Raw genomic sequence first — 115,343 nt, 5'->3', positions numbered from 1 at the left:
GGCATCCGATGAAAACACTGGCCAAACTTCCCGTCACCATCGTTACCGGTTTCCTCGGCTCGGGCAAAACCACCTTGCTGCGGCACATGCTCGACAATGCTCAGGGGCGTCGTATCGCGGTGATCGTCAACGAGTTTGGCGAGCTGGGCATCGACGGCGAAATCCTCAAGCAATGTTCGATCGGCTGCACTGAAGAGGAAGCCAACGGCCGCGTCTATGAACTGGCCAACGGCTGCCTGTGCTGCACCGTTCAGGAAGAATTTTTCCCGGTGATGCGTGAGCTGGTTGCCCGTCGCGGCGACCTTGATCACATCCTCATCGAAACCTCGGGCCTGGCCCTGCCGAAACCCTTGGTGCAAGCCTTCCAGTGGCCGGAAATCCGCAGCGCCTGCACGGTTGACGCGGTGATCACCGTGGTCGACAGCCCGGCCGTTGCCGCCGGCACTTTCGCGGCGTTCCCGGATCAGGTGGATGCCCAGCGCAAACTCGACCCGAATCTGGACCACGAATCGCCGCTGCATGAGTTGTTCGCCGATCAACTGGCGAGTGCCGACCTGGTGATCCTCAACAAGTCCGATCTGATCAGCCCCGAAGACCTTGCCCGCGTGCGCCTGGAAGTCGCCGAAGAACTGCCGCCCGCCGTCAAGGTCATCGAAGCCAGCAGCGGCCGCGTGCCACTGGACGTACTGATCGGCCTCGGCGCCGGTTCCGAAGAACACATCGACAGCCGCCACAGCCATCACGATCATCACCATGAAGGTGAAGACGATCACGACCACGATGCCTTCGACTCCATCTCCATCGAACTGCCGCAAGCCGACGAAAGCCTGCTGCTGGATGCGCTGACGCAACTGGTGGTCAAGCACGGCATTCTGCGCGTGAAAGGGTTCGCGGCGATCCCGAACAAACCGATGCGCCTGCTGATTCAGGGCGTGGGTACGCGGTTCGACAAGCATTTCGACCGTCAGTGGGGAGCCGATGAAGCGCGCACCACGCGCCTGGTGCTGATCGGTCAGGAGCTCGACGCCGCGTTGCTTGAAGCGCAACTGCGCGCCGCGCTCAGCGCTTAAGCCATGCACCTGCTCAGGACCCAGCCCGGCGGCTTTGTTTCGGATGACAATATTGCCGACCTCGGCCAGACGCCCGCCGAGCTGGTGATCTTGTGCAGCGGCGATTCCAGCCTCGCGTTGCTCGCGGAAGCGGCGCAGCAATTGCCCGATGATTACCCGAGCGTTCGCTTGGCCAATCCGATGCAGGTGCAAAATCATGCGTCGGTGGATTTGTACGTCGACGATGTATTGCGCCACGCCAAGGTCATTCTGATTTCCCTGCACGGCGGCATCGGCTATTGGCGTTACGGCGTCGAGCGCCTGGTCGAGCTGGCCGCGCGCGGCGTGCAGCTGATTCTGGTGCCGGGTGATGATCGCCCGGACCCGGAGCTTAGCGACCTCAGCACCGTGAATGCGGAAGATCGCGATCGCCTCTGGCAGTTTCTGCGTCAGGGCGGAATGAACAATGCGCTGAACTTCTTTCATTGCCTGGCGAGCGGTTGGCTCGGTCGCGATTACGCCTGGGCCGAGCCACAAACCCTGCCACGCACCGCGATCTACCATCCGCGCAAAAGCCCTGCGAACCTGAGTGACTGGCAAGGCGAATGGCAGCCCGGTCAAGCCGTGGCGGCGGTGCTGTTTTATCGCTCGCACTTGCAGGCCGCGAACACTGCGTTCATCGATGTCTTTTGCCAGCGCCTGCAAGCGGCCGGCTTCAATCCGTTGCCGATTGCCGTGGCCAGTCTGAAAGAACCCGGCTGCCTGACGGTGGTCGAGGACTGGCTTGATGAGGTTGGCGCCAGTGTCATTCTCAACACCACCGGTTTCGCCCAGTCCAGCCCTGAAGCGCCGCATTTGCGACCCTTTCGCCGCAATATTCCGGTTATTCAGGCGATTTGTGCGCAGGACAACGAGCCCGGCTGGCGCGCCAGCGAGCAGGGCCTTGGCCCCCGTGACCTGGCGATGCACATTGCGCTGCCGGAACTGGACGGGCGAATCATCAGCCGCCCGATCAGTTTCAAGGATCTGGCGTGGCGCAGCGAGCGCAGTCAGTCGGACGTCGTGTGCTATCGAGCCCAGCCCGAACGCATGGATTTTGTCGCTGAACTGGCGCGGCGCTGGGTTGATCTGGCGCGTGTACCCAACACGGAAAAACGCATCGCCCTGATCCTCGCCAACTACCCGACCCGCGACGGACGCATCGGCAATGGCGTCGGTCTCGACACCCCGGCCGCAGCACTGAATATCCTGCGGGCGTTGCATCAGCAAGGTTACCCGCTGCCGGCCGAACTGCCGGACAGTGGCACCGCGTTGATCCAGCAATTGCTCGGCGGCGTCAGCAATGACCTCGACACCCTCGACCAGCGTCCTTGTCATCAAAGCCTTCCGCTTGATGACTACCTGCAGATGTTCGACGCGTTGCCGCAGGCCAATCGCCAAGCCGTGCTGGAACGCTGGGGGCCGCCGGACAGCGATCCGATGTACCGTGGCGGACGGATGATGATCGCCGGGCTGCGCTTTGGCCTGACCTTCGTCGGGATCCAGCCAGCGCGCGGTTATCAGGTCGACCCGAGTGCGGTGTATCACGACCCTGATCTGGTGCCACCACATGGTTATCTGGCGTTCTATTTCTGGCTGCGAAACACCTACGGTGCCCACGCGGTAATCCATGTCGGCAAGCATGGCAACCTCGAATGGCTGCCGGGCAAGGGTGTCGGGCTCTCGGAGCACTGCTGGCCGGATGCGTTGCTCGGGCCGATGCCGAACATTTATCCCTTTATCGTCAACGATCCGGGCGAGGGCGCGCAGGCCAAGCGGCGCACGCAAGCAGTCATCATCGACCACCTGATGCCGCCGCTGACTCGCGCAGAAACCTATGGGCCACTGCGCAACCTCGAACTGTTGGCAGACGAATATTACGAGGCGCAACTGCTCGATCCGCGCCGTGCCCGCGAGTTGCAGCGCGACATTCTGCAACTGGTGCGCGACACGCACATCGATCGCGAATTGCAACTGGACGAGAAGCTGGACAGTGATGCCGATGCGGCGATCTGGCTGCCGCGTCTGGATACCTATCTGTGCGATTTGAAAGAGTCGCAAATCCGCGATGGCTTGCACATTTTCGGCGAGTCACCGAGCGGGCGTCTGCGCATTGATACGTTGCTGGCGTTGCTGCGCATACCCCGTGGTGATGGGCGCGGCGCGCAGTCGAGTTTATTGCGTGCGCTGGCCAAGGCGTTTGAGTTGGGATTCGATCCGCTGGAGTGTGCGTTGGCCGAGCCGTGGCCTGGGCCGCGCCCGGTGGAATTGCTAACCGTCACCGAAGAGCCCTGGCGCACCGCCGGCGATACCCGCGAAAGGCTGGAGTTGTTCGCCGCTCAACTCATCGCGCAAACGCTGATTCAGCCTGAAGCCAACCCCGACCTCTGTAGGAGTGAACCTGCTCGCGATAGCGGTGTGACAGCCAATAGGGTTATGACTGACCCACCGCTATCGCGAGCAGGCTCACTCCTACAGGGACCGAGGTGGGTGGAGGTAGGAGCCATCCTCGACCACCTCCGCGAAGTCGTCGCACCTCGCCTTGATGCCTGTGGCCCCGCCGAAATGAGCGGCCTGCTCGACGCCCTCAGCGGCCGTTTCGTCCCGGCCGGGCCGAGCGGGGCACCGAGTCGCGGGCGCCTGGACGTACTGCCGACCGGGCGCAATTTTTACACGGTGGACGTGCGCAACCTGCCGACCACCACGGCGTGGCGGATCGGTTTCCAGTCGGCGAACCTGATTCTGGAGCGGCACCTGCAGGATCACGGTGATCACCTGCGTCAGCTCGGTTTGTCGGTGTGGGGCACAGCGACCATGCGCACCGGCGGTGACGACATCGCCCAAGCCATGGCGCTGATGGGCGTGCGGCCGGTGTGGGCGACGGGCAGTCAGCGGGTCGACGATTTTGAAATTCTGCCGTTGAGCCTGCTTGACCGGCCACGGGTTGACGTGACGTTGCGCGTCTCGGGATTCTTCCGCGATGCTTTTGCCAATCTGATTCGGCTGTTCGATGCGGCCGTCCAAGCCGTGGCCGGGCTGGATGAACCTGACGACCTCAATCCGTTGGCCGCCAAAGTCCGCGCCGAGCGCGAAGCGTTGCTGCAGTCGGGGCTGGATGAGGAGGCTGCGAGACGACAGGCGGGTTGGCGAATTTTCGGGGCCAAACCCGGCGCTTACGGTGCCGGTGTGCAGGGCGCTATCGACGGTCGTTTGTGGCAGAGCCGCGAGGACCTCGCCGAGGTGTACCTGAACTGGGGTGGCTACGCCTATGGCGGTGCGGACGAAGGCACCGCCGCCCGCGAACAGTTCGCCCAGCGCCTGAGCCAGGTACAAGCGGTGCTGCACAATCAGGACAACCGCGAGCATGACTTGCTCGATTCGAACGACTATTACCAGTTTCAGGGCGGCATGCTCGCTGCGGTGGAAAGCCTCAGCGGTGAAGCGGCCGCCAGTTACCACGGTGATCACAGCCAGCCGGATCTGCCGAAAATCCGCACCCTGAAAGAAGAGCTGAACCGGGTGATTCGCTCACGCGCGGCCAATCCGAAGTGGATCGACGGGGTGAAACGTCACGGCTATAAAGGCGCGTTTGAACTGGCGGCCACCGTCGACAATCTGTTCGCCTTCGACGCCACCACGCAGTTGATTGACGATCACCAGTACGCGTTGCTCGCGGATGCCTACCTGCTGGATTCGGCAACCCGCGAATTCGTGCGTGAACATAATCCCCACGCCTTGCGGGATATGACCGAACGGATGCTGGAAGCGCAGCAACGCGGGATGTGGAAAGAGCCGGGCGAATACCAGCAAGCGCTGGAGAATTTGCTTTTGGATATTGAAGAAGACAGCTGACACGACACAGATCCCTGTAGGAGCTAGCCTGCTCGCGATAGCGCTGGATCAGTCAATATAAAGGGTGGCTGATCCACCGCTATCGCGAGCAGGCTCGCTCCTACAGGGTCCAAAGTGCCTTTGAGATCACCGACCATGACTGAGAATCAAAGATGACTGACAACCCGCATTTCCCGCTCTCTGCCGTGGTCGGCGCTGACGACCTGAAGCTCGCCCTTTGCCTCACCGCCATCGATCCAAAAATCGGCGGTGTACTGATCGAAGGCCCACGTGGCATGGCCAAATCGACCTTGGCCCGAGGCCTCGCGGACTTGCTCGCCAGCGGCCAATTCGTCACCTTGCCCCTAGGCGCGACCGAAGAGCGGCTGGTCGGCACCCTTGACCTCGACGCGGCCCTTAGCGAAGGCCGCGCGCAATTTTCTCCCGGTGTTCTGGCCAAGGCCGATGGCGGCGTGCTCTACGTGGATGAAGTCAATCTGCTGCCGGATCACCTCGTCGATCTGCTGCTCGACGTCGCTGCCAGCGGCACCAACGTCATCGAGCGCGACGGCATCTCCCATCGCCATTCGGCGAAGTTCGTACTGATTGGCACCATGAACCCGGAAGAGGGCGAATTGCGTCCGCAGTTGCTCGACCGCTTCGGCCTCAACGTCGCACTCGGCGGCCACACGGCACCGGCCGAGCGCAGCCGGATTATCCGCCGTCGACTGGATTTCGACAGCGACCCGCAGCATTTCTGCGCGGAGTGGGAAGGCGAACAGCAAGCGCTGCGCGAGCGCTGCCAACGTGCACGCACGGCGCTGGCAAGCATCCCGCTGGACGACGCCGCACTGGCGCGGATTACCGAGCGCTGTTTCGCGGCAGGTGTCGATGGCCTGCGCGCCGATCTGGTCTGGCTGCGCGCCGCCCGTGCTCACGCTGCCTGGCGGGGAGCGCAGGCGATTGCTGAAGAAGACATCGACGCCGTCGCTGAATTCGCCTTGCGCCATCGTCGGCGCGAACAGTCGCCGCCCGCGCCGCAACAAGGTCAGACACCTTCTGCGCCACCCTCGAATCCGCAAGAAGGCCAGGGCCAGTGGGGTGAGCTGCCCGCTCAGGCATTGCCCACCGGCGCCCGCCGTGAAGTCCCGAGCTGGCCAAAAAAGCCCTAGGCATTCGCCCTCGTTCAGAAGCGGGGGCGAATGCCAGACCCCGCGCCGGACACCTCGACCAAGGCAAACAGGGCCAGCGTCACATGGCACGCAGTGGCTCGATCAATTGGCCCGCAACCTTGCTCAACGGCCGCCCGCGTCAGCGCGCTGATGTGCAGTTCGAAATGCGCACGCGTTCGCCGCATGAACTGTGGCTGGTTATTGTCGATGCCTCGGCGTCGACCCGCCGGCATCACGCGTTAAGCGACGCCAAGGGTGTGCTCGCGCAATTGTTCGACGATGCCTATCGCCAGCCCGCTCGGCTGGCGCTGCTGACAGCCAGCGGCCACACGCCCACATGGCAGGTGCAAGGGCTGAAAGCCTCGGCGGGATTACGCCAGTGGCTGGATGATTTGGGAGCCGGCGGAGGCACCCCGTTGCTCGCGGCGCTGGATCAGGCGCAGCAATGGCTGAGCGTGCGCCGCAAGCGTTTACCGGCGGAGCAGCAGCGTTTGTTGTTGGTTACAGATGGCCGGGTAAAAGAATGGACGGGGTTGCCGACGCTGGACTGTCCGGGGCTGCTGGTTGATATCGAACGCGGGCCGATCAGGTTGGGGCGGGCGCGGCAGTTGGCGGTGGGGCTGGGCGCAGATTATTGCCATATCGATCAGCTCACGTCGGGCTGAACGCCGCGCCGGTCTTGAGCAAGCCCACTTCAGCACAGAGCGCAAAGCTCACCACGGGTTACTCTCGGCCCGCTCACTGATCGTTCCCACGCTCCGCGTGGTAATGCATCCGGCGACGCTCTGCGTCACGATTGTGCATGGCTGCAGTCCAGCGCTCACTCCGGAACGCGGAGCGAGGGAACAATCATCAATTTGGAATGCGGACAAACCCACGAGCCAGGCCGGCTATCAGGCCGCCTCGGCGGCTGTGGCGTTTAGCGCACCGTCGGAAGGCTGAGCGCAGGTTCTGCGCAGTGGGCAACCCGGCATGGATGCCGGGTTAGGCGCGCACGGCCAAGGATGGCCGATCGCGCCGGGCCCACGGAGCAGGACCGGAGCGAAGGCATGGCGAGCCTAGGCGAGCCACCGGACGTCAGGGGCAAGAGCCCTTGGTTACTTGGGGCTTTTCCAAGTGACTCGCCGTAAGGGCGAAACCAATAAAAGCCATCACCGCAGCAATGGATATGTACACCCGCAAAACCTGATAGCCCAAGACATCGCCATCGCCGGCAGGCCAGCTCCTACAGCCGATCGAGTACCCCCTCAAAAGTCCTGCAAAATCCGAGACCGCCATCGCGAGCAAGCTTTGCTCCCACAACATGTCGGTCCCTGGAATCGAGCAAGCTTTGCTCCCACGGCAGCCCCCTGAAGGTGGGAGCCAGCCTGCTGGCGATGGCGCCAGAGCAATCCGGGTGCGTCAGCGGAACAAATTGGTCCGCGCCAGCTCGATCACCTCATCACCACGCCCGCTCATCACCGCTTTGAGCATGTACAAACTGAACCCCTTGGCCTGCTCCAGCTTGATCGTCGGCGGCATGGCCAGTTCCTGCGTAGCCGTCACGACATCAACCAGCACCGGCCCGTCATGCGCAAGTGCACGGCGCAATGCCGCTTCCAGGTCCTCCGATTCTTCAACACGAATCCCCAGAACACCCATCGCATTAGCCATCGCCGCGAAATCCGGATTATGCAGATCGGTGCCCGTGTCGAGCATGCCGCTGGCTTTCATTTCCATGGCGACGAAGCCGAGCGAGGCGTTGTCGTAGATGATGATTTTCACCGGCAGCTTCAACTGCGCCAGCGAAATGAAATCCCCCATTAACATGCTGAAGCCGCCGTCGCCGGACATTGAAATCACCTGCCGGTCCGGGAACGCTGCTTGCGCACCGATCGCTTGCGGCATCGCGTTGGCCATCGAGCCGTGGTTGAACGAGCCCAGCAAGCGGCGTTTGCCATTCATCTTCAGATAGCGTGCGGCCCACACCGTCGGGGTACCGACGTCGGCAGTGAAAATCGCGTCGTCATCGGCCAGTTCGCTGAGCAGACGCGTGACGTACTGCGGATGAATCGGCCGACCGGGCGCGGAGGGCTGCGCCAGATCGTCCAGGCCTTTGCGCGCTTTTTCATAGTGCTTGAGCGACGACTCGAGGAAGCTCCAGTCAGCGCGATAGGGCAGGCGCGGCAGCAAGGCGGCGAGGGTTTCGCTGACGTCGGCGGCGATGCCCAGGTCCAGCGCGGTACGGCGACCAAGCGCCTGCGGGTCGTGGTCGATCTGAATGATGGTCGCGTCGGTGGGGTAGAACTGGCGATAGGGGAAATCGGTGCCGAGCATCACCAGCGTGTCGCAGTTGAGCATCGCGTGATAACCGGAGCTGAAACCGATCAACCCGGTCATGCCGACGTCGAACGGGTTGTCCCATTCCACATGTTCCTTGCCGCGCAATGCGTGCACAACCGGCGCGCCAAGGGCATCGGCCAACGCCACGACCTGGTCATGGGCGCCAGCGCAACCGGCCCCGCACATCAGCGTCACGGCATTGCTCTGGCTCAGCAGTTCGACCAGTCGATCGAGGTCTGTCGGCGCGGGCAGGGTGCGCGGTTTCGACAGCATCGGCCAAGGCTTGAGGTTGTCTTCGACTTCCTGCAGCGCTACGTCACCGGGGATCACCAGCACCGCCACGCCACGATTAAGGATCGCGCTGCGCATGGCGCGATGTAGCACCTGTGGCATCTGCGCCGGGCTGCTGACCAGCTCCACGAAGTGGCTGCATTCCTTGAACAATTCCTGCGGGTGGGTTTCCTGAAAATAATTCAGGCCGACTTCCGACGACGGAATCTGCGCAGCGATGGCCAGCACCGGTACATGGTTGCGGTGGCAGTCGAACAGCCCGTTGATCAAATGCAGATTGCCGGGCCCGCAGCTGCCGGCACACACCGCCAGCTCACCGGTCACGGCAGCGTCGGCACCGGCCGCGAACGCCGCGACTTCCTCGTGGCGCACGTGCATCCATTCGATGCTGTCCATGCTGCGCAGCGCTTCGGTGAGGCCGTTGAGGCTGTCACCGGTGAGCCCCCAGATGCGTTTGACGCCGGCCTGTTCCAGGGTGGTTGCCAATTGCTGGGCCAGGGTGATTTTCGCCATGCGGTGCTCCCGCTTAATGAGTGTCCTTGGTTACAAGGGACAGCGGCATGGCGTCCATGACTCCCGGCGATTTGATCGGGATCGGTTTGCGCATCAGCGTGCCGACCACCAGCGCGCCCACTAGAGACAGCAGACCCGCGACCCACAGCAACACGCTGAAACCACCGACGAAGGCCTGGCGGGCCAACGGTTCAATCAGCGTACGTGCCGCTTCAGGCAACAGGTTCATCGCCGCCGTCATGTCACCTGCGACCACCCGAGATGCAATCTCCTGCGCGTGATCAAGCCACTGCCCACCCTGCGCCAAGAGGCTGTCACGCAACAGTTGTTCGGTATGATGGGCCACCAATGCGCCGTAGACACCGATGCCCAAGACGATCGCACTGAAACGCATGGTGGTGCTCATGCCCGACGCCATGCCGGTGCGCTCGCGCGGCACGCAGGCCATGATGTTTTTTTGCGTGTCGCCATTGAGCAGGCCGGCACCGGCGCCCGTCACCGCAATCGCCAGTGCGAAAACCAGGTAACCGCCGCTGCTCACCGCCCAGGCGCTGAGCAGGTTGCCGCTGCCGACCAGCGTCAGGCCGGCCGCCATGATGGTCGCGGGCGCGAATCGACGCGCCAGACGCACGCCGATGCGCGGAAAAATCAGCATGGTAACGGCGAACGGCAGCATGCCCAGACCCGAGGCGATGGCAGAAAAGCCCAAGCCGTTCTGCAGATAAAAGGGCAGTAGCGTCATCATCACCTGAGCGCAGCCGGCATATAAAAACATGCCCAGCAGCGCGCCGATAAAGCGCGGATGCCTGAACAGTTGCAAGTCAACCATAGGCCGTCGCTGGACGCGTTCGATCACTACAAACAACCCCAGCAAAACAGCGCCGCCGATCAATCGGACATAGGTGACCGGATGGCTCCAGCCGATGCGGTTCGCCTCGATCAGGCCCCAGATCAGGCACAGCAAACTGGCGCTGAATGCCACGCTTCCCCATGGATCAAGCCGTGCCGATTGCGGATCACGGGATTCCGGCACAGCGCGCCAGACCATCGCCATCAAGAACAGGCCGACGGGCAGATTGAGATAGAAAATCCACCGCCAGCCGATGTATTCAGTGATCGCACCGCCAAGTGTTGGCGCCGCTGTCATCGCCACGCCCATGCAGGCGCCCCAGAACGCCCAGGCCTTGGCACGCTCGACTTCGTCATGAAAGGTGTGACCGATGGAGGCCAGCGCCGACGTCAGTAGCAGCGCCGCGCCCACGCCTTTGATCGCGCGGGCGATGTCGAGGAACAACGCGCTCGGTGCGGCGCCGCAGCCAATGGAAGCGAGGATGAAAATGCCGAGACCGCAGATCAGGGTTTTCTGCCGTCCGAAGCGATCGGCGATGCTCCCGGCGGGCAGCAGCAATGCCGCGAACGCCAGCATGTAGGCGCTGACCACCCATTCGATGTCCGCGAAACTGGCCCCCAGATCCCGGGCGATCGTCGGCAACGTCACGGCGACAATGTTGGTGTCGAGGACAATCAGCGAACACACTCCGGACGCGGTGAGCAGGGTCAGGCGCGGACTGACCCCGTTCATGAGGCGGTTGCCTTTTGGGCAATATCGGCAGGAACAAGGGGTTTGACGTGCATGGCCGCGGCTCTCTACTGTAGTGACAGATGAGCTTAGCCCGACCGCTGAGTCTTTTTATTAGCCAGGGACCGGCATTTCATTACCTTTGAGCTAATGCGCCAATGGACATTCGCCATTTCCGCTATTTCCTGGCCGTTGCCCGCCAAGGCAACTTCACCCGTGCTGCCGAGCAACTCGGCATCGCGCCACCGACGCTGACGCGGCAGATCCAGGACATGGAGAGCGAACTTGGCACGCGGCTGTTCGTGCGCCAGACCCGCGAAGTCAGCTTGACCGAGGCGGGCGCCGCACTGCTCGTCGAGGCCGAAGCCACTGTTCGCCAATTCGAAGCCGCGCAACGCAATGCCCAGCGTGCAGGCCGCGGCGACATTGGCCACATCGAATTGGGTTACGTGGCCTCGGCGGTTTACTCCGGGCTTCTGCAAAAGCAGGTGCAGGCCTTCAGCCGCGAGTGCCCGGATATCAGTCTGAACGTGCGCGAAAATCCCATGGTCAGTTTGCCGGCGCTGGTGCTGGAGGGACGCTTTGATATTGGTTACGTGCGCTCGCCCATGAACCTGCCAGACGGGCTCGACGCGATTCGCCTGGACGCGGAGGGGTTTGTCCTCGCGTTATCCGCAGAGTCGTGGTTGTGCCGCTTGCCGGACATCGGCCCCGAGCATTTGCAGGCTGAGATGTTCGTCCTCCCGGAGCAGATCAGCGGCACCTTGCAGGTGGCTGCCGAGGGTGGATTCGCGCCCAGGCTCGGTCCTCAACCGGGAGGGTTGGTAGCGGTGCTGGCGCTGGTTTCGCTGGGGCAGGGCGTGGCGGTGGTTCCCGAATCGGTGGTTGGGCATGTGGGGCTGCCGGGTGTGGTGTACCGGTCGATCAAGGGGTGTGAAGCGAGTTCATGGTTGTCGCTGGTGTATCGACGGTTTGAAAAGTCGGCGGCGGTGGTACGGTATGTCGAGCGGGTGCGGCAGGGTTCTTGAGGTTTTCGTCGGGTCAACGCGCGGAGCAACCTACTCGTGAACGGGCGTTGGACCCTGGTGCGGCAATCGCGATCAAGCTTCGCTTCTATAGTTTTGTATCAAGCGTGAATGGGTTTCTACAGATTTTGTAATGAATTCCCCCTGTAGGAAAAGTCGCTGCAGACTGTACTCTTCAAGGCCTTTTTCCTTTCTGGACTTGCATGAACACCCTCCTGGAGCCTCCCGGTTTCTCTTTATGCCTGCGCAAACGCGCTGCCTCGATGCACACGAAGCACCCGGTCTTTCGCCTTCTGAATCCTTCTGCCATTGCAATTCCACGGCCTCTGAGCCGCGCCTTGCCGTGCCCGGCATTCTGAATTTACTGAAGAGATCGAGACATTTTTATGGAATGGATTGCTGACCCCACCGCGTGGCTGGGCCTGTTGACGTTGATCGTGCTGGAGCTGGTGCTCGGCATTGATAACCTGGTGTTCATCGCAATTCTTGCTGACAAGCTGCCACCGGAGCAGCGTGACCGCGCGCGGCTGATTGGCCTGTCGCTGGCGCTGCTGATGCGCCTGGGCCTGCTGGCCAGTATTTCCTGGCTGGTGACGCTCACCCAGCCGTTGTTCGAGGTGTTCGACAAGAGCTTCTCCGGACGCGACCTGATCATGCTGTTCGGCGGTGTGTTCCTGCTGTTCAAGGCCACGATGGAGTTGCACGAGCGGCTCGAAGGCCACATCGGCGAGCGCTCGTCGAATACGGCCTACGCCATGTTCTGGCCAATCGTGGCGCAAATTGTCGTGCTCGACGCGGTGTTCTCGCTCGATGCAGTGATTACCGCTGTAGGCATGGTCGATGAACTGGCAATCATGATGATCGCGGTGATCATTTCCATTGGCTTGATGATCGTTGCCAGTAAGCCGCTGACCCGGTTCGTCAACGCCCACCCGACCGTAATCATGCTGTGTCTGGGCTTCCTGATGATGATCGGCTTCGCACTGACTGCCGAAGGCTTGGGCTTCCACATCCCGAAAGGCTATTTATACGCCGCCATCGGTTTCTCGATCCTGATCGAAATCTTCAACCAGATCGCCCGGGCGCGGCGCAAAAAGTCGGCGCAAGGCGTGCTTCCACTGCGCGAACGCACGGCCCATGCTGTTTTGCGTTTGCTCGGCGGGCGCAAAGTGGCCTCGGACGAAGTTGGCGAAGAAATTGCCGACCTGTTGGATAACGGCGAAACGCCCAGTGAAGAGCTGTTCGACCGTCGCGAGCGGGTGATGATCAGCGGTGTGCTGCAATTGGCCGAGCGACCGATCCGCACATTGATGACCGTGCGCGCCGACGTCGATCTTATCGACGTGGCCGACGATGCCGAAACCATTCGCACGCGACTGATGCACTCGTCCTACTCGCGGCTGCCGCTGATCCGCAATGGTGCCGTGGATGAACCGTTGGGCTTCGTGCACAAAAAGGAACTGTTGAAGGAATACCTGGCCGGCAACGAGCCAAGCCTGGAACACCTGGCGCGTCAGGCCATTAATCTGCTGGACAATTATTCGATCCTCAATGCCCTGGAGCAAATGCGCAAAGCCTCGACGCACATTGCCTTTGTGGTCAACGAGTTCGGCGATTTCGTGGGTGTGCTGACCATGACCGACATCCTTGAATCGATCGCCGGCGAATTGCCCGATGCCAGCGAGATCGAAGGCCCTGACGTTGTCGAAGACCAGGGCGGATTCATCGTCAGCGGCGCCTTGAACCTGATGCGCGTGCGCCAGCGAACCGGATTCGCGGCGGAACCTACCGAGGATTACCAAACCCTTGCGGGGTTGGTGGTGAGCCTGCTGGACCGGTTGCCGATGATCGGTGACAGCCCGGAGTGGGAAGGCTGGCGGCTGACCGTGGTGGCGGTGGAGGAGCGGCGGGTGACGCGGGTGTTGCTGGCGCGGATCGGCGAGTAATCGCGTCGCTGCATAAGACTTGCCCGCGATGCAGGCGCCGCGGTGTATCAGCGAGACCGTGTTGATGCTATCGCGGGCAAGCCGCGCTCCCACAGGAAATGCGCACCAAATGTGAACCTGCTACCCGCGCTCCGTGGCCATCGGTAGCGCCTCCAGATTTCCATTGCCGTAAGACTAAAACGGCAATTTCCCCCATCCCTCTGATTCAAAACACATTTCAAAATCTCCTGCAGGACGTCCACATCCTGTGGCACACTTTCTGCTGTCTATTCCGCTGTTACACACCAACGTCCGGTATATCGGAATATACATCACCCTGGAGTGCTTGCCATGCATCGCCGTCCTTCTTTGTTAAAAGCGTGTGTACTTGTGTTCGCGGCCACTGCGGCTGCTGTGGGTGTCGCGCAAGCGGCAGACAGCAAGCTCGACAGCGTTCTGGCCCGCGGAAAATTGATCGTGGGCACGGGCAGCACCAATGCGCCGTGGCACTTCCAGGGAGCGGATGGCAAGTTGCAGGGCTTCGATATCGATATCGGGCGCATCGTTGCGAAGGGGTTGTTCAACGACCCGGAAAAAGTCGAATTCGTGGTGCAGTCGTCCGATGCGCGGATTCCCAACCTGCTGACCGACAAGGTCGATATGAGCTGCCAGTTCATCACCGTCACCGCCAGCCGCGCGCAGCAGGTGGCGTTCACGCTGCCGTACTACCGCGAAGGCGTCGGCCTGCTGCTGCCGGCCAACAGCAAATACAAGGAAATCGAAGACCTCAAGGCCGGCGATGACAGCGTAACCGTGGCGGTGCTGCAAAACGTGTACGCCGAAGAACTGGTGCACCAGGCGCTGCCCAAGGCAAAGGTCGATCAGTACGACAGCGTCGACCTGATGTATCAGGCGGTGAACTCAGGGCGCGCGGATGCGGCGGCGACGGATCAGTCGTCAGTGAAATACCTGATGGTGCAGAACCCGGGTCGTTATCGCAGCCCGGCTTTTGCCTGGAGCCCGCAAACCTATGCGTGCGCGGTCAAACGTGGCGATCAGGACTGGCTGAACTTCGTCAACACTGCACTGCATGAAGCCATGACCGGCGTTGAATTCCCGACTTACTCGGCGTCCTTCAAACAATGGTTTGGCGTCGATCTGCCGACCCCCGCCATTGGTTTCCCTGCCGAATTCAAATGATCCCGTGAGGGCAGGGCGCGGCTGACGCGCCCTGTTCAAGGTACTGCTGACCATGAACTATCAGTTGAATTTTGCCGCCGTGTGGCGCGATTTCGACACGTTGCTGGTGGGGCTCGGTCTGGGCTTGCAACTGGCACTGGTGTCGATCGCCATCGGCTGCGTGATCGGCCTGCTGATGGCGTTTGCCTTGTTGTCGAAGCATCGCGCGTTACGGGTGCTGGCGTCGGTGTATGTCACGGTGGTGCGCAACACGCCGATTCTGGTGTTGATTCTGTTGATCTACTTCGCGCTGCCGAGCCTTGGCATTCGTCTGGACAAGATTCCCTCTTTCATCATCACCCTGTCGCTGTACGCCGGTGCTTACCTGACCGAAGTGTTCCGCGGCGGTTTGCTGAGCATTCCAAAGGGTCAGCGTGAAGCCGGCCTGGCAATCGGGCTCGGCGAGTGGCAGGTCAAGGCGTACGTCACCGTGCCGGTGATGCTGCGCAACGTGCTGCCGGCGCTGTCGAACAACTTTATTTCGCTGTTCAAGGACACCTCGCTGGCCGCGGCGATTGCCGTGCCGGAGCTGACTTATTACGCGCGCAAGATCAACGTCGAAAGCTACCGGGTGATTGAAACCTGGATGGTCACGACCGCGCTCTATGTAGCGGCCTGTTACCTCATTGCCATGATGCTGCGTTACCTCGAGCGGCGTCTGGCGATCCGCCGATAGGAGGCCCCATGTACGAATCCCCCAGTTGGTTGCATGAATTATGGGTGGCGCGGGAAGTCCTGTTGCAAGGCTTTCTGACCAGCGTGCAAGTCTCGGCGCTGGCAATTTTGTTCGGCACGATGCTCGGCATCGTCACCGGGCTGGTGCTGACCTACGGCAGGTTCTGGATGCGTGCGCCGTTCCGCTTTTACGTTGACGTCATTCGCGGCACGCCAGTGTTCGTGCTGGTGCTGGCCTGCTTTTACATGGCGCCGGCACTGGGTTGGCAGATCAGCGCGTTCCAGGCCGGAGCACTGGGCCTGACGCTGTTTTGCGGCTCGCACGTTGCCGAAATTGTGCGCGGTGCGCTGCAAGCCTTACCCAGTGGCCAGATGGAGGCGGGCAAGGCGATTGGCCTGACGTTTTATCAATCCCTTGGCTACGTGTTGTTACCCCAGGCACTGCGGCAGATTCTGCCGACCTGGGTCAATTCCTCGACCGAGATCGTCAAGGCCTCGACGCTGTTGTCGGTGATCGGCGTGGCGGAATTGCTGCTGAGTACGCAGCAGATCATCGCGCGCACCTTCATGACGCTGGAGTTTTACCTGTTCGCCGGATTTCTGTTTTTCGTCATCAACTACGCCATCGAATTACTCGGCCGGCACATTGAAAAGCGGGTGGCCTTGCCATGACTCAACCTACCACTATCGCCAGCGCTCAGCCCCTGCTGGACATTCGCGGGCTGCACAAAAAATACGGTCAGCTCGAAGTGCTCAAGGGCGTCGACCTGACCATGCAGCGCGGCAATGTCGTCACACTGATCGGCTCCAGCGGCTCGGGCAAGACCACGTTGCTGCGCTGCGTCAACATGCTCGAAGAATTCCAGGGCGGACAAATCCTGCTGGACGGCGAGTCGATCGGCTATGACGAGGTCGGCGGCAAACGTGTGCGGCATGCGGAAAAAGTCATCGCCCGGCATCGCGCGATGACCGGTATGGCGTTCCAGCAATTCAACCTGTTCCCGCACCTCAGCGCGCTGCAGAACGTCACCCTCGGCTTGCTCAAGGTGAAAAAGATGCACAAGGACGAGGCGGTTGCGCTGGCCGAAAAATGGCTGGAGCGCGTCGGTTTGCTTGAGCGCCGCGATCACTTTCCCGGGCAGTTGTCCGGTGGCCAGCAGCAACGCGTGGCGATTGCCCGGGCGATTGCGATGAACCCCAGTTTGATGCTGTTCGACGAAGTCACCTCGGCGCTGGATCCGGAGTTGGTGGCAGAAGTGTTGAACGTGATCAAAGGCCTGGCAGATGAAGGCATGACCATGCTGCTGGTGACCCACGAAATGCGCTTCGCTTTCGAAGTCTCGGACAAGATCGTGTTCATGAATCAGGGCCGGATCGAGGAACAGGGACCGCCCAAGGAATTGTTCGAACGCCCGCAGTCACCGCGTCTGGCCGAGTTTCTGAAGAACACGCGGTTCTGATTTTTCACAGAATTCATTTTTACATCAGGAGAAACACTCATGAGCATTACTCGTTACGGCACTGGCAGCACCGCCGCTGGCGGTCAGCCTCGCCCTTTCGCCCGAGCCGTTGAAGCCGATGGCTGGCTGCACGTTTCGGGACAGGTGCCGGCGGTCGACGGAGAGATCATTACGGGTGGCATCGTCGAGCAGACCCACCAGACCATGCAGAACCTGATCGCGATTCTCGAAGAGGCCGGTTATGGCTTGGAGGACGTGGTGCGTGCGGGCGTGTGGCTGGAGGACCCGCGGGATTTCACCAGTTTCAACAAGGTATTTTCCGAGTACTTCAAAAGTGAGCACGCACCGGCGCGTGCGTGTGTGCAGGCGAGCATGATGGTGGATTGCAAGGTCGAGATCGATTGCATTGCGTACAAGAAAAAGGCCTGAACCCTGCGGTGGATTCTTCGCGAGCAGGCTCGCTCCCACAAGGCAACGCATTCCTGTGTGGGAGTGAGCCTGCTCGCGATGGCGGCCTAACTGTCGACGACGCACTCTGGTTAAACTCCCGGCACTTTGTATGGGAATCACTGACATGACCGAAGACACCATCAAACGCCGGGCCCGGGGCCTGGATCGGGCGTTCGATATTCTCGATTTTCTCAAGGAAATCGGCCAGCCGCTGCGCCCGAATGAAATCGCCAGCGGCATCGGCAGCCCCAAATCCACGGTCTACGAATTGGTCGCCTCGCTGCTGGAACGCCGTATTCTGGAACCCGTCGGCAAGGACGGTCACGTCTACCTCGGCCGGCAGCTGTACTTCCTCGGCCAGGCGCACTTGCGCCATTTCGACCTGACCCGCGAAGCCGATCACGCGTTGCAGGAGATCGTCAGCCAAACCCGTGAAACGGCGCAGATGTGCCTGCTTAACGGACGCAAATACACCGTGGCGTTGATGAAGGAGGGCGAGCGGCACTTTCGCATTTCTTCGGACATCGGTGAAAACGCGCCAATCCCGTGGACGGCTTCCGGACGATTGCTGCTCGCGCACTTGAGCGACCAGGCCATCGCTGACCTGATCGACCCCGACGACTTCATTTTGCCCGATGGCGAGCGTCTGCCGCTGGAGCAGTTTCTGGCGGAGATCCGTCAGGCGCACATTGACGGTTTTTTCTCCTTCGACAGCGTCGCCGACACCTTCACGCATTGCTTCGCCGCCCCGGTCAAAGACCCGAGCGGCGTGGCCATCGCGACCCTGTGCATTGTCGCCCCGCGCGCCGATGCGAAGAAAAACCACAACGACTATCGCCGGGTGCTGATCGACAGCGCCAACAGCCTGGCGCGTCGCATCAACGAATAACAGCGGCTGCTCACGGCCGCGTACATGAGGAATTTGAACATGTCTTCTGTCCACTCTTCAGCCGCCGTGGAGAAAGGCGCTGCACACACCGGCGCCAACCTGGTGCGCGACGTCAGCCTGCCCGCGCTGGTGCTGCACCGCGAGGCGCTGGAGCACAACATTCGCTGGATGCAGGCCTTCGTCAGCAACAGCGGCGCGCAACTGGCGCCCCATGGCAAAACCAGCATGACCCCGGCGCTGTTTCGCCGGCAACTGGACGCGGGCGCCTGGGGCATCACCCTCGCCAGCGCCACGCAAACCCGTGCGGCCTATGCCCACGGCGTTCGCCGGGTGTTGATGGCCAACCAATTGGTCGGCACGCCGAACATGGCGCTGATTGCCGACCTGCTGGCGGACCCGGCATTCGAATTTCACTGCATGGTCGATCACCCGGACAACGTTGCGGACTTGGGCGCGTATTTCGGCTCGCGCGGTGTGCGCCTCAACGTGATGATCGAATACGGCGTGGTCGGTGGTCGTTGCGGCTGCCGCACCGAAGATCAAGTGGTCGCTCTGGCTAAAGCCATCAATGCGCAACCGGCCCTGGCGCTGACTGGCATCGAAGGTTATGAAGGGGTGATCCACGGCGATCAAGCGGAAACCGGCATCCGCGCATTTGCAGCGTCCCTGGTGCGTCTCGCCGTGCAGTTGCAGGACAGCGGCGCCTTCGCCATTCCCAAGCCGATCGTCACTGCCTCGGGATCAGCCTGGTATGACCTGATCGCGGAATCTTTCGAAGCGCAGAATGCCGGCGGGCGTTTCCTCAGCGTGCTGCGCCCGGGCAGTTACGTGGCGCACGATCATGGCATTTACAAGGAAGCGCAATGCTGCGTGCTCGACCGGCGCAGCGATCTGCACGAAGGCCTGCGTCCGGCGCTGGAAGTATGGGCGCACGTGCAGTCGCTGCCGGAACCGGGGTTAGCGGTGATCGCACTGGGCAAGCGCGATGTCGCGTATGACGCCGGTTTGCCGGTACCATTGCTGCGTTACAAAGCGGACGCGATTCCGGCAACGGGCGACGATGTCAGCGCCTGCAAAGTGACGGCGGTCATGGACCAGCATGCGTTCATGAGCGTGGCGCCGGGCGTTGACTTGCGCGTCGGGGATATCATTTCTTTCGGCACTTCCCATCCGTGCCTGACCTTTGACAAGTGGCGGGTCGGCTGTCTGGTGGATGAGCAGTTGAACGTCATCGAGACCATGGAAACCTGTTTTTAAGGTTTTGGACCGAGGTGCGGCCTTCGCGAGCAAGCTCGCTCCCACACTGGAATGCGTTTCCTGTGGGAGCGAGCCTGCTCGCGATGAGGGCCATCCAGACAACATCGCTACGGCAGAGACCTTATTCCAATGAATACCCGAACCTCCCCGCGCATCGCCCTGATCGGCGAATGCATGATCGAGCTCCAGCAACGCGCCGACGGCACGCTGCAACAAAGCTTCGGCGGTGACACTTTGAACACGGCGGTCTATCTCTCCCGCGAACTGGGCAGCGAGGGTTCGGTGGATTACGTCACTGCGCTGGGCGATGACAGCTTCAGCGATGCCATGTGTCGCAGTTGGGCGCAGGAGAACGTCGGCCTTTCGATGGTCCAGCGCTTGCCGGGTCGCCTGCCGGGTTTGTATTGCATCCAGACCGACGCAGCTGGCGAGCGACGGTTTCTCTACTGGCGCAACGAAGCCGCCGTGCGCGAATGTTTCACCACCGCGGCCGCCGCACCGATTCTGGCGGCATTGCCAACGTACGACGTGCTTTATTTCAGCGGCATAACCTTGGCAGTGCTGGGCGCGCAGGGGCGCGAAAAGTTGCTGGAAACCCTGATCGAAGCGCGCATGCGGGGTGCACGAGTCGTCTTCGACAACAACTATCGACCACGCCTGTGGGCGACAGTCGAAGATGCGCGGGCCGCCTACCGCAGCGTTCTGCCCCACTTAGATCTGGCGCTGCTGACCGTCGAAGACGAACAGGCACTGTTTCACTTTTCCGATTGCGACGCGGTGTTCGCGGCGTATGAGCAAATTGGTACGTCGGAGGTAGTGCTTAAGCGCGGCGCGGAGGCGTGTTTGATTCGGTGTGAAGGCGAGGTGTTTGAAGTGCCCGCGCAGAAGGTCGAGCGGGTAGTGGATACGACAGCGGCGGGGGATTCGTTCAGTGCAGCATACCTGGCCTGTCGGCTGAAAGGTGGCGATCCGGAGGAAGCAGCTGAAGCGGGGCATCGTTTGGCGAGTCGGGTTATTCAGGTGCCGGGGGCGTTGATTCCGCGGTGATGGAATGGCCGCCTGCTGCGCAGTCGATTCGCGAGCAGGCTCGCTCCTACAGTGGACTGTGTGCAGCATTCTTCAATCCCGATAAAACACCTGCACCAAGTGATAGCCAAACTTGCTCTTCACCGGCCCATGCACCACCCGCAGCGGCTTCTTGAAAATCACCGCATCAATCACCCCGACCATCTGCCCCGGCCGCACTTCACCAAGGTCGCCGCCACGTTTGCCCGACGGGCAGGTGGAATATTTCTTGGCCAACACATCGAAGGCTTCACCCTTGGCGATGCGTTGTTTCAGTTGCTCGGCTTCTTCCGAGGTCTTCACCAAGATGTGGCGGGCTTGAGCTTTCATCAGGACGATACCTTGCAACGGTGGTGACAGCGGGGCGCGCGATTATGCCTCAAGTCACTCGGAATGGTTGATCATCGTGCGAATCTTGTTGGCCAGCACATCGATTGAAAACGGCTTGGCGACCATGTCCATGCCGTCCTCGAGAAACCCTTGGCGCTCCGCAGCTTTTTCTGCATAACCGGTCATGAACAGCACCTTGAGTTGCGGCCGGTGCTGACGGGCAATTTCCGCCAGCTGGCGACCGTTCATGCCAGGCAGGCCGACATCGGTGACCAGCAGATCCACACGCAGGTCTGAATCGAGCAAGGGCAGGGCAGACTGGGCATCCTTGGCTTCATGAGCGTGATAGCCCAGTTCGTTAAGGAGATTGAGCACCAGCATCCGCACCGCCGGATCATCTTCGACCAGCATCACCGTCTCCCCGGCAAAGGCCGCCGGCGCCTCGGTTGTGGGCGGTGACAGCGGCTGTTCGATCTCCGACGACAGCAACCTCGGCAAGTACAAACGTACGCACGTGCCTTGGCCCGGCACGCTGTCAATGTCGACGTGACCACCGGATTGCTGGGCGAAGCCATAGATCATCGACAGCCCCATCCCCGTGCCCTGACCGATAGGTTTGGTAGTGAAAAAAGGGTCGAAGACCTTGGCCAGCACCGAAGGCGTCATGCCCGTGCCATTGTCGCTCACGGCAATCATCAGATAATCGCCAGGTTTGGCCGTCTCCACCGTCGGCACGGCACTGCCGTTCAGGTGCACATTGGCAGTAGCGATCAGCAGTCGGCCACCATCGGGCATCGCATCACGAGCATTGATCACCAGGTTGAGCAAGGCATTTTCCAACTGGCTGACGTCAGTGTTGACGGCCCAGATGTCGGCGCCGAGTTGCAGTTGCAGCTCGATGTGATCGCCCTTGGTGCGGCTGAGCAAATCTTCCAGCGAGTGGATCAGCTCGTTGACGTCAAGAGGTTTGCGATCCAGCGACTGGCGCCGCGAGAACGCCAGCAGACGATGGGTGAGGGCGGCGGCACGGTTGGCCGATGACACTGCTGCCTCGGTGAACCGGCCGATTTCCGCTGCGCGGCCGTCGGCAATGTAGCGCTGCACCAGGTCGAGACTGCCGATGATGCCGGTGAGCATATTGTTGAAATCGTGAGCGATGCCGCCGGTCAACTGACCAACCGCTTCCATTTTTTGCGCATGGCGGAGCGCGTCTTCCGCGCGCTCACGCTCGAACATCTCACTGAGCAGGTTTTCGTTGGCTTCGGCCAGCTGACGGGTGCGGGCTGCGACGCGTTCTTCCAGCGTTTCATTGAGATTGCGCATGGCTTCTTCGGTCTTTGTACGCTCGGTTTCATCGATCACAAAAATGTAGAAACCGTTCACCGCACCATCCGCGCCGTGGCGAGGCAAATAATTCATCAAGGCCTGCCGCACGCTGCCATCACGATGAGGGGTGCTGATGCTGAAGCGACAGGTATTGCCGGCAAGCGCCTGGGCGATGTATCCGGCGCGCAACGCGTATGCTTCTGGCCCCAGGACTTCGAGAACCGTCTTGCCATAGAGTTCTTGCGGCGTCAGCCCGTACCAGTCCAGGTACGCGGCGTTGTTCAGGCGGAAGCGTTCATCGCGGTCGACATAACTGATCAGGATCGGCATCGCGTTGATGATCAACTGCAACTCGGTCTGACTCTGCCGCAAGGCCTGCTCGGTGTGCTTGCGCTCGGTCAGGTCCAGCGCGGCGCCGAGGAAACGGATCGGCCGGCCATGGTGGTCCTTGTAGCAACGCCCTCGGGCAAACACCCAGCGGACCTGGCCATCGGCTTGTAACAGGCGATATTCCTCGGCGTATTCGGTGCCGTGGGTGATGCAATGCTTGATGCTGCGCGTGACCATCGAACGGTCTTCCGGGTGCACCGCCTCGAGGTAATCGCTGATCGGCAACTGGCCGGCGCGCTGCGGGTCGACGCCGTGCAACTGGGCGAAGTGCGCGTCGGCGATGAAGCGGTCCTCGCTGATGTCCCAATCCCAGGTGCCGACCGCGTCGGTGGCGGCCAGCGCCAGTTGCAGGCGCTCCTCGGTTTCGCGTTGCGCTTTGAGGCTGGCGGCGGAGCGCTGCTCGAGCTCCAGGGCAATGCGCCGGCGCTCGTTGGTTTCAATGGCCGTGACCAGGATCCCGGCGACTTGCGTACTCTCATCACAGATCGGGCTGTAGGTGAGGTCCAGCCAGAAATCGGAATTACCTTCGTTGCGCTGCAGATTAAAGCGCTGTTCGCTGTAGGTGCGCACCTGGCCCTGGAGAACAGCGCGGTAAATCGGCGCGGTGAAATCTTCGAGTTCAGGCCAAACCTGGTGTGTCGGCTGTCCGAAAGCGGCAGGATGCTTGTTGCCCGCCAGCAGCGCGAAGCCGTCGTTGTAGATTTGCGTGAGCTGTGGCCCCCAGAGGAGCAGCATCGGCATCGGTGAGTGGATTACGATGTCCACCGCGGTTCGCAGGCTTTGCGGCCAGGTGCTGGCGGCACCGAGTGGCGTGGCTGCCCAGTCGAGTCTGGCAATCAAGGCCTGGGCATCGCTGCCGATAGGTGATGCGTTCATCAAGATTTCCTGCACGTCTGTCGTGTGGCGGCGTCTACTATCCTATGTTGGTAGACGCGGGACGAATTTTTTCGGTCATTTTTTATTCATTGAATGTTGCGGATGCCTTTTGCCATGGAAATCGATGCCCTGTTACGTCTCTTGGCCACGCGAAATGGCTCCGATCTGTTCCTGTCTACCGGCGCGCCACCCAGCGCACGCTTCGACGGGGTATTGAAAATCCTCTCTGACCAGCCCTTCAAGCCGGGCGAGATAGCTGCAATTGCAGCGTCCATCATGGACGCCGAACAGCGTCTGGAGTTCGATCGGGAACTGGAGATGAACCTGGCAATGTCGCTACCGGGCGTCGGACGTTTCCGCGTGAACATCTTCAAACAGCGCAACGACGTGTCGATCGTGGCACGCAACATCAAGCTGGATATTCCGCGCTACGAGGACTTGCATCTGCCACCGGTGTTGCTGGAAACGGTGATGCTCAAGCAAGGACTGATGCTGTTCGTCGGCGCCACCGGCTCGGGCAAATCCACCTCACTCGCGGCCCTCATCGATTACCGCAACCGGCATGGCAGCGGCCACATTATTACCATCGAAGACCCTATCGAGTTTATTCATCGGCACAAGAAATCGATCATCAATCAGCGGGAAGTCGGCGTGGACACCCGCAGCTTCCACGCCGCTTTGAAAAACACCCTGCGCCAAGCGCCGGACGTGGTACTGATCGGTGAAATCCGTGATCGCGAAACCATGGAACACGCCCTGGCATTTGCGGATACCGGTCACCTGGTGATTTCCACGTTGCATGCGCATAACGCCCATCAGGCACTGGATCGCATCATCAATTTTTTCCCGGAAGAGCGTCATACGCAGCTGTTGCATGACCTCGGCAATAACCTCAAGGCGTTTGTTTCGCAGCGATTGGTGCGCACCCGCGACGGTCAGCGCCGGGCGGCGGTAGAGGTCATGCTGGGTACGCCGACCGTGGGCGACCTGATCCGGCGTAACGCGCTCGATGAGCTCAAAGGGATCATGGAGAAATCCGCCGAATCCGGTATGCAGACTTACGACGGTGCGCTGTTTGGCCTCGTCATAGAAGGCGCGATTACAGAGGATGAAGCACTCAAGCACGCCGATTCAGTTAATAACCTGCGGCTGCGGCTTAAGTTGCATACCGAGACAACACTCTCATCGCACTCGCCGTCGGGGGAGTGGGGATTAGTGGATTAACAAACATATATCAGCTCTACCGTTCGCGCCGAACCGAGCACTAGTGTTGATGCTTGCGTTGTAGTTACTTAAATTAATAATTTGTGCGTTGATCTTGATAATGATGTGGTTGAGTTTGGGAGGTGATAATCCATAACCAAATGAAGGCTACACAATGAAACTAGATCAACGTTTAAATCGAATGATCCTCGCCTCCGAAGATAATAACGCGTGCATGCAAGCGGATCTCGCGGAGCGCAAAAATGCAATCCACCGTATCGGTTCCAGTTTATTTGATGCATATGACGATGCAGATTTTACATGGGCTGAAAGTTATATGGTTTTGGAGGCGGAATCCTCTTTGTATAAAGTTCAGGCTCCGGCAATAGCCTTGTTTCAGGCTTTTCTGGAGTTGCCCCTGATATTATCGATATTTGCGGAGGAAAACCTGCATTCGAGAAACAGTTTTGTGAGCGCAGACGGTGGCCTGTATGTTTACAACCCTAAAGGATCAGTGGAGCTCACGGAACGCGTCAAGAGAGACCCAGAAGCCACAAGAGCTTTGCAGAACCTAGTGTCTGCCGCAAAATTTACCGGTGGCGAACTGTATTGCGCTCAGTATGCCAGTATTCCTCAATGGCTCCGTTTCCACGGGCTTGATGTGCCAGCGGATGCGGAGGGTGCCAGAAATCTTCTAAAATATCTTGAGGCGGATCTTCCCGCTGTCGATTACCTCGGTAATTACTGGGATCAAATTACCGGCCTCGACAGTACTTCCATAGTGCTGACCTCTGATGAAATGAAAAAGATTCGCCGACTTACACGGCAATTCGTACCGGCAAAAAAAAGTCTGCTGGATACATTGTATGAGGCTGCGCGGGACAATCTTCCAGATAATCCCAGTCATCATAACGCCGATGTACTTATTGCTGATCTGGTACTTGAGAGCTCATCCCAGGCTTTCGCAAAAAAATACATCGAACCTCTGCAGTGGTATGGGGTGAAAGAACATGAAGAAGTCAGCAAAGAAGAGCTGGGACAATTGCTGGTTACCGCGATATTGCTCGATCTCACTCCTTGGCAGGACGCGGGACGACATCGGGTCGGGACCTATGATATTTACGGCACCCATCTGGTAGATGCGCACCCGTTCTCATCTCGACTGGAATTGGAAGGGTACCTTGTCCAAAACGAACGGGTCTCACGGGACCTCGTACCACTTGCTTCCCACTTGTTACTTGCCCGTGTGGCGCCCGAGCTAATTGTGAAATCCATCCCGGCCGAACTAACGGTGGGCTCGGTACGTTGGGTGTTGTTTTCGCAAGCAGTGAGTTACATCGAGCTCACCTTGAAGGGCGCTGCACGTTACATGAGCTACAGCGAAATCATGGACTTCGCAGATGTAAAACCCGTCAATGAAGCGATGAAAAGTGTGCGGGCCATTGCCGCGATCGAATCGATTGTCGATTGGGCCGTGATCAACGAAGTGATTACGGCTGAGGCGGCTCTCTCGACACGCCAGCAGGCGCAGCAGAAAGCCGTTGCGGCTTACCAGGCATTCGCGAGCGAACTGGTCCAGACCGGCCAGGCGCTTTTGGCACCACTGCCCAATCGCCGTAAAATTGCATTACGAACTTTAAAGGGAGCGTTGCCCGGTTGTAATGTGCTTGAGGAGAAATTGCTCAGTCACAATACCCACAGACTCTCCAGGCCCTTCAAGATGTCAATGCTTGATTTGCACATAGAAGGGGACATGGAAGATTGGGATCGATGGGAGACGCCGGTTTTCCGCGATCTCTACCCGGCCCTGTATCACTTGCCATCAAATCAGGTCGCTTTCGAAGCCGCAGTGTCCGAGCACCACAGCAATCTGAAAGCCGCGCTAGCGACGACGATGAAGCTTGCCTTGTCAGGGCTGCCGATGCCTGATCGGGAAATTCTGAAATCCAGCAAAATAACCTTCTTTACAGTGCGTCCAGCCGGAGGCGAACTGGTAGGCACCCCGACTGGCCAAGCCGGATATTCGGGCACCAATCTCAAAACACCTCAACTTAAGGAAAGCCAACTAAGCCGAGATCAGGCAACCGGCCGCTACGGCGTCATCATGTGCGCTTCAGATAACAATGGTCGGGTGACGTGCTACGAAATGTTTACGCTGCGAGGCGAATGCCGCAAAAATATCAAACTCGGGCAGTTGATCAACGGTTCCGGGAAAATGCACTCGGCATCCAGAGTCGACTTCCACGGAGATCTGAACGAGCTGCAGCCTGCAGCTACACCGTATCACCTTCCTCTGGACATCAATGCCTACACCAAAGGTGCCAAATCCCGGAACGGTACCCTCAGTACGGTCGTGATTGAGAAGTTGGGATGCGTTGAAGCACCCTCCACAAGCTTTTCTCACGAGCGCAGTCTTTACACCAATTTCGTCAACCCGCAGTTCGGCCTCATTGCAAAGTTTATCGCGGACAACAAGTTCTTCGCCTCGATTGAAGAACTGAAATACGCAGCGACGGTGCCCACCGATCGCGAAAGAGCAAGCAACACTTTTGACGAGTGGGTCACCTTCATTGTTGATCTGATCGTGCCATTTAAAAAGTGCTCTGAAGATTTAATGTCAGGTGAAAGGAACAAAATTGTCGACGGCATCTACGGCTGCATCATGGATACGATCGGGCTGGTGTTCACTGCTCTAGGTGCGGTCTCCATGACGCTCACTACGCTGGCAAAGGTTGGTTCGGCCGCCTCAAAGGCAACGACTCTGGCACTCTACGCCGTCGAAACAGCGATTTCTGTTTTCAATCCGCTCGATGGGGTACCGACGCTCGTTTACAAAAAAATCAAATCCCTCTATCAGACTGGTTTACGTTTAAGCACGCACAGCCTTCATTTGATTGAAAAGGCTTCGTTCCATATGCGCTCACTGACCGGAGGTGCCAAATCCGTCGATTTGCTCCAGGCAGCGAACACTCGGCGCTTGAGCCAGGGTAAATGGCGACCGCATGGTAGTGATGCAGTAGCCTTTGACGTGCATGTCATTCTCAAGAACGATCAGTGGTACGCCATCAATCGGCATAACAGGCCTTGGGGCAAGCCGTTGACCAATTTCATCCCCACTCAGGAAGCATCACTGTCACGCGTACGCCGGTCGCTGCCCAATGACGTCAGTAAGCATCTGATTGAGCAGAGCCTGCCAATTGCCCGGCACAAAATCGACAACGCGCTATCGGTGCTTACAACGCCAGCCTTCACGTTCGAGACGGACCTTGCCATCGGGCTCTTTCTGGGGAGTTCTTCCAATGCTCGGGATCAATTGCTCAACAGCCTCAGAATAATCAGGGCCGACGTGCAAGGTGTTTCCGTGAGCAACGTTTTTCTGGACGGCTTCAAAGACCACGCAGGAACCATTTCGATACAGGCCGACAAGTACCAGGAATGGAAAAACGCGACTGATTCGGCGAAGAAGGATCATCAATATCTGACGATCAATCCGTACGGTCTGACAGATCGTTTTGCGCAGTCAGGGTACAACTATGGGCAAGTCGCCGATGACCTTATTCAGAGCCTGTTACGTGGTGGGCCGGGCGCGCTGGATCTGGTAAGCGCTGAAGATACACAAGGACAAGGCGCGACCGATCAGGCACTGAACGTGGCTGCCTTGCTGAACCTGGCGGCAGGAAATCACCCAGTGCCTGGCGGAGAAACGACGGCTGGTCATTACGATCATTCGCAAGCGCTGGTGAATGCTGACTCCTATGCGTTGTTGGTGGCGTTGCTCAGCCAGCGCATCACTAACGAGCAAGCGTTCAACGCCAATATGGACGTCATAAAATCAGCGATCGGCGCCAACGCGAGCGAGGCCGTTGCCGGGGCCGTAGTGGTCGACTTGAACGCGCGCTGAACCGACGGCGGTCAGTTGGAAAAACACCATCAAACGGCATAAAAAAACCCCGCGACCGAATGAAGGCGCGGGGCTAAAAATTTGGTTGGTTGCGGCCAACCAAAGGAGCTCGTTGAAACCTTACTGGGCGGCGACCGTCTCCGGTTGCCAGCCACCGCCGAGTGCTTTGTAGATCGCGACAATGCCGCGGTACAAATCAACTTCGGCCTGGGCCTGCGAATCTTCTGCGGCGAGGCGCTCGCGTTGCGCGTCGAGCAGCACGAGGAAATCGTCAGTGCCTTCGCGGTAACGAATCTGCGCCAGATTGGCGGCGGCGCGGCTTGACTCACTCTGGCGAATCAGCGAGATCAGGCGTTGCTGACGCTTGCCGTAATCGCTGAAAGCGTTTTCCGATTCTTCCAATGCCAGCAGCACTTGCTGTTCGTAGGTCGCCAGGGCGCCTTCAGCTTCGGCATCGGCGCCGCGCAACCGCGCACGCACGCTGCCCAGATCGAATGCTGCCCAGGTGATGCTCGGGCCAAGTGCCCAGGCGTTGGCCGCCGAAGAACCGATCTGCGAACCGCGCCCGGCGGTGAAGCCGAGGAAACCGCTCAAGCTCACTCGCGGGAACAAATCAGCCTTGGCCACACCGATGCGCGCGGTGGCTGCGGCCAACTGGCGTTCGGCACTGCGCACATCCGGACGTCGTTGCAGCAGTTCGCCCGGGTCACCAATCGGCAGTGCTTTAGCGATTGCCGGTAAATCTTTCGGACTGAGGTCAACGCTCAGCTTGTCCGGACGCTCACCCAACAGGGTGGCGATACGATTTTTTTGGCGAACCTGTTCGGCCTGCAGTTGCGGCACGCTGGCTTCAACGGAGGCCAGGCGGGCATCGGCACGCACCACGTCGAGCTGATCGCCGACACCGGCATCGCGCAGGCTTTCAGTGATCTTGCGCGATTCCTGCTGGTTGTTCAGGTTGGCCAGGGCGATCTTCTCGCGCAGCTGTGCACCGCGCAGTTGACCGTAGGCGTCCACCAGCTCGGCAATCATGCTGACTTGCAGCTGATACAGGTCCGCTTCAGCGGCTTGCTGTTCGGCGTCGCTGGATTCCAGGTTGCGCTGGATGCGTCCGAACAAGTCCAGTTCCCAGGCCATGTCCAGTCCCAGGTCATAGCGTTCGCTGTTAACCCGTTGCGTGGTCTGGCCCGGAATCTGACCTTTGCCCACTTCACTGCTGGCGCGACTGGTGATGGTCGGCATGGCGTCGTTGCTGGCGTCATCACGAATCGCCCGGGCGGCTTTCCAGCGCGCGAAAGCAACGCGTAAATCGCGGTTGCCTTGCAGCGATTGGGTGACCAGACGGTTGAGGGTCGGGTCTTCGAATTGCTGCCACCAGATGCCTTCGAAACGTGCGCGGTCGTAATTCTTTTGACCGGCCGCGCCGTCGGTGGCGCTGGTGATATTGGCCCGTTCGGTGGCCGGTGTCTGATAGTCCGGGCCGACGGCGCAGGCGCTCAGGGCCAGTACCAAGAGACTCGGCAGGAAGACTTTCAGGCTCATTGTTGCGCCTCCAGTTGCTTATCCAATTTGAGCGCTTTGGCAGCTTTGCGTTTTTCACCGCGCTCCACGAAGTTACGGATCAGCACGTAGAACACCGGCGTCAGCAGCAGACCGAAGAAGGTCACCCCGAGCATCCCGGAGAACACCGCCACACCCATCGCGTGACGCATTTCGGCACCGGCACCGCTGGAGAACACCAGTGGCACCACACCCATGATGAACGCAAGGGAGGTCATCAGGATGGGCCGCAGACGCAAGCGGCACGCTTCGAGCACCGCTTCCAGCGGACTCATGCCTTCATCCTGCTGTTTATCCTTGGCGAACTCGACGATCAGAATCGCGTTCTTACAGGCAAGTCCCACCAGTACGATCAATCCGATCTGGGTAAAGATGTTGTTGTCGCCTCCCCATGCAATCACACCGATGATGGCCGACAGCAACGTCATCGGCACGATCAGGATCACCGCCAATGGCAGGCTCCAGCTTTCGTACTGCGCGGCGAGTACCAGGAACGCCAGCAATACGCAGAGCGGGAACACGAACAGCGCGGTGTTACCGGACAGAATCTGCTGATAGGTCATGTCGGTCCATTCGTAGGTCATGCCGTTCGGAAGTTCTTCCGCGAGCAATTTCTCGATGGCTTTTTCGGCTTGGCCAGAGCTGTAGCCAGGGGCCGCTGCACCGTTGATTTCAGCGGTGATGAAGCCGTTGTAGTGCATCACGCGGTCCGGCCCCGAGGTGTCGCTGACCTTGATGAAGGTCGCCAACGGGATCATCTCGCCTTTGTTGTTGCGCACTTTCAGCTGACCGATCTGGTCCGGTTCAAGGCGGAACTGCTGCTCGGCCTGCACGTTGACCTGATAGGTACGACCGAAGCGGTTGAAGTCATTGGCATACAGCGAACCCAAGTAGATCTGCAGGGTGTCGAAGATGTCGCTGACGGCCACGCCGTGGGTCTTGGCTTTTTCCCGGTCGATGGCAGCATCGACCTGCGGCACGTTCACCGTGTAGCTGGTGAACAACGCGGCCAGTTCCGGCACGTTGTGGCTCTTGTTGATGATGTTCATGGTTTCTTTGTACAGCTCGTCGTAACCGAGGTTGCCCCGGTCTTCGATCTGCAGACGGAAACCGCCAATGGTGCCCAGGCCTTGTACCGGCGGCGGCGGGAAGATCGCCATGTAAGCTTCCTGAATCTCGGCGAACTGGCCGTTCAAGGCACCGGCAATCGCACCGGCGGACATGCTGGCGTCTTTACGCTCGTTGAACGGTTTGAGGGTCACAAACACGATGCCGGCGTTCGGGCTGTTGGTGAAGCCGTTGATCGACAGGCCAGGGAAGGCCACGGCACTGTCCACACCCGGCTGTTTCAGGGCCAGGTCGGACATGCGCTTGATCACGTCTTCGGTGCGGTCCAGGCTCGCGGCATCCGGCAGTTGCGCGAAGGCCACCAGGTATTGCTTGTCCTGGCCGGGTACGAAGCCGGTCGGCGTGCTGGAGAATCCGAAGAACGTCAGCACCATCAAACCGGCGTAGACGATCATGGCGATGCCGCTGCTGCGGATGACCCGGCCCACCGTCCCGACATAGCCACGGCTGGCACGTTCGAAGAAGCGGTTGAACGGACGGAACAGCCAGCCGCCCAACAGTTTGTCGAGCACTTTGGTAAAGCGGTCTTTCGGTGCGTCGTGGCTTCTGAGCAGCACGGCGGCCAGGGCAGGCGACAGTGTCAGCGAGTTGAACGCGGAGATCACGGTGGAGATGGCAATGGTCAGGGCGAACTGTTTGTAGAACTGGCCGGTGAGTCCGGAAATGAACGCCGCCGGGATAAATACCGCACACAACACCAGTGCCGTCGCGATGATCGGCCCGGTCACCTCACGCATGGCTTTCTTGGTGGCTTCGAATGGCGTCTCCCCCAGCTCGATGTGCCGTTCGACGTTCTCCACCACCACAATCGCATCGTCGACCACGATACCGATGGCCAACACCAATCCAAACAATGACAAGGCATTCAGCGAGAAGCCGAACAGGTGCATCACCGCAAACGTACCAATCAGCGAAACCGGCACCGCCACCAGCGGAATGATCGAGGCACGCCAGGTTTGCAGGAACAGAATCACCACCAGCACCACGAGGATCAGTGCTTCGAACAGCGTGTGAACCACCGCCTCGATGGAGCCGCGCACGAAGATCGTCGGGTCATAGACGATGCTGAAGTCCATGCCTTCCGGGAAGTTCTTTTTCAGCTCGGCCATCTTGCCGCGCACGTCGTTGGAGATGTCGATTGCGTTGGAGCCGGGACGCTGGAAGATCGGGATCGCCACCGCCGGTTGGTTGTTCAGCAGCGAACGCAACGCGTACTGGCTGGAACCGAGTTCAATGCGCGCGATGTCTTTGAGGCGAGTGATCTCACCGTTTTCGCCGGAGCGAATGATGATGTTCTCGAACTCTTCCTCCGAGACCAGACGACCCTGAGTGTTGACCGACAGCTGGAACGCGGTGGCATTCGGCGCAGGCGGAGCGCCCAGTGCACCGGCCGCCACTTGACGGTTCTGCTCGCGAATCGCCGTCACCACATCGGTTGCCGTCAGGTTGCGCGAAGCAGTTTTGTTCGGATCAAGCCACACCCGCAGCGAGTAGTCGCCCATCCCGAACAATTGCACATCACCGACACCGCCCAGCCGCGCCAGCTCATCCTTGATGTTGAGCAGGGCGTAGTTGGACAGGTAGAGCATGTCGTAGCGTTTGTCCGGCGAGGTCAAGTGCACAACCATGGTCAGGTCGGGCGAAGCCTTGTCGACGGTGATACCGATGCGCGTCACTTCCTCGGGAAGTTTCGGCTCGGTCCGGGTTACGCGGTTCTGCACCTGCACCTGCGCGTTATCCAGGTCGGTACCCAGCGCGAAGGTGATGGTCAGGGTGATCTTGCCGTCGGCGGTCGACTGCGAGGACATGTAGAGCATGTTCTCGACGCCGGTGATGGCCTGCTCCAGCGGAGCCGCCACGGTTTCACCGATGACTTTCGGGTTGGCGCCCGGGAAGTTCGCGCGGACCACTACGGTTGGCGGCACGACTTCCGGGTATTCGCTGATCGGCAACTGGAACAGCGAAATGGAGCCAGCGATCAGGATCAGCAGCGACAGCACCGCTGCGAAGATCGGCCGGGAAATAAAGAATTGGGAAAAATTCATCTGGTTTGTCGTCCCTTAACCGCGTGGGGTCGCGGCAGCCACTTTCACAACCGTACCCGGCGCGGCTTTGGCAGGCGCGACTTGGGGCAGGTTGCTGGCTTCCAGCGCTTGTCGTTGTTGAGCCAGCGCGGCGAGGGTTTGCTCGCTGGCCATCGGGATAACTTCAGGGGTGACCGGTGAACCAGGCCGTACGCGTTGCAGGCCCTTGACGATGACCGTGTCATCCTTGCTCAGGCCACTGCGCACGATGCGCAAGCCTTCGATTTTCGGACCCAGCTCAACGGCGCGGTACGCGGTATTGTTTTCGCCATCGAGCACCAGCACGAACTTCTTGCCCAGGTCGGTACCGACCGCTTCGTCATTGATCAGCACCGCGGAGTAAGTGCCGCTGCCGACCAGCTTCAGACGTGCATAAAGGCCCGGGGTGTAAGTGCCATCGGTGTTGTCGAAGACGGCGCGACCGCGGATGGTGCCGGTCTGCGGGTTGACCTGGTTGTCGACGAAGTTCATCACGCCCTGGTGCGGGTTGCCTTCTTCGTTCGACAGGCCCAGGTAAACCGGGGTGGTGGCGCCGCGTTTGCCTTGGCGGGCGAGGGCGGTGTATTTGAGGAAGACACGCTCATCGGCGTCGAAGTAGGCGTAGACCTTGTCGGTGGAGACGACGCTGGTCAGCGCGGTGGTGTCGGCGGTCACCAGGTTGCCGGCGGTGATCTCGGCGCGGCTGACGCGGCCACTGATCGGCGCGGTCACGCGGGTGAAGCTCAGGTTCAGTTTGGCCAGATCCAGTTGCGCTTGCAGCGCTCCGACCGCGGCGCGGGCTTCTTGGGAAGCGCTGGTGCGCGAGTCAGCCAGTTCGGCGGAAATTGCGTTGCTGGTGCGCAGGCGTTCACCGCGCTGGGCTTCGTTTTCACTGCGGGTGGCGGTGGCGCGAGCCTGAGAGACCAGGGCTTCGAGGCGGCGCACCTCTGCCTGGAACGGACGCGGGTCGATCTGGAACAGCAAGTCGCCTTTCTTGACCAATGCGCCTTCGGTGAAGGCTACGTCGTCAATCTGCCCCGAGACTCGCGGGCGGATCTGCACGGTTTCCGGTGCTTCAAGCCGTCCGGTAAATTCGTCCCACTCGTTGACGGGTTGCTCCAGTACTTTGGCCACGCTGACCTTGGCTGCAGGCGGAGCGGCAGCCGTGTCCGGTGTCTTGCCACACGCGCTCATCACCAGTACGGCCAGCAAGGCCAACGGGAAGCGCAAATGTTTAAGTGATTGTTCCATGGATGCATCCGCCAATGTATTGAGAATGGGCGGATGATGCTCGGCGAGGGGTGTATCACACGAATCGAATGGGGCGAAGGTAACTATCATTCGGAATGATACGAGGCCGAATGAAGCCCTCTAGCTTGCGCCTTTCGTTAGGCGGCTATCAATTGGTTTGAGGGTAATGCTGTGTTGCGTGCGTCGCAAGAATCAACGCACCACGGTAAGTGGCAGCAAGTCCAGATATACAAACCTGAAACCGCCGTGCAACCGGCTATATTAAATCCATTATCCGGGGTCTTAAGATCAAAAATGGGCAGGAAGACACAAAATGTTGGATTTAGACTTCGTCAAACCGGACGAGCTCGTCAAGCGCCTTTGTGCTCGCCTGCGCACAGAGCGATTGACGCTGCAATTAACCCAGGCCGACGTGGCCGGACGCGCCGGCATCGGGACCAACACCGTGTCCAACCTGGAAGCCGGGCGAAATGTCGGGTTTGAAAACGTGGTCCGCATAGCGATGGTCCTTGGACGCAGCAAAGAACTCGAACAATTGTTCATGCCGAAGCTCAATAGCCTGGACGACATTCGCCGCTATGAAACCAGCGTCAATCGTCAGCGTATAAAAAGGAAGATCACCGATGCTTGAACAGGTTGAGGTTTTCTACGTTGGCTGGGGTGAACGCTGGTTGTGGGGCACGCTGGTGAGGGCGGGGAGTTTCTGCAAACACTGTTGCTGGTGGGTGGCTCGCCTCAAGGTGCAAGGCCAAAGGCGTTAGTCTTCCGCAACCCTGAAGATGGAGCATTTACGACCGCCGCAACAGCTGCTTTTGAAGCCTGGCTGATCAAGTTTCCGGCCAAAGACGAACACCCTGAAGTCTGTGCTATCGAAATGGTCTACGCCGAGTGCTTGCGCAGGTGCGGTATCCAGACCCCGGACACGCAGCACTTCAGTCTGCCCAACGGGCTGGCTGCTTTCGCGAGTAAACGCTTTGATCGCATGGACGGTCAGCGCGTGCACATGCAAAGCCTCGCATCCTTTAGCGGAGCCGACTACAAGTCACCGGGTTCCCTGGATTACGTGAACTTCCTGCGCGCGACCCAGATGTGTACCAACGATGTGCGAGAAAAAGCGCTCGCCTTCGAGCGTGCAGTCTTCAACGTCGTTTTCAACAATCGGGACGAGCATCCAAAAAACTTTGCTTACGTCATGTCGCGTTCCGGCACATGGCATTTGGCGCCGGCCGATGATGTGACGTTCTGCGAAGGGCCCGGTGGCTATCACCAGATGGATGTGCTGGGAGAGGCTTTGGAAGTCGGTCGAGGCGCGATGCTGAGGCTCGCCGAGGAAGCTGAGGTTTCGATGGATACGGCAGCAGACATCATCAGCAGAACGTGCGAATCGGCCCGCCAGTTTTCAGCCTTGGCGCAAAGCCTGTTCCCGCAGATGATCACCGCAGACACCCTGCAGCGCATTCAACAGCGCATCAACGAGAACATTCGTTTGCTTCGGTAGAACGCCCGACTGACCACAGGCAACGCCTGATCTGGTCACTCTTGGTGAAACGAGTGATCCAGAACCAGGCGCTGACCCTGCAATTCGCGTCCCCGAGTGTTCATTCCAAATGAACGCGCACCGATAGACGCTCAGACATTTGCAACCCACGTCCCGTCATTCATTCGACGCTTGTACGCACTGTCCCGACTCGCCAACCAGAAATACAACGGCGAAGTCACCACCAGCCCCACCACCCAGGACAAATCTGCGCCGTTGATGTGTTGCGAAATCGGGCCCACATACAGCGGTGTGTTCATGAACGGAATCTGCACCGCAATCCCTACCGCATACGCCAGCAGAGCGTGCGGGTTGTAGCGGCCATAAATCCCGCCATCCACGCGGAAGATCGAGGCAATGTCGTACTTGCCCTTATGGATCGCGTAGAAGTCGATCAGGTTAATCGCCGTCCACGGCACCAGTACCACCAACAACACCAACACCATGTCGACGAAGTGGCCGATGAAGTCATTCGACGCAAATACCGCCGCAATCGCACAGGCTGCCAACACGAAAATGGAGATCACCGCACGGCTTTTGGCGGTTGGAATCCAGCGGTACGCGAAGGTCTGCACGAGCGTGATGATCGACAGCACCGCGCCATACAGGTTGAGGGCGTTGTGGCTGATTACGCTGAGCAGGAAAAGCACCAGCATCAGAGGGCCGATGGAGCCGGTGGCGAGTTTCACGGCTTCCATGGTGTCCATGCCGACCGGCGTGGCGAGGACGGCGACGGCGCCGAAGATGAACGACAGGCTGGAACCCAGCGCCGAGCCCAGGTAAGTGGTCCAGAAGGTGGACGCTACGGGCACGTCAGCCGGCAGGTAGCGGGAGTAGTCCGAAACGTAAGGGGCAAACGCGATCTGCCACAGTGCAGCCAGGGAAACAGTGGCGAGCCAGCCAGAAATGTTGAAGCCACCGCGGGTCAGGAAATCCGTGGTCTGAATGTGGGTGAAGATGTAGCCGAAACCCAGAACGATCCCGGCGCCCAATACCCAGGTGCCAATGCGGTTGAGCACATGGATGAAACGGTAGCCAATGATGCCGATGATCCCGGAGCCGATGGCGCCGATGACGATACCGACGGGCACGGGCACGCTGTCGACCACGCCGTGCAGGGATTTGCCCGCCAGCACGATATTGGAGGCAAAGAAGCCGATGTACATGACGCCGGCGATGACCACGACGAGCAAGGCGCCGAGCGAGCCGAACTGAGCGCGGCTCTGGATCATCTGCGGGATGCCCATCTGCGGGCCTTGGGCCGAGTGCAGCGCCATCAGCACACCGCCGATCAGGTGGCCGACGAGGATGGCAACGATGCCCCAGACCAGATTCAGCTGGAACAATTGCACACCCAGCGCGCCGGTGACGATCGGCAGCGGCGCGATATTGCCGCCGAACCACAGGGTGAACAGATCCCTTACCTTTCCATGGCGATCTTCCGGGGGCACGTATCCAATCGTGTGTTTTTCAATGAGCGGGGCGGAGGATGTTGCAGTGGTAACCATGACGAGCTCCAAGGCAAGGTGAGTACGTGGACGTACTTCGCTGTGCGCCGCCTGTGCGACGCTTTGTTGTTGGAACGATCATCTGCAATGGCGGCAGGGACGTAAATTAGTAAGTTTGTTGCTATAGACCTTAAAAAAAGTATCTCGCCCACGTTTTTGCTCCGGTATGTTGCATGCACTGTGAGTGCTGAAGAAAACAGCGTTTTTCTGCGCTTGTTTGGGGCGAAATCCCACGTTTACCGAGGTCCCGATGGCTGCCTACAACCTGCGCCAACTCAGATATTTTGTTACCACGGCCGAGTGCGGCAGCGTCGCCGAGGCGTCGCGCAAGCTGTATATCGCTCAGCCGTCGGTCTCAACCGCCATCAAGCAGTTAGAGGACAGCTTTGGCGTGCAGCTGTTTATCCGCCATCACGCCCAAGGTGTCTCGCTGACGCCCAGCGGCGCACGGTTCTACCGCAAAGCGCTGGAGCTGTTGCGGGTGGCCCATGAGTTCGAGCAGAACGCCCTGGCAGACAATGACGTGGTGGCGGGGCAGATCGATATCGGTTGCTTTGAAACGGTTGCGCCGCTGTACTTGCCGCGCTTGATCGCCGGCTTCAAGGCGCGTTGGCCGGGCGTGGAAATTCGCCTGCGCGACGGTGAGCAGCAGGAACTGGTGCAGGCACTGACGGCTGGCAGTATCGATGTCGCAATGCTGTTCGAACATGACTTGGGCGGCACTATCGAGACCACGCCGTTGATGCCGCCGCAGCAACCGTACGCGTTGTTGCCAGCGGATCACCGTTTTGCGCAGCAGGCCAAGGTGTCCCTGGCGGACCTTGTGCTGGAACCGATGATTCTGCTGGACGTGCTGCCCAGTCGCACGTACTTCGTGAGCATCTTTGAAGAGCGTGGGCTGACGCCAAATATCGTGTTCAGCTCGCCTTCAATCGAGATGGTGCGGGGGATGGTGGGTCGCGGGTTTGGCTTCTCGATTTTGGTGACTAAACCGTTCACGGAATATACCTACGACGGGCAGAAAGTCGTGTGCATTCCGTTGGCTGAAACGGTGACCGGCTCCGGCCTGTCTGCCGTGTGGCTGCGACGAGCGCCGCTGACTAAACCGGTGCAATTGTTTGTGGATTATTGCCGCGAAGAACTGGCGCGAATCCTTGGCTGAACCTGGAATGCAATCTGACAGACACCAGAAATCACCTGTAGGAGCCGGGCTTGCTCGCGAATGCGGCGGGCCAGTCAGCCAGCGGTGACTGACACACCGCGTTCGCGAGCAAGCCCGCTCCCACAGTGGATTTGTGTAATCAGATAACTTGGCGTATGACTCAGCCGCGTATCGACTCCAGCATCCGCAGCAGCATCGCGTCACACCCGGCCAGCTGCGCCACACTGACAAACTCATCCGGCTTATGACCCTGGTCCATGCTCCCCGGTCCGCACACTACCGTGGGGATGCCGACCGCATCGAACAAGCCACCTTCGGTGCCAAACGCCACCGTGCCAAACGCCCGCGAGCCGGCAAACGCCGCGATTAGCTCTGCCGCCTGACTGCGTTCATCCGTGACCAGGCCGGGATAGGCCGACAACTCCGTGAAGCGAATCGCACTGTGCTTGCTGACAGCTTGCATACGCGGCAATACCCGTTGCATCGCGTATGCCTGCAGCTCCTCAGCCACTTCACCCGGGTCCATTGACGGCAGCGCACGGACTTCAAAATCAAACCGGCAATCAGCCGGCACGATATTCAGCACCTTGCCGCCGTTGATCACGCCCGTCTGCACCGTGCTGAACGGCGGATCAAATCGCGCATCCTGTGTATCCCGCAGCCGTTGGCCAATCCGCCCGAGCTCGCCAATCAGCTCGGCGGCATGCTCGATGGCGTTCACGCCGTAAGGCGCGTACGCCGAATGGCACGCCTCGCCATGTACGTCGCAGCGCATCGCCAGCTTGCCCTTGTGGCCCAATACCGGCTTGAGTTCAGTGGGTTCGCCGATGATGCACAGCATGGGTTTCACCGGGCGTTGCTGCAGTGCCGCGAGTAACGAACGCACCCCCAGGCAACCGACTTCCTCGTCGTAAGACAGGGCGATGTGCACCGGCAGGCGCAAGGGTGCCTTGAGCAACTCCGGCACCAGCGCGAGCACGCAGGCGATATAACCTTTCATGTCCGCCGTGCCACGGCCAAACAGTTTGCCGTCACGCTCGGTCAGTTCGAACGGGGGCAGCGTCCAGGTTTGTCCATCCACCGGCACCACGTCGGTATGCCCCGACAGGACAATGCCCGGCAATTGCACCGGGCCGATGCTGGCAAACAGGTTGGCCTTGCTGCGTTCTTCGTTGTAAATCAACTCGCTGACCACGCCGAAACCCGCCAGGTAATCGCGCACAAATTCGATCAACTTCAGGTTGGACTCGCGGCTGGTGGTATCGAACCCCACCAGCGTCTCCAACAACTCGCGGCTGCTGCTCATCGGTCGTCTCCGGCCACGCCATAACCTGGGGAGCGGTCGGGTGCGAGGGCGCGGTCGATGTAGTCCTGCACTTGCGGGCGGTAGGCGTCCCAGAGTTTTTGCAGTTCACCGAGGGGTTGTTCTTCGGCCCAGTCCACCCGCAGGTTGATGATTGGCCAGGTCAATTCGCCCACCACCACCAGTGCGGCGGAGTGCACCGGTCCGGCTTCACCACCGGCGGCGATGGCGGCGTGCATGGCGGCCAACAGTCGATCGGCCAGTTGGCCTTCGCCTGACTCGAACGCCTTGACCATGGCCTCGATCACTGCGCGGTCTGCGAGCATGTTGCCGGCTGCCACACACTGTTCACCTGACACCGCATGGTGGGTGCCAAGGGTTTCACTGCCGCTGAAATGCACGGTGCGGCCCAGGTGATCAATCGCCGTCAGTTGCCGGTATTGGCTGTAGCCGTTACTCGTCAGCGCTTTGTCGAGGGCGTCGGCAGGGCCCAGGCCTTGCTCCAGCAGGTCGAGCACCTCCGGCCCCAAGGCTGGCAGCGTGATGTTCTGGGTCGACACCGCGCCGACACCTGGGCGCAGCCAGGGGCAGCGTGCCCCCACGGCGATGCTCGATGAGCTGATGGCGATGCCCATTTGGCCGGTGTCTGCGCAACGGGCGACGATTGAAAAGGTCATGGGTAACCTCCTTATTCCGGGATAACCGCGATCACATCGATTTCCATCAACCATTGCGGTTGACCCAGGGCCGACACCACCAGCCCGGTGGAGATCGGGAATACTCCCTTGAGCCACTTGCCGACTTCCTGGTACACCGGCTCGCGGTAGCGTGGATCGATCAGGTAGGTGGTGGTCTTGACGATGTGGCTTAGATCGCTGCCGGCTTCTTCCAGCAGTTGCTTGACGTTGCGCATGGCTTGCTCTGTCTGGGCGCGCGGGTCACCCAGGCCGATGAGGTTGCCGTCGAAATCAGTGCCCACTTGGCCGCGCACGTATACGGTGTTGCCGGTGCGCACGGCTTGGCACAGGTCATTGTCCAGGCTTTGGTTCGGGTAAGTTTCCTTAGTGTTGAACATGCGGATGCGAGTGTGAGTAGGCATCGAAAAACTCCGGCAGAAAGTGATCAGGCGTTGACAAGGGAATGGCGAGCGACCGGGGCGGCTTCGCGGTATTCAAGGTATTGGCGCTGGATGGCGATATGGTCGGCGACATACTTCGCATCGTGCCAAACGCCCCAGATAAACGATGAGCCACGGCGTGACTGCCACGGCAAACCCAGGAAGTAGATCCCGGCTTCGCTGGATACGCCGCGCTGGTGCTGCGGTTTGCCGGCGGCGTCAAATGCATCGACTTTCAACCAGCTGTAATCCACGGCAAAGCCGGTGGCCCAGATGATCGAGGTGATGCCCGCCTCGGCCAGGTCCAGCTCCAGGATCGGGTGCTTGATGCACTCCGCGTCCGGGAACACATGATGGGCTTCGGGTTCCAGGGGCAGGTCCAGGCCATTGCGTTCGACATAGGCGTCCGCTGCATCGAGCAAGGCCAGGTAGTTTTCATCGCCGCGCGCGAGGTTTTCCACGAGGTTGGGCTGGAACGTCGCGACGTTGCCATTAAAGGATTGCGTCAAACCGACCAGTGTCATGCCCTGCTGGGCCAGTTCACGGAAGTCGATGGTCTTGCCGCCCTGAGCGCCACTGACGGCGATCGTCACGTGTTCGCGACCCGGTTTCATCGCCGCCTGGTCCCATTCGCCCAGCACGCCCAGCCACCAGCAGAAATCGCGGTTGCGATAAGCGCGAGGCGGTCGGTCGTGGGCACCCACGGACAGGTACACCTGGCGACCGGAGCGCTGCAATTCGTCGGCAATCTGCACCCCGGAGGAGCCTGCACCCACCACCAGCACGCCGCCGGCCGGCAGTTGCGCGGGGTTGCGGTAGTCGGCGGAGTGGATCTGATGCAAAGAGGTGTCCTTTGGTGCAATCGCCGGGATCACCGGTTTCTGGAACGGCCCTGTTGCGGCCACCACCCGGTTGGCTTCGATCACGCCTTCGCTGGTCTGCACGGTGAAGCCTGGGCGGCCGACGTTGCGCACCACTGAGATCACGTCCACGCCGGTACGAATCGGCGCATTGAATTTGCGGGCGTACGCCTCGAAATAGTCCGCCACTCGCTCTTTTGGCGCAAAGCCATCGGCGGCGACGTCATCAAATTCCAGGCCGGGAAAACGGTCGTGCCAGGCCGGGCCGTTGGCGACCAGCGAATCCCAGCGGCCGGTGCGCCAGCGCTCGGCGATGCGGCTGCGCTCCAGCACCAGGTGCGGTACGCCTTGCTTGCTCAAATGCTCACTCATGGCCACGCCAGCCTGACCGGCTCCCACCACCAGGGTGTCTGTTTTTGTTATCGCTTCAGTCATGTGTCTGTCCTTGCGTCATGCAGTTGGATTCAGGTCTTGCATGACTTCAAGGCTAGGGGGGAGGGGGGCATTAATAAAATATTATTAAGCTGGCAAGTGAGCATAAATATCGGATGCAAGCTCACCCTATCGGGTGATTTCGAGAAATTGCCGGGTGTGGGACCATCCTTTCCATTCATTCAGTGAGTGTTTGAAGTGGAAAACGACCGGCTTTCTTCTGCGCAATGGTTCGAGCACATGGCTCATGTCACCGAAAGCATCGGGCAGGCAGGGTTCGCCGCCAGTTTGTTCGAAGCCCTTGGTTGCATCTGGCCGATTCAGGCCACGACGCTGTATTTGTATCCGCACGGCGGCATGCCCAGCGCGTTGTTCGAGCTGGACGGACCGTGGTTGCCGCAAGGTAACGTGCGCCAGTACCTGTCCGGTTTTTACCTGCTGGACCCTTTTTACGGAGCATGCGTGGAGAGAGTCAGCTCGGGGTGTTACGACCTGGCGGATGTCGCCCCCGATCACTTCGAACTCAGCGAATATTTCCAGTCGTTTTACCGGCATTCGCACCTTGAGGATGAGCTGAACTACATCCTGCAGTTGAGCAATGGCTCGAGCCTGGCGGTGTCACTCGCCTTTACGCAGAAGCTGGACGCAGCCACGACACAACAATTCAAGCGCATAGCACCCTGGGTGCTGGCCGTGCTCGGCAAACATTTTGTGGGCCTGGATGCGCAGGGTTCGCGCTTCGAAAGCCAGCTGGAGCAGCGCATCCACTCGGCGCTCAACAATTTTGGCTCCTCCATCCTCACCGAGCGCGAATGCCGGATTGCCCAACTGATCCTGCGCGGTCACTCCACCCGTTCGCTGGCCGAGCGCCTTGGCCTGTCGGAAGACACCATCAAGTCTCACCGCAAACACATCTACAGCAAGCTCGATATCGGCGCGCAATCAGAACTGTTTGCCCTGTTTATCGACTCCTTGGCCGAGGCCCAGGGCGTGCTGAGCAAAGACCCGCTTGAAAGCTACATGAACAAGTTCCGCTGAGCGCAAGACTACTAACAAGAGAGAAAAAACATGAACCTGCCATTCGAACCGAAACGCCAGACCGAGGATTATCAGAAGTCCGACGCGGCCCACCACATCCACGCGTTTATCGATCAGAAGGCGCTGAATGCCGAAGGTCCCCGGGTCATCGTCCGAGGCGAAGGCCTCTATCTGTGGGACAGTGAAGGCAAACGCTACCTGGACGGTATGTCCGGTCTGTGGTGCACCCAGCTCGGTTATGGTCGCAAGGATTTGACGGCCGCGGCTGCGGCGCAGATGGATCAGCTGGCCTACTACAACATGTTTTTTCATACCACCCATCCGGCGGTGATCGAGCTGTCCGAGCTGCTTTTCAGCCTGTTGCCAAGCCACTACAGCCACGTGATTTACACCAACTCCGGCTCCGAAGCCAACGAGGTGTTGATCCGTACCGTTCGCCGTTATTGGCAAGTGGTCGGCCAGCCGCAGAAAAAGATCATGATCGGTCGCTGGAACGGCTATCACGGCTCCACGCTGGCGGCGTCAGCGCTGGGCGGCATGAAATTCATGCACGAGATGGGTGGTTTGATTCCGGATGTCGCGCACATCGATGAGCCTTACTGGTACGCCCAGGGCGGCGAGCTGACCCCGGCTGAGTTCGGTCGTCGCTGTGCGCTGCAGCTGGAAGAAAAAATTCTGGAGCTGGGCGCTGAAAACGTTGCGGGCTTCGTCGCTGAGCCTTTCCAGGGTGCGGGCGGCATGATCTTCCCGCCGGAAAGCTACTGGCCCGAAATCCAGCGGATCTGCCGCCAGTACGATGTGCTGTTGTGCGCCGATGAAGTGATCGGTGGCTTTGGTCGCACAGGCGAGTGGTTTGCCCACGAGTACTTCGGTTTCGAGCCGGACACCCTATCGATCGCCAAAGGCCTGACCTCCGGCTACGTTCCCATGGGCGGGCTGGTGCTGGGCAAGCGCATCGCGGAGGCGCTGGTGGAGCGGGGCGGTGTGTTTGCCCACGGCTTAACCTACTCCGGGCACCCGGTCGCAGCGGCGGTGGCGGTGGCAAACCTCAAGGCGCTGCGTGATGAAGGCATCGTGCGCAGGGTGAAGGAGGACACCGGGCCGTACTTGCAACAGATCCTGCGTGATGTGTTCGGCAACCACCCGATGATCGGCGAGATCCAGGGCACGGGCCTGCTCGCCGCCTTGCAATTTGCCGAGGACAAGAGCACACGCAAACGCTTCGACGATGAGAACAGCCTGGCCTGGCAATGCCGCACTTTTGGTTTTGAAGAGGGGGTGATCATCCGTTCGACACTGGGCCGCATGATCATGGCGCCGGCACTCGTGGCCACGCGCGCGGAGCTGGATGAGCTGGTCGAAAAAACCCTTAACGCGGTAAACCGCACCGCGCGAATCGCGGGAAAGCTCTGAAGTGAGCCGTTCGCCACTCCTGCATGGGGTGGTGATCGACATCGTTACATCGCCCTGCGGGCAGACATTTTTTCTGCGAATGAATCACTAACGGCATCGAGCTCATCGGATGCCGCGGCGCCCTGCATTCACATTTCCAGGAGTCAGCAATGAATACAATAACAAACACAGCCGACACTCCCTCTCATCACGCTCCCTCCAAAGCGACGTCGTCGCGCCGGTTTCGACAGCCATTAGGGCTGGTCGGGCTGGTGCTCTTCGGCCTGGCGTACATGGTCCCGCTGGCGGTGTTCACCACCTATGGCCTGGTGACCGAGATGACCAAGGGTCACTTGCCCACCGCCTACCTGTTGACCCTCGCCGCCATGCTGCTGACCGCTTACAGCTATGGGCGCATGGTTCAGGCGCATCCTTACTCAGGATCGGTTTACACCTACACGCGCAAGGCCTTTGGTGCCTACTTCGGCTTCATCGCCGGGTGGACCTTGCTGCTCGACTACATTTTCTTGCCGCTGCTCAGCTATCTGCTGATCGGCATCTACATGTCCGAATACTTCCCGGCAGTGCCGACTGCCGTATGGGTGCTCGGCTCAATAGCCCTCGTCACAATTCTCAACCTCGTTGGAATCGAGTCGATCACCCGGGTCAACTGGATACTTGTTGTTGCCCAGTTGGTCTTCATTGTGGTGTTCGTCGCGTTATCGGTGCACAACCTGAGTGGGCAGTCCGCACCGGTGTCGCTGCTCGCACCTTTCCATCATGAAGGCTTCAGCGTGCCGTTGATCATGACCGGTGCAGCGGTGCTCTGCCTGTCCTTCCTGGGCTTCGATGCCGTGTCGACCATGGCCGAAGAGACGCCCAACCCGCGACAGACCATTCCGCTCGCGATCATGGTGGTGTCGTTGTTCGGCGGCCTGCTGTTTCTCGTCGTGTCCTATTTCGCTCAAATGGTTTTCCCCGAATGGAACAGCTTTGCCGACCCCGATTCCGCGTCGGTGGACGTGATGCGTCGCGTCGGTGGCGAACTGCTGGTGACGGCGTTCACCGCGACCTATGTGGCAGGCTGTTTCGCCTCGGCAATGGTCTCCCAGGCCAGTGTGTCGCGCGTGCTGTTTGCGATGGGTCGAGACGGCGCACTGCCTCGAGTGTTCGGCAAACTGGTCTCAAAAAAACGCGTGCCGGCCACGGCGATCATGCTGGTCAGCCTGTTTTCGCTGATCGCCCTGTTCATCACCCTGGACACCGTGGCCAACATGATCAGTTTCGGCGCGCTCTTCGCCTTTTCGGCGGTGAACCTGGCGGTGATCAAGCATTACCTGATCGACCAGCAGTTGCGGGGTGCCCGTAACTATTGGCTGTACGCGGCGCTGCCTGGGCTGGGCTTTCTCAGCACCGTCTGGCTGTGGACGAGCCTGTCCAGTATGTCGTTCACGATTGGTCTGTGCTGGATGGCCGCCGGGCTCGTTTGCCTGCTGGGTATCACGCGCGGGTTTCAGGTGAAGATGCCTGATTTGCAAATGGCGGAATAACAAAATGTCATCCATTGGGGAGTACACCATGTTCCATCTTGACTACTGGCAGCAGCGTGTTGCCCGCCAGACTTTCATCGACAGCGCGTTGATCGACGGCCAGCAAATAGGCGCGTTGTCCGGTGCGACCTTCGACGCCATCAACCCTGCGACCAATCAGCTGCTGGCGCGTGTCGCGGCGTGTGGCCCTGAGGAAGTGAACCTGGCGGTGCGTTCTGCCCGCCGTGCTTTCGATTCAGGCCCTTGGCGGCGCATGTCCCCGGGTGAGCGCAAGAAAATCCTGATCAGGCTTTCCGAGCTACTGATGTCCCACCGCGAAGAGCTGGCGCTGCTCGATTCGCTGAACATGGGCAAGCCGGTGATGGACGCCTACAACATAGATGTTCCCGGCGCCGCGCATGTTTTCGCCTGGTACGGCGAAGCCCTCGATAAGGTCTACGATCAGGTCGCGCCCACCGCCCGCAACGCGCTGGCCACCATTACCCGCGAAGCCTTAGGCGTAATTGCTGCCGTGGTGCCGTGGAATTTCCCGCTGGACATGGCCGCGTGGAAACTGGCACCTGCATTGGCCGCTGGCAACAGTGTGGTACTCAAACCTGCCGAGCAATCGCCGTTTTCCGCCCTGCGCCTGGGCCAACTTGCCCTGGAGGCAGGCATTCCGGAAGGCGTGCTGAACGTGGTTCCGGGCCTTGGCGAGAGCGCCGGCAAGGCTTTGGGTTTGCATCCCGACGTCGATTGTCTGGTGTTCACCGGCTCCACTCAGGTTGGTAAATACTTCATGCAGTATTCCGCCCAGTCCAACCTCAAGCAGGTCTGGCTGGAATGCGGCGGCAAGAGCCCCAGCCTGGTGTTCGATGACTGCCAGGACCTGGACCTGGCAGCGGAGAAGGCTGCTTTCGGCATCTTCTTCAATCAGGGCGAAGTGTGCTCAGCCAACTCCCGCCTGTACGTGCAACGCTCCATCCACGACGAATTCATCGAGCGCCTGATCAGCAAGTCGCGCGCATGGATGCCCGGAGACCCGTTGAACCCGGGGAGCGCTGCAGGAGCAATCGTCGACAGCGAGCAAACCTCCCGCATCATGAAAGCAATCAGTCAGGCCCGGGCCGACGGCGCCACGCTGTTGTCCGGTGGTGAGCAGGTGATCATCAATGGTTCATCAAACTTCATCCAGCCGACCCTTTTCGGCAATGTGAAAAGCAACATGAGCCTTTCGCGGGATGAAGTGTTTGGTCCTGTGCTGGCGGTGAGCGCCTTTGACTCTGAGGAGGAGGCCATCCAGCAAGCCAACGACAGCATTTACGGCCTGGCGGCGTCGGTCTGGAGCGACGATTTCAATCGCGCCCATCGTGTGGCGCGCGCCTTGAATGTGGGTACGGTTTCGGTCAATACCGTTGATGCCCTGGACGTGTCGGTGCCCTTTGGTGGCGGCAAGCAGTCGGGTTTCGGTCGCGATCTGTCGCTGCATTCCTTCGACAAATACACGCAACTGAAAACTACATGGTTTCAAATGCGCTGAAGTGACGTTTCGGGTCAGTTTAGCTCTATCATGAGCTAGTGTTCATGTACGCTCTTTCCAATAACTTGTTGGATACTGCCCTCATGAGAGACCTGCCGCCCACCGCGACCTTGCGCGCGTTTGAAGTTGCCACCCGACACTCAACCTTCACTTCAGCCGCACAGGAGCTACATGTCACTCAAAGCGCTGTCAGTCACCAGCTCAAGCATCTTGAGACCCTTTGGGGAGTGCAGTTGTTTGAACGTGGCAAGGCGTTACGCCTCACGGCAGCGGGGGCTACGCTGGCACCCATCGTGCGGGAGTTTTTCATCAGTCTGGAGGCCACTTTGGGTGATTTGCGCGAGCAAAAAGACAGGGTTCGACTCAGCGTCAGCACCACCTATTCCTTTGCGCTCAAATGGCTGCTGCCACGCTTGCCGCGCCTCTCTCGTCAGCACCCCGAGCTGTTGGTCTCGCTGGACACCACGGATAAAATAATCCACTTCTCTCACGGCCAGGCGGATGTTGCGATCAGGCTCGGCAAGGGTAATTACCCAGGGCTGCATTCGGAGTTCCTGTTTGGGGAGCAGGTATTTCCTGTGGCCAGCCCCGAACTGTTGCGGCGCGTCGGGACTCCGCAGAGCCCCGCAGAACTGTTGCATTTCCCGCTGCTGACGCGGGATGGTGCCGAGTTGGTGCCAAAATGGGAGGTGTGGTTTCAAGCCGTTGGACTGGCCTATTTGCCGCTCAAGGAGAGCGTCAGATTTGGCGATACCAATATGACGGTCGAGGCGGCCTTGCTCGGCCAGGGCGTCGCATTGGTGCGCAGCGGGCATGTCGAGAACGAAATCAGCGATGGCCGTTTAGTGCGACTGTTCGATGTGTCGCTTCCATCGCCGCTTGCTTACTACTTCGTCTGCCCCAAGGGAATTGAATCGCAGCCGCACATCGTCAGCTTTCGCGAATGGCTGGTCGGTGAGGCGCTGAAAGTACAACACGTAGACCAGGAGTCATGAGCATCCGTTCATGCTGCGATGAGGAGACTTCGCTGTAGTCCCTGCGCCGGATTGCCTAAAGTGGCGCATGCCTTTTCATCTCATCCTCCTCGTGCTGTTCGCCGCGCTCCTGCATGCCAGCTGGAATGCGCTGCTGCGTAGTGGCGTTGATTGGCCATGTGTTCCTCGGCGAGACGCTCACCGCCCGCCGGATACTGGCGTGCATAGTGATCGCCAGCGGCACCCTCATCATCAGCTGATACTGGAGGCAGGTTTAATGGACAACGTCTCACAAGCACCGCTGATTCTAATCACCGGTGGAAGTCGAGGAGTGGGTGCAGCCACTGCCCGCCTGGCGGCCGCAAGAGGTTATGACGTCGCTATCAGCTACGTTGCCAACGAGCCCGCAGCGCTGGCGGTGGTTGCGGATGTAGAAGCATTGGGGCGCAGGGCATTGGCGATGCGGGCCGACAGTGTGGACCCCCACCAGGTGGCCGATTTGTTCGCGGCCATCGATCGCTCGTTCGGACGCATCGACGTACTGGTCAACAAGCTGGGATGCTGTCGCCTCAGTCACGCCTGGAGGACCTCGGCTTCGAGCGGATGCAGCGAAATGCATATCAGTGGTGGTGAGCCGGGGCGGGTCGATCGAGTCAAGGACTCGATCCCCATGGGGCGGGGTGGTCAGCCGGAGGAAGTGGCACGCGCGATTCTGTGGCTGGCGAGCGCGGAGGCATCATTCGTTACCGGTACCTTCCTCGACGTGACGGGCGGTAAATGAGTCAAAGGCCCGGATCATCGGCTCCCTGCGCTCGGCTTCAAGTAACAGTGGGTTGCCTCACCTTGCGACTCAATCCCGGTGTCTTGCCCGTAATGCGCTTGAATGCGCGACTGAAAGCGGCCTGGGAGGTATAGCCCAAACGCTGCGCCACCTCTTCGATCGGCAGCCTTTCGAGGGTCAGCCACTGGCTGGCCAGCCGCATTCGCAGTTCGGTGACATAGCGCAGCGGGGTCATGCCAATCGTCACCTGGAAGCGATCCGCGAAGACCGAGCGCGAGGTATTGCAGTGCTCGGCCAGCTGCGCAACGGTCCAGTCGCGGCCCGGTTGTTGATGGAGCGCAAGCAGTGCACCGGCCAGGCGTGGATCGCGCAAGGCGGCGACTAACCCAGAGGCATTCCCGCAGGCGCACTCCACCCAGCCGCGAACGACCATGGCCGCCACCACGTCGGCCAACCGCGCGAGGATACCGGCGAAGCCGACACGTGCGGCGCTGACCTCGCGTTCCATGGTGGTCAGGATAGGCACCAATCCGGGGTAACGCTGGCCGCCGGCATCAATCAGCATCAGGCCCGGCATCAGCCGACCAAGACCATGGATGCTGCCCAGTTCAAACTCCATACAACCACTGAACAAAATAGTGCTCGGCGTGGGGCTGGCATGGGTTCCGGTATCCACCGCGCTGACGGTGTCACCGAGGGGCGCGCCATCTAAAAGGTCGATGTCTTGAACAGGCACGTCCGCATGGGAAAACAGTTGATGGGCCGCGCCATGGGAGATGAACACGGCATTGCCGGCGGACAGCGCGTAGGTGCTTCCGTCCTCCATTTGCAGCACCGCAGTGCCGACGGCCACGAAGTGGAACCAGGCGTGCCCAGGTTTTTCCGCGAAGCCCAAACCGAAGGTCGGACCCGTCTGGATACGCCGGTATTCCACGCCACGCAGGCGCATGCCGCGCAACAGCTCGTTGATGAGATCCGAGGAAAGAGCAAACTGATCTGCAGGCATTGTTCAGGTGTTTTAGTCAAAAAGTAGAGATTTCTGATCATAGATCATCCAGCTTTCCCCGCCTAGACTCGGCTCGCAATGAAAATTGGGAGATTCGTGCAATGACTGACTGTGTGTGTAATGCCGTAACCGAACGCCATCCCGGCGTCGGCTCGGACGTAGAGCCTGTGACCCCGGCGTGGATGGCCGTCTTCTCGTTGGCAATGGGGGTGTTCGGATTACTGACCGCTGAGTACCTTCCGGCCAGTTTGCTGACGCTGATGGCTACTGACCTGGGGGTGTCCGAAGCGCTGGCTGGTCAGGCGGTAACGGTGACTGCAGTGGTAGCGCTGTTCGCCGGCTTGTTGGTGCCAGGCCTGACTCGCGGCATCGACCGACGTTGGGTATTGCTGGGCTTTTCCACGTTGATGGTCGCCTCCAATCTGTTGGTCGCCATTTCCTCCAGCTTCGCGGTGCTGTTGCTGATGCGCATCTTGCTGGGCATTGCCCTTGGCGGGTTCTGGAGCATGGCAGCGGCGGTGGCGATGCGCTTGGTGCCGAGTGCTCTGTTGCCCCGGGCGCTATCGATCATTTTTAGCGGCATTGCCATCGGGACGGTCGTTGCGGTGCCGTTGGGCAGCTATCTGGGTGGTCTATATGGCTGGCGCAGCGCGTTCTTTGCAGCGGCGGCGGTCGGCATGGTGACCCTGGCGTTCCAGTCGTTCACTCTGCCGCGCCTTGCGCCTCGCCGGCCCGCACGTCTGCGTACCGTACTCGAGGTGTTGCAGCGCCCGGGCATCGCCATGGGGATGTTTGGTTGTGTGCTGGTGCACAGCGGCCACTTCGCGATGTTTACCTATGTTCGGCCATTCCTTGAAGGGACTACCGGCATCGGCCCGCAAGGCCTGTCACTGATGCTGCTGGGGTTCGGTGTGGCGAACTTCGCCGGCACGCTGTTGGCCGGGAAGCTGCTGGAGCGCCACCCGCTGGCCACTCTGGTGTTGATGCCCGCGCTGGTCGGCGTTGCAGCACTGGCGCTGGTGCTGTTGCCGGCCTCGTTGCCGGGGCAGGCGGTACTGCTGGCGATCTGGGGCTTGGCCTTTGGTGGTGTGCCGGTGGCGTGGTCGAACTGGGTTGCCAGTGCGGTACCTGATCAGGCGGAAAGCGCCGGCGGCATGGTGGTGGCATCTGTGCAGTCAGCCATCGCAACGGGCGCCGCGGCTGGCGGTGCAGTGTTCAGCTTCGGTGGCAGCGCAGGCGTATTCGTCGCGGCGGCCGTGCTGATGCTGCTGGCCGCGCTGCTGATTGCGCTGCGTGTTCGGGTGCCTTCTGCCCATGGCGTTCGCCAGGCCAAACCCGCGTTGCACCTTTGATCCGGTTTGCCAAACCGCTTCGATCCAGTCCGTCATCAGGAGTTAATCCATGAACAATACGACGTCTCACCAAGGACGCCTCAAATCGTTGCGCGCGGCAGGTATCGGCAATGCGCTCGAGTGGTTTGACTGGACCCTGTACGCAACCTTTTCGGTGTATCTGGCAAGCAATCTGTTCGACAAGACCGATGCGCGCTCGGCGATGCTCGCGACCCTGGCTGTGTTTGCGGTTGGCTTTGTCGCACGCCCTGTCGGTGGATGGTTGTTTGGCCGCCTGAGCGACCGGCTGGGGCGTCGGGCCATCATGGTGCTTACCATGCTGCTGCTTGCGATCAGCAGCCTGGGCATCGCGCTTATCCCTGACTACCAGAGCATTGGCTTGTATGCCTCGGTCGCGCTGCTGTTTTTCCGCTTGATGCAAGGGCTCGCCCATGGTGGCGAGACAGGGGTTTCCTACACCTATGTCGCCGAGATCGCCCCAAGCAAGCACCGTGGTTTATGGTCGAGTTCGGTCTATGTGGGGGTGACGCTGGGAGTGATGGCGGCGACGGCCGTGGCGGCAGCGCTGACCTGGATGCTGGGCGCGCAGGCCATGGGTGACTACGGCTGGAGGATCGGCTTCGCCATTGGTGGAGTGCTCGGTATTTACGCGCTGTTTTTGCGCCGCGGTGCACAGGAATCTCATGTCTTCGTAGAGCAGCAGGCGCAAGCGCTGCCGCCGCGCAAGCTGTCCACGGGGGAGATGCTACGCGTCGCGCGTAACATCGTCATGCTTGCTGCGGCCGCCAATGTCACCTACTACGCCTGGGTCACGTTCGGCGCTTCGACCGCGATTGCCCAGGGTATGGACGCCACGGGTGCCTATGTGGCCAGTCTCCTGGCGCAGATCCTGTGTGTGTGCTGGTTGCCGGTCTGCGGGATGTTGTCCGATCGGGTAGGGCGCCGGCCCATGGTCATCGCTTGGGGCCTGGGTGTGATCGTGCTGACCTATCCCATCTCGATAATGGTGACCACTGACCCCTACACGCTGTTTCTGGCCCAAGTGCTGGGGCTAGGCGCCTGGTCGTTGATCGCGGCGATTTTCCCTGCCGTGCTGTGTGAGCAGGTGCCCACCCAGGCACGAGCCCAGGGCGTCGGCCTGGTCTCGTCGGTTTCGGTGGCAATTTTTGGCGGCACGGCCCCCTATCTACACAACTATCTTAGCGGCGCCGACCTTGGCTATCTGTACGTCAGCTATGTCATCGGGTTGGGCGTAGTCACTGTCCTGGCAGGGTTTCTTATCGACGAAACGGCGGGCATCGATCTTGCGCACATCGAGGCGCCTGGTGCTCGAGTCAGCGCTGTCTCACGGCCGTTGATGGCCTCTCGGGACTAAATCAATTGGCTGGTCGATCTGCAGAATCAGCCGATCAAATGGGTATGACTCAATGAATTCCACAGACCGCAAAAACGCCGCTGCACGCGGTGAACGACCAGGCGCCGGCGTGACCGTCAGCCAGACTTCAGGGTCACGTCAAGCCGCGCGCGAGACCTGGGTCGAAGTCCCCTCGAAGTCGGGCCCAGCGGCTGCATGGTGCTACTCGGACCGCCGCGCCTACAGCGCGGGTGATTCGGTCTGCCTGTATCTGTCGTCGAACCGCCCACAAGTGAGACTTCGGATCTATCGTGATGGCGCCATCCCCCGCACGCTGCATACCACCGACAGCCTTGACGCTCGATTCCATCCCATACCCGAACGCGCCTATGAGCATGGCTGCCAATGGCCTGTCTTCATGCAATGGTCAATCCCGGCCGATGCCGAGCAGGGTGGCTATGTAGTGGAAATACGGGATGGTGCTGACTGCGTCCTCGGGCATCATCTGTTCATCGTCAAGGCGGTGCGCAAACGTGAAGATGCCTTGGTGCTCGTTGCGGCCACCTCGACGTGGGCCGCCTATAACGACTGGGGTGGCGCCAATCATTACTTCGGCCTCCACGCGGGCACGCCGCGTGGCCGCTCACCGTTGCTGTCGACGCAGCGCCCCTGGGCGCGAGGGCAGGTCTGGCTGCCGGAGGATGCACCACGTTGTGTCAACGCGACCCGGCCCCGCAAGCCGGGGCCCGCACGCTATGAATTCATCGAATGGGCCAACCTTAACGGCTACGCCAAGTACTACGCGCTGGCGGGGTGGGCTTCCTACGAGAGACCTTTTGTGGCCTGGGCCGAACAGCAAGGTTATACCGTGCATATCCTGACCCAGGACGATTTGCACCACGACCCGCACTCGCTTGAGGGCTACGCCTGCGCCGTCTTCGTCGGGCACGACGAGTACTGGACGCGGGAAATGCGCGACCATGTCGACGCCTTTGTCGAGGGCGGCGGCAAAGTCGCGCGTTTCGCCGGCAATTTCATGTGGCAGATCCGCCTGGAGGATGAGGGCCGGCGGCAGGTGGCCTACAAGTACGACGCTGGTGCGTTCGATCCTGTGGCGGCTACCGAGCCACATCGGCTAACGGGAGCCTGGGAAGATCCGAGCGTAAATCACCCCGGCGCAAAGACGTTCGGGGTGAATGCTCTGCGAGGGATTTACGCTAGTTTTGGAGGAATGGCTCCGCGCAGCCCTCGCGGGTATACAGTCTTCAGGCCTAAGCACTGGTCGTTTACGGGGACGGGCCTGGGTTACGCGGACATGTTCGGAGACGAACCCAACATCTTCGGCTATGAGGTTGATGGCCTGGAATACACGTTCGTCGACGGCCTCCCGGAACCGCTTTACACAGACGGTGCGCCCGGTGGATTGCAAATCCTCGCAATGGGATGGGCGACCAATGCCGAGCATGGCCGGTCCGAGGAGACCTATTCATTCATGCTTGGCGATGGCGATGCCCGGTTTCGGGCTTCCATCCTGGCACCCGACCTTAGCGACGCCAACATCGATTTGCATAGCCGCGGGGCCGGCATGATGGTGCACTTCCACAAAGGTCGAGGCGAAGTCTTTACCGCCGCCACGTGCGAATGGGTGCATGGGCTCATGCAAGCAGACATTTACACCGTGATGATCACAAAAAATGTGCTTGATCGTTTCTTGCGCAATACGCGGGAGGTTCGCTGATCGCCTTAAAAAGAAGGTTCAATCCGAGCGTTGGATCGCCTGGGTACCGGGGATCAGCCTCCTTGAGATCAATGTCGGGGTAAGCACCGATGGAGAAGCGCTTTTCCTTGCCATGCAGCCGATACTCCAATCGCCAAACCTTGGAGGGGGATTAGCCGACCTTGCTCGACGCCTTTACCTCCAAGTAGAGGCCAGGGACTTCGCCATCGGCGTGTTCGCCGGGCGAATTTAGTGGAATTCCATTACAGGCTATCAGGGTCCCCAAAAAACATCTGAATCCGCGAACGCAACCAACGCTCCCCCGGATCGTTATCCTGCGACCCGCGCCAGGCCATGTGCAGTTCGAAAGTCTGCACCGGCAACGGCGGGTCCTCAGCCCGCACTCCGCCCGCCGCCGTCAGCGCTTCGGCCGTGTAATCGGGCACGGTCGCGACGATGTCGGTGCCGCTGAGTAGCGTGCTCAGGCCGTTGAACTGCGGCACGGCCAGCACCACATGCCGTTTGCGCCCGAGTTTTTCCAGCTCTTCATCGATAAAGCCACTCAGGTCGCCGGCGAACGATACCAGCGCATGCGGCCGCGCGCAGAAATCGTCGAGGCTCAGCGGGCCCGGCACGGTATCGGCGCGAAGCAATTTCGGCAGGCTGCGGCGCAGCACCTTGCGTTTGGCGTTGGCCGGCAAGTCTTGCGTGTAGCTCACGCCGATCGAAATTTCACCCGAGGCCAGCAGGCTGGGCATCAGGATGTAGTTGGCGCGACGCACCACCAGCACAATCCCCGGGGATTCAGCGCGCAGGCGCTTGAGCAACATTGGCAGCAGAGCGAATTCCACGTCATCCGACAATCCGATGCGAAACACTGCGGTGCTGGTCGCCGGATCGAACTCGGCAGCGCGGCTGACCGCGGTGGAGATCGAATCCAGGGCGGGCGAGAGCAGGGCGAAGATCTCCACCGCCCGGGCCGAAGGCTCCATGCTGCGGCCGGTGCGCACAAACAGCGGGTCGTCGAACAGTCCGCGCAGGCGTGAGAGCGCCGCGCTGATTGCCGGTTGCCCGAGGAACAGTTTCTCCGCAGCACGGGTCACACTGCGTTCATGCATCAATGTTTCGAAAACGATCAACAGGTTCAGGTCGACACGACGTAGGTCATTACGATTCATCTGGTGTCCTGGCAGAGTCAAAGCTTGACGGGGGCGGTCATATGGGAACAATGGCCGGCATGAATATTACGGGCAAAGGCTGGTACTCTGCACCGAGTAAATTCAGATTTCCTACAATGGTAGCTGCGGTTTCCTACACTTCTTTGACGATGCCGCAGATGTTGCGAATCAATGACAGGCATGTCGACTATTAATAGCCACTGATGGTCTTGGGTCCAAAGCCCATATAGAGTTCAGGGCATTAGAGGTTTCTTTGACGAGGTTTGCGATGTCACGCACGATTCGTTTTCACAAGTTTGGTCCAGCCGAGGTGCTCAAATGCGAAGAGCATGCGGCCGCTCAGCCTGCGCCGGGCGAAGTGCAGGTGCGCGTCGAAGCGATTGGCATCAGCTGGTATGACACGCTCTGGCGTCAGAACCTGGCGTCGTCCCATGCTCGACTGCCATCTGGTCTTGGCAGTGAAATGGCCGGTGTCGTCACCGCGCTAGGCGACGGTGTCGATGACCTGGAAATCGGTGACAAGGTCGCCAGTTTTCCGGCCGAGAGCCCAAACGATTATCCGGTTTACGGCGAACAAATTGTATTGCCGCGCACTGCACTGACCCGCTACCCGGACGTGCTCAGCCCCATCGAGGCCAGCGTGCATTACACGCCGCTCCTGATCGCCTATTTCGGTTATACGGATCTGGCGCGGGTCAAACCTGGGCAATTTGCCTTGGTCACGGACGCCAGTCACTGTGCGGGACCCTCGTTTGTGCAATTGGGTAAAGCCTTGGGCGTGCGAGTGATTGCCGCGACCAAGACGGCCGATGAGCGCGAATACCTGTTATCGCTGGGTGCCGAGAAAGTCATCGTCACCGAGGAAGAGGATCTGCTGCTGCGGATCAACAAGATCACCGACAACCGCGGCGTTGACGTGGTTTTTGACGGTCTTGGCGGCCCGCAGATGTCACTGCTTGGTGATGTGCTGGCGCCTCGCGGCAGTCTGGTGTTGTACGGCCTGCAGGGCGGTAACCAGACGCCGTTCCCGGCGTGTGCAGCGTTCCAGAAGAACATCCAGTTTTTCGTGCACTGCATCGGCAATTTCACTGGCAAACCGGAACTGGGCATCATTCAGGACCAGGTGGCACTGCAACGCGCCTTGCGTGATATCAACCAGTTGACCGCAGACCGCGTGCTGCTGCCGCTGAAAACCCGAGTATTTCCGTTCACCGAGTTTGTCGAAGCGCATCGCTATATGGACGAGTGTCCATGCCGCGAACGAGTCGCGCTGCAGATCGAACCTGCGTAATACACCCCTGAAGAGTCCGTGCCAGCACGGACTTTTTTTCGCCTGTCGTAAAGCCATCAGCGGGGCACCCGTGACACCGCCGGTGAAACCGTTCAGCAACTGAACTGGTTTTTGCTCACCATCTGTATCTTCTAATCAATATTCAAGCCTTGATAATTGAATGATTACTTTCATCTCAAGGAATGAGTCATGGCTGAGTATCATGGTGATACTTTTGACTGCGTGACGTTGATGCATGTGCGAACAATCGTACAGCGCTCTGTTGTTTACAGAATATCCTCTGCTACTTCTTTCCTTATTTCTTGTGCTAATTGTCTGTGGGACGCTGTGGGATATTTCCTAGGACGCTGCTTCGATAGGGCACGCCCCCGTGAAATGGGGGTTTTCAGGTGGCTCATGGTCTGGCGGGCCCTCGGCGAGGTTCAGCCGCGCTGAATAATTAACCCACAAGTTAAGTGTTAGCATTTAACCATCAAGATCTGCACTTATTGATGGCCGGCAATGCCCCGCGCAGTGCTCTTCATTGATTGCGTGATATAGAACTTACAAGCATCAGGTAAACAAGATGACCAGTATCCATGACCAGGCGATGAACTATGTCTATCAACAAGTGCTCCAGCGCCTGCTGAATTATTTTTCGCGGGCTGAACGTACGGCATTACAACTGGTAATACAGCGTTTGGTCCTCGCAGCCGGGGGCATGGATCGCATCGGCGAGTACAAGGTGCTGACGATTCAAACCGGCACCAGAGACAGCTGTTACACCCTGGCGATGCTTCGCGCGGCTCAGTTGAGCATTGCCGGGCGCGCGCCAGTCACGTTTCAACTGCGCGTGGCGTCCTTGCGGTTGAACGGCATCAGCCTGACAGCCCGGGAAAACACTCAGCGCAGCTACAGCGCGCTGTTTTTACACGACGACCCGCGCGTTGAGGTAGTGACGGTAGACGATCGGCAGGTCTTGCCCTTCGACCCGCAGGCGGCGATCTCCGATGCCGGGCGCGAAGCCAATCGCATCAACCTGTTGATGGTGGGGCATCGTCGAGTGCGGGACCAGGCGATCAATGTCTGGGACGACTACTACCTGGCCACCGGCGAATTTTACGGGCAGATCGCGCGCTGGCGGGGCGGTGTCGATGCTTTCGTCTGCAACGAAAATCTGCGCCAGCAAAAGCTCTATATCACTGCGTTGAAACGGGCAGCCGCCAAGGTTGGGGTGCGGATTTGCACCCCTGGCAGCGACGGCTTCGAACAACTTTTTGACGTGCTTGATGAGCTCGGCAACGATTGCTATCGGGCGCTTTATACCAATCAAGGTCAAGCGCCCTGGCGTCCGGCGGAAGAGTTCGAAGCGTGTCGTCGCACTACGTTCGTCGACATTCAAGAGGTACTGGTCAGCAATCTGGAAGAGCGGTGGCCGCTGCTTACCGATTTCCTCGGTTTTCAACCTGACGAACTCTCGGCCCATTTAAGTGATAACGAATGCGTCAGTCCCTCGATCGCGGCTCACCTGCGGGGCCTGCATGCGTGCTTCGTGCAGGGGCGGAGTTATGAGTCAGGAGTAACCGACTATCTGCAGCGCTCTCTGGTGCTGATGCGTCGCAGACAAGTGCCCGAGCGGCTGTGCGATCAAGCTCGGGAAGCCTTCGGTAATCCGCTTCGGGCGTCGGAACGCCGCGCGCAGGCAGCAGCAGACGCACAGCGGCACCTGGGCTTGAGCGAAGCGCAACTCGTATGTCTGCTGTTTGCTCCCTTCAACGAAAGGGGCGCTGCACTGGAGCGTTTTCTGCGCCAGTGCCATCCCGGGATGCTGGTGGCAATGCCCGACCTGCATCGGGCCATGCAAGGCTACTCGGTGCCGGATCAGATTCTGCAATGGATGGTTGATGTCAGCGGTTTATCGGTGGCCCTTATCGGCACCCTTTATCATATGGGCCCCACACCCGAAGTCTACGGGCACACGCCTGAACTGACAGCCGTGGAAAACGCTACTCCCGCGAGCGGTGGCGACACAGCAGCGGCAGGTGAACGGTCCGTAAAACGTTGAAAGGACCACGGGAAACCGACTTTGCCTATCAAGCGGTGTATCGATACCTCACTCACTTGATCAACGAACCGGGCAACGACACGCAGGTCCGGTTGCCATCGCTGCGGCAGTTGTCGGAGCGTTTGAATGTGTCGATTTCGACCATTCAGTACGCTTATTCATTGCTGGAAAAAGAAGGGAGGGTCTTTTCGGTGGCCAAATCCGGCTACTTCGCCGTTCCAGTCTCCTTGATCGATCCGCTGGACAATGGCCGTGATCTGCTGGAAACGGTGTATGCCTGCACCCGACGCCCGGGGTCGCTGGTCTTGAGCGCCGATGAACCGGCATTGCTGCAGCCGTTGGACAGTCCTCTGCTATTGCTGGAGAGGGAATTGCTGCGCCAGTATCCACGCCAGACGGATACGGTTTTACAACCGTGCGGTGAGCTGCAACTGCGCACAGCGCTGGCCGCTCGCTACACCACCTCGGCGCTGCGCTGTTGGCATGCCAATGACGTGTATGTGGGTGCAGACCTGCGCGGCGTCCTGGAAATACTGATTGCGGTTTTAGGCCTCAAAGATGCCACGGTGCTGCTCGAGTCGCCTTGTGATTGGGTGATCTTGCGCCAGTTCCAGACGGCCGGGGTCAATGTGCTGGAATTGCCGCTGCAGCCTGAGGGCGGTGTCGATATCGATCAGCTCAAGGCGTTACTGGAAAACAGGCAGGTGCGCGTGGTGATGGTTTCATCGGCCGTCAGCATGCCGCATGGCAGTCAGGCGCCCGACGAGAACAGGCAGGCTGTCGCGCAACTGTTGGAAGGGCATGGTAGCTGGGTGGTGGAAAATGATTGCCACGGCGAACTGACATTCGAGGCGGGCGGCGGGCGTTTTCGAGATTGGCTGAATCCGGATCGGCTGATCGTGTTCTCGACCCTGGAAAAAATCCTCGGCTCCGAGGCGCCCTACGGATACGTGCTGTCACGGCATTTCAGCGAAGCCTTCCAGCGACATTTTTTGCTGCGCTCGTTTCGCCTGTCGCCGATCCGGCAAAAGGCTATTGCCCGGCTGTTCAGCAACGGTCGGATCGATCAGCATTTGCAGGTCTTACGGCGCTTGCTCAATGAGCGCAAAGGCCACATGACGCAGCTGTTGCAAGAGCGCCTGGGCGATGCCTTGCACTTTGTCGAGCCGCAGGGAGGCGCAACGATCTGGGTGCGTTCGCTGCGCCAAGTGGACGCGCGGCGGGTGTTTCGACGGCTGCTCACGCACCACGTAGTCATCGCGCCGGGGGAACTGTTCAGTCTGCAGGGGCTGCACTGCCAGCATTTTCGCCTGAGCCATACTTTTGGCGGCGATCACGATCTTGCCAGCGCAGTGAGTTTGCTCGGCGATGCCTTGCGCCTGGAATCTCTGGATTAAGCCGCGCGTTAATGCTCGCAGAGGCCGCGTGGATCGATCCCGTCGCGTTGCGGTCCAACTGCCAGTAAACTGCGCTCCATTTCCTGAACCACTCTTTTCCAGAGGTTTTTGCATGACACTCAGTCCTTTTGCGGGCAAACCGGCACCAGCAGAACTGTTGGTCGATATCCCGCGACTGGTGACGGCTTATTACACCGGTCAGCCTGATACGAGCATTTCCACCCAGCGCGTGGCATTCGGCACCTCCGGACACCGGGGTAGCTCGTTCGACCTGAGTTTCAACGAGTGGCACGTTCTGGCCATCAGCCAGGCAATCTGCCTGTACCGCGAGGCCCAAGGCATCGACGGCCCGCTGTTCGTCGGCATCGACACGCACGCGCTCTCGACACCGGCCGGCGCCAGCGCGCTGGAAGTATTGGCGGCCAATGGCGTGACCGTGATGATCGCCGAAGGTGACGAGTACACGCCGACACCGGCCATTTCACACGCCATTCTTTGTTACAACCGCGGCCGCACGTCGGGCCTGGCGGACGGCATCGTGATTACGCCGTCGCACAACCCACCACAAAGTGGCGGTTACAAGTACAACCCCACCAACGGTGGCCCGGCCGATACGCACATCACCAAGTGGATCGAAGCCAAGGCCAACGAACTGCTGGGCAACAAGCTCGCCGGTGTCAAACGCACCAGCCACGAACAGGCGCTGAAGGCGAGCACTACCCATCGCCACGACTACCTCAACACTTATGTCGCTGACCTGATCAACGTGATCGACTTTGATGCCATTCGCGACGCCAAGCTGCATATGGGCGTAGACCCACTGGGCGGAGCAGGGGTGCGCTACTGGTCGGCAATTGCCGAGCACTATCGTCTGGACCTGGAAGTGGTCAACCAACAGGTCGATTCGACGTTCCGCTTCATGACCGTGGATTGGGATGGCCAGATCCGCATGGACCCATCGTCCAGCCATGCGATGCAAGGTTTGATCGGCTTGAAAGACCGCTTTGACGTGGCGTTCGGCTGCGACCCGGATCACGATCGCCACGGCATCGTGACGCCGTCTGGCGGTTTGCTCGCGCCCAACAATTATCTGGCGGTGAGTATCGACTACCTGTTCCAGAATCGTCCGCAATGGCGCGCTGATGCCGCCGTCGGTAAAACCGTGGTCAGCAGCGGGATGATCGACCGTGTCGCCAAGCGTCTGGGTCGTCGCCTGTACGAAGTGCCGGTCGGTTTCAAATGGTTTGCCGACGGCCTGTTCGATGGCTCGCTGGGCTTTGGCGGCGAAGAAAGTGCCGGCGCGTCATTTCTGCGCAAGGATGGCGGCGTGTGGAGCACTGACAAGGACGGTCTGATTCCAGCCCTGCTGGCGGCAGAAATGACCGCGCGCACCGGTCGCGATCCAAGCCAGGCATACCGCGCATTGACCGATGAACTGGGCGAACCGTTCTCGGTGCGCGTCGACGCCAAGGCCAATCCGGAGCAGAAAGCGCTGTTGAGCAAGTTGTCGCCGGATCAGGTCACGTCTACGCAGTTGGCTGGTGAAGCGATTCAGAGCATCCTCAGCCATGCACCAGGTAACGATCAGGCGATTGGCGGCCTGAAAGTCATGACCGAGAACGGCTGGTTCGCGGCGCGTCCATCCGGGACCGAGGACATCTACAAGATTTACGCAGAGAGCTTCGTCAGCGACCAGCATCTGAAGCTGTTGGTGGCCGAAGCGCAAACGCTGGTGGATGGCGCTATTTCCGCTAAGTGAATGAACGCCCGCCAGTACTCAGCACCCTGTGAGAGCGGGCTTGCTCGCGAAGACGTCACTTTAGGCGCTGAAGCACTGGCCTGAAACAAAATGGGCGACCTCCACGGTCGCCCATTTTTTGCGCGGCATTCAGCCATTCAAGCCAAATCGACTAAGACAATTTCACTGTCTTCAACCGCCGTCACCCGCAATACTTGCTCATCGACCACTGCAACACCGTCTCGAGCTTGTGCTCGCAAGCCATTGACTTCAATGACGCCGGTGGACGGAACCAGGTAAGCGCGTCGGCCATTGTCCAGGCGATATTCAGCCGACTCGCCCGCTTTTAGATTGGCCGCGACCAAGCGCGCATCCGCACGGATTCGCAGGCTCTGATCGTCGCCGGCATTACCGCTGGCCAATGTCACAAAGCCTTCGCGTTGCCCCTTGGGGAAGGGCTTGGCGCCCCACGAAGGTGCTGCCCCGGCTTCGTTCGGGATGATCCAGATCTGGAAGATTTTGGTTTCGCTCGATTCCAGGTTGTATTCGCTATGAGCGATGCCGGTGCCAGCGCTCATGACCTGCACATCGCCTGCCTCAGTGCGGCCTTTATTGCCCAGATTATCCTCGTGGGTAATGGCCCCTTCGCGCACATAGGTGATGATTTCCATGTCGCGGTGAGGGTGCTTCGGGAAGCCCGTGCCGGCAGCGATGATGTCGTCGTTCCACACGCGCAGGTTGCCCCAGTTCATACGCTCAGGGTCGTAATACTCGGCGAACGAAAAATGGTGATGGGCATCCAACCAGCCATGGTGGGCGCCGCCCAGTCGATTGAAAGGTCTGAGTTCGAGCATGTTCGTCTCCTGGATAGGGTGGTAATGGCGAGCATCATCAATCAGGTATCCATCGATAAAAAGCGCAAAAACTGCCGCGCTATGATCGATTAACTTGATGTTTAGAGCGGTGCTTCAATTCCTACGCCACCTTCACTTCATCGCATAAGCCAATGACCTGTAAGCATTTCACTAGAAATGAAAAGCAAATGCGCACACCATAGCTTCAACAGCCTCACACCCTGGAGTCAGCCCGCGTGCCGCAACACACCCCCGAACTTCCTCCCGAATTACGTCCCTTGGCCGAGATGCCGCTAATCAAACGTTTGGCCGCGCGATTTTTCGGGCATGGCCTGACCCGTCTACGCGCTCAGCACCGGGCGTCCTGGCTGCACGGGCAGGCGGATGGCTTCCGTAGCGGGCACAGCGCCGGCGTTGATTACGGTTATAAAGAAGGCAAGCTGGAGGGGATGGAGGAAGGTCGGCAGGTATTGCTTATCCGCGATTCGCGCTCCACTGAGCACCGTCCGCCGAACATCGATGACAATTTGTTCGATGACTGGCGTCTGCCTTTGACGGCAGAATTGAAGAAACGCATGAAGGCCGACGTCGCCCGATTGCTGGCGCCCCACGCGCAGCCCAGCGCTGCGCAATGGAAGATGATCTTCAGCGATACGCCATCAACCTCGGTGATTGCCGGCGCAGGTGCGGGCAAATCCACCACGCTGGTGCTGCGTATTCTGCTGCTCAGCCATTATCTGGGCTTTGAACTCAGCTCGATGACCGTGGTGACGTTCACTCGAGAATCGCGCAAGGACTTCATCAACAAACTGATCGAATTATTCGCGCTGTGGGGGCGGGTAATCAGTGCTGTGGAGGCGCGAGAGCTGGTGCGCACCTTCCATTCGCGCATATTGCCGATGGTCCGTAGACTGCCGGGCTTCGAGCGCCTGCAGGCGTTCGAAAACCTCAGCCATCGCGCACAGGGTCAGGATGAGGACGTCGACAGCAACCCATTTGATCTGCGCATCAACGACGCGCAACGTCAGCAGCTCAATGCCTGTTATCACCAATTGCATACCAATGACGAGCGATTCCGCGAGCTGATCAAACCGCTGTCCCGGCATGCCTTGCAACTCAAGGAGCTGGAGCGCGATCACCCCGACGTGCAGAAGCGTGTGGCTGTGACCGAATTGGCGGCCAAGCGCGACGAAGAACTCTGCGATCTGATCGAGGATTTGTGGTTCGGCGCCGGTGCCTGGCCGATCAAGGGCATCGAGCCAAAGCGCCAGACGTTCGATATTAATGGCTCTATTTTATATAGCCATGGCTACATTCCGAGCCTGGATGCCTGGGTAGTGCTGGGGTTCGATCCTCGCGAAAACCCGCAGGTCAGCCGGCCAGGTTCCAAATTATCGGTCCGTGCAGAATGGGCAGTAAAACGTACCTTGTTTCAAGCTTTCTGCCGTAAGCCGTTGATATGGCTAGATAGTTACGAGATGTCCAAGCGCGTTTTGGCTTCGTTGGCTGGCGATGCCAGCGCCGGCCCGGGCTTCGAATACAAGGTCAAGGGTGAGCTGGGTTCTGCGCCGTTGCTGGACTGTTTTGTGGCGGCTGCCGGGTTCATCGAGAACCTCGGGCTCGACGTTCCCAACGCTGTCGGCCAGATGAGTTTCGCCAAAGACGATCCGGATCGGTTCTTCTTCGAGGCTCTGAGCCTGTATTGGCGCGCACTGGAAGATCACCTGCTGGACCAGAAGCCGCCGGTCATGACGTACAACCGCATGTTCGCTCTGTTCAGCGAGCATTCACCGGAAAACCTGAAGCTGTTGAGCGATGAATTGCTGCGACCCATGTCGCACCTGATGATCGACGAATTTCAGGACGTTTCACCGCAGATCGTCTCTTGGATACGGGCAAGTCTCGCCGAGATTCGCAGTCGTGGCCCGGCAATGCACGTAGGTCGCGGTGCGCAGCGGTCGTCCTTGTTGTGCGTCGGTGATGACTGGCAGTCGATCTACGGCTGGCGGGGCAGCTCGCCGACGTATTTCATGGAATTCAACAAGGAATTCCCGTCGCCGAGCAGCACAAAAGTCATGCTCAGCGAAAACTACCGCAGCCACCAGCACATCATTGATGCTGCTGAACACATCGTGCGCGCAGCGCCCGCTATTGCCGGGAAAAAGGCCAAGGCCAGCGGTAAGGCGCAATCCTTGCTGCCGGTAGAAGTCCTGGAACGCGACGATCAGGGCTTGGCCGCGAGGCTGATGGATCACTACAAACAGGGCGATTCAATCCTTATGCTGTATCGAAAAAGTGGCGATAAGTTATTGATCGAACAGCACATCCGGTCCGTAGTTAATGCTGATTCTAGCTTGCCATTCGAATTGCGCAGGTTGAAACAGTTGACCTACCACAGTGCCAAGGGCCTGCAGGCTGATGCCGTTTTCCTGCTGGGGGACTGCCAGCATTTGACCAGTTCGCCGTACAAGAATCAGGTGTACCGCATGGCCGGATTAGGCAAGGCCGAGGATAACGAAGCCTACGATAACGCGCAGAAGGATGAGATTTTGCGATTGGCGTATGTCGGCATCACTCGTGCGGTGAGCCACTGCTATTGGTATGTGGATGCGTCCGACACCCAAGCGGCGAATATGCCCAAGGCCTCTGATCGAGTGGACAAGAGCAAACCGTTCTTTATTGATCATCGGGGCATGTAAGCGCTGTGTGCCGCTAAACATAACTTGTAGCAGCCGGCGCAGCCTGCGTCCCGTTGCGCAGCAGGGTCAGGTAAACGGTCTTTGGAGTAGACGGCTGCTACGCAGCCGGACGCAGGCTGCGCCAGCTGCTACAGGATCATGTACTGAGCTTCACGCATAACTGCGCAGCGCAGCAGAAGGCACAAACGCCTCCAGCTCATCTTCAACCGCTTCAATGATTCGCTCGACATCCGCAGCGTTCATCACCGTCGCACACGGAATGCCGGCAATGGCAATCATGGTCTCGCCACTGGCACGGTCAAACAGACGGGCAATCATGCTGCCCGGCGCATCCATGCTCGCCTCGAATCCCATGGGATGAAAATGCCAGCGCATCAGCTGGCAGGCGTTTGGAAAGGTAACTTTGTTGCTGAAGCCCTTGTTCATGTGTGGCCCACCTGCATCATCGAGCGCTTCCGTTAGCTCATGTTAGGAGGGAAGAGCCTTCAATGGCTCAACCGGTGACTGCCATTAAAAGTAGCATCTGGATGTGAAATAAATGTGGATTTCTCAGGCCGTTTGGCGATTGGTTCCGTTTTTTTTGATCCGGGTCACAGCGTGGCATTGTCTAACAAAACTACATTATCGATTGATCGTTGATCGGGGCAGCGAATTTCGGCAAGCTCGGGTTTTCCGTACAGAGCCGTCTATGCACGTCGATGATGATGGTCCGCTGCAGACCGAGGCCACGCGCGATACCGTCATGCGCTATCACCTGCGCTGGAAACACCGGGACCTGGACGGGGTCATGGCGCTGTATCACCCCGAGGTTCAATACAACGACTTCTTCCAGGACCGCGTCATGGGCCTGAATGAATTGCGCGAGTACGTGCGCAGCAGTATGCCTCGGGATCCGGACGAGGCCCTTGAGCATTCGGACCGAATTCGTCTGGATGGCAACACGGCGTTCATTCAATACCGCATCACCTTGCGTGGCGGTGAAGGGCTGGTGTCGTTTCGGGCCAGCGAGGCGATTACCGTACGAGACGGTCTGATCTGGCGGATCAATGAGTACGCGTCTCTTGTGCATGAGCATCACGTCGGCACCAGTGCCGCCGCGAAGCGCCCAGCGGTCAGCCGCCTGGGGTTGTCGCCGCGCCAGTTGAGCTTTATGGCCGATGACCTGCAACAGTATTTCCAGCGTCAGCAGCCGTATCTTGACCCTGCGCTCGACCTGCAACGGGTGGCCAAGGAGAGCGGGTACAGCCGCAATCAGATTTCCTATCTGCTCAACCAGGTGCTCGGTCAAAGCTTCTATCGCTACGTCAACCAGGCACGCTTGCAACACTTGCTCGGAGCACTGGACAAGGCCACAACGCCGGTACGCATCGACGACCTGGCCTTCGCCGCCGGCTTCAATTCCTTGTCGGCGTTCTACAGCTGTTTTCGTCAGCACACCGGGCAGTCGCCAAAGGCTTACGTCAAACAAATTTCTTTGCGTGCACGCGCGCAAGACAATCCCTTAGACCCCGCACTAGGATCGACGCCATCGAAGTTTGATTGATGGAGTCTGGCATGTCGGCGTGGCGCAACATCAGTTTATGGATGGACCAACTCGACGAGCCGTTAAGTGCACGTCCGCCCCTGGAGCAGGATCTGGATGTCGACGTCGCGATCATCGGCGCCGGCTATACCGGCCTTTGGACCGCTTACTACCTCAAACGTCTGGCACCTGAGTTGAACATCGCCATCGTCGAAGCGCAGACAGCCGGTTTCGGTGCGTCCGGGCGCAACGGTGGCTGGTTGATGGGCAACATCCTTGGCGAAGACCGCTTGCTTGCCGATCTGTTGCCGCAGCAACGGCGTGCTTCCTACGACCTGTTGCACAGCATCCCCGATGAAGTGGAGGTGGTGCTTGAGCGTGAAGGCATCGCCTGCGATTACCGTAAAGGCGGGGTGTTGTATTGCGCTGCACGCTATCCCGAGCAGGAAACAAGCCTGCGCCAGTACCTCGACAAACTCTACAGCCAAGGGCTCACCGAGCACGATTATCGCTGGCTCGACCGTGAGCAACTCGCGCAACAGGTCCGCGTGGCCAAACCTTACGGCGGCATCTACGCCCCGCACGTCGCCACGCTGAATCCGGCGAAACTGGTGCGCGGGCTGGCCCGGACGGTCGAGCGCCTGGGCGTCAAGATCTACGAAAACAGTGCGGTCACCCATTGGCGTTCGGGCAGTTTGCGCACTGACAAGGCTCAGGTTCGTGCCCGTTGGGTTGTGCCGGCCGTAGAAGGTTACGCCACGACGTTGCCACCGCTGGGCCGCTATCAGTTGCCGGTGCAGAGCCTGATTGTGGCCACCGAGCCACTTCCCGCTGCGACCTGGGACGCTATCGGTCTGAGCCATGGCCAGGCGTTCAGCGAAAGCAGCCGTCAAGTCACCTATGGCCAGCGCACCGCCGACAACCGTCTGGTATTTGGCGCCCGCGGCGGCTATCAGTTTGCCGGCAAGTTGCGGCATCACTTTGACCTGACCACCAATGAAGTTGAACTGCGCCGTTACCTGTTCAGCGAGCTGTTTCCGCAACTCAAGGACGTGCGCATTACGCATGCCTGGGGCGGCAATCTGGGGATGTCGCGGCGGTTCCAGCCGCACATGCTCTGCGATCAGGCAAGCGGCATTGCGCTCGCGGGCGGCTACGGCGGCGAAGGCGTGGGTGCCAGCAACCTGGCCGGTCGAACCCTGGCGGACCTGATTCTGCACCGCGACAGCGAACTGGTCAGTCAGCCCTGGGTGATCACTCAGGGTGGCCTTCAGGCGCTCAAGGCGTGGGAACCGGAACCCTGCCGCTGGCTCGGTTACAACGCGATCATCCGCAGCTTTGTCCACGAGGATCAGACGCTGGCCAACCCGGCAAGCCCACCGTGGCGGCGTACCTTGTCCACCCGCGTGGCCGGGTTCATGGAAGGTTTGATGCAGTAATCACCACGCTTTTCATCCAAAGGCTTCATCGAGGTAACCCTATGAGCATCACCCAATTCAAAAACACCGCCACCCTTGAGCTGCAGGAGTCGAACCCGGTGGCCGTGCCATTGGGCACCCCGGTCGCTGTGGCGTCGACCACCAGCGTTGAACGCGACGATGGCGTCGAAACCGGCGTGTGGGAATGCACGCCCGGCCGCTGGCGGCGGCAGATCGTTGCTCAGGAATTCTGCCATTTCATTCAAGGGCGCTGCACGTTCACCCCGGACGACGGCGAAACCCTGCGCATAGAAGCGGGCGACGCACTGATGTTACCGGCCAACACCCTCGGTATCTGGGACATCCAGGAAACCGTGCGCAAGAGCTACGTTTTGATTTTCTGAACCTTGATCCTTTGATTGCCTGCCAGCCCTAAAAAAGACAAAAGTAACTACAGGAATCGACTCATGAATCGCAAGACACTGACACTGGCCCCACTGGCACTGGTCGCGACCCTCGGTCACGCGGCCGAAACGGTCAAAATCTACAACTGGTCGGAATACATCGCGCCGGACACCACGAAGAATTTCCAGAAAGAAACCGGTATACGCTTCAGCTACGACGTCTACGACAGCAACGAAACCCTGGATGGCAAGTTGATGACCGGCAAATCCGGTTATGACGTGGTGTTCCCGTCCAATCACTTCATGGCCCGACAGATTCAAGGCGGGGCGCTGAAGAAACTCGACAAGAGCCAGCTGCCGAACTGGAAAAACCTTAACCCGGTGTTGCTCACGGCGTTGCAGACCAACGATCCGGGTAACGAGCACGGTTTTCCGTACCTTTGGGGCAGCACCGGCATCGGCTACAACGTTGCCAAGGTCAAAGAGGTGTTGGGTGACAATGCGCCGGTGGATTCCTGGGATTTGATCTTCAAACCCGAGTACATGGAAAAACTGCAGAAGTGCGGCGTTGCGATTCTCGATAACGGCCCGGAGATGTTGCCCGCCGCCCTGAACTATCTGGGGTTGCCGCACCACAGTAAAAACCCGGAAGACTACAAAAAAGCCGAAGCGTTGCTGATGAAGGTCCGCCCCTACGTCAGCTATTTCCACTCGTCCAAATACACCAGCGACCTGGCCAATGGTGACATCTGCGTAGCGGTCGGTTTCTCCGGCGACATTCTGCAAGCGGATAGCCGCGCCAAGGAAGCCAGGAACGGCGTGGAAATCGGCTACGCGATTCCCAAAGAAGGTGCGCCTATCTGGTTCGACATGGTCGCCATGCCGGTTGACGCGCCGGACGAGAAGGCCGGCTACGCCTTCATGAACTACCTGCTACGCCCGGAGGTGACCGCCAGCATCACCAACCACGTGCATTACGCCAATGGCAACGAGCAGGCGGACAACCTGATCGATCCGGCGATCAAGAACGACACCAAGGTGTACCCAAGCCCGGAAATGATGAACAAGTTGTTTGCGCTGGAGGCCATGCCGCTGAACATCGACCGGATTCGCACGCGGTTGTGGAACAAGATTCGCACGGGGGGTTGAGGCATATTTTGTAAGGATTGGGTGCCTGTCGGGCGTTTGGTATCGCGGTAGATTCTTGCCTCTCAGGAACGGGTTGGAGGCAATGGAATGCGGATATTTACGAGTGCAGGACGTCTGAGGGTCGGTCGGTTTTCAGGGGTTGGGAGGGTTTATCTGCTTACGGCTGTCGTTGATCAACGACAGCCGTTTTTTTGTGATTGGCGGTTGGGGAGGTTGGTTGTTCGGGAATTTCGTGCAGCACAGGAGGAGGGTTGGGCGGAATTTTCGGCGTGGGTTGTGATGCCGGATCATATGCATTGTTTGGTGGAGCTGCGCCAAAAAACGCTGTCCGATCTTACGCGTCGTATCAAATCGCGAAGCAGTGTTGCCGTTAATCAGGCCTTGGGCCGGCGAGGGCGACTGTGGCAAAAGGGCTACCACGATCGAGCGGTTCGGCGAGAGGATGATGTGAAACACCTTGCCCGATACGTTGTAGCCAACCCCATACGTGCCGGCCTGGTCACCCGCGTCCATGACTACCCACTCTGGGACGCGTGCTGGTTATGAAAATTTGACGACTGGGATCTGCGCCGGACGCAACCTGCGTTCGGCTCCGGCATGTCCGGACGCAGCCTTCGGCAGCTGCTACAGGTCAGTTGTACGTTGTGATATTTCTCCGACCCGAGAAATGAGACGTGATAGACACAAACCGGTTTTGCCGTTATTTGATTTCTAAATTCAAGTTTGAATGGTCGCTTATTAAAAATCCCTGTTATTGCTCACTATAGAGCTCTAATAGGGCGATCAATTGGGGAAACTTGCCGTGGCAATCGTGTTTGCATCCAAAAAAAATCAGTAGACGGTTGATTTCGAATTGTGTCAGTTTTCTTTCGCCTTCATTGCGCGAGTGATTGGACGATCTCGCCGGAGATCGTTCTATTCCATAAAACTGAACCATAGCTAAACAAGGAAGTGTGTTTATGTCGAAACTAAAAAACACCGCTATTGATAATGCCGAGCAGGCCTTCCAGCCATTCGGTGGGTTGGCAGCTGCGAGTACTGCATACAACCAGATCAATACATTCGCCCATCAATATGACCGTGGTGGCAATCTGACCGTCAATGGCAAACCCTCGTACTCGGTCGATCAGGCCGCCACGCAGTTGCTGCGCGACGGCGCTGCCTATCAGGATAAGGATGGCAGCGGCAAAATCGAACTGACCTGCACGTTCCTGACTTCCGCTTCGTCCAGCGTCATGAACAAACACGGGATCAGCGGCTTCAGCCAGTTCAGCGCCCAACAAAAAGCCCAGGCCGCACTCGCGATGCAATCCTGGGCAGACGTCTCCAAAGTGACCTTCACTGAAAAGGCCACGGGCGGCGATTCGCACATGACCTTCGGCAACTACAGCGGTGGCCAGGATGGTGCAGCGGCCTTTGCCTACCTGCCAGGAACGGGTGCCGGTTATGACGGTACTTCCTGGTACCTGACCAACAGAAGCTACACGGCCAACCAGAACCCGGAGCTGAACAACTACGGCCGTCAGACCCTGACCCACGAAATCGGCCACTCCCTGGGCCTCGCCCATCCCGGCGACTACAACGCGGGCAACGGCAATCCGACCTACAACGACGCTACCTACGGGCAGGACACTCGCGGCTACAGCGTCATGAGCTACTGGAGTGAAAGCAATACCGCCCAGGATTTCACCAAGGGCGGCGTCGAAGCCTACGCCGCGGGCCCGTTGATGGATGACATTGCCGCCATCCAGAAGCTCTACGGCGCCAATACCACCACCCGCACCGGCGACACCACTTACGGCTTCAACTCCAACGCCGGGCGCGATTTTCTGAGCGCCTCTTCCTCGTCCGACAAAGTGGTGTTCTCGGTTTGGGATGCGGGCGGCAAGGACACTCTGGACTTTTCCGGTTTCACCCAGAACCAGAAAATCAACCTTAATGAAGCCTCATTCTCCGACGTTGGCGGCATGAAAGGCAACGTGTCGATTGCCAAAGGTGTATCGGTCGAAAACGCCTTGGGCGGTTCCGGCAGTGACTTGCTGATTGGCAACGGTGCGGCCAACGAACTCAAGGGAGGTGCCGGCAATGACATCCTTTGGGGTGCCGGCGGCGCGGACAAGCTGTGGGGCGGCGCAGGTTCGGACACTTTTGTGTTCGCCGCGAGCAGCGATTCCAAGCCAGGTGCAATCGACCAGATCCTTGATTTCGTCAGTGGCCTGGACAAGATCGACTTGACCGCTATCACCAAAGGCGCGGGCCTGCACTTCGTGAATGCGTTCAGCGGCGCGGCCGGCGATGCGGTGTTGAGCTCGTCTGGCGGCAACAGCCAGTTGGCGGTGGACTTCTCTGGCCATGGCGTGGCTGATTTCCTCGTCAGCACCGTAGGCCAGGCGGCAGTCTCGGACATTGCCGCGTGATGTGAAGCGCAAAGGAGGGCGGCGCAGACGCGCTGCTTTCTGCATCCGCGAGGAGTGACAAACTTATGATCCAACCGGTTTTCACCCATCGAAACACCGCGTGGCTATTGGCGACGTTCATCATGTTTTACGGAGATATCACCATGGCAACCAGCCTGAAACTGGCAGACCCTTCGGAACTTGCCGGGCTATGGCAAGCGACTTTGACCGGCGACAACGAATCGGCCGAGTCGCAGGCACAACAGGACAAACCTTCAAATGCCTGCACCCTCAAACTGCTGGCGGAAAAGACCCTGGGCGAGGGCGCCGAATGTCTCAGCGCTTGGGCAGGCGAAAAAGTCGTGGGCTGGTTTCCGGAACCCGACGGCATCGCCATCACCATGGCCGAAGGTTCGAAAGTGCTATTCCTGAGTCGGCAGCGCGATGGGCATTATCAAACTCGGTTGCGGTCCGGACTTGTTGTGATCATTAAACGTGAAGTGCAATGAGTATGAGCGGCACTTAATTAATTTGTTATGAAAGTGTAAGCACTACCTTGCCAGGCAGGCGAGGAATAATCCCTCAGGGAAGAGCCCCATGAAGATGGCAAACAGTTCGGTCACCACGCCCTTAATTGCGGCGCTGGGTGACTACAAGAGCATTTTGATCAGCGTCGGCTGCTTCACTGCGCTGATCAATATCCTGATGTTAGTCCCCTCGATATACATGCTTCAGGTCTATGACCGCGTTTTGTCTTCACAGAATGAAACCACGCTGGCCATGTTGTCACTCATGGTCGTGGGCTTCTTCGTCTTTATTGGTTTGCTGGAAATCGTCCGCAGTTTTATTGTCATTCGAATCGGCAGCCAACTTGAACGCCGCTTCAATTTGCGGGTTTATGAGGCGGCATTTGAACGCAATCTGCTCAAGGGCGAGGGCAATGCCGGGCAGTCACTGGGGGACCTGACCCACATCCGCCAGTTCGTCACTGGCCCGGCGTTGTTCGCCTTCTTCGATGCTCCGTGGTTCCCGGTGTATCTGCTGGTGATCTACCTGTTCAATGTGTGGCTGGGCGTGTTCGCAACCACTGGCGCATTGCTGCTGATCGGTTTGGCGTGCCTCAACGAAACCATGACTAAAAAGCCTTTGGGCGAAGCCGCGGTTTTTTCGCAGAAGTCCAGCCAGTTGGCCTCCAGCCATTTGCACAACGCCGAAACCATTCAGGCCATGGGCATGCTCGGTGCCTTGCGGTCCCGCTGGTTCGAGATGCACTCGCGTTTCCTCGGCCTGCAAAATCAGGCCAGCGACACCGGTGCAATCATCAGTTCTGTGAGCAAAACCCTGCGCCTGTGCCTGCAGTCGCTGGTGCTGGGCCTGGGCGCGTTGCTGGTGATCAAGGGCGACATGACGGCGGGGATGATGATTGCCGGGTCCATCCTGATGGGTCGAGTACTCAGCCCCATCGACCAGTTGATCGCCGTGTGGAAACAGTGGAGCGGCGCCAAACTCGCCTACCGTCGCCTGGACGATTTACTGCAAGCGTTCCCGCCCAACGACGAGGCGATGGCCCTGCCTGCGCCGAACGGCCAGATCAGCTTCGAGCAGGTCAGCGCCGGGCCGCCCGGGCAACGCAACGCGACACTTCATCTGCTCGATTTTCAGCTCGCTGCCGGCGAAGTGCTGGGGGTGTTGGGCGCCTCCGGCTCGGGCAAATCAACTCTGGCCCGGGTGCTGGTCGGCGTCTGGCCGATTCTCGGCGGCACCGTTCGGCTGGACGGCGCGGACATCCATCGCTGGAATCGCGACGATCTCGGCCCCTACATCGGCTATTTGCCGCAGGACATCGAATTGTTCAGCGGCAGCATCGCGCAAAACATCGCCAGGTTCCGCGAGGCCGATGCGCAAATGGTGGTCGCGGCTGCGCAGCAGGCAGGCGTACACGAGTTGATTCTGCGCCTGCCGCAAGGCTACGACACGCTGCTCGGCGAGGCTGGCAGCGGCGTCTCCGGTGGTCAGAAACAACGCATCGCCCTGGCGCGAGCCTTGTACGGCAAGCCGCGTCTGGTGGTGCTCGACGAGCCCAATTCCAACCTCGACGCCGTGGGTGAAGCGGCGCTGACCTCGGCTATTGCACAGATGAAAGCTCAGGGCACCAGCGTCATTCTGGTCACTCACCGTTCCTCGGCGCAGGCCCAGGCCGACAAACTGCTGGTGCTCAACGAAGGACGTTTGCAAGCCTTCGGCGCGAGCCATGAGGTGCTCAAGGCACTGTCCGGCAATCACCAGGTGAAAGCTGCGCCGACACCGGCCGGGCTGAGCATGAGCCGCCAGTATCAACCCATGACACGGAGTTCGGGTGTATGAGCAGCGTTGAGGAAGCCAGCATGGAACACCAATACATCAGCGAACGACCTGAACGCGATGCGGGGTTTTTCGCGCGCATGGGCTGGGTTCTGGCGATTGTCGGCGCTGGCAGTTTTTTTACTTGGGCCAGCCTGGCGCCGCTCGATCAGGGCATTGCGGTGCAGGGCACCGTGGTGGTTTCCGGCAAGCGCAAAGCTGTGCAGTCGATGAGCAGCGGTGCGATCAGTCACATTCTGGTGCGCGAGGGGCAGGTGGTGAAGCTGGGCGAGCCGCTGTTCCAGCTCGACCAGACGCAGGTTGCCGCCGATGTGCAGTCGCTGCAAGCGCAATACCGCATGGCCTGGGCCAGCCTGGCGCGCTGGCAAAGCGAGCGGGACAACCTGCCGCACGTGAACTTCCCCAGCGAGTTGAGCGATGCTGCCGATCCGCGTCTGGCGTTGGTGCTGGAAGGTCAGCGGCAGTTATTCAGCAGCCGCCGCGAAGCGTTTTCGCGGGAACAGGCGGCGTTGCGCGCCAACATCGAAGGTGCCGGCGCACAACTCGCGGGTATGCGTCGTGCGCGCAGCGACCTGACGGCGCAAGCCAGTTCGTTGCAGCAGCAGTTGAGCAATCTGCAGCCGCTCGCCGATAACGGCTACGTTCCGCGTAACCGCCTGATGGAACACCAGCGGCAGCTGTCGCAAGTGCAGCAGCAATTGGCCGAAAACAGCGGTGAGAGCGGTCGAGTGGAGCAGGGCATCGTTGAATCGCGGCTGAAGCTGCAGCAGCACGTCGATGAATATCAAAAGGAAGTGCGCAGCCAACTGGCCGACGCCCAGCTGAAAACCGTCACTCTGGAAGAACAGCTGAATTCTGCCGGTGTCGACCTGCGGCACAGTCAGATCATGGCCACTGCCGACGGCATTGCGGTGAATCTGAGCGTGCATACCGAAGGCGCCGTCGTGCGCCAGGGTGAGACGTTGCTGGAAATTGTTCCGCAGGGCACCCGCCTGGAAGTGGAGGGGCATCTGCCGATCAACCTGATCGACAAGGTCGGCACCCATTTGCCGGTGGACATTCTCTTCACTGCTTTCAACCAGAGCCGCACGCCCCGGGTTCCCGGTGAAGTCAGCCTGATTTCCGCCGACCAGATGCTCGACGAGAAAACCGGCGCACCGTATTACGTGTTGCGCAGCAGCGTCAGCGATCAGGCCATGGGGAAACTCAATGGCCTGGTGATCCGACCCGGCATGCCGGCGGAAATGTTCGTGCGCACGGGCGAGCGCTCACTCATCAACTACCTGTTCAAACCGCTGCTGGACCGGGCGAATTCTGCATTGACCGAGCAATAAGGATGTTGCGTTGTATGAACAAGCTTTTGATGGTGACGGCAGCCCTTGCGTTGGCGAGCTGCAACGTTGCACTGGCGATGGGGCCGTTTGAAGTTTATGAGCAGGCATTGCGCAACGATCCGGTGTTTCTCGGCGCTATCAAGGAGCGCGATGCGGGCCTGGAAAACCGTGCCATTGGCCGCGCCGGGTTGTTGCCCAAGCTCGGTTACAGCTACAACAAGGGCCGGAACAATTCCGATGTGTCCTACCTCAACGACCGTGGCCGCCGGCAGAACGATGAGCGCAACTACGACAGCTACGGATCATCGCTGACGCTGCAGCAACCGTTGCTCGATTACGAGGCCTACGCCACGTATCGCAAAGGCGTGGCGCAGTCGCTGTTCGCCGATGAAACCTTTCGCGGAAAAAGTCAGGAGCTGCTGGTGCGGGTGCTGGAGCATTACACCCGGGCGCTGTTCGCTCAGGACCAGATCGACATCGCCCTGGCGAAGAAAAAAGCGTTCGAGCAACAGTTTCAACAGAACCGGGAGATGTTCCGTCAGGGCGAGGGCACCCGCACCGACATCCTCGAAGCTGAGTCGCGTTACGAACTGGCCAGCGCTGAAGAGATCGAAGCGCGCGATGAACAGGATGCCTCGCTGCGCGAACTCGGTGCGCTGACGGGCGTGGCGGCGTTCGACATCGTCGATCTCTGGCCGATGAATCCGGACTTTCAAACGTTCACCCTGCAACCAGCGGGTTATGACGCCTGGCATGAACTGGCCGTGGCCAACAATTCCGACCTCGCTTCTCAGCGTCAGGCGCTGGAAGTCGCGCGCTATGAAGTCGAGCGCAACCGTGCCGGGCATCTGCCGAAAATCAGCGCCTACGCCACGGTGCGCCAGAACGAGTCGGAAAGCGGCAACACCTATAACCAGCGCTACGAGACCAACACCATCGGCGTCGAGATCAGTGTGCCGCTGTATGCCGGGGGTGGCGTATCGGCCTCGACTCGCCAGGCCAGCCGCGTGATGGAGCAGGCCGAATACGAACTGGACGGCAAGACCCGGCAAACCCTGATCGAGTTGCGCCGACAGTTCAGCGCTTGTTTGTCGGGGGTGAGCAAGTTGCGCGCTTATCAGAAAGCCCTGAGTTCTGCCGAAGCGCTGGTGATCTCGACCCGGCAAAGCATCCTCGGCGGCGAGCGCGTCAATCTCGATGCCTTGAATGCACAACAACAACTATTTACCACCCGCCGCGATCTGGCCCAGGCACGCTACGACTACCTGATGGCCTGGACGAAGCTGCATTACTACGCCGGCACCTTGAGTGCGCAGGACCTGGCAAAGGTGGACGAAGCCTTCGGGCGCGGACCTGAAACCTGAAAGACACAAGCCTGTCGGCGCTGCCGGACGCAGGCTGCGCCAGCTGCTACAGGGGCTGAGGTGCGCGCACAACTTATAGCAGCTGCCGGACGCAGGCTGCGCCAGCAGGTACAGGGGTTGAGGTATACGCACAATTTGTAGCAGCTGCCGAAGGCTGCGAAGCAGTCACCCCAGATGTTCATAAAAAGCGTGCTTTTCAAAGCACAGGGAATTTTTCTCAATACCACTAAGGACAGTCGCTAGATGAATAACAAATACAACAACCTCGCCTTGCTCTGCGCACTGGCAACCGCCAGCAGCGTGCATGCCGCGCCCTATGTTGAAACCGGCGCTTCCGGCAATCCCGAGAGCTGGCGCAGTGCCGAGTTCAATGCCGATTGGGGGCTCGGCGCGATCAACGCTCAGCACGCCTACGCGGAGGGATACAGCGGCAAGGGTGTAAAACTCGGCATTTTCGATCAACCGGTTTATGCAGCGCACCCGGAATTTACCGGCAGCCAGAAAGTGATCACCCTGGTCACCAGCGGCATTCGTGAGTACACCGACCCGTATATCCCGGTCAAAGCCGGGGACGCGTTCCGCTATGACGGCTCACTCTCGGTGGGTTCGAACGGCAAGCTCGGTGACCACGGCACACACGTTGGCGGCATCGCTGCCGGCAGCCGTGACGGCAATCCCATGCACGGCGTGGCCTATGGCGCGCAAATCATCAGCGCCGACAATGGCGACCCAGGGCCTGAAGACGGCATCATCCTCGGCAACGACGGCGCCGTGTACAAGGCGGGATGGGATGCCTTGATTGCCAGCGGCGCGCGCATCATCAACAACAGCTGGGGCATCGGCATCACCGACCGATTCGATCTGGGCGGGCGCAACCCGGCGTATCCGCATTTCACCGTGCAGGACGCGCAACTGCAATTCGACCAGATCAATCCGATCCTCGGCACACGGCAGGGCGGCGCTTATGACGGCGCAATCGCCGCAGCCCGCGCTGGCATCGTGACAATCTTTGCCGCCGGCAACGATTACAACCTCAACAACCCGGACGCCATCGCCGGCCTCGGTTATTTCGTGCCGCAAATCGCGCCCAACTGGGTCACCGTGGCGGCCCTGCAGAAAAACCCGAACCTCAGCAGCGCCGACCTTTACACCATCAGCACGTTCTCCTCGCGCTGCGGTTACACCGCGAGCTTCTGCGTGTCTGCGCCGGGCACGGCGATCTTCAGCGCGATCGTCGATGGCACCGGCGCCGATAACCTGACTGTCGGCTACCGCAACAAAAACGGCACCTCCATGGCCGCTCCCCATGTGGCCGGCGCGGTGGCGGTGTTAATGGAACGCTTCCCCTACATGACCGGCGCCCAGGTCGCCAGCGTCTTGCGTACCACGGCCACCGACATGGGGGCGCCGGGCATCGACGCACTGTATGGCTGGGGCATGATCAACCTGCGCAAAGGCATCGACGGTCCAGGGATGTTCGTGACTGAGCAAGACATTCCCGAGGCGTTCCGCATCGAAGGCGGTTACGGTGCCAGCCAGTTTGTCGCTGATCTGCCAGGCATCGGCGCGATCATCGACGCGGGCAAACCCACCCAGCGGGTGTGCACGGATGTGCACTGCGGCCTGGATGTATGGCGCAACGATATCTCCGGCCATGGCGGCCTGACCAAGCAAGGCATCGGCACGCTGGTCCTGAACGGCGCCAATACCTACACCGGCCCGACCCTGGTCAATCAGGGCCGACTGGCGATCAATGGTTCGCTGCTCTCGGCCGTCACCGTTAACGACAGCGGCGTACTCGGTGGCAACGGGCGCATCGGCGCATTGACTGCGAAAAGCGGCGGCAGCGTGGCCCCCGGCAATTCCATCGGCACCCTGCAAGTGGCCGGTGACGTGACCTTCGAGCGAGGCTCAACCTACGCGGTGGAGTTGTCGCCTGCCCGCAGTGATCAAATCGTCGCGGGCGGCATCGCCGTGATCGATGGCGCGACCGTGAGCCTGTCTCTGGAAAACAGCCCGACCGTGCTCAGCACCACCGAAACAAGCACACTGCTGGGCAATCGCTACAACATCCTGCAAGCGGCGGGCGGTATTCAAGGTCGATTTGGCGCGATCGTGCCGAATTACCTGTTCATTGGCGGCACGCTGGATTACGCCGCGACTGCTATCGAACTGGCGGTAGAACGCAACGCCACAGCCTTCGCCGACGTCGGCCAGACGCCCAATCAGCATTCGGTCGCAGCGGCGGTTGAAGGGCTGGGCGCGGGGAATTCGCTGTATGAAAGTGTGCTGCTGTCGCCGACTGCGAACGTCGCGCAACAAGCGTTCCAGCAACTGTCCGGCGAAATCCATCCGGCGCTCGGCACGCTGCTGATCAACGACAGTCGCTACCTGCGCGAAGCAGTCGGCGAGCGCTTACGTGAGCGTGATCTGTTCGACGCTGCTGCGCCGACTGATGACCGCAGCAATGCCTGGGTCAAAGTGCTCGGCGCGTGGGGCAAGAGTGATGGCGGCCATGACCAGGCCAGTTCCAGCAGTTCCATCGGCGGGCTGCTGGCCGGTGTCGACGGTTTGATCACTGAAGACACCCGCCTGGGTTTTGTCACCGGGTACAGCGACAGCTCGTTGAGCATGGGCGATGGCACGCATTCGTCCGCTTCGGTCGATAGCTACCACTTGGGCGCCTACCTGGGTCATGAAATCGATGCGCTGCGACTGAGCGTCGGCGGTGCTTACAGCTGGCATCGCATCGATGTAAAACGTGATCTGCACATGGCCGAGGTCAGTGGCAAACAGAAATCCAAGCGCGACGCGACCACCGCACAACTCTTCACGGAAGCGGCGTATCGGCTCGACCTGCAACCTTTGGCGCTTGAACCGTTTGCCAACCTGGCGTACGTGCACCTGAACCGCGACAGCTTCACCGAGAAGGGTGATGTCGCCGCGTTGAAGGGCGGCGAAGACAACCGCGACGCCGTGCTGTCGACCCTCGGTGTACGGGCGAGCAAGGCAATCGCGTTGTCGGACACGCAGAAGCTTGAACTGGCAGCGACGCTGGGCTGGCAGCACAATTTGAGTGATACAGGTTCTGAGGATCACCTGGCGTTCGCCAACGGCAACAGCGCGTTCAGCGTGCAGGGTGTGTCTCTGGACCGCAATGCCGCGGTGGTCGGCGCTCGCGCGGGTCTGGCGCTGGGTCGCGATACGCGCCTGAGTCTGGATTACAACGGCCTGATTGGCTCTCGCGAGAAAGACCACGGGATGGGTCTGACACTGGATTGGCAGTTCTGATCGGAAATCAATGTAGAAGCGAAGCTTGCTCGCGAAGGCGTCGGGTCAGTCAACCATGATGTTGAGTGACACACCGCTTTCGCGAGCAAGCTTCGCTACTACGGGGTTACGCCAGGCTCAGTCTTCCTCGCGAACCGTAGCCACCTCAGCAGCGCGCACTTTTACCTTCGACCCGGAGATGTCTTCGAACTCATAAAAGCCATCCTCAGTCTCGGTTTTCGGCATGTCCTTGGTCAGGTATTGAGTACCGTTCTGCAGCGTCACCACCGTTTGCGTCGAGCAGCCGGCGAGAGCCAGTACGGCTACTGCGACCAAAGGCAAACCCAGATTTCTGATATTCATAACCACCTCATCCTTAAAAACCACGCGATTGCTTCGTGCAACAATCGGCATTGTACCTGACGCGGTTAGGTGCAGTGGATCACTGGAAAGTTCGATGTCCGCGCAAAAAAACCAATAATGCGCCGCCGCTTATCCATTTCCGTTTGCGCCGGACCGGGCGTAGCTGGTATCTGTACGCATAACCAGTACTCGCTCGCCATGGCCCTGTTTTTCGTGATCGCTAATCCGCTCGACAATCCGCTGTATTACTTGAACAACTTCATGCAAGTGCTTGATTGGCTTGAACATCGCTACGCCGATGTGCTGAGCGAGCAGGAGCAATCCTTTATCCAGCAATTCGCCCGGTTGCCTCAAGCATCCCAAGCCCTGCTGGTGCGGCTGGTCATGCGCAAGGGTTTGCATTTCCGTGCGAGCAAACTGCATTACATGGAAATTGGCGACATCGCTTCGGCCGCCGGGCCGTTACTGGCGCTGGGCTGGATTGACGAGCACTCGCCATTATCACTCGACGCTTTATTCGAGGTGTTGCTCAAGGCGGAAATACTGCAATGCTTCGGCCACGCCATCGAACAGCCCAAAGGCAAAAAAAACGACTGGCTGCCAGTGCTGACCGAACACTTCCCCGGGACAAACGCCTTCACCCAGTGGTGCCCGGCATTGGCTGATCGCCTGCTAAGCCTGACCATCATGGATGTGTGTGACCGGTTGCGTCTGATGTTTTTCGGCAATCTCTACCAGGATTGGTCAGAGTTCGTCCTTGCTGACCTCGGCATCTTTACCTATGAAAAAGTCGAGTTCAGCGCCGACTCCCGGGGGTTGCGCAGCCGCGACGACGTGGATGCCTGCCTGTTTCTTCATGCGTGTCAGCAGCGTTTCGAGGATGGTGAAGCTGTGCAGGACATCGTCGAGGAGGTCAACGGTCTGGCCTTGAGCAATCCCTGGCTGCAAAAACGCCGCAACAAATTCCTCTTCCAGATCGCGCAATATTGCGAGCGCAGCGCAGATTTCCCAACCGCCCTGATGATCTATCGCAACTGTGCCTGGCCCGGATCGCGCCGGCGGCTGATCCTGGTGCTGGAACGCTGCGGTGAATACGCACTGGCCCTGGAGATCGCCGCAGCTGCCGAGCAAGCGCCGGAAAGCGCTGCCGAGCAGCAGCAATTGTTGCGCATGTTGCCCAGATTGCGCCGCAAACTCGGCGGACCGCCGATCAAGCGTGCTTCTCGCCGTGACATGCTGCGACTGGATCTGCAACTGGCCAGGACCGATCCGCTGCTGTCGGTGGAATTTCACGTCAAGGCGCATCTGGCGGAGGACTTGGCGCCGGTGCATTACGTCGAGAACAGCCTGATCAATTCACTGTTTGGCCTGTTGTGCTGGCCAGCGATCTTCGCGCCGCTGCCGGGTGCGTTCTTCCACCCGTTTCAACGTGGCCCGGTGGACCTTCATCACGAAGACTTTCACGCGCGCCGGGCTGATTTGTTTCAGACATGTCTGGACGAGCTCGACGATGGCCGTTATCTGCAGACGATTCGCCAACGCTATGCCGCGAAATGGGGCGTGCAATCGCCGTTCGTATTCTGGGGCGCGTTGAACGAGGACTTGCTGAATCAGGCGCTCGCCTGCTTGCCGGCAGACCACCTCAGGCACTGGTTCAACCGGCTGCTGCTGGACATCAAGGCCAATCGGACCGGCATGCCGGACCTGATCCAGTTCTGGCCGCAGGACAAGACGTACCGCATGATCGAAGTCAAAGGCCCCGGTGATCGCCTGCAGGATAACCAGCTGCGCTGGCTCGACTTCTGCCATGAGCATCAGATGCCGATCGCCGTGTGTTACGTGCAATGGGCGGAACAGAGCGCGTGAGTTACAGCATTGCCGTGCGGGCATTATGTGAGTTCACCGCCAAGGTCGGCGACCTCGACTTGCGTTTCACACCTTCGCCGACTGCGCTGGAGGGCATCGTTGGCCATCGCACAGTGGCGTCGCGCCGCAGCGAGGGCTATCAGAGCGAAGTAGCACTGGAAGGCCTGTTTCAAACCTTGAAGGTCAGGGGCAGGGCAGACGGCTACGATTCTGCGCAAAACTGCCTGGAAGAGGTCAAGACCTATCGCGGTGACCTCAGCAAACAACCGGCCAACCATCGCCACCTGCACTGGGCGCAAGCGAAGGTCTATGGCTGGCTGATGTGCCAGAAACTCGATCTGCAGCAGATCAACGTGGCGCTGGTGTATTTCGACATCGTCAGCGAAAAGGAAACCTGTCTGGTGGAGGCGTTCAGCGCCGCAGACCTTCAGGGGTTTTTCGAACAGCACTGCCGCCTTTTCCTCAAATGGGCCGAGCAGGAAATGGCGCATCGCGAAGCGCGTAATGCGGCGGCACAACAACTGGCGTTTCCCCATGCGCAGTTTCGTCCGGGGCAGCGGCACCTGGCAGAATCGGTGTTCAAGGCCATCAGCACCGGTCGTTGCCTGATGGCCCAGGCGCCCACCGGTATCGGCAAGACCGTCGGCACGCTGTTCCCGATGCTTAAGGCACTGGCACCGCAACAGCTGGACAAGGTGTTCTTCCTCACGGCAAAAACTTCGGGACGCAAGCTGGCACTCGACGCCGCCCAAGTCATTATCGACAGCGCCGATGCGCCACCGCTGCGTGTGCTGGAGATGATCGCCCGGGACAAAGCCTGCGAGCATCCGGACAAGGCCTGTCACGGCGAGTCCTGCCCGCTGGCCCAGGGTTTCTATGATCGCCTGCCAGCAGCTCGTCAGGCCGCCAGTGAGCTGACACTGCTGAACCAGAACGCCTTGCGCGAAGTGGCCATGAGGCACGACGTCTGCCCTTATTATCTGAGCCAGGAAATGGCACGCTGGGCCGACGTGGTGATCGCTGACTACAACTATTACTTCGACTTCAGCGCCTTGCTGTTCGGGCTGGCCCAGGCCAACAACTGGAAAGTCGCGGTGCTGGTGGATGAAGCGCACAACCTGGTCGAGCGTGGCCGGCAGATGTACAGCGCCAGCCTCGACCAAGCGGCGCTTAACGGCGTGAGAAAAAGTGCCCCTGAGGTCCTGAAGAAATCCCTGCAGCGGGTCAACCGTGAATGGAGCGCCCTGCATAACCAGCAGCCTGGCGCTTATCAGGCCTACGACAAGCCCCCGGAAAAGCTCCTTCAGGCGCTGTTCACCTGCAGCGCCAGCATCGGCGATTACCTTAACGATCATCCGCAGGGCCTGGACAGTGCTTTGCAGAGCTTTTATTTCGACATGCTGCAATTCTGTCGTGTGGCCGAGCTTTATGACGAGCAGTTCCTGTTCGACATCAGCAAGCGCGACCTCGACCGCCCGCGCAACCTGTCTCAGCTGTGCTTGCGCAATGTCGTGCCCGCCGGATTCATTCGCCCGCGCTTGACCGCTGCACGCAGCACCGTGCTGTTTTCGGCGACCCTGAGTCCACGCCACTACTACGCAGATCTCCTCGGAGCTCCGGCCAGTACGGTCTGGATCGATGTCGAGTCGCCGTTCCACGCTGACCAGTTGGCCGTGTCCATCGTCAGCCAGATTTCCACGCGTTTCGTCCATCGTCAGGCGTCGCTGGCGCCGATCGTGGACTTGATCGCCCGGCAGTTCGGCCAGCGACCGGGTAACTACCTGGCGTTTTTCAGCAGCTTCGATTATCTGCAGCAGGTGGCGCAGTTACTCGCAGAAAAACATCCTCACATCAAATTGTGGTCGCAATCGCGTGGTATGGCGGAAGGACAACGTCAGGACTTCCTCGATCAATTCACCGCACAGAGTCAGGGGGTAGGCTTCGCCGTACTGGGCGGCGCTTTCGGCGAGGGCATCGACCTGCCCGGGGCGCGGCTGATCGGTGCGTTTATAGCCACGCTGGGGTTGGCCCAGTTCAACCCGGTCAACGAACAGATGAAGCACAGAATGTCCGCCATTTTCGGCGCGGGCTACGACTATACCTATCTGTATCCGGGCGTTCAGAAAGTGGTTCAAGCCGCGGGAAGAGTGATTCGGACCCAGCAGGACGAAGGGGTGGTGATGTTGATTGACGACCGGTTTGACGACAGCAAGGTCAAGCAATTGCTGCCGCGCTGGTGGTCTGTCGGGGCAGCGAATACTCCTTGTGTGGAGTAGGATTTTTTCCCTTAAAAGACATGGACATATGCTGAAAAACACACCTGTTTGTAGAACGCGCGAAGGTGACCTTTATTAAAGGGGCAGGACATTCTTTTCCCAACCTTGATAAGGACATCAAGCCATGTCAGCAGCACCGAAATATTCGTATAGCCCGGACCAGGTCATAGAGGCCTTCGACAAGATCAGCCCAGCGCTATTCAAAGGAATCACCAAGGAGGCGATCCCGAAAGTACTGGTCGTCGCGGGCGTGCAGGGATCAGGCAAGACGTATCTGCTGGAAAAATCCCTACTGCAGCCAGAGAAAACGCATCCCTACGTCAATTACGTTCGCTTGTACCTGCCGAAATATCGGGAGGAGCATCCACAGTACGCCGACATGATCAAACTCGGCGTTTTGCACGCGTATGAGCATACCGAGGCCTTCGTCCGTGAGGTCTCGCAAAAGATTTTTGAGCAGGCTTTCGCCGAGAAGTACAACATCATCATGGAGTGTGCATTCGACAGCTTCGACTTTGCGACATGGCCACCAATGGCGACAGCGCAAGGCTATCAATTCGAGATACACATTGTCGGTTGCACCCAGGAGTTTGCGCATGTGTCGAGTATCGACAGGGGCCTGGCAAGTCTGAAAAAACAGGAGTTGGAGCGGTTCCTCACCACTCCCCAGCTAACTCTCAGCCTGAGCAATGCACAACCTGTCATCCGGGCTTTCGAGACGGCGGCCAAGGCAGTTAATAACTCGAAGATTTTTCTGTACCAGCGCGGATTCGGTGCCTTGTACGAGCGCAAATTGCAGGCCCAGAGCACCTATTGCAAAGCGGCCAATGGAGACATCACGACCACGACGACGAAAGTGCATTTCGCTTACAGTATTTACGCTGGCATTGTCGAAAACCCGGCCTATGGCGTAGACGATCGCGGCGATGTCATCAAAGCCTGTCACCTGACGCTGTCCAAAACCATTGCGGATAGCAAACTTGTTCCCGTTCATGTGTACAACGACCTGTACGCCTACATCGTCAAGCACGTGAATCGGTAACTCTTTCTGGCATAGATGCTTTTCGCCCTTTTCAAATTTTCGGTTTGTTTCATACTCCACCAAAGCATTCTGAAGTGAGAGCTCAATGAGCGAGGATCGAAGCAAAGCCAGCACCATCGAGGACGGGCGTTTACGCCTGCTGATCGATGCTGTGATTGACTATGCAATCTACATGCTGGATCCGGAAGGCATCATCACCAGCTGGAACGCAGGCGCCAAGCGGTTCAAGGGGTATGAGGAAGCCGAGATTCTCGGGCAACACTTTTCGCGTTTCTATACCGATGAAGATCGCCGTGTCGGGCTCCCGCAACGCGCGCTTGACACGGCAATCCATGAGGGGCGTTTTGAAGGCGAAGGCTGGCGCGTGCGCAAAGATGGCACGCACTTCTGGTGCCACGTCGTGATCGATCCGATCTTTGCGGCGACCGGTGAACTGCTGGGTTTCGCCAAGATCACCCGGGACCTCACCGATCGCAAGATGGCCGAAGAGACCCTTAAGCAGAGCGAGCAGCAGTTCCGGCTGCTGGTGCAGAGCGTCACCGACTACGCCATCTACATGCTCGCACCGGACGGTCGGCTGACCAATTGGAACCCAGGGGCTCAGCGGATCAAGGGCTACCGGCCCGAAGAGGTCATTGGCAAGCATTTTTCGCTGTTCTACACCCCCGAAGACCGTGCAGCGGGGGAGCCGCAGCGCACCCTCGACAGTGCAGTGCGCGAAGGTCGTTTTGAAAACAAGGGTTGGCGAGTGCGCAAGGATGGCACCCGGTTCATGGCTCACGTCGTCGTCGACCCGATTTGGGGTGAAACCGGCACCTTGCTTGGTTTTGCCAAGATCACCCGGGACATTACTGAAGCGACGATTGCTCAGCAAACGCTGGAGAAAACCCGTGAAGCGCTGTTCCAGGCGCAGAAGATGCAGGCGATCGGACAGCTCAGCGGGGGCATCGCCCACGACTTTAACAATCTGCTGACGGTGATACTGGGCAATCTGGAAATCGTGCGCAAACGTGTGGGCGACGACCCGCGCATTACCCGCCTGCTGGACAATGCCACACAAGGTGCCCAGCGCGGTGTTTCTCTGACTCAGCGGATGCTGGCCTTTGCCCGACGTCAGGAGCTCAAGACTGAAGTGGTCGAAATACCCCAGCTGATTCTGGGTATCAGTGGTCTGTTGCGCAGTTCCCTAGGTCCTTCGGTTGTTCTGGAAACGCAGTTCTCACCCACGCTTGAGCCGGTGATCGCGGACGTAAATCAGCTTGAACTGGCGGTGCTGAATCTGGCGACCAATGCTCGCGACGCCATGCCCCATGGCGGCAAGATCATCATCAGTGCAAAAACCGAGGAGGCCGAGGGGCAGCCACAGTTGCCTCAGACGACCGGACGCTACGTCTGCCTGAGTGTGACTGATACCGGGGAGGGCATGGACGAATCCACGCTGGCCATGGCCATGGACCCGTTTTTTACCACCAAGGGCGTAGGTAAAGGCACGGGGCTGGGGTTGTCGATGGTGCATGGCTTCACCGAACAACTGGGTGGCCGCTTCATTCTGAAGAGTCAGACGGACGAAGGCACGATCGCCGAATTGTGGCTGCCGGTATCAACCCGCGGTGCGCTAGCGACGTCGGCACCGGAAGAGGATGCGCCGCCGGTGCCTCGTTTATGTGTCCTGGTGGTGGACGACGACAGTCTGGTCCTGACCAGCACCAGTTTGTTGCTTGAAGACCTCGGGCATCGGGTGATCAGTGCAGTATCCGCCGCACAGGCTCTGAAAGTGTTTGACAGCGATCAGGCCGTCGATCTGGTGATCACTGACATGGCCATGCCGCAGATGGACGGTGCACAGCTGGCACAAGAGATCAGAAATCTCAGGCCGGACCTGCCGATCATTCTCGCAACGGGCTACGCCGAGCGTCTGGAGGGCTTCGCAACGAAACTGCCGCGATTGTCGAAGCCGTTCACTCAGCTCAACCTTGTGGAGATCATTGCCACGACAATGAAGTGACGAGACACCATCGGGCGCTCCGGGACAACGGCACTGAATCTTTCGCCGTCGTGCCGCTCACAATATTACGGCCCTGCGGAGCGCTTCAATCATGAACAATCTCACTGGAAATTCGCTGATTCAGCTGTTTTTTGAAGACGACGGGCAGACGCCGAATAGCCGTCTGCCGGTGCTGATCTATAAAAACCTCGGGCTTGATTCAGCGGACAAAGCCAGCGCATTCGAAGCCTTGTTCAGCGCCAACCACTGGCCTGCACAATGGCGCGCGCAGGTGTTCGACTATCACCACTACCACTCGAATTCGCACGAAGTTCTAGGCATCGCCAAAGGCCGGGCACGATTGAAGCTCGGCGGTCCCAACGGGGCGGAGCACGAGGTGCAAGACGGTGACGTGTTGATACTGCCGGCCGGCACTGGCCACTGCAGCCTGCAGCAAAGCGCGGATTTTCTGGTGGTGGGTGCCTATCCTGAAGGTCAGGAGGACTACGACATCCAGCGCCCCGACCCGGATACCCACGATGCATCCATTGTCCGAATTTCCAAAGTGGCGTGTCCCGTAACTGATCCGGTCTACGGGGGCACAGGCCCTTTGGTCGATACCTGGCTTGCCGGCTGAACTTGTCGGCTGCCGGTTCTTCTAACCCCTTTCGATTTCGTGCGTGATTCCCGTGCCAAAAATACTGACTGAAATTCCTCTGGAAGAAGCCCTGTCCGAGCACAACGCCAAAATGTTCGGCTCACCCAAAGAGCGCCTGGACTTCTATCGGCGGGAAATTCAATACGAAACCAGCATCCTGGCCAATCGCACCGATGCTTACCTGACCGCGCAATCCTTTCTGGTGATTGCCTTCGCGTCGTGCATGGCTAACCTTAATCCGGAGTGGGGGAAATTGTTTACGCTGGTAGTGCCGCCGTTTTTGGCACTGCTCGGTGTCCTCAGTTCATTGAATGCCTGGCCTGGCATTCGCGCCGCTTACGACATCATCGACCACTGGCATTTCAAACAGAGCGAACTGCTACGCAGTGAACCAGTGATGGGGGCGGCTTATGACGAGTCACCGTTGTTCAGTGAGATGGAGTCATCGCACAAGGGCTATCGCAAGTCGTTGTTGTTTTCTGTACGCACGCCGTGGATCTTCGCCACGTTCTGGATAATGCTGGGTTTTTACGGGTTTTATATTCAAGTGACCGATCCATTGAATTAAAACGCAAACCTGTAGCAGCTGGCGAAGCCTGTGTCCGCTTCGCCACTGCCACAGGGGCATAACGTCACTTACGCCGCCAGATTGCTCGCACTCATTTCTCTCTTGTACTGCGCTTTCATTTTTTCCATCTCGGCACCCAGCTCTTCCAGGGTAGCGTTGCCCAACAGCTTCTTCGCCTGCGGGAACATTTCCTCTTCCTCTTCTTCAATGTGGTGCTCAAGCAGTTCCTTGACCACTTTCACACGTCCGGAAAATTCGAGGCTGCCCGGATCAGTCTTCTTCAGGTCGGGCAGCACGAGCGCGTCCACAGTGCGGTGCTCTTCCTTCGCTTCGTAATACATAATGTCCTGCTCTTTGCCGCCAGCCTCTTTGAAAGCGGGATAAAGAATTTCTTCTTCAAGACGAGTATGAATAGTGATCTCCATTTCCAGTTTGGCGAGCAGATCAGTGCGTTTTTTCACACCCCGCTCGGTGGACTCGCTTAGTTGAGTGAGAATGGCTTTTACGCGTTCATGGTCGGCTTTCAACAGGTCAATGGCGTTCATGGTCGAATCTCTCATCAAGTCAGGGTTGAGCGCGAACGGTCTCTGGGCCGAATGTCGCTCTTACTGACAGAGCATATGCCGTGCCGCTTTTTAGAAATTCAAAATAATAAGCTATTTCAACAAGTTAGCCGGCCAGGAGATTACGCCCCTTCGTGCAGGTTGCATGAGCCTGTAATTTAACTCATGCAGTTCGCGGCTGCGCTTCAACAGACAGTTACCGGTCAAATTACCCGGCCGCACCGCTGATCAGATTCGCCATATTTCCAACTGAACTCGCGCCTCGCCGTTGCTCCCTTAATACAGACAACCGATGTCTTTATTGACCAGCGAGGAAGCAGCCATGCGTGCGATGACTTACCACGGAGCACATGACGTCAGGATTGAAACCGTGCCCGATCCCGTTATAGAAGCACCCGACGATATCATTCTGCGCGTCACGGCCACCGCCATCTGTGGATCTGACTTGCACCTGTACCGTGGGAAGATTCCGACCGTTGAACACGGTGATATTTTCGGTCACGAGTTTATGGGCATCGTCGAGGAAACCGGCAAGGACGTGACAGCCGTCCAGCGCGGGGATCGAGTCGTCATTCCGTTCGTTATCGCCTGCGGCGATTGCTTCTTCTGCCAGCAGGAGCAGTTTGCCTGCTGCGAAACCACCAACAGCGGCCCTGGTGCGAGTCTTAACAAGAAAATCATTCCGCCACCGGCAGCCTTGTTTGGTTTTAGTCGTTTGTACGGTGGCGTGCCCGGTGGCCAGGCTGAGTTGGTCAGAGTGCCGAAGGCCAATACCGGTCCTTTCAAGGTCCCCGGCACACTGGCGGACGAAAAAGTGTTGTTCCTCTCGGATATCCTTCCGACTGCCTGGCAAGCGGTCCTCAATGCCGGTGTAGGACAGGGTTCAAGTTTGGCCATTTACGGTGCCGGACCGGTTGGATTGTTGAGCGCTGCATGCGCAAGAATGCTGGGTGTCGACCAGATTTTCATGGTCGATCACCACGACTATCGGCTGGCTTACGCGCAGAAGACCTATGGGGTGATCCCGATCAATTTTGATGATGACGACGATCCTGCGGATACGATCGTCCGTCAAACGGCGGGCAGCCGTGGGGTGGATGCCGTAATTGATGCAGTGGGATTCGAGGCCAAGGGCAGTACAACCGAAACCATCCTGGCCACGCTGAAACTGGAAGGCAGCAGCGGTAAGGCCTTGCGCCAATGCATCGCCGCCGTGCGTCGTGGCGGGGTCGTCAGTGTGCCGGGCGTTTATACCGGGTTTATTCACGGGTTCCTGTTTGGCGATGCGTTCGACAAAGGCCTGACATTCAAGATGGGTCAGACCCACGTGCAGCGTTATTTGCCGGAATTGCTTGGGTACATTGAAACCGGCCGTCTGCAACCGGACGCGATCATTTCGCACCGGATGTCGCTGGAGCAGGTCGCCGAAGGTTACAAGATGTTCGACAAAAAACAGGAAGAGTGCCGAAAGGTCATCCTGACTCCGGGATCGAGCGATGTGCCGCTGACTGAGAACATTGCTGATGTGGCGCCGGTCCCCGCCATGTAAGTTCAATGCCTGGCCCGGGTACTAAAAAGCAGGAGCCAGGCTCACCGGCGAAGACAGTTCAAATCGTCTTCGCCGGCAAGTCTGGCTCCTACACGTTCATGCTCTGGATTCGTACGAATGCACCGGACGTTGCATGAGCGGTGGGGCCGTGGTCACCGCCGGGAAATCCTCATTCAGCAAGCGCAAATGTTCGATGGCTTCCTCGTACTTCAAATCCGCTTTCCTGCGCATGGTCTGGTATCGGTCGAACTGTTCCGCATCCAGGTCACTGCCCTCAAGCAGTTCGAATGCGCTGTTACTCAGCGCCTGAGCTTCTTCGAACAGATGGCGATTACGATCCAGGGCAAACGCCCGGCAAGCGGTGATTTCGTCGCGGGTGGAATAATGGATCATGTCGGGCACCTTTGATGTAGAGGTTCCTTCACAGGCCATCGCCTCAGGAACCGGACCGGAGAATTCCCACCCCGCGCGGGCAGGGCAGTGATAAAGGTATGACCGGCCAAGTTGCCGAAGGATTGCAATTTTATGAACGTAAAAACTTGATCAATTCAAACGTAACTGAGCTGAACCGACATCAAGCTTTTCGTTTCTTGCGCTGTTCATACCGCGCAAGTATCGGCTGCGTACTGATGCCGTGGACGAGGATGCTCAGCGCAACGACCGACAGCGTGAGGTTTAGGCACACGTTCGCTACCGACGGCTCCAGCCCATGGTTCAAGGCATAAAAAAGGTAGTACAGGCTGCCTATCCCGCGGATACCGAACCAGCCAATCAGCATTCGCTGACGCATCGGCAGCAAACCGCCCCAGGGCATCGCGATCACGCAGAGCGGGCGAATCAGGCAGAACAACACGGCGGCGATCGGCAGCGCTCGCCAGTCCCAATGCGAGATCAGAATCACCCCGAGCAAGGTGACGAGGAACACCTCCATCGCACGCTCCACCAAGCCACCAAAAGCCAGCATGTCGCTCATCATGATCCCGGCGGCGACCTGGCTGTCTTGCAGATTTTGCGTGTCGCCATGCACGGCGTTTTGCGGGTCGACGTCCAGGTGGCCAACCACGGGTTGCACGAGATGCTCGGCAGGTACTTCGTCGTCGCCGGTGGAGTTGACTTCCTCATGGCGCAAGGCGAGGCCCGCGGCAAATACCGACAAAAATCCATAACCATGAACTGCTTCGGCGCCGACATACGCCAAAGCAATCAACGCGAGGGCCAGGTAATCATTCGGGGAGAGGGTGCTGTCTTCATTCTTGATGCGCAGGGTCAAGGTCAATCGGCCGATACCGCGCCCCATAAGATAACCCGTGAGAAACCCTGCCGGGACGGCCCACAGTAAGTCGCGCAGCGCCCAGTCGCCGATCCAGCCGGTGCCCCCGTCGTGTTGCAACATCAGCAAACCGAGGATCACGAACGGGAAAGCAATGCCGTCGTTGAGTCCGGCTTCACCGGAAAGACCGAAGCGCACGCTGTCGTCATCACGGGCGTCGTTCACTTGCACCAAAGCGGCTAACACCGGATCGGTGGGGGCGAGGATCGAGCCGATCAACACCGACGCGCCCCATGACAGTCCAAAGCCATAATGCAACAACAGGCTAACGCCGCCGATTGTCAGCACCATCACCGGCCCCGCCAGACCGTAAGCGACTCGCCAGGTTTTATCTCTGAGCGGCAGGCGCAGTTTCAGGCCGCAGACGAACAGCGAAAAAAGCACCGCGACTTCCGTGAGGTGCTCCATCCAGACAGCCGCATCGTCAGTATTCAGTTCAAGAAAACCCAGACCCGAGGGGCCGATGGCAATCCCCAGCACCAGGCACACCGCCGAGGTCGTCACGGGCATCCAGCGCAGGTGAGATGAAGTCAGCGCCAGCGTCAACAGCACCGCACCGAGTACGGCAACCCATACCACGAAACTCACGATGCGTAATCGCCTGAGACTGTCGGAATGTATCGGACCACGCTAATCAACCGACTGTCGCGCGTACGTATTCTGGCGTCAGGACGTTGAACCAGAGCAGAATCATTTCAACCAGAATGGTCACCAGCACCAACAACCCCACACCCCACACACAGGCTGCATTCAGCAGGCCTTGCTGTTTGCGTTCATGCATGAAGGTTGGCAACCCCACGAACAGCAGGAAGGTGGAATAAGCCCCGGCGGCGCCCAGCACGATGATGGCCAGCCAGCGACTTGGGTACAGCCCTGCGATGCCAGCCAGGAAAAAGGGTGTCGCGGTGTAGGCCGCAAAACCGATGCACTGGTTGAGGGTTGGGCGCGAGTCAAAGGCGCGGGACATCCAGCGAATGAACATACCCATCAGCACTACGCCGATGATGATGGTCAGGTAGAGCATGACGCACAGCTGAAGAGCGCTGCTGGTGCTCAGTTTGACGGTCTCGTTTTCCGCCAGGCTCCAACCGACATAGGTGGTGCCGATAAACAGACACACAGCTGGAATCAGGGCAAGTAACAACAAATGGGCGAGGTAATGGCGCGGGTGCGCTTCCTCTTCCTTGCGAATATCGGTCCACGCGAAATTCGGTTGGGTGAACAGCTTGACGATGGGTGCGGACATGACGACCTCCTGATGTGGATCGGCCTGTGACAGAAGCCGCTTAAGGTATTGAGGTCTGAATTTCCTTCGGGGTTCATTTTTTCATTGGGCAATGAGCTGGACTGCAATGGACGGAATGATTAATTGCAGTCGAGGTCAACCGAGCAGCTCTCACTTTGGAAAATTGCCATGTCTCTTAGTGAATCGGTTGTTGAATATTTGCGTGAAAATAGCCTGCTGCTGACCACTGCCGAATCCTGCACTGCCGGCAAAATCGTCACGTTATTGGCGGAAGTGCCGCACAGTGGAGATCTGATCGAGAGCGGCTATGTGGTGTATTCCCCGGAGGCGAAGCAGCGGTTGCTCGGTGTTAATCCGTATACGATCGAAACCTTCAACCTGACCAGTTGTGAAGTGGCCCGGGAAATGGCCTTGGGCGCATTGCGCGACAGCACGGCCAACGTGGCGGTGGCCACTACCGGCATTCTTGGGCCGGAGGATGTGGACGGCATTCCTGCAGGTACGGTGTGTTTTGCCTGGGCGTTTCAGACCGGGGAAGGACGCTGTGTGTTCAGTCGGCGCGAGCGTTTTTTTGGGACGCGGTGTGAGGTGCAGCTGATAGCTGCAGAGCATGCGCTGAGGGAGTTGCCGCATTTCCATCGGCGGGCGTTGGCGGGGGAGCGGGAGTAGAGCCTTAGGCGCAGGCCAGACACTTCGCGTAGTTCTGGAGAGAAGAGGCGACTGCTGCGCAGCCGGACGCAGGCTGCGTCCGGCTGCGCAGCAGTCGTAAAATCCGAAGGTGGACACAGCAGTCGCAAAGACCTACAGCATCGGCTTACCGCCGGTGATGCCATAGCGCTGACCGGTGATGTAACTCGCCTCATCCGACGCCAGCAATACGTAAATCGGCGCCACTTCCACCGGTTGGCCCGGACGACCCAGTGGCGTTTCTGCGCCAAAGTTTTGCACCTCTTCGTCCGGCATCGTCGAGACGATCAGCGGCGTCCAGATCGGCCCCGGGGCTACGCAGTTCACCCGGATATTCTTCGGCCCCAGAATCTGCGCCAGCCCACCGGTAAAGTTGGCGATCGCGCCTTTGGTCGTGGCATACGCCAGGAGGGAAGGTTTGGGCATGTCGGAGTTGATTGAACTGGTGTTGATGATCGAGCTGCCGGGTTGCATGTGCTTCAGCGCAGCCTGACAGATGCGGAAAATGGCTGTGATATTGACGTCGAACGTCATCACCCATTCCTCATCGGGGATGTCTTCGAAGTTTTCATGGGTCATCTGGAAAGCGGCGTTGTTGACCAGCACATCAATGCGACCAAAGCGCTCGACGGTTTTATCGACGAGTGCCTGGCACTGCTCTTTTTGCGCCAGGTCACCCGGCAGCAACAGGCACTGACGCCCGGCTTGCTCGACCCAACGTGCGGTTTCCTGGGCGTCTTCGTGTTCGTTGAGGTAGGCGACCACGACATCAGCGCCTTCACGGGCAAATGCAATGGCGACCGCACGACCGATTCCGCTGTCGGCCCCGGTGATCAGGGCAATCTTGCCTTCCAGCCGGCCCGAACCTTTGTAACTTTGCTCGCCGCAATCCGGGTACGGGTCCATTTTTTTCTGGGAGCCAGGGACGGGCTGAGCCTGTTTCGGGAACGGTGGCTTTGGATAGTCGATCATCGGAATTCTCCTGTTCAAGGTAAACGAGCCAAAGGGTTGACCCATTCTTTTTGCCTTGAGTTCGGTTGGATTTACTGGAGCTGCCCAAAGCTCGAAACCATCGGGACACCGTTGTAGGAGCTGGCTTGCCAGCGATGACGGCTTCACATCCAACATCATTGTCACCTGAACCACCGCTATCGCTGGCAAGCCAGCTCCTACAGTTTTACCGTGGAAGAATCCAGATCCGTCTTCACGTGCGAGCTTTGCTTTTACAGCGCCCTGTCATTGCTGGGACAACCTCATCAGCCAATGCGTGCGCGCAAACTGCGCTCCATCCGCGCAATACCTTCCTCCAGCAATGCCCGCGGGCAGCCGAAGTTCAGGCGCACGAATTGCTGGCAGGCGTCGCCAAAATCTAATCCTGCACTCAAGCCGACCTTGGCCTGCTCAAGAAAGAATTTCTGCGGATCGGCCAGCCCCAGCGCCGAACAATCGAGCCAGGCCAGGTAGGTGCTTTGCGGCACATTGATGCTGACGCCCGGCAGACGGGTGCGAACCGCGTCCACCAGATAATCGCGGTTGCCCTGCAGATACGTCTTCAACGCTGCCAGCCATGGCCCGGCTTCGCTGTAGGCGACGCGTGTGGCTTCCATGCCCAGCGGGTTGACGCTGTCGACCATGCCGCAACGGGCATGATTGACCCGTTCGCGGATGGCGCGGTCCTGAATGATCATGAAGGATGTCTTCAGCCCGGCGATGTTGTACGCCTTGCTGGCCGACATCAGCGTGATGGTGCGGCGGGCGATTTCTTCGCTGAGCGAGGCGGTCGGAATGTGCACGCGGCCGTCATAGCACAGTTCGGCGTGGATCTCGTCGGAGATGATCCAGGCATTCTGCTCCAGGCAGATATCCGCGACGGCTTGCAGCTCTTCCCGGGGGAAGGCTTTGCCCAGTGGATTGTGCGGGTTGCTGAGCAGCAACGCGCCGCCGCCCTTGAGCGATTGGCGAAGTGTGTCGAGTGGCGTGGCATACGTGCCGTCCGCCAGCGCGTCGAAGTTCAGCTCGACCTTGTTCAGCCCCCAATGGCCCGGCGCATGCCGCAGCGGCGGGTAATTGGGCACCTGCACCACCACGTTCTGCTGCGGCTCGACCAGCGCCCGCAAAGCCATGTTGAAACCCGACTCCACCCCCGGCAGGAAAATCAGCTCTTGCGGCTGGACGCGCCAGGCGTATTTGTTCCACAGATCGGCGACGATTGCTTCGCGCAACCCTTCCTGCGCCACGCTGTAGCCGAGCAACGGATGCTCCAGACGTTTTTGCAGGGCCTGAACGATCACCGGCGGCGCGGCGAAATCCATGTCGGCGACCCACATCGGCAAGACGTCCGCCGGGTAACGGCTCCACTTGGTACTGCCGGTGTGGTGGCGGTCGAACACCTGATCAAAATCGAAAGTCATGCGCGGTCTCGTAGCAACAGGAGGGGAAAGGTCGCCATGATAATCCCACGCACCTGTGGGAGCGAGCCCGCTCGCGAAGGCTTGGCCTGCACCGCGCCGCGCATTTTCCAGCCAGCGTCTATGCTGGGCTAACCAACCCAGCCTATGCCGCGAAATACATGGAGTCGTCAATGGAGCCAACGTCCCTTACCGAAAAAGCGTTCACACGCAACCTGCTCGACGTGTTGATTCGCGCCGGGCTGATCGCCGTTCTGGTGTTGTTCTGCTTCGAAATCTTCAGCCCGTTCCGCGACCTGATGTTGTGGTCGCTGATCCTGGCGATCACCCTTTATCCGCTGCAAGAGCGACTCAGAGGGTCGTTGGGGCGCAAGGAAGGGCGTATCGCGACGCTGATCGTGCTGGTCGCGGTGCTCATTTTGATGGTGCCGGTCTACCTGTTGGGCACCTCGATTGCCGACTCGGTTGAGAGATCGATACAGGTGGTCAGGACCCAAGGCATTACCATTCCGCCGCCGTCCGAATCGCTCGCGGAGTGGCCTTTGGTGGGCAAGCCGCTGTCGGCGATCTGGCTGCAGGCGTCCACTGACCTGCCGGGGTTGACCGAGAAATACATCCCGCAGATCAAAGGCGTGAGTCTGGCCTTGCTGGGCAAACTGGCCGGCGTCGGCATGGGTTTCCTGACATTTATCTTCGCCCTGATCATCGCTGGCATTTTCATGGCCTACGGCGAAAGCGGCGCGCGCAGTGCCGTGCTGATTTCGTCGCGCTTCAGCGGCCCGGTCCGCGGCCCGAAAATCGCCGCGCTGTGCACCGCGACGATTCGTGCGGTAGCGTTAGGCGTGGTCGGCATCGCATTCATTCAGATGCTGCTGGTGGGCTTGGGATTTGTATTTAAAGGCGTGCCCGGCGCCGGTTTGCTCGCCTTGGCGGTGTTGCTGCTGGGGATCATGCAACTGCCGGTCACCTTGATCACCTTGCCGGTGATCGCCTATGTGTTCGCCACCGAAGGCGCCAGCACTGCGACCATCGTCTTTGCCATTTACGTGTTCGTCGCCGGCCTGGTCGATAACGTGCTCAAGCCGCTGCTGCTGGGGCGTGGCGTTGACGTGCCGATGCCGGTGATCCTGATCGGCGCGCTAGGCGGGATGGTCACCGGCGGCATCATCGGATTGTTCATCGGCCCGGTGGTGTTGGCAGTGGGCTATCAACTGTTCTGGCAATGGGTGCAGGACACACCGGACGTGGCGACAACGCCCTGAGCGAGCCTTTTCCAGGCGAAGCGCGGACTAGTTGCCGCGCTTCCACACCTTGACGTAGTCGATACGGAACGTGGAAGGCAGGTCGGCGTCGTCGACCACGCCGAACCATTGCCACATCGCCTCGCTGTCGAACACGATCTGCATCGGGAAGAAGAAGTTGGTGTTCTTCGCTTCCCGCACCAGCACGCCATCCACGTACCAGCGCAACATGTCCTGCTGCCAGTCGAAACCATAGACGTGGAAGGTGCTCGCCAGCCGCCACGGTGCGACCCAGGTGCTGCCGTCACTGAGATGCTCATCGCTTTGCGGCGTGGCCCAGACGTGGGCGTTCATGTTGTATTTTTTGTCGAAAGCGCCGTCCTTGGTCTTGCCACCAATCTCGAAGATATCGATCTCGGTGGCGTTGTCGGGCAGCCCGGTCCAGGCCAGCCAGAATGCACTGGAACCGGCGGAATTCATGGGTTTTGCCCGCGCTTCGTAGTAGCCGTAAAGCCCGCGTTCAATGGTGCGAACCATCGCCGAGCTGTAATCCTTGTAGCCCAGTTTTACGTACTTTTCGGGCAGGGTTTCCTTGCGGAAATAGATGTTCAGGTTGCCATTGTTGACGACCGCATTGGTCGGCAGAAACAACGCCGGCTTACGTCCCAGCGAATCAGTGCCGGTGGCGTTGTTGACATGCCAGCGCGTTGCGTTGAGCGCCGTCCCGTTGAAATCATCCGACAGCTGCGTGTCCAGCACCCATTTGCCAGCGTTGGCCTGATCGGACAACGGCGCGTTGGGGTTGGTGTGTTGTGGCACTTCGCCGAGGGGACCGACGCGGGTCCATGCCGTGGATTTCGCAGGTGGTGCCACTGACCACTTTTGCGCCAGGTAATCGAACGCGTTTTCCCGCTCGGCTTGCGAGCTCAGCAGGCGGTCGTAGACCAGCACTTCGGCGATGTCGCCGCGCAGGATTTCCGAAGTGCCGACGACGTTACGCGCCACCGCGAATGGACCGATTGGCACGTCATTGATTTCCAGAAAGTCCAGCTTCGGCTCGTAAGCCGTAGTCTGTTGAACGCTGATACCAAAGTTCGGCAGCATGTTGTCGTTATCGGCAAGTAGCGGCCGCGAACTGAACAAGCGCTGCCAGGCTTTGCCACCGGCTTGCTCAGGCAAACGCCTTGACACCACGAACACCGTGGCCGGGCCTTTGCTCTTACGAATTGACGAGCCGGAAAACGCCGCGGTGCCGTTCAAGCGCACCACCGGGCGGCCATTCATGGCGCTGTCGACCCGCAATGGCAGCGCCGTGGCCGCGACAGGGTCGACGATGATTGCGCTGGCCTTGGCGGATTTGTCTCGCCATCGGGTCACGCGGTTTTCGCCATCGACGGTGAGGGTCGAGGCGTCAGCAGCGTCGAGCCACAGCACCAGACCATTGAGTGGCGGGCTGGTGACATTGGCAAACGCATTCAACGCTGCCGACATCAACAGCGTGCCCAGCCATATTTCCCTGACCATGTGCATCTCCTTTCTTCTGAGCTACTGGCTCACTTGTGGGCAAACTGCGGTACCGGGCTCGAGCGATAACCGAGCGGGTTGTGCGATTGCCAGCGCCAGCTGTCGACGATCATCCGTTCCAGGTCGCGTTCGGCAGACCAGCCGAGTTCGCGTCCAGCCTTACTCGCGTCGGCCCAGCACTGGGCAATGTCGCCGGCGCGGCGCGGCGCAAACTGGAATGGGATGGTAATCCCGGTGACAGCCTCGAAATTGCGGATCATCTGCAAGACGCTGTAGCCCACGCCGGTGCCCAGGTTCCAGACATTGACGCCGCTACCGTCGCGCAAGGCTTGCAGGGCTTTGAGATGGCCGTCGGCAAGGTCAACGACGTGGATGTAATCGCGCACACAAGTGCCATCGACGGTCGGGTAGTCGCTGCCGTAAACGGTCAGTTCCGGAATGCGGCCAATGGCGACTTGGGTCAGGCACGGCAGCAGATTGCTCGGCTTGCCCGTGGGATCTTCGCCGATCATGCCGCTTTCGTGAGCGCCGATGGGATTGAAATAACGCAACAACGCGATGCTCCAGCGCGGGTCGGAGGTGGCCAGATCGGTGAGCAATTCCTCGATCATCAATTTGGTGCGGCCGTACGGGTTGGTCGGTTTGCCAGTGCCGAGGTCTTCCAGAATCGGTGTCCGTGCGGGGTCGCCGTAAACCGTCGCCGATGAGCTGAATACCAGGTTGAACACCTTTGCACGCGCCATCGATCGGCACAGGTTGAGCGTCCCGGCGACGTTGTTGGCGTAGTAGTCGAGCGGGTTGCGCACACTTTGCTCGACAGACTTGAGGCTGGCGAAATGCACCACCGCATCGATGTCGAAGTGACTGAAAATGTCGTCGAGCAGCTTCTGGTTGCGCACGTCACCTTCGATGAACTCGACCCGGGTGTGGGTCAGTTGCTCAAGACGGGTGATCGATTCGCGACAGCTGTTGCTCAGGTTATCGAGCACCAGCACTTGCTGGCCTGCGTTGATGAGGGTCAGGGCGGTGTGGGAACCAATGAAGCCGGCCCCGCCTGTGAGCAGCGTGGTTTTTCTGAGCATGATGTGTGATTCCTGTGCGAGAACCGTTTCAGCGGGTGGTGAAAACCGTCTTGAATTCTTGCGGCCAGCGCGGGTGCAGCAGGCTGTAGGCGAGGGCATACGTCAGGGCGCCGATGGCGATGTCGGCGATCAGATGCACGTAGCCGGTCAGGCTTACCTGGGTGGAAAAGGTCACAACGCTGGCGGCCATCACGAGCGAGGCGATGACGCTGCGGTAGTTGCACTCCAGAAACGCCCGCCAGCCGTAACCGATGGCGGTATTCAAACCGCGAATCTGCAGAGGCGTGATGATCAGCATCCTGACCAGCAGGGCCAACGCTGCGGCCATGCCGCCGTAAACAGCGCCGAGGCTGTAAACCAGCGCCAGGGCGAGCAGGGTGGTGCCGACTTCAGCCTTGAGGGTGAGACGGCTGCGATTGACCGCGACCAGCGCCGTGGTCGCGAACATGGCCAGGTTGCCGAGTGCGGCCGTGCAGGCCAGCACTTGCAGCAGAGGAATGGCGTCGGCCCACTTGGCGCCGAAGATCAGCAGGATGATGTCGTCTGCGGTCAGCGCGATGCCGATGAACAGCGGCGTCAGCAGAAAACCGCTGAGCGCCGTCGAGTCGCTGATGAGGCCGATCAGCCGCGAAGAATCCGCGCTGCGCCGGGCGAATGCCGGCAGGGCGTAACTCATCAAGCCGTTGTAGATCGCGGTGCGCGGCAGATCGATGATGCGCATCGCCAGGTTGAACATGCCGACAGCGCTCGCACCGGCCGTGATGCCGAGCACCACATTGACGCCGCGCTGCAGGGTTTGTGAACTGAGTACATTGATTGCTACAGGCGTGCCGGCCCTGAGGGTTTCGCGCAGGAACCGGGTGTCGATGTGGAACCCGATTCGCCTGGGCTCGCCGCGCATCAACACGATCACCGAAACGAACTCCATGATCAGCGCCTGTGCGATCACTGCCCAGGCGCCAAAACCCCACAACGCGACCGCAATGCCACCGACGCCGCCCAGCACCTTGCCCAGCAGCGTGCGGGTGGCGAGCATCTTGAAGTTGCCGCTGCGGCGCATCTGCACCACGTACACCCGCGCCATCATGGTGAAAAGGATTTTCACCGAGGCCACCGCAGTCATCCATTGCAACTCCGGCGAAGGCGCGTACTGCATCGCCAGGCCGCTAATGAGCAGAATCGACACCAGGCTGATCAGCACGGAAAACCAGAACGCGGTCGAGACATGACGGTCGTCCAGCTTTTCCTGGCGCACCAGCGGATCTTCCAGCACGGACGAGTAGATGATGCCGACCACTTCGACGATGGCGATAATCACGGTGCCGATGCCCAGTTCCGTTGGCGACAGCAGCCGGGCATAAACAACAAACGTGATCATCGAGAGGAAAATCAGGCCGAATTTTTCGGTGAAGATCCAGATCAATGTAACCAGACGATGATTGGCCATGGGCGAGACCTGGGGATTGGAACGACAAAGGATGAATTAACGAACCGCAGTCACCAGCGCCCGTAGCACCTGTAGCAGCTGCCGAGCCTGCGAGGCTGCGTCCGGCTGCGTAGCAGCCGTAAACCCGGGCAGCGCGGTGTATCTGGAAAACCGCGTTTGCCGAACTAGCGAGTACTGCGCACTCGGACGCAGGCTTCGCCAGCTGCTACAGGGGTCGCGTTGCCAGGCGGGGCGTGGTCAGGGAGCTTTGCGTAGCGTTTTCATCCGCGCATACAGGTAGCGCAGGGTCGGTTTGCCGTTGAAGACAATCAGTGTCTGCCACGAGTGCTTGAGCATTTTCTGGAAGACCTTGATCACCTGCGCGTGCTCGCCGCGCCGGGAGAACGTGCCAAGGAAGTCGGCATGGTTGGCCAGCACGAAATCTATGCGCTGCTGGCGCGTCAGGCGGGTGCCGTAAAGCTCCAGGTACAAGTCAATGAACTTGAGTTTGTGCGGGTAATATTTTTGCGGCTGCGCGGTGATGTTGCTGGCGTTGACCCCGCGGCGGATCAACACTTCGGGCACCGTGTGAACTTCCCAATGCTCTGCAATCCGTGTCCACAGTAAACGATCTTCGGCGTAGCGCAGCTTTTGATCAAAACCGCCCAGCGCAACAATCGCCTCGCGCCTGACGACCACCCCGGAGGTGCCATTGATGACGTTCTCGCGCATGAAATCGGCAAAGTGATTGCCGCTTTTACGCCGTTCTTCCCGTTGTTCCTTACCGTCACTGAAAACGCTCAGTTGATAGCAATCGATCAAGCCGACCCGATGCCCCGTGCGCGTCAGCTCAGCATAAAGCGCCAACTGCTTCTCGAGCTTTTCCGGGTGCCACTGATCATCAGCATCCAGAAACGCAATAAATGTTTCTTGAGCCTTGAAGATGCCTTTGTTGCGTGCGCTCCCCGGGCCCTCATTGGCTTGTTGAAGGAAGGTAATGGGAAACGGCGCCACGAAGTTCCTGACCATTTGCGGCCCGTCATCGCTGGAGCCGTCGTCGACGATGATCACGTTATCCGGCAACCGGGTTTGCCGGCTCAGCGAGGCCAGCGTCTGCTGAATGCTGCTGGCGGCGTTGTACAGCGGAATGACTACGCACACCGTGCCGGGTGATGGGGAAGCGTCGTTCAGCATGGGCTTTTCTCCTTGGACCGGGTCCCGGCGGACAGGGCCTGTGAGCGGACGGCATAAGCCGGTGCAGGCGAGCGAGCGGCCATGGCCGGTCGTTTGGAGTGGTGATGGCGGAACGTCAGAGCAAGTGTGCAGAACACCAGAAACTCCGCAGAACGGTAATTCGGTATCACGTACGCCACGTAATTGGTGACGATGAACAGCGCGATGATCACCAGCGCGCTGGCCCGGAACTGAGCAGAGCGGTCAGCCGTTACCGCTCGGTATTGTTTAATCAGCGCTTCGGCGAACATCAGGATCAACGCCGCCAGCTGCAGCGCGCCGCCGTTGAGCAAGGTTTCCATGTAACCGCTGTGCGCATTGCCGATATAACCCCAGCGCTTGATAAAAACGTCGGCATCCGGGCTCGACCAGAACGCGCCGTAGCCGTAACCGTTAAGAAACTGGCTATCGATCAGCGGCGTCAGCAGTTCCCAGATCAGCGTGCGGTCGGTCAGCGACGGATCGCGCCCCATCATCTCCAGCAGCAGCGTGTAGTTGCCGTACATGAAGGCGCAGATCAGCAAATAAACGACCGTCGCGGCGAAGAACGCCAGCAACGAACGGTTGACGCGCAGGCGGATCATCGTCAGGAAGTACCAGTAGCTGGCCGCGCCCGTGACGATCAGCGCAATGCCCGTCGCCGACTGCGCGAGCAGAATCGCCACCAGCGAAAAGCTCGCGTACAGCATCGCCATCACATTGCGTTGGCGGATCATCGGCAGCAGCAACAGGATCGCAATGGCATTGATCCGCGCGCCGGCATTCTTCTCGGTAAAAATTCCTTTGAACGCGCCGTCTCGTATACCGCCAGAGATGAAGGCAATGTCTGGCCTGATCACGGCGAAGATCAGACCGATCAACGCGGCAGCACCGATCACCGAACCGATCATGAAAGTAATTTTTTCAATGCTGTAGTTGTAGGCAACGAACCCGGCAAAGAACACCACGCTGACCATCGCGATAAAGCGTTTGAAGCTCAACATCGGGTCGCTGGACCAACTGATCGACGCCGCCACGCACACCAGAAACAGCAGCAGAAAAAAATTGTTGCGGTAAAAACTTTTGCTCAGGAACACCTTGTTGCGGATGAAGAAAAACAGCGGAACCAGCAGGGTCACCAATCCACCAATCTGATTGACCACGTTGCCCTCCATGTCCCGTTGCGCATCGTCCAGGGCAGCACCTTGCCCCAGGAAAAAAGCAATCACCTGGATGTAGAACAACACGCCGAACAACGTAAACCCGTCGCGCAGCGTGGAGTATCTGACTTCCAGTTTTCTCATGAACGTTCGCCCCCCAGCAGCGCCGCCAGGTAGGTGTGCACGGCGCGGCCACTGACGAAGCGATTGGCAGCGGCGATGCGCGCGTGCAGATTCGCATCGCGGGGGGCGCTCAGTTCGCCGGCGATTGCCTGCGCCAGCGCGGCGGGATCGTCGACGTCGACCAAGGGCGCGACCCTGCCGTTGTCGAGAATGTCCAGCGGACCGTGCGGGCAGCGGGTCGACACCACGGGCGTGCCGGTTGCCAGCGCTTCAACCAGCGCATTGGGGCTACCTTCGAAACGTGACGACAATACAAAGCAGTCGGCCGCCGCCACTTCCGCCATGGGCTGACGTGTATAGCCCGGCAGATCGACACGATTGGCCACACCCATTGCCGCCGCCTGTGCCTGCAACTGCGCGCGAAGATTGCCTTCGCCGAAAATGATCAGACGCGTGCCAGAATTCGGCAAACGGGCGAACGCTGCAATCAACGTATCGAAGCCTTTCTGTGGCGCCAGGCGACCCACCGCAACGACCACCGCGGTGGTTTTTTCCAGCAGCCAGGGATGGCTCGGCAGGCCCGGTGGCCTCTGCAGGAAATCGTTATCGAGCACCGGATTGTCGGCGATCGTCACGTCGCGCTTGCGCGCAATCGTCGTGTCGACCAGGTCCTGCGCCACGCCCCGTGATACGCAGATGACCGGATTGGGAATCAGCCGATACAGAAACGGCGCCAGCCAGTAAGCCGCGCGCACCGCCGCCGCCGGATTGACGTGCTTGTCGTGTGAAAACGCATTGCGTTCGCTGACGTGCAGGCGCTGCAGGGTGCCGGACAGTATCGAGGCGGCAATAGCCACCACGTTGACGTGGGTGAGGGCGGCCAGTTGTGCATCGAAGCGGTTGTGCCGTAAAAAGCGTGCCAGCGCCGGGACTGCACTGGCGCTGCGCGGGCTGTTCAGTTCGACCTGTTTGACCCGAGGATCAAGCAGCGCGACGTTCATGCCGCCGCCGGTGAGCATCAGCAGTGTGACGTCGTTGCCGGCCTCGACAAACGCACCGGCCAGTCTCGCCATCATTTTCTCGGCGCCGCCAGCGCTGAGGTCGTGGAGGATGATCAGCAGCTTTTTCATGATTGATTCCATACCTGGTAATAAGCCTGCGCGGCGTGGTGGCTGGTGTAAGGGCGGACGGCTTCGGCCAGGGATTGCCCACCCGGCGTGACCGCGGCAGACATCGCCAGGCTTTGCAGCAAACCTTCGGCCAGCGCCGGCACATCGTTGACCTTGACCAGTTGCCCCAAACGGCCGTGATCGAGCACTTCCCTCGGGCCGGTTTCGCAGTCGCAGGCCAACACCGGCGTGCCTAATGCCAGGGCCTCGATCAACACGGTCGGCATGCCTTCGTGTGATGAACTGAGGATCAGCAGCCGGGCCTGGCGGATCAGCGGATACGGGTTGCGCAGAAATCCAGTGAAATGCACCCGGTTGGCGATGCCCAGCCGTTGCGCCTGCGCGGTCAGTGCACCCCGTTGTGGGCCGTCGCCAGCGATGACCAGATCGGGCAGTGCCTCGCGGCTCAATGCCAGCGCATAAGCGTCGAGCATCACGTGAAAACCCTTGAGTTCCACCAGCCGGCCGACGCCCAGCCAGAACTCGCCTGGCAGGTTGGCGGGCATGGGGGTCTGTGCGGCGTTGAGCAGTTGCTCTGTTACCACTGCGTTCGGGCAATAGGTGATGCGTCGGCGGCCCCAGGGTATCCAGTCGGCGAGGGCGCTGCGCAAACCTTGCGACACCGTCACCACTTTGCCGCTGCCGCACAGATAGAGGGCGTAGAGCAGTCGCAGGCTGGTGACGCCGGTTCTTTGCTCGGCGCAATCAAGTGCGGTGTGGCGGGTGTAGATGACCTTGCATGGACGCCCCAGCGTGGCGAACCAGGTGCACAGGTTGGCCTGCTCCTTGGCGCTGATCAGGTGAGTGACCTTTTCGCGCCGGATAACCCTGCGCAACAGGACAATCGATTTGAGCATGCCGACCACGCCGCTGCCGGCGCCATCGATGGCGGTTGCACCCACAGCGTCCGGGGTGTCGCCGTTGATCACGAAAAAACTGACGCGCTGGCCATCCTTGAGAAATTGCTCGGCCAGGCGTTGCTGTACCCGCTCAACGCCCCCGTCGGATTCGAAATCTTTAAGAATAAACAGGATATGCATGGTCAATGACCCGCTGCTGAGAATGCGCTTCAGGGTGCGCTGATGTTGATCGACACTTTGCGTCGAACGATCATCGCCAACAGGTGGCAAAAGTTGCTCGGGTAGTCGATCAGGTAGCGCTTGATCGTGTGCGGCTCGCGGTACATGCGGTAGAAGGCGCGCAAGTGCAGACGGTCGACCAGCGCCGGGTAGTACTGTTGCGTGGCCATGGCCTCCTGGCGAATGAAGCCGCCGCAGGTAAACGCCACGCCCCTGAAGCCGGCCTGGAGGGCATTGTCGACAAACCGTTCCTGCAGTCCGGCGCCCAGCCCGACGATCAGAATGTGCGTTTCGCTGCGGCAGATGTCGGCGTGAATAGCCTCGGCCTGCTGAGCATTGAAATAGCCGTTGTGATAACCGGCAATGTTCAACGCGGGATAACGCAGCAGAATCTTCTCGATGAACAGCGCCAGTTCGGCCTGCCGGGCGCCGACGAAATACACGCGCTTGCCTTGCGCCTCGGCGCTGCTGAACACCGGGTCGGCAATGGAAGTGAAATCAAAACTTACCCGGCCCACCGCGCGCCCGGTCACGCGCGACATAAAAGTCGACATCAGCATGCCGTCGCAAAAATAGGCGACGGCATTGGATGGCTGCTTGAGGAAGCTGCCGATGGAGGCGAAGTTGACGAAGGAGAACGCTTTGTTCGCGTCCAGCAGCGCCGGCGAATATTGCTCGATCACGTTCAGTTTGATCATTGCATGCCTCCATCAACGACATGCGGCCAGGTTTGCCTGCCGACGGACACATAGGTGAAACCGCGTTTGCCCAGGCGCTGCGGATCAAACAGATTGCGGCCGTCGAAAATCAGCGGCTGCTTGAGCTGGCGTGCGAGCAGGTCAAAATCCGGTGCACGAAACGTTTGCCATTCGGTGACGATGATCAGCGCATCGGCATTCTTCAGCGCGGCTTCCTTGGTGCCCGCGAGCGTCAGGTCTTCGCGCTCGCCATACAGGCGCTGGGCTTCTTCCATCGCCTTGGGATCGAACGCCTGGACGCGCGCTCCGGCTTTCCACAGCGCTTCCATCAACACCCGGCTAGGCGCTTCGCGCATGTCATCGGTGTTCGGCTTGAAGCTCAGTCCCCAGAGCGCGAACGTCTTGCCCTGCAGCGCGCCATCGAAGTGCTCGAATATCTTGCTGAACAACGTGGTTTTCTGTTCGTTGTTACGCGCTTCCACCGCCTTCAGCACGCGGGCATCGATATCCACCGCCGTCGCGGCGTGAATCAAGGCTTTCACGTCTTTGGGGAAGCACGAGCCCCCGTAGCCAACGCCGGGGTAGATGAACTGGTAGCCAATGCGCGGATCGGAGCCGATGCCGTGGCGGACCATCTCGATATCGGCGCCGAGTTTCTCGGAGAGCGTGGCCATTTCGTTCATGAAGCTGATCTTGGTCGCAAGCATGCAATTGGCGGCGTACTTGGTCAGCTCGGCGCTGCGGATGTCCATGACGATGATCTTTTCGCGGTTGCGGTTGAACGGCTCGTAAAGCTCGCGCATCACCTCTTCGGCGTGTGCGCTGTCGGTGCCGATGATGATCCGGTCGGGGCGCATGCAGTCGTCCACCGCACAGCCTTCCTTGAGAAATTCCGGATTGGAAATCACGTCGAAGGTCAGATCGCTGCGCCCGTTCTCGGCCAATACCTCGGCAATGCGTGCGCGGACTACATCACCCGTGCCCACCGGCACCGTGGATTTGTCGACGATCACCTGATAACGGTCCATGTGTTGCGCGATGGTTTCTGCCACATTGAGGACGTACTGCAAATCTGCCGAGCCGTCCTCGTCGGGCGGGGTGCCGACCGCGATCAGCTGCACATCGCCGTGGCGCACGGCAGCCGCCAGATCAGTGCCGAACTGCAAGCGGCCGCTCTGGTAGTTCTCCCGCACCAGGGTTTTCAGACCCGGTTCGTAGATGGGCAACGTGCCCTCGATCAGCGCCTGAACCTTCGCGGCGTCGACATCCACGCACATCACCGAATGGCCGACTTCCGCCAGCGCGGCGCCCTGTACAAGTCCCACATAACCGATGCCGAATACGCTCACATTCATGGTGAAACCTCAGGTCGGGGGCGTCAGTAGATGTTTTTGGAAAAGAGGGTAAAGGGCGTTTTCACGAGGATTTTGATGTCCAGCCACAGCGACCACTGGTTGATGTAGTTGAGGTCCTGGGCGACGCGCTGCTGCATTTTTTCCAGCGTCTCGGTTTCACCGCGGTGACCGGTGATCTGCGCGAGTCCGGTGATGCCGGGCTTGAGGCGATGCCGGGCCATGTAGGCGCGGACTTTGCCGGTGTAATAGATGTTATGAGTTACCGCGTGGGGGCGCGGACCGACCAGGGCCATGGCGCCGAACAGCACGTTGAACAGCTGCGGGAGTTCGTCGATCGAGCTGCGGCGCAGGAAGCGTCCGAGCGGGGTGACGCGGTCGTCGTCGCGGGTGGCTTGACGGACATCGTCGTCCTTGTGCACGCGCATTGAGCGAAACTTCCAGACCCTGATCACTTCGCCGTCACAGCCATGCCGGTTCTGCTTGTACAGCACCGGGCCGGGGGAGGTGAGTTTGATCGCCACGGCCACGGCCAGCAGCAGCGGGCTGAGCAGGGTGATCGCTACCGCGGCCAGGGTACGCTCCAGCAAGTCTTTGCAGAACAGGCTGCCGGGGTGCGAGCTGATCAGGCTTTCATTGAGATAGAACGCCGGCATCCGTTCAATTTCCGAGATCGACTGATTGAGCAGCACCAGGCTGCTGAAATCCGGGATCCAGACCACGTCGACGTTCATGTCCAGCAAGTCGATGTACAGCGCCTCGATCATGGCGGCCTTATCCATGGGCAGCACCAGATAGACACGGCGAATCTCCATGCGATCGATGATTTCACGGATGTCATCGACCGAGCCGAGCAGCGGCAAAATGCTCGGCGCCGGGCCGGCATGGTCGGCGGTGGCGACAAAACCGAGCACCCGCGCACGGTTCGGCCGCGACAGTTTGCGCGCCAGTTCATGGGCGGTCGGGCAGGTGCCGAGAATTACCGAGCGGCGCTCGTTGCAGCGTTTGCTCGAATGCAGGCGGGTGAGGCAATGCAGGGGGATGAAACTGGCCGCTTGCAACAGGTAGCCGGCGATGGCCCAGACGATGATCACCTGTCGCGAGAAAATCGCACTGGTCTGGGTGATGAACGCGATGCTGATCAGCACCGCCAGCAGGATCAGCCAGCCGGCCAGCAACCGAGCGAGCCCGACCAGTAAACCGTGGCGTTTGTGGTAGACCTGCATGGCGCCGTAGATCGGCACCGAACCGAGCACCGTGAGAATCATCAGCACCCGGTAGGGACTGGCCAGAGCGCCAACGCGCCAGTAGACGAGCACCATCAACAGCACGTTGACCAAGGTCAGCGCGCACAGCCACTGACCCCAGAACGTCAGGCCTTTACGATGGGCGACTTGAGCGGTGTATTGCGGAGTCATCGGCTCAACCTCTGGACATGGGGCGTGAATCGGCCGCGCCGTGGAATCACGGCATAGGGGCAGGCACGCTGGTATGTGGCTCGATTGAGATAACGGGTGCAGCGAAGGGCGATGCGAGGTGACGTGCGACCAGCGTTACCTGGAGGCGTAATCGTAATCGTAGAATGTGTCCGAATGACTGTGGCCGTACTTGCGCGCCTTGCGCAGGTCGACCTGGTTAAGCACGATCCCGAACACTGGAGCGTGGCTCTGCTGCAACGTGGCGAGTCCTTTCTGGACCTGGCTGACCGGGGTGCTTTCTGCCTTGACCACGTAGATCACAGCGTCCGAATGCTTGGCCAGCAGCAGCGCGTCGCTGACCATTTCGGCCGGCGGCGAATCGATGATGATATGTCGGTAGCGCAATTTCAGGGCATCAAACATGCGCGCCACCCGCGGCGAGCTGAGCAAGTCCTGTGGCGGCGGCTGACGCGAGCCATGGCGGTGTTCGCCGGGGCCCGGCAGGCGTGCCGAGCTCAACAGGTCGAGCGAGGAGGGCGATACATTGCCGGCCGGTAGCATGTCTAGATTGCCCACCGTGCGGATGCAGTCTTCCAGGCGTGCGGTACCGGCAATCACGTTGGCCAGCCCCGGCGCGTCGGCCGGGAAGTCGAAGTTCGACGACAGGGTCGGCTGGCGCAAGTCAGCGTCGATCAGCAGCACCCGCTCCAGCGACGTTAGCGAGCAGGCAAGGTTGTTGGCGATGGTGCTCTTGCCTTCGCCAGAGACGGTCGAGGTAACGAGCACCACTTGCGCCGGCTGCTCATTGCTTTGCAGCATCAGCCAGGTGCGCAGGTTGCGAATGGTCTCGGAAAAACGCGGATGGTCATTGTCGTCAAACAGGCGCGCCAGTTGCCGACGGCTCTTCTTCATCACCAGCGGGACAACGCTGAGCAATGGGGTATTGAGTGTGCTTTCGACACTATCGTCAGTCTTGAAGGTGTTGCTCAAGGTATCGAACAGGAACGCCATGAGTACGCCGATCAACGCGGCAACCACCGCGACGATCGCCACGATCAGCGTCTTGCGCGGCTTGCTCGCTTCCAGCGGGGCAATCGCCGGGTCGACGATACGCACTTTGGTGGAGTCCATGTCCGAGGTCGCGGCGGTTTCTTTCAAGCGGGTAATGAAGGTTTCGTACAAGGCCCGGCTGCTGTCGACTTCACGCTGGAATTCGCGCAGCTGGAACTCTTTGCGCGAAATGTTTTGAAGCTGCGCCTTGTTGGTGTTGAACGAACCTTGCAGAGCCTGTTCGCTGGCCACCGCCAGCTGATATTGGCGCTCGATACCGGCGATCACTTGCTGCACCTGCAGACGCAGGCTGGTGGTAGCGGCGCGCAACTCAGACTGCGCTGAGGTCAACGCCGGGTGTTTAGGCCCGTAGCGTCCCGATAGCTCCTCGACCTTGGCCTGCGCCTTGGCCAGTTCTCCCTGGAATTGCTGAACCAGTGGGTTGGTCAGTACCGCCGGCACACTCGACAACCGGCTGAGGTCGCCATTGCTCAGCGACTTGGCCTGGCGATACTGACTTTCGGCTTCGGCACGATTGCGCCGCGCATCGATCATGCGATTGCCGGTCATTTCCAGTTCGTTGGCGCTGATGGTAGCAACGCCGCCGACATCGACCAGGCCCTGCTCTTCGCGGTAGCCCTGCAGTTTGTTCTCGGCGCGGCGCAGGTTATCGCGCAGTTCAACAAGGCGGGTGTTCATCCAGCTGGTGGTGGTTTGCGAGGACTTCACATTGGTGTCGAGCTGGCTGTCGATGAAACCCTGGGCCAGCGCGTTGGCAACGTCGGCGGCCAGTTTCGGGTCAGGCAGTTCCACTTCGATTTCCAGCAGCTGACTCTTGCCGACAAATTTGATGCTGGTGTGCAGCATCAGGTTTTGCGTGACCTGATTGAAGATGTCCAGTTCCGTGGGCGTGGGCTGCACCGGTGTGAGGAATGCCAGGCCTGGCAGCCACTGCCCGCTGTTGAGTTCGGCCAGCCATTGGCGTGGGGTGAACCACGGCTTTGGCTGTTGCCGCGGGTCAGTGATGGGATTGGTCGTAAGGTTGAGCTTGCGCACCGCGCGTTCCGCCAGCTCCCGCGATTGCAGCAGCGCCTGTTGGGTCTGCAGGTAATCGGTGGCATTGGTCGACGAGTCTTTGACCTGCTGGAACGACATCAGCGGTGGGTTTTTCTCGTTGATCAGCAGGGTTGCGCTGCCGACGTACTGCGGGGTGATCATCGACACCGCCACAATCGCCATCACCACGCTGAGCAGCACCAGCCAGCCGATGTTCCACTTGGCGCGCCAGATTACCCGCCACAGTTTCATCAGGTCGATGGTGTCCTTCTCTTCGCCGTGATGCTGATACAGATGCGCCTGAAGAGGACGTTCGATGTAGGTGCTAGGGCTGTTGTCCATGATTAGAAAAAGCCTTGTGCAATGGAGATGGTGTCGCCGGGGGCAATGACAGTGCTGCGGGTCACCGCATCGGTAAGGGTTGGACCGCCGTCACCACGTACGATGGTGACGCGCTTGATCGAGGCGCGTTCGGTCAGCCCGCCACCCAGGGCGATGGCTTTTTCCAGGGTCAGACCGGGCACGAACGGATAGCTGCCGGGCTTTTGCACCTCACCGTTGATGTAGAACGAGCGGTACTCGACCTGACTGAGGCTGACCTTGGGGTCGACCAGATAACCTTGCTTGAGGCCATCGACGATGATTTTTTCCACTTGCCCCGGGGTCATGCCCAAGGCGTTGATTTCCCCCAGGAACGGGTAGGAAAAGGTCCCGGCATCACTCAGCCGGATTTTTTTCATACTCAACTCCGGCTCGCCGAACACGATGATTCGCAAGACGTCACCGGCCGCCAGTTTGTACTGAGTACCGGGTTGGGCTGCCTGAGCGTCGGGCAGCAGCCAGAGCGCGAACAAAAGCACGAAGATGCGCGAGTTCATGGGGAAACCTCTAGAGGCTTACGTTGAAACTGATCTGGAAGACGTTGCGCTTGAAACTTTCGTTGTCGGCATCGGAATCGTTGTCGCGGTGCCGATAACCCAGCTCGATGTCCAGCCAGCGCCGCATTTCGTACACCACCGCCAGGTTGTAATCCTGAAGGTCGTCGGTGCGGTCCTGGCCTTCATATTCGTAGCGACCCATGCCGGCTTCGGCGATGGTGGTGATGCGCTCGGTCCAGCCGTGGCGCCAGCCGACCTGGGTGAACGTCGCTTTAACGGCATCGGAGCCGTCGTCGCCTTCGGCCATAGCCTGCTTGGCCAGGAAGGTGAACTTGGAATAGGTGCGGGGTTTCCAGTCCAGATTGACTTGCCAGGTCGGGTTACTGAGGTCGCCGGAGTCGTTCTCGTCAAATTCCTTGCGCTCATAGCCGATACGCACCTTGCCGGTGGTACGTGCAGTCACGTCCCACTCAGCGCCTGCCAGCACGGCATTGGATTTGCTGCT

The 115,343-nt window shown here is 59.5% G+C and carries 88 protein-coding genes and 3 pseudogenes (1 of these 91 cut by a window edge); 54 read left to right on the top strand and 37 right to left on the bottom strand.

Annotated features, from left to right (window positions below; genetic code table 11):
• The first annotated feature begins 8 nt into the window (after positions 1-8).
• The 4 genes from cobW (at position 9) to ACYZTS_RS20750 (ending at position 6,756) form a co-directional block, all read left to right on the top strand.
• The gene (cobW, locus tag ACYZTS_RS20765) at positions 9-1,070 is read left to right on the top strand and encodes a cobalamin biosynthesis protein CobW (RefSeq protein WP_461991747.1); all 1,062 of its coding nucleotides are present in this window, start codon (positions 9-11) and stop codon (positions 1,068-1,070) included.
• A 3-nt stretch (positions 1,071-1,073) separates the two neighbouring features.
• Positions 1,074-4,940 (top strand): cobaltochelatase subunit CobN, encoded by a 3,867-nt coding sequence (gene cobN, locus ACYZTS_RS20760; RefSeq protein ID WP_461991745.1) that lies wholly within the window; start codon positions 1,074-1,076, stop codon positions 4,938-4,940.
• Between the two features lie 152 nt (positions 4,941-5,092).
• Positions 5,093-6,091 (top strand): ATP-binding protein, encoded by a 999-nt coding sequence (locus ACYZTS_RS20755; RefSeq protein ID WP_461991743.1) that lies wholly within the window; start codon positions 5,093-5,095, stop codon positions 6,089-6,091.
• A gap of 83 nt (positions 6,092-6,174) precedes the next feature.
• Complete coding sequence (locus ACYZTS_RS20750; RefSeq protein ID WP_461991741.1) at positions 6,175-6,756, top strand: vWA domain-containing protein; 582 nt, start codon at positions 6,175-6,177, stop codon at positions 6,754-6,756.
• Between the two features lie 736 nt (positions 6,757-7,492).
• Here the strand turns inward: ACYZTS_RS20750 and poxB are convergent.
• Together poxB and ACYZTS_RS20740 are read right to left on the bottom strand one after the other, a co-directional pair.
• Complete coding sequence (gene poxB / locus ACYZTS_RS20745) at positions 7,493-9,217, bottom strand: ubiquinone-dependent pyruvate dehydrogenase (protein ID WP_461991739.1); 1,725 nt, start codon at positions 9,215-9,217, stop codon at positions 7,493-7,495.
• 13 nt (positions 9,218-9,230) lie between these two features.
• On the bottom strand, positions 9,231-10,799 hold the full coding sequence (locus ACYZTS_RS20740; RefSeq protein ID WP_461991737.1) for an MFS transporter: 1,569 nt from the start codon (positions 10,797-10,799) through the stop codon (positions 9,231-9,233).
• A gap of 155 nt (positions 10,800-10,954) precedes the next feature.
• Between ACYZTS_RS20740 and ACYZTS_RS20735 the strand changes: the two genes are divergently transcribed.
• From ACYZTS_RS20735 to ACYZTS_RS20690, 10 genes are all read left to right on the top strand, one after another.
• Positions 10,955-11,824, top strand: coding sequence for a LysR family transcriptional regulator (locus ACYZTS_RS20735; protein ID WP_461991735.1), 870 nt, complete (start codon positions 10,955-10,957; stop codon positions 11,822-11,824).
• A 383-nt stretch (positions 11,825-12,207) separates the two neighbouring features.
• Positions 12,208-13,767 carry a TerC family protein gene (locus tag ACYZTS_RS20730; RefSeq protein WP_461991733.1) on the top strand — a complete coding sequence of 520 codons (1,560 nt, stop codon included), beginning with the start codon at positions 12,208-12,210 and terminating at the stop codon, positions 13,765-13,767.
• 330 nt (positions 13,768-14,097) lie between these two features.
• Entirely contained in the window at positions 14,098-14,946 is an 849-nt protein-coding gene (locus ACYZTS_RS20725; protein WP_028622742.1) for a transporter substrate-binding domain-containing protein, read from the top strand.
• A gap of 52 nt (positions 14,947-14,998) precedes the next feature.
• Positions 14,999-15,661 (top strand): amino acid ABC transporter permease, encoded by a 663-nt coding sequence (locus ACYZTS_RS20720; protein WP_461991732.1) that lies wholly within the window; start codon positions 14,999-15,001, stop codon positions 15,659-15,661.
• 8 nt (positions 15,662-15,669) lie between these two features.
• Complete coding sequence (locus ACYZTS_RS20715) at positions 15,670-16,332, top strand: amino acid ABC transporter permease (RefSeq protein ID WP_461991730.1); 663 nt, start codon at positions 15,670-15,672, stop codon at positions 16,330-16,332.
• Positions 16,329-17,120 carry an amino acid ABC transporter ATP-binding protein gene (locus tag ACYZTS_RS20710; protein WP_028622745.1) on the top strand — a complete coding sequence of 264 codons (792 nt, stop codon included), beginning with the start codon at positions 16,329-16,331 and terminating at the stop codon, positions 17,118-17,120. Before ACYZTS_RS20715 ends, ACYZTS_RS20710 begins: the two co-directional genes overlap by 4 nt.
• Before the next feature lie 39 nt (positions 17,121-17,159).
• Complete coding sequence (locus tag ACYZTS_RS20705) at positions 17,160-17,549, top strand: RidA family protein (protein WP_461991728.1); 390 nt, start codon at positions 17,160-17,162, stop codon at positions 17,547-17,549.
• 145 nt (positions 17,550-17,694) lie between these two features.
• Positions 17,695-18,459, top strand: a complete 765-nt coding sequence (locus ACYZTS_RS20700; protein ID WP_461991726.1) for an IclR family transcriptional regulator — start codon at positions 17,695-17,697, stop codon at positions 18,457-18,459.
• 39 nt (positions 18,460-18,498) lie between these two features.
• Positions 18,499-19,716 carry an amino acid deaminase gene (locus ACYZTS_RS20695; protein WP_461991724.1) on the top strand — a complete coding sequence of 406 codons (1,218 nt, stop codon included), beginning with the start codon at positions 18,499-18,501 and terminating at the stop codon, positions 19,714-19,716.
• 129 nt (positions 19,717-19,845) lie between these two features.
• Positions 19,846-20,763, top strand: coding sequence for a sugar kinase (locus ACYZTS_RS20690; RefSeq protein WP_461991722.1), 918 nt, complete (start codon positions 19,846-19,848; stop codon positions 20,761-20,763).
• A gap of 72 nt (positions 20,764-20,835) precedes the next feature.
• Here ACYZTS_RS20690 and ACYZTS_RS20685 read toward each other — a convergent pair whose 3' ends face one another.
• Together ACYZTS_RS20685 and ACYZTS_RS20680 are read right to left on the bottom strand one after the other, a co-directional pair.
• Positions 20,836-21,111 carry a peptidylprolyl isomerase gene (locus ACYZTS_RS20685; RefSeq protein ID WP_028622750.1) on the bottom strand — a complete coding sequence of 92 codons (276 nt, stop codon included), beginning with the start codon at positions 21,109-21,111 and terminating at the stop codon, positions 20,836-20,838.
• 54 nt (positions 21,112-21,165) lie between these two features.
• The gene (locus ACYZTS_RS20680) at positions 21,166-23,703 is read right to left on the bottom strand and encodes a PAS domain-containing hybrid sensor histidine kinase/response regulator (protein WP_461991720.1); all 2,538 of its coding nucleotides are present in this window, start codon (positions 23,701-23,703) and stop codon (positions 21,166-21,168) included.
• A gap of 114 nt (positions 23,704-23,817) precedes the next feature.
• On the opposite strand from ACYZTS_RS20680, the gene ACYZTS_RS20675 reads away from it, so the two are divergent.
• Positions 23,818-24,927, top strand: coding sequence for a PilT/PilU family type 4a pilus ATPase (locus ACYZTS_RS20675; protein ID WP_461991719.1), 1,110 nt, complete (start codon positions 23,818-23,820; stop codon positions 24,925-24,927).
• 154 nt (positions 24,928-25,081) lie between these two features.
• Positions 25,082-28,807, top strand: coding sequence for a hypothetical protein (locus ACYZTS_RS20670; RefSeq protein WP_461991717.1), 3,726 nt, complete (start codon positions 25,082-25,084; stop codon positions 28,805-28,807).
• A gap of 120 nt (positions 28,808-28,927) precedes the next feature.
• Here the strand turns inward: ACYZTS_RS20670 and ACYZTS_RS20665 are convergent, their stop codons facing one another.
• Genes ACYZTS_RS20665 through mexE form a run of 3 tightly spaced genes read right to left on the bottom strand, consistent with a single transcriptional unit; the run spans position 28,928 to position 34,809 of the window.
• On the bottom strand, positions 28,928-30,349 hold the full coding sequence (locus tag ACYZTS_RS20665; protein WP_461991715.1) for an efflux transporter outer membrane subunit: 1,422 nt from the start codon (positions 30,347-30,349) through the stop codon (positions 28,928-28,930).
• Complete coding sequence (locus tag ACYZTS_RS20660) at positions 30,346-33,540, bottom strand: efflux RND transporter permease subunit (RefSeq protein WP_461991713.1); 3,195 nt, start codon at positions 33,538-33,540, stop codon at positions 30,346-30,348. The genes ACYZTS_RS20665 and ACYZTS_RS20660 overlap by 4 nt, the downstream gene beginning before the upstream one ends.
• Positions 33,541-33,555: 15 nt before the next feature.
• The gene (gene mexE, locus ACYZTS_RS20655) at positions 33,556-34,809 is read right to left on the bottom strand and encodes a multidrug efflux RND transporter periplasmic adaptor subunit MexE (RefSeq protein ID WP_028622773.1); all 1,254 of its coding nucleotides are present in this window, start codon (positions 34,807-34,809) and stop codon (positions 33,556-33,558) included.
• 313 nt (positions 34,810-35,122) lie between these two features.
• Between mexE and ACYZTS_RS20650 the strand changes: the two genes are divergently transcribed.
• The gene (locus ACYZTS_RS20650) at positions 35,123-35,440 is read left to right on the top strand and encodes a helix-turn-helix domain-containing protein (protein ID WP_461991711.1); all 318 of its coding nucleotides are present in this window, start codon (positions 35,123-35,125) and stop codon (positions 35,438-35,440) included.
• 54 nt (positions 35,441-35,494) lie between these two features.
• A pseudogene (locus ACYZTS_RS20645) lies at positions 35,495-36,307 on the top strand (type II toxin-antitoxin system HipA family toxin); the annotation flags it as partial.
• 131 nt (positions 36,308-36,438) lie between these two features.
• Here ACYZTS_RS20645 and ACYZTS_RS20640 read toward each other — a convergent pair.
• The gene (locus ACYZTS_RS20640; RefSeq protein ID WP_461991709.1) at positions 36,439-37,854 is read right to left on the bottom strand and encodes a purine-cytosine permease family protein; all 1,416 of its coding nucleotides are present in this window, start codon (positions 37,852-37,854) and stop codon (positions 36,439-36,441) included.
• 250 nt (positions 37,855-38,104) lie between these two features.
• Between ACYZTS_RS20640 and ACYZTS_RS20635 the strand changes: the two genes are divergently transcribed.
• The gene (locus ACYZTS_RS20635; protein ID WP_461991707.1) at positions 38,105-39,016 is read left to right on the top strand and encodes a LysR substrate-binding domain-containing protein; all 912 of its coding nucleotides are present in this window, start codon (positions 38,105-38,107) and stop codon (positions 39,014-39,016) included.
• Between the two features lie 160 nt (positions 39,017-39,176).
• On the opposite strand, the gene argE is transcribed toward ACYZTS_RS20635, so the two are convergent.
• From argE to ACYZTS_RS20615, 4 genes are read right to left on the bottom strand one after another with little or no spacing between them, the layout of a single operon-like run.
• Entirely contained in the window at positions 39,177-40,322 is a 1,146-nt protein-coding gene (gene argE / locus ACYZTS_RS20630; protein WP_461991705.1) for an acetylornithine deacetylase, read from the bottom strand.
• Positions 40,319-40,996: a DUF1028 domain-containing protein gene (locus tag ACYZTS_RS20625; protein WP_461991704.1), complete on the bottom strand. Its 678-nt coding sequence runs from the start codon at positions 40,994-40,996 to the stop codon at positions 40,319-40,321. Before ACYZTS_RS20625 ends, argE begins: the two co-directional genes overlap by 4 nt.
• An 11-nt stretch (positions 40,997-41,007) precedes the next feature.
• A complete protein-coding gene (locus ACYZTS_RS20620; protein ID WP_461991702.1) occupies positions 41,008-41,418 on the bottom strand; it encodes a RidA family protein in 411 nt (136 codons plus the stop codon).
• 23 nt (positions 41,419-41,441) lie between these two features.
• Positions 41,442-42,731, bottom strand: a complete 1,290-nt coding sequence (locus ACYZTS_RS20615) for a flavin-containing monooxygenase (RefSeq protein WP_461991700.1) — start codon at positions 42,729-42,731, stop codon at positions 41,442-41,444.
• A gap of 237 nt (positions 42,732-42,968) precedes the next feature.
• Here ACYZTS_RS20615 and ACYZTS_RS20610 point away from each other — a divergent pair, with 237 nt between their 5' ends.
• From ACYZTS_RS20610 to ACYZTS_RS20580, 7 genes and pseudogenes are all read left to right on the top strand, one after another.
• Positions 42,969-43,766: a helix-turn-helix transcriptional regulator gene (locus ACYZTS_RS20610; protein ID WP_461991698.1), complete on the top strand. Its 798-nt coding sequence runs from the start codon at positions 42,969-42,971 to the stop codon at positions 43,764-43,766.
• A gap of 30 nt (positions 43,767-43,796) precedes the next feature.
• Positions 43,797-45,179, top strand: coding sequence for an aspartate aminotransferase family protein (locus tag ACYZTS_RS20605; protein ID WP_461991696.1), 1,383 nt, complete (start codon positions 43,797-43,799; stop codon positions 45,177-45,179).
• 149 nt (positions 45,180-45,328) lie between these two features.
• Entirely contained in the window at positions 45,329-46,708 is a 1,380-nt protein-coding gene (locus ACYZTS_RS20600) for an APC family permease (RefSeq protein WP_461991694.1), read from the top strand.
• Between the two features lie 28 nt (positions 46,709-46,736).
• Positions 46,737-48,227 carry an aldehyde dehydrogenase gene (locus tag ACYZTS_RS20595; RefSeq protein ID WP_461991692.1) on the top strand — a complete coding sequence of 497 codons (1,491 nt, stop codon included), beginning with the start codon at positions 46,737-46,739 and terminating at the stop codon, positions 48,225-48,227.
• Positions 48,228-48,310: 83 nt separating this feature from the next.
• Entirely contained in the window at positions 48,311-49,222 is a 912-nt protein-coding gene (gcvA, locus tag ACYZTS_RS20590; protein WP_461996497.1) for a transcriptional regulator GcvA, read from the top strand.
• Positions 49,223-49,365: 143 nt separating this feature from the next.
• Positions 49,366-49,461 (top strand): annotated as a pseudogene (locus ACYZTS_RS20585) (EamA family transporter); the annotation flags it as partial.
• Between the two features lie 17 nt (positions 49,462-49,478).
• On the top strand, positions 49,479-49,982 hold the full coding sequence (locus tag ACYZTS_RS20580) for an SDR family oxidoreductase (protein WP_461991690.1): 504 nt from the start codon (positions 49,479-49,481) through the stop codon (positions 49,980-49,982).
• 37 nt (positions 49,983-50,019) lie between these two features.
• On the opposite strand, the gene ACYZTS_RS20575 is transcribed toward ACYZTS_RS20580, so the two are convergent.
• A complete protein-coding gene (locus ACYZTS_RS20575; RefSeq protein ID WP_028622776.1) occupies positions 50,020-50,988 on the bottom strand; it encodes an AraC family transcriptional regulator in 969 nt (322 codons plus the stop codon).
• Between the two features lie 101 nt (positions 50,989-51,089).
• Between ACYZTS_RS20575 and ACYZTS_RS20570 the strand changes: the two genes are divergently transcribed.
• The 3 genes from ACYZTS_RS20570 to ACYZTS_RS20560 all read left to right on the top strand — a co-directional run bounded on the left by ACYZTS_RS20570 (position 51,090) and on the right by ACYZTS_RS20560 (position 55,432).
• A complete protein-coding gene (locus tag ACYZTS_RS20570; RefSeq protein ID WP_461991687.1) occupies positions 51,090-52,340 on the top strand; it encodes an MFS transporter in 1,251 nt (416 codons plus the stop codon).
• A gap of 49 nt (positions 52,341-52,389) precedes the next feature.
• Complete coding sequence (locus ACYZTS_RS20565) at positions 52,390-53,715, top strand: MFS transporter (RefSeq protein WP_461991685.1); 1,326 nt, start codon at positions 52,390-52,392, stop codon at positions 53,713-53,715.
• Positions 53,716-53,824: 109 nt separating this feature from the next.
• Positions 53,825-55,432 (top strand): N,N-dimethylformamidase beta subunit family domain-containing protein, encoded by a 1,608-nt coding sequence (locus ACYZTS_RS20560; protein WP_461991683.1) that lies wholly within the window; start codon positions 53,825-53,827, stop codon positions 55,430-55,432.
• Between the two features lie 55 nt (positions 55,433-55,487).
• Here ACYZTS_RS20560 and ACYZTS_RS20555 read toward each other — a convergent pair.
• Positions 55,488-55,697, bottom strand: a pseudogene (locus ACYZTS_RS20555) (Arm DNA-binding domain-containing protein); the annotation flags it as partial.
• Positions 55,675-56,589 (bottom strand): LysR family transcriptional regulator, encoded by a 915-nt coding sequence (locus tag ACYZTS_RS20550; RefSeq protein WP_028624585.1) that lies wholly within the window; start codon positions 56,587-56,589, stop codon positions 55,675-55,677. The pseudogene ACYZTS_RS20555 and the gene ACYZTS_RS20550, both read right to left, overlap by 23 nt.
• 268 nt (positions 56,590-56,857) lie before the next feature.
• Here ACYZTS_RS20550 and ACYZTS_RS20545 point away from each other — a divergent pair, with 268 nt between their 5' ends.
• The 4 genes from ACYZTS_RS20545 to pgm all read left to right on the top strand — a co-directional run bounded on the left by ACYZTS_RS20545 (position 56,858) and on the right by pgm (position 63,080).
• Complete coding sequence (locus tag ACYZTS_RS20545; protein WP_461991681.1) at positions 56,858-57,880, top strand: zinc-dependent alcohol dehydrogenase family protein; 1,023 nt, start codon at positions 56,858-56,860, stop codon at positions 57,878-57,880.
• Between the two features lie 565 nt (positions 57,881-58,445).
• Entirely contained in the window at positions 58,446-59,924 is a 1,479-nt protein-coding gene (locus ACYZTS_RS20540; RefSeq protein WP_461991679.1) for a hypothetical protein, read from the top strand.
• On the top strand, positions 59,921-61,321 hold the full coding sequence (locus ACYZTS_RS20535; RefSeq protein ID WP_461991677.1) for an aminotransferase-like domain-containing protein: 1,401 nt from the start codon (positions 59,921-59,923) through the stop codon (positions 61,319-61,321). Before ACYZTS_RS20540 ends, ACYZTS_RS20535 begins: the two co-directional genes overlap by 4 nt.
• A gap of 112 nt (positions 61,322-61,433) precedes the next feature.
• A complete protein-coding gene (gene pgm, locus ACYZTS_RS20530) occupies positions 61,434-63,080 on the top strand; it encodes a phosphoglucomutase (alpha-D-glucose-1,6-bisphosphate-dependent) (RefSeq protein WP_461991675.1) in 1,647 nt (548 codons plus the stop codon).
• A gap of 137 nt (positions 63,081-63,217) precedes the next feature.
• On the opposite strand, the gene ACYZTS_RS20525 is transcribed toward pgm, so the two are convergent.
• Entirely contained in the window at positions 63,218-63,913 is a 696-nt protein-coding gene (locus ACYZTS_RS20525; RefSeq protein WP_461991673.1) for a pirin family protein, read from the bottom strand.
• 236 nt (positions 63,914-64,149) lie between these two features.
• On the opposite strand from ACYZTS_RS20525, the gene ACYZTS_RS20520 reads away from it, so the two are divergent.
• Positions 64,150-66,612: a UvrD-helicase domain-containing protein gene (locus ACYZTS_RS20520; protein ID WP_461991671.1), complete on the top strand. Its 2,463-nt coding sequence runs from the start codon at positions 64,150-64,152 to the stop codon at positions 66,610-66,612.
• A 150-nt stretch (positions 66,613-66,762) separates the two neighbouring features.
• Here ACYZTS_RS20520 and ACYZTS_RS20515 read toward each other — a convergent pair whose 3' ends face one another.
• Positions 66,763-67,038, bottom strand: a complete 276-nt coding sequence (locus tag ACYZTS_RS20515) for a DUF1652 domain-containing protein (protein ID WP_028620213.1) — start codon at positions 67,036-67,038, stop codon at positions 66,763-66,765.
• A gap of 262 nt (positions 67,039-67,300) precedes the next feature.
• Between ACYZTS_RS20515 and ACYZTS_RS20510 the strand changes: the two genes are divergently transcribed.
• From ACYZTS_RS20510 to ACYZTS_RS20460, 11 genes are all read left to right on the top strand, one after another.
• Complete coding sequence (locus ACYZTS_RS20510; RefSeq protein WP_461991669.1) at positions 67,301-68,155, top strand: AraC family transcriptional regulator; 855 nt, start codon at positions 67,301-67,303, stop codon at positions 68,153-68,155.
• Between the two features lie 11 nt (positions 68,156-68,166).
• Positions 68,167-69,573 carry an NAD(P)/FAD-dependent oxidoreductase gene (locus ACYZTS_RS20505; RefSeq protein ID WP_461991667.1) on the top strand — a complete coding sequence of 469 codons (1,407 nt, stop codon included), beginning with the start codon at positions 68,167-68,169 and terminating at the stop codon, positions 69,571-69,573.
• Between the two features lie 41 nt (positions 69,574-69,614).
• Positions 69,615-69,956 (top strand): cupin domain-containing protein, encoded by a 342-nt coding sequence (locus tag ACYZTS_RS20500; RefSeq protein ID WP_461991666.1) that lies wholly within the window; start codon positions 69,615-69,617, stop codon positions 69,954-69,956.
• Positions 69,957-70,019: 63 nt separating this feature from the next.
• Positions 70,020-71,105, top strand: a complete 1,086-nt coding sequence (locus tag ACYZTS_RS20495) for a polyamine ABC transporter substrate-binding protein (protein WP_461991664.1) — start codon at positions 70,020-70,022, stop codon at positions 71,103-71,105.
• 87 nt (positions 71,106-71,192) lie between these two features.
• Positions 71,193-71,651 carry an REP-associated tyrosine transposase gene (locus ACYZTS_RS20490; RefSeq protein ID WP_461991663.1) on the top strand — a complete coding sequence of 153 codons (459 nt, stop codon included), beginning with the start codon at positions 71,193-71,195 and terminating at the stop codon, positions 71,649-71,651.
• A 413-nt stretch (positions 71,652-72,064) separates the two neighbouring features.
• Complete coding sequence (locus tag ACYZTS_RS20485; RefSeq protein ID WP_461991661.1) at positions 72,065-73,522, top strand: serralysin family metalloprotease; 1,458 nt, start codon at positions 72,065-72,067, stop codon at positions 73,520-73,522.
• 65 nt (positions 73,523-73,587) lie between these two features.
• A complete protein-coding gene (locus ACYZTS_RS20480) occupies positions 73,588-74,010 on the top strand; it encodes an AprI/Inh family metalloprotease inhibitor (protein WP_461991659.1) in 423 nt (140 codons plus the stop codon).
• 88 nt (positions 74,011-74,098) lie between these two features.
• Positions 74,099-75,865 carry a type I secretion system permease/ATPase gene (locus ACYZTS_RS20475; RefSeq protein ID WP_461991657.1) on the top strand — a complete coding sequence of 589 codons (1,767 nt, stop codon included), beginning with the start codon at positions 74,099-74,101 and terminating at the stop codon, positions 75,863-75,865.
• Positions 75,862-77,196: an HlyD family type I secretion periplasmic adaptor subunit gene (locus ACYZTS_RS20470; protein WP_461991655.1), complete on the top strand. Its 1,335-nt coding sequence runs from the start codon at positions 75,862-75,864 to the stop codon at positions 77,194-77,196. The genes ACYZTS_RS20475 and ACYZTS_RS20470 overlap by 4 nt, the downstream gene beginning before the upstream one ends.
• A 2-nt stretch (positions 77,197-77,198) precedes the next feature.
• The gene (locus ACYZTS_RS20465) at positions 77,199-78,560 is read left to right on the top strand and encodes a TolC family outer membrane protein (RefSeq protein WP_461991653.1); all 1,362 of its coding nucleotides are present in this window, start codon (positions 77,199-77,201) and stop codon (positions 78,558-78,560) included.
• Positions 78,561-78,803: 243 nt separating this feature from the next.
• Entirely contained in the window at positions 78,804-81,851 is a 3,048-nt protein-coding gene (locus tag ACYZTS_RS20460; RefSeq protein ID WP_461991652.1) for an autotransporter domain-containing protein, read from the top strand.
• A 117-nt stretch (positions 81,852-81,968) separates the two neighbouring features.
• On the opposite strand, the gene ACYZTS_RS20455 is transcribed toward ACYZTS_RS20460, so the two are convergent.
• Entirely contained in the window at positions 81,969-82,193 is a 225-nt protein-coding gene (locus ACYZTS_RS20455; protein ID WP_461991650.1) for a YgdI/YgdR family lipoprotein, read from the bottom strand.
• A gap of 198 nt (positions 82,194-82,391) precedes the next feature.
• On the opposite strand from ACYZTS_RS20455, the gene ACYZTS_RS20450 reads away from it, so the two are divergent.
• The 6 genes from ACYZTS_RS20450 (at position 82,392) to ACYZTS_RS20425 (ending at position 90,587) form a co-directional block, all read left to right on the top strand.
• The gene (locus ACYZTS_RS20450) at positions 82,392-84,059 is read left to right on the top strand and encodes a VRR-NUC domain-containing protein (RefSeq protein WP_461996495.1); all 1,668 of its coding nucleotides are present in this window, start codon (positions 82,392-82,394) and stop codon (positions 84,057-84,059) included.
• Entirely contained in the window at positions 84,056-86,335 is a 2,280-nt protein-coding gene (locus tag ACYZTS_RS20445) for an ATP-dependent DNA helicase (protein WP_461991648.1), read from the top strand. Before ACYZTS_RS20450 ends, ACYZTS_RS20445 begins: the two co-directional genes overlap by 4 nt.
• Positions 86,336-86,459: 124 nt before the next feature.
• The gene (locus ACYZTS_RS20440) at positions 86,460-87,377 is read left to right on the top strand and encodes a zeta toxin family protein (protein ID WP_461991646.1); all 918 of its coding nucleotides are present in this window, start codon (positions 86,460-86,462) and stop codon (positions 87,375-87,377) included.
• Between the two features lie 85 nt (positions 87,378-87,462).
• A complete protein-coding gene (locus ACYZTS_RS20435) occupies positions 87,463-89,382 on the top strand; it encodes a hybrid sensor histidine kinase/response regulator (protein ID WP_461991644.1) in 1,920 nt (639 codons plus the stop codon).
• 91 nt (positions 89,383-89,473) lie between these two features.
• Positions 89,474-89,998: a cupin domain-containing protein gene (locus ACYZTS_RS20430; protein WP_461991643.1), complete on the top strand. Its 525-nt coding sequence runs from the start codon at positions 89,474-89,476 to the stop codon at positions 89,996-89,998.
• A gap of 52 nt (positions 89,999-90,050) precedes the next feature.
• Positions 90,051-90,587, top strand: a complete 537-nt coding sequence (locus ACYZTS_RS20425) for a hypothetical protein (RefSeq protein WP_028620231.1) — start codon at positions 90,051-90,053, stop codon at positions 90,585-90,587.
• Between the two features lie 68 nt (positions 90,588-90,655).
• Here the strand turns inward: ACYZTS_RS20425 and ACYZTS_RS20420 are convergent, their stop codons facing one another.
• The gene (locus tag ACYZTS_RS20420; protein WP_461991641.1) at positions 90,656-91,132 is read right to left on the bottom strand and encodes a hemerythrin domain-containing protein; all 477 of its coding nucleotides are present in this window, start codon (positions 91,130-91,132) and stop codon (positions 90,656-90,658) included.
• A 340-nt stretch (positions 91,133-91,472) separates the two neighbouring features.
• Here ACYZTS_RS20420 and ACYZTS_RS20415 point away from each other — a divergent pair, with 340 nt between their 5' ends.
• Complete coding sequence (locus tag ACYZTS_RS20415) at positions 91,473-92,699, top strand: zinc-dependent alcohol dehydrogenase (protein ID WP_461991639.1); 1,227 nt, start codon at positions 91,473-91,475, stop codon at positions 92,697-92,699.
• A 96-nt stretch (positions 92,700-92,795) separates the two neighbouring features.
• On the opposite strand, the gene ACYZTS_RS20410 is transcribed toward ACYZTS_RS20415, so the two are convergent.
• From ACYZTS_RS20410 to ACYZTS_RS20400, 3 genes are all read right to left on the bottom strand, one after another.
• Complete coding sequence (locus ACYZTS_RS20410; protein ID WP_461991637.1) at positions 92,796-93,092, bottom strand: hypothetical protein; 297 nt, start codon at positions 93,090-93,092, stop codon at positions 92,796-92,798.
• A 181-nt stretch (positions 93,093-93,273) separates the two neighbouring features.
• Positions 93,274-94,617 (bottom strand): cation:proton antiporter, encoded by a 1,344-nt coding sequence (locus tag ACYZTS_RS20405; RefSeq protein ID WP_461991635.1) that lies wholly within the window; start codon positions 94,615-94,617, stop codon positions 93,274-93,276.
• Positions 94,618-94,663: 46 nt separating this feature from the next.
• Positions 94,664-95,275 carry a Yip1 family protein gene (locus tag ACYZTS_RS20400; RefSeq protein WP_028620236.1) on the bottom strand — a complete coding sequence of 204 codons (612 nt, stop codon included), beginning with the start codon at positions 95,273-95,275 and terminating at the stop codon, positions 94,664-94,666.
• A 168-nt stretch (positions 95,276-95,443) separates the two neighbouring features.
• On the opposite strand from ACYZTS_RS20400, the gene ACYZTS_RS20395 reads away from it, so the two are divergent.
• The gene (locus ACYZTS_RS20395; RefSeq protein ID WP_461991633.1) at positions 95,444-95,944 is read left to right on the top strand and encodes a CinA family protein; all 501 of its coding nucleotides are present in this window, start codon (positions 95,444-95,446) and stop codon (positions 95,942-95,944) included.
• 132 nt (positions 95,945-96,076) lie between these two features.
• Here ACYZTS_RS20395 and ACYZTS_RS20390 read toward each other — a convergent pair whose 3' ends face one another.
• Together ACYZTS_RS20390 and ACYZTS_RS20385 are read right to left on the bottom strand one after the other, a co-directional pair.
• Complete coding sequence (locus ACYZTS_RS20390; protein WP_461991631.1) at positions 96,077-96,934, bottom strand: glucose 1-dehydrogenase; 858 nt, start codon at positions 96,932-96,934, stop codon at positions 96,077-96,079.
• Between the two features lie 284 nt (positions 96,935-97,218).
• Positions 97,219-98,373: a MalY/PatB family protein gene (locus ACYZTS_RS20385; RefSeq protein WP_461991629.1), complete on the bottom strand. Its 1,155-nt coding sequence runs from the start codon at positions 98,371-98,373 to the stop codon at positions 97,219-97,221.
• Positions 98,374-98,543: 170 nt separating this feature from the next.
• On the opposite strand from ACYZTS_RS20385, the gene ACYZTS_RS20380 reads away from it, so the two are divergent.
• Positions 98,544-99,632 (top strand): AI-2E family transporter, encoded by a 1,089-nt coding sequence (locus ACYZTS_RS20380; RefSeq protein ID WP_461991627.1) that lies wholly within the window; start codon positions 98,544-98,546, stop codon positions 99,630-99,632.
• 27 nt (positions 99,633-99,659) lie between these two features.
• On the opposite strand, the gene ACYZTS_RS20375 is transcribed toward ACYZTS_RS20380, so the two are convergent.
• The 13 genes from ACYZTS_RS20375 to ACYZTS_RS20315 all read right to left on the bottom strand — a co-directional run.
• Positions 99,660-101,135, bottom strand: coding sequence for a family 16 glycosylhydrolase (locus tag ACYZTS_RS20375; RefSeq protein ID WP_028620241.1), 1,476 nt, complete (start codon positions 101,133-101,135; stop codon positions 99,660-99,662).
• 29 nt (positions 101,136-101,164) lie between these two features.
• On the bottom strand, positions 101,165-102,217 hold the full coding sequence (galE, locus tag ACYZTS_RS20370) for a UDP-glucose 4-epimerase GalE (RefSeq protein ID WP_461991625.1): 1,053 nt from the start codon (positions 102,215-102,217) through the stop codon (positions 101,165-101,167).
• Positions 102,218-102,245: 28 nt separating this feature from the next.
• Entirely contained in the window at positions 102,246-103,664 is a 1,419-nt protein-coding gene (locus ACYZTS_RS20365; RefSeq protein ID WP_461991623.1) for an oligosaccharide flippase family protein, read from the bottom strand.
• A 237-nt stretch (positions 103,665-103,901) separates the two neighbouring features.
• The gene (locus ACYZTS_RS20360) at positions 103,902-104,837 is read right to left on the bottom strand and encodes a glycosyltransferase family 2 protein (protein ID WP_461991621.1); all 936 of its coding nucleotides are present in this window, start codon (positions 104,835-104,837) and stop codon (positions 103,902-103,904) included.
• Complete coding sequence (locus ACYZTS_RS20355) at positions 104,831-106,159, bottom strand: O-antigen ligase family protein (protein WP_461991619.1); 1,329 nt, start codon at positions 106,157-106,159, stop codon at positions 104,831-104,833. The genes ACYZTS_RS20360 and ACYZTS_RS20355 overlap by 7 nt, the downstream gene beginning before the upstream one ends.
• The gene (locus ACYZTS_RS20350; protein WP_461991617.1) at positions 106,156-107,268 is read right to left on the bottom strand and encodes a glycosyltransferase; all 1,113 of its coding nucleotides are present in this window, start codon (positions 107,266-107,268) and stop codon (positions 106,156-106,158) included. Before ACYZTS_RS20350 ends, ACYZTS_RS20355 begins: the two co-directional genes overlap by 4 nt.
• Entirely contained in the window at positions 107,265-108,347 is a 1,083-nt protein-coding gene (locus ACYZTS_RS20345) for a glycosyltransferase (protein WP_461991615.1), read from the bottom strand. Before ACYZTS_RS20345 ends, ACYZTS_RS20350 begins: the two co-directional genes overlap by 4 nt.
• Positions 108,348-108,376: 29 nt before the next feature.
• Complete coding sequence (locus ACYZTS_RS20340; protein ID WP_028620247.1) at positions 108,377-109,084, bottom strand: WecB/TagA/CpsF family glycosyltransferase; 708 nt, start codon at positions 109,082-109,084, stop codon at positions 108,377-108,379.
• Positions 109,081-110,439 carry a UDP-glucose dehydrogenase family protein gene (locus ACYZTS_RS20335; RefSeq protein ID WP_461991612.1) on the bottom strand — a complete coding sequence of 453 codons (1,359 nt, stop codon included), beginning with the start codon at positions 110,437-110,439 and terminating at the stop codon, positions 109,081-109,083. Before ACYZTS_RS20335 ends, ACYZTS_RS20340 begins: the two co-directional genes overlap by 4 nt.
• Before the next feature lie 23 nt (positions 110,440-110,462).
• Entirely contained in the window at positions 110,463-111,854 is a 1,392-nt protein-coding gene (locus ACYZTS_RS20330) for an undecaprenyl-phosphate glucose phosphotransferase (protein WP_461991610.1), read from the bottom strand.
• A 135-nt stretch (positions 111,855-111,989) separates the two neighbouring features.
• Positions 111,990-114,302 (bottom strand): GumC family protein, encoded by a 2,313-nt coding sequence (locus ACYZTS_RS20325; protein WP_461991608.1) that lies wholly within the window; start codon positions 114,300-114,302, stop codon positions 111,990-111,992.
• 2 nt (positions 114,303-114,304) lie between these two features.
• The gene (locus ACYZTS_RS20320) at positions 114,305-114,838 is read right to left on the bottom strand and encodes a polysaccharide biosynthesis/export family protein (protein ID WP_028620251.1); all 534 of its coding nucleotides are present in this window, start codon (positions 114,836-114,838) and stop codon (positions 114,305-114,307) included.
• A 10-nt stretch (positions 114,839-114,848) separates the two neighbouring features.
• Positions 114,849-115,343, bottom strand: partial view of an outer membrane beta-barrel protein gene (locus tag ACYZTS_RS20315; RefSeq protein WP_461991606.1) — the 3' end only. 666 nt of this gene lie beyond the right edge of the window; the window shows 495 of its 1,161 coding nt (coding positions 667-1,161); its start codon lies off the right edge, out of view; the stop codon is at positions 114,849-114,851.

This window comes from Pseudomonas sp. TMB3-21 (genome assembly GCF_054898145.1).
The sequence above is the reverse complement of the archived record's forward strand: the minus strand, read 5'-3'. Positions and strand labels throughout refer to the sequence as shown.

What these genes read in the sequence shown, in the direction of transcription:
- ACYZTS_RS20740 (WP_461991737.1), bottom strand. Translation starts at nt 10,799, where the DNA reads ATGAACGGGGTCAGTCCGCGCCTGACCCTGCTCACCGCGTCCGGAGTG.
- ACYZTS_RS20400 (WP_028620236.1), bottom strand. Translation starts at nt 95,275, where the DNA reads ATGTCCGCACCCATCGTCAAGCTGTTCACCCAACCGAATTTCGCGTGG.
- ACYZTS_RS20650 (WP_461991711.1), top strand. Translation starts at nt 35,123, where the DNA reads ATGTTGGATTTAGACTTCGTCAAACCGGACGAGCTCGTCAAGCGCCTT.
- ACYZTS_RS20490 (WP_461991663.1), top strand. Translation starts at nt 71,193, where the DNA reads ATGCGGATATTTACGAGTGCAGGACGTCTGAGGGTCGGTCGGTTTTCA.
- ACYZTS_RS20335 (WP_461991612.1), bottom strand. Translation starts at nt 110,439, where the DNA reads ATGAATGTGAGCGTATTCGGCATCGGTTATGTGGGACTTGTACAGGGC.
- ACYZTS_RS20600 (WP_461991694.1), top strand. Translation starts at nt 45,329, where the DNA reads ATGAATACAATAACAAACACAGCCGACACTCCCTCTCATCACGCTCCC.
- ACYZTS_RS20565 (WP_461991685.1), top strand. Translation starts at nt 52,390, where the DNA reads ATGAACAATACGACGTCTCACCAAGGACGCCTCAAATCGTTGCGCGCG.
- cobN (WP_461991745.1), top strand. Translation starts at nt 1,074, where the DNA reads ATGCACCTGCTCAGGACCCAGCCCGGCGGCTTTGTTTCGGATGACAAT.
- ACYZTS_RS20410 (WP_461991637.1), bottom strand. Translation starts at nt 93,092, where the DNA reads ATGATCCATTATTCCACCCGCGACGAAATCACCGCTTGCCGGGCGTTT.
- ACYZTS_RS20695 (WP_461991724.1), top strand. Translation starts at nt 18,499, where the DNA reads ATGTCTTCTGTCCACTCTTCAGCCGCCGTGGAGAAAGGCGCTGCACAC.
- ACYZTS_RS20455 (WP_461991650.1), bottom strand. Translation starts at nt 82,193, where the DNA reads ATGAATATCAGAAATCTGGGTTTGCCTTTGGTCGCAGTAGCCGTACTG.
- ACYZTS_RS20375 (WP_028620241.1), bottom strand. Translation starts at nt 101,135, where the DNA reads ATGGTCAGGGAAATATGGCTGGGCACGCTGTTGATGTCGGCAGCGTTG.
- ACYZTS_RS20720 (WP_461991732.1), top strand. Translation starts at nt 14,999, where the DNA reads ATGAACTATCAGTTGAATTTTGCCGCCGTGTGGCGCGATTTCGACACG.
- ACYZTS_RS20495 (WP_461991664.1), top strand. Translation starts at nt 70,020, where the DNA reads ATGAATCGCAAGACACTGACACTGGCCCCACTGGCACTGGTCGCGACC.
- ACYZTS_RS20430 (WP_461991643.1), top strand. Translation starts at nt 89,474, where the DNA reads ATGAACAATCTCACTGGAAATTCGCTGATTCAGCTGTTTTTTGAAGAC.
- cobW (WP_461991747.1), top strand. Translation starts at nt 9, where the DNA reads ATGAAAACACTGGCCAAACTTCCCGTCACCATCGTTACCGGTTTCCTC.
- ACYZTS_RS20480 (WP_461991659.1), top strand. Translation starts at nt 73,588, where the DNA reads ATGATCCAACCGGTTTTCACCCATCGAAACACCGCGTGGCTATTGGCG.
- ACYZTS_RS20575 (WP_028622776.1), bottom strand. Translation starts at nt 50,988, where the DNA reads ATGCCTGCAGATCAGTTTGCTCTTTCCTCGGATCTCATCAACGAGCTG.
- ACYZTS_RS20470 (WP_461991655.1), top strand. Translation starts at nt 75,862, where the DNA reads ATGAGCAGCGTTGAGGAAGCCAGCATGGAACACCAATACATCAGCGAA.
- ACYZTS_RS20605 (WP_461991696.1), top strand. Translation starts at nt 43,797, where the DNA reads ATGAACCTGCCATTCGAACCGAAACGCCAGACCGAGGATTATCAGAAG.
- ACYZTS_RS20635 (WP_461991707.1), top strand. Translation starts at nt 38,105, where the DNA reads ATGGCTGCCTACAACCTGCGCCAACTCAGATATTTTGTTACCACGGCC.
- ACYZTS_RS20390 (WP_461991631.1), bottom strand. Translation starts at nt 96,934, where the DNA reads ATGATCGACTATCCAAAGCCACCGTTCCCGAAACAGGCTCAGCCCGTC.
- ACYZTS_RS20365 (WP_461991623.1), bottom strand. Translation starts at nt 103,664, where the DNA reads ATGGCCAATCATCGTCTGGTTACATTGATCTGGATCTTCACCGAAAAA.
- ACYZTS_RS20735 (WP_461991735.1), top strand. Translation starts at nt 10,955, where the DNA reads ATGGACATTCGCCATTTCCGCTATTTCCTGGCCGTTGCCCGCCAAGGC.
- galE (WP_461991625.1), bottom strand. Translation starts at nt 102,217, where the DNA reads ATGCTCAGAAAAACCACGCTGCTCACAGGCGGGGCCGGCTTCATTGGT.
- ACYZTS_RS20415 (WP_461991639.1), top strand. Translation starts at nt 91,473, where the DNA reads ATGCGTGCGATGACTTACCACGGAGCACATGACGTCAGGATTGAAACC.
- ACYZTS_RS20540 (WP_461991679.1), top strand. Translation starts at nt 58,446, where the DNA reads ATGACCAGTATCCATGACCAGGCGATGAACTATGTCTATCAACAAGTG.
- ACYZTS_RS20670 (WP_461991717.1), top strand. Translation starts at nt 25,082, where the DNA reads ATGAAACTAGATCAACGTTTAAATCGAATGATCCTCGCCTCCGAAGAT.
- ACYZTS_RS20620 (WP_461991702.1), bottom strand. Translation starts at nt 41,418, where the DNA reads ATGCCTACTCACACTCGCATCCGCATGTTCAACACTAAGGAAACTTAC.
- ACYZTS_RS20435 (WP_461991644.1), top strand. Translation starts at nt 87,463, where the DNA reads ATGAGCGAGGATCGAAGCAAAGCCAGCACCATCGAGGACGGGCGTTTA.
- ACYZTS_RS20625 (WP_461991704.1), bottom strand. Translation starts at nt 40,996, where the DNA reads ATGACCTTTTCAATCGTCGCCCGTTGCGCAGACACCGGCCAAATGGGC.
- ACYZTS_RS20475 (WP_461991657.1), top strand. Translation starts at nt 74,099, where the DNA reads ATGAAGATGGCAAACAGTTCGGTCACCACGCCCTTAATTGCGGCGCTG.
- ACYZTS_RS20730 (WP_461991733.1), top strand. Translation starts at nt 12,208, where the DNA reads ATGGAATGGATTGCTGACCCCACCGCGTGGCTGGGCCTGTTGACGTTG.
- ACYZTS_RS20580 (WP_461991690.1), top strand. Translation starts at nt 49,479, where the DNA reads ATGGACAACGTCTCACAAGCACCGCTGATTCTAATCACCGGTGGAAGT.
- ACYZTS_RS20360 (WP_461991621.1), bottom strand. Translation starts at nt 104,837, where the DNA reads ATGCTGAACGACGCTTCCCCATCACCCGGCACGGTGTGCGTAGTCATT.
- ACYZTS_RS20345 (WP_461991615.1), bottom strand. Translation starts at nt 108,347, where the DNA reads ATGCATATCCTGTTTATTCTTAAAGATTTCGAATCCGACGGGGGCGTT.
- ACYZTS_RS20460 (WP_461991652.1), top strand. Translation starts at nt 78,804, where the DNA reads ATGAATAACAAATACAACAACCTCGCCTTGCTCTGCGCACTGGCAACC.
- poxB (WP_461991739.1), bottom strand. Translation starts at nt 9,217, where the DNA reads ATGGCGAAAATCACCCTGGCCCAGCAATTGGCAACCACCCTGGAACAG.
- ACYZTS_RS20525 (WP_461991673.1), bottom strand. Translation starts at nt 63,913, where the DNA reads ATGCTCGAACTCAGACCTTTCAATCGACTGGGCGGCGCCCACCATGGC.
- ACYZTS_RS20350 (WP_461991617.1), bottom strand. Translation starts at nt 107,268, where the DNA reads ATGAAAAAGCTGCTGATCATCCTCCACGACCTCAGCGCTGGCGGCGCC.
- ACYZTS_RS20550 (WP_028624585.1), bottom strand. Translation starts at nt 56,589, where the DNA reads ATGAATCGTAATGACCTACGTCGTGTCGACCTGAACCTGTTGATCGTT.
- ACYZTS_RS20640 (WP_461991709.1), bottom strand. Translation starts at nt 37,854, where the DNA reads ATGGTTACCACTGCAACATCCTCCGCCCCGCTCATTGAAAAACACACG.
- ACYZTS_RS20340 (WP_028620247.1), bottom strand. Translation starts at nt 109,084, where the DNA reads ATGATCAAACTGAACGTGATCGAGCAATATTCGCCGGCGCTGCTGGAC.
- argE (WP_461991705.1), bottom strand. Translation starts at nt 40,322, where the DNA reads ATGAGCAGCAGCCGCGAGTTGTTGGAGACGCTGGTGGGGTTCGATACC.
- ACYZTS_RS20680 (WP_461991720.1), bottom strand. Translation starts at nt 23,703, where the DNA reads ATGAACGCATCACCTATCGGCAGCGATGCCCAGGCCTTGATTGCCAGA.
- ACYZTS_RS20755 (WP_461991743.1), top strand. Translation starts at nt 5,093, where the DNA reads ATGACTGACAACCCGCATTTCCCGCTCTCTGCCGTGGTCGGCGCTGAC.
- ACYZTS_RS20715 (WP_461991730.1), top strand. Translation starts at nt 15,670, where the DNA reads ATGTACGAATCCCCCAGTTGGTTGCATGAATTATGGGTGGCGCGGGAA.
- ACYZTS_RS20685 (WP_028622750.1), bottom strand. Translation starts at nt 21,111, where the DNA reads ATGAAAGCTCAAGCCCGCCACATCTTGGTGAAGACCTCGGAAGAAGCC.
- ACYZTS_RS20500 (WP_461991666.1), top strand. Translation starts at nt 69,615, where the DNA reads ATGAGCATCACCCAATTCAAAAACACCGCCACCCTTGAGCTGCAGGAG.
- ACYZTS_RS20395 (WP_461991633.1), top strand. Translation starts at nt 95,444, where the DNA reads ATGTCTCTTAGTGAATCGGTTGTTGAATATTTGCGTGAAAATAGCCTG.
- ACYZTS_RS20355 (WP_461991619.1), bottom strand. Translation starts at nt 106,159, where the DNA reads ATGAGAAAACTGGAAGTCAGATACTCCACGCTGCGCGACGGGTTTACG.
- ACYZTS_RS20380 (WP_461991627.1), top strand. Translation starts at nt 98,544, where the DNA reads ATGGAGCCAACGTCCCTTACCGAAAAAGCGTTCACACGCAACCTGCTC.
- ACYZTS_RS20665 (WP_461991715.1), bottom strand. Translation starts at nt 30,349, where the DNA reads ATGAGCCTGAAAGTCTTCCTGCCGAGTCTCTTGGTACTGGCCCTGAGC.
- mexE (WP_028622773.1), bottom strand. Translation starts at nt 34,809, where the DNA reads ATGGAACAATCACTTAAACATTTGCGCTTCCCGTTGGCCTTGCTGGCC.
- ACYZTS_RS20330 (WP_461991610.1), bottom strand. Translation starts at nt 111,854, where the DNA reads ATGACTCCGCAATACACCGCTCAAGTCGCCCATCGTAAAGGCCTGACG.
- ACYZTS_RS20385 (WP_461991629.1), bottom strand. Translation starts at nt 98,373, where the DNA reads ATGACTTTCGATTTTGATCAGGTGTTCGACCGCCACCACACCGGCAGT.
- ACYZTS_RS20595 (WP_461991692.1), top strand. Translation starts at nt 46,737, where the DNA reads ATGTTCCATCTTGACTACTGGCAGCAGCGTGTTGCCCGCCAGACTTTC.
- ACYZTS_RS20675 (WP_461991719.1), top strand. Translation starts at nt 23,818, where the DNA reads ATGGAAATCGATGCCCTGTTACGTCTCTTGGCCACGCGAAATGGCTCC.
- ACYZTS_RS20615 (WP_461991700.1), bottom strand. Translation starts at nt 42,731, where the DNA reads ATGACTGAAGCGATAACAAAAACAGACACCCTGGTGGTGGGAGCCGGT.
- ACYZTS_RS20440 (WP_461991646.1), top strand. Translation starts at nt 86,460, where the DNA reads ATGTCAGCAGCACCGAAATATTCGTATAGCCCGGACCAGGTCATAGAG.
- ACYZTS_RS20450 (WP_461996495.1), top strand. Translation starts at nt 82,392, where the DNA reads ATGGCCCTGTTTTTCGTGATCGCTAATCCGCTCGACAATCCGCTGTAT.
- ACYZTS_RS20725 (WP_028622742.1), top strand. Translation starts at nt 14,098, where the DNA reads ATGCATCGCCGTCCTTCTTTGTTAAAAGCGTGTGTACTTGTGTTCGCG.
- ACYZTS_RS20690 (WP_461991722.1), top strand. Translation starts at nt 19,846, where the DNA reads ATGAATACCCGAACCTCCCCGCGCATCGCCCTGATCGGCGAATGCATG.
- ACYZTS_RS20420 (WP_461991641.1), bottom strand. Translation starts at nt 91,132, where the DNA reads ATGAACGCCATTGACCTGTTGAAAGCCGACCATGAACGCGTAAAAGCC.
- ACYZTS_RS20750 (WP_461991741.1), top strand. Translation starts at nt 6,175, where the DNA reads ATGGCACGCAGTGGCTCGATCAATTGGCCCGCAACCTTGCTCAACGGC.
- ACYZTS_RS20710 (WP_028622745.1), top strand. Translation starts at nt 16,329, where the DNA reads ATGACTCAACCTACCACTATCGCCAGCGCTCAGCCCCTGCTGGACATT.
- ACYZTS_RS20505 (WP_461991667.1), top strand. Translation starts at nt 68,167, where the DNA reads ATGTCGGCGTGGCGCAACATCAGTTTATGGATGGACCAACTCGACGAG.
- ACYZTS_RS20515 (WP_028620213.1), bottom strand. Translation starts at nt 67,038, where the DNA reads ATGAACAAGGGCTTCAGCAACAAAGTTACCTTTCCAAACGCCTGCCAG.
- pgm (WP_461991675.1), top strand. Translation starts at nt 61,434, where the DNA reads ATGACACTCAGTCCTTTTGCGGGCAAACCGGCACCAGCAGAACTGTTG.
- ACYZTS_RS20325 (WP_461991608.1), bottom strand. Translation starts at nt 114,302, where the DNA reads ATGGACAACAGCCCTAGCACCTACATCGAACGTCCTCTTCAGGCGCAT.
- ACYZTS_RS20320 (WP_028620251.1), bottom strand. Translation starts at nt 114,838, where the DNA reads ATGAACTCGCGCATCTTCGTGCTTTTGTTCGCGCTCTGGCTGCTGCCC.
- ACYZTS_RS20705 (WP_461991728.1), top strand. Translation starts at nt 17,160, where the DNA reads ATGAGCATTACTCGTTACGGCACTGGCAGCACCGCCGCTGGCGGTCAG.
- ACYZTS_RS20570 (WP_461991687.1), top strand. Translation starts at nt 51,090, where the DNA reads ATGACTGACTGTGTGTGTAATGCCGTAACCGAACGCCATCCCGGCGTC.
- ACYZTS_RS20485 (WP_461991661.1), top strand. Translation starts at nt 72,065, where the DNA reads ATGTCGAAACTAAAAAACACCGCTATTGATAATGCCGAGCAGGCCTTC.
- ACYZTS_RS20510 (WP_461991669.1), top strand. Translation starts at nt 67,301, where the DNA reads ATGCACGTCGATGATGATGGTCCGCTGCAGACCGAGGCCACGCGCGAT.
- ACYZTS_RS20465 (WP_461991653.1), top strand. Translation starts at nt 77,199, where the DNA reads ATGTTGCGTTGTATGAACAAGCTTTTGATGGTGACGGCAGCCCTTGCG.
- ACYZTS_RS20700 (WP_461991726.1), top strand. Translation starts at nt 17,695, where the DNA reads ATGACCGAAGACACCATCAAACGCCGGGCCCGGGGCCTGGATCGGGCG.
- ACYZTS_RS20610 (WP_461991698.1), top strand. Translation starts at nt 42,969, where the DNA reads ATGGCTCATGTCACCGAAAGCATCGGGCAGGCAGGGTTCGCCGCCAGT.
- gcvA (WP_461996497.1), top strand. Translation starts at nt 48,311, where the DNA reads ATGAGAGACCTGCCGCCCACCGCGACCTTGCGCGCGTTTGAAGTTGCC.
- ACYZTS_RS20545 (WP_461991681.1), top strand. Translation starts at nt 56,858, where the DNA reads ATGTCACGCACGATTCGTTTTCACAAGTTTGGTCCAGCCGAGGTGCTC.
- ACYZTS_RS20660 (WP_461991713.1), bottom strand. Translation starts at nt 33,540, where the DNA reads ATGAATTTTTCCCAATTCTTTATTTCCCGGCCGATCTTCGCAGCGGTG.